This window comes from Stenotrophomonas sp. YJH_SMC_82 (genome assembly GCF_059368875.1).
The window spans coordinates 226,894-336,830 of the sequence record NZ_JCAFSE010000001.1; the positions used below are offsets into that span (position 1 = coordinate 226,894).

Consider the following 109,937-nt stretch of genomic DNA (forward strand, 5'->3'; position numbering starts at 1 on the left):
GATCGAAACCTATGCCTATGACGCCACCGGCAATCGCACCGCGCTGACCACCTCGGCAGGCACGGCCAGCTACACCTATCCCGCAACCAGCCACCGGCTGACCGCCGTGGACGGCGAAGCGCGCGACCATGACGCGGTGGGCAACACCACCCGCATCGGCGGCAAGTCGTTCATCTACAACGATGCCAACCGCATGAACGCGGTGAAGCAGGGCAATGCCGTACTGGAAAGCTACACCTACAATCATCGCGGTGAGCGCGTGCTGCGTACCCCGGCCGGTGGCGCAGCGCAGATCACCTTGTACGACGAAGCAGGGCAGAGGCTGGGCAACTACTCGGCCACGGGCCAGGCGCAGCAGCAGGCGATCTGGCTGGACAACTACCCGGTGGCGTTGATCAACATGCCGGCTACCGGCGTGCCTGAACTGGCCTACGTGCAGCCGGATCATCTGGGCACGCCGCGCGTGGTGATCGATCCGGTACGGAATGTCTCGATCTGGGAGTGGAGCAACAAGAGCGAGGTGTTCGGCAACCAGATTCCGAGTACCGACCCGGATGGTGATGGAGTGGCGTTCGAGCTGGCGCTGCGCTTCCCGGGCCAGCAGGCGACGGATGCGAGTGGGTTGTTCTACAACTACCAGCGTGAATACGACCCGGCTGTGGGGCGGTATTCGCAGAGTGATCCGATTGGGTTGATGGGGGGGATCTCGACCTATGGGTACGCTAGCGCTTCCCCGGCAAGGCGGGTCGACCCTCACGGGCTCACCGACCTAAACTATATTCCACCCCACGACAATCCTGATTCTTATCTGGGCAATAAAATGATTCCGTCGCCCCCGAATATGCTTACCATTAGCATTCACCACAACGGAAATAACTTCATAGGGCCGGATGGTAGAAGCATGTCTGTTGAATCGCTGGCGCAGTCAATTCGACGCGATGCAGATCTTTCAAAGTATCTGTATATCAGGCTCTATTCCTGTCGAACAGGTAAGTCGGTAAATGGTGGGCCGATCCCAGCTCAGCAGCTATCTAAGGCGCTGAATATGACGATTCAGGCGCCTACCGAGTACACCTGGGCAAAGAACGATCCTTTGTATCCGGATCAAGGAAACTATGGAAAAACACCTGAAGGGAAGAAAGATAAAAGCAATCCTGGAGAGTGGGTGAATTTCATGAAGGAGGGTGGGGTCAAATGAGCATGTTCAAGAAGACTGGTCTTCTCCTGTATCTGGTGGGTGCAGGGTATGTAAATGCACAGGTGCCCCCTCAGCCGGAAAGGCCGGTGGTTGAGCTTGACGGCTCGATCGCGACGGATAGTGGCGCTGAGCTTGATGATAAGCAGCTACTTGCGTTGACTGGCCGCGCAGACGCGGGCGACGCTGAGGCAGCGTTTCGAATCTCACGCCACTTTGAGGGCAGAGGCACGGCTGGCAGCTCCCACATGTGGCTTGTCTATGCCGCAGCACTGGGGCACCCGATTGCACAGTACAACGTGTTCTTCATGTTGAAGGACAAGAAGGACTGCGCGTCATCAAGTGAGGCATACGCATGGCTCAAGAGTGCCGCGTTGAAGGGGGTGAGAGGCGCGGACTCTGAACTTGAGCAAGCGGCCCGCATAGCAGCTCAACGATGCGGTAGTAAACGATAGGGAGAGAGAGGTCACTTGCCGATTGAGGGCTAACAACGTCCAGCTACGCACTAAGTCCCCAGGCTCACATGGTGCGCAGAGGATGGGCGTGGGCTTTCGGCTACCGGTCGTATGTCAATAGATGGGAATGACAATGGAATTCTCATCTTGTACGGGGTAATGGGACGTTGTGGGGAGCAAGTGCATCGAAGTGGTTGCTGTGAGCCTGAATAAGAGGCCTGCCAAGGTCTTCGGAGGGTGCTCAGGAGCGCTTTGAAGATTCTTAAGTGAGTGGGTCTGAGGCGGGAATAGGGAAGTGGGAATTTCATTTGCGAGCGTTCTGTTGGTGTGCTTGCGGGCGGGGCAGAGATTGCAGCTGTTGAGCCAGCTTGTAGCATTGGCCAAAGAGAAGGAACTTGTGAGTATTGATATTCATGATCTCCAGTTAGCTGGAATTCGTCTTGATCCGGTGTCCGGAGTGACTGTTTCTCTGTTCGATGACTCTGTGCAGGGATCCTATGATTTGGTCTTTGGTCGAGTCAGGAAGGCGAGCATTGATGGTTTCTCTAGCCAGAATGTCGTGCTCGATCTTAAGGTCTTCAATCGAAAGGATGATTCCTTTGAATTCCAGCGGTGTTGCTTCCTCCTTGGTCTAGACCCAGTGGCTGCCCGGGAAATTGTCGATGGTGACACCTTGGTCTTCATTGAGGCCTCTGTCGGCGCAGAGATTGCACTTCTAGTAGAGGGCACTTGGGAAGGCCGGTTGATTCCTGTCAAATCATGATTCCTGAGCAGAGCTTCCCGGGGCGATCGAGCTATCGATCACCGGGGGCAACAGCAGACGGATACGCCGGATGGGGACGGAATTTTCATTTCCACGCGAATCCATCGTGGGTGCGGAGTGATCTGTTGAGGGTATCGCTCCACGACGCACGCTCCGCCTGGCTTGAGTGGGTGCGGGCTGCGGGGCATCTAGGTCGACACGGAGCTGACGGAGGGATGGATTACAGGACGGATCACCATCGGGCCAACGCAATGGGCTCTACCGTGCGTGCAGCCCGATGAACATCATCGATCCTGTACTCAGCGAACTGCTTTCCCGGCTCAGTGTCGACACTGACTTCGGCGATACGGTGCTGACTTGTCCGGAGACCCAAGGGGCCTATGAGGACACGTCCCTGCATGTGGTGGCCTATTACAACGATGTGGCCCTCCTCAGCGCATTGATGCCCTTCGTGACCAACATCGATGTGCGTGGTGATCTTGATCTGACGCCGCTGGCAAGCGCGGTGGCACATGGCAGCGTTGCGGCAGCAGCCTATCTCCTCTGGTGCGGTGCAGACCCACACGCCGAAAATGAGCTTGATCGGACACCACTGGAGATGATGTGCCAGGACCCAAGGTTTGATGATGTGGTGCGTATGGTCGACGCCGCAGATGGAGCCTGGTGATGGAAACTTCCGAAAAGAGGTTCTACCGATGCGCCTGATGACCTTCATCTGCCCACTTTGTGGCGCTAGCGGACAGAGCTTCCCCCTGCGATTTGCTGGAAAGCGTCAAGCGAAGACGTCCTGCCGGGGGTGTCGCGTCGAGCTTCGTTCAGACCCGCGGTTGGGCACGTACACGCTCTATCTTCTGTACACACAGGTCATCATCCTGGTGGCAGCATTGCCGCTGATCGGGGCCAGTGTCGCGGGTGAATGGGCGCGGCTGGGAATGATCTGTGCGGTGGTGCTGGTGCTGTGCTGGTTCCCCGGCGCGATCAGGCACGCACGAAGTCCGATCGTGCGCGCTTGCCGGGATCCCGATTACAGTTATGCGCGCAGGCCGGGTGTTTCGACTACGCACGCTGCCGCAAACCCGGGGCAGAGTAGCGACACGCCAAGCGCCAGCCCATGATAGGGAAGTCAAGAAATGACATGCCATCTTGGGCACGAGGTACAAATCATAGATCATTTTGCAGAACGGGTTGCAGATGATAATTAGCATTTGGCCGGCCCTTTCTGGGGCTTTCATGTCTATGCCGAAGGCTGGTATCTTGCGTGCAGCGGTGCTGCTCTTGCCAATGCTAGGGGGCTGCAGCATTCACCAGTTTCAACATACGGAATGGAAGTCGGACTGGGTAGATGTTTCGTCCGATGCGATTTTCCCTGGCAATTCAACGACTCTGCCGCTTGACCGCATTTCCACGCTTGATCCTGATAGTGAAGCAGCCATTGCGGAGTGGATGTTGAAGCATTCGCTGGCCGTGGTATCGGCATCAGAGGTTAAAGGGAAGATCGGTCCAATGCCGTTGAGTGACCTGAAGCCAGCGCCCGGGGAGAGCGTCTACTTCGTCAGGGCCGCTTCGGATGAAAGTAGGGGCAAGTTCATCGGCTACGTCAACGACAAGGGACTTCTCATCATGTATGGGGTGATGGGGGGCTGCGGTGAGCAGAAGCAACGGGTGGTTGCCGTGAGCCTTCGGGAGAAGCCCGCCAATGTATTCGGTCGATGCTCGGCGGCGCTATAGTGCGCTGAAGCGCCGAGCTCCGCCTACTGCCTGGCGGATGACGCCAGGTGTGCGACCAATGGCGCGCTCGGCAACCGCAAGGGAGATCGGCGCAGCGCGACCAATGCGTTCGAGCAGATCGTTCTGGGGAGGTAATGGAAAACAGTCAAAGGAAATCGGGGTTGCTCAAGAGTTCTCTCGATGCCAAAGGCTTCTTCCTGCGCGCTTTGTCTGTCGCGTCCGTCTGTGTGCTCGCCCTGAGCGCATGCGAGAATGACCGCTTAGGGGAGCTGCAGCTGAAACCCATCTACGCGGAACTGAGTAGTGCGTATTACGGTGGGATGTGCGAGGGTGCAGCCGGTCCAGACGCCAGTATCGAGAAGGTTCGTGCGGTGCGCATTGGTACGATCGCTGGTGATTGCGCAGTGCTCTATTTGGACGGAGTAGATAGGAAGGGTGAGCCCGTGATCTATGGAGCGAAAACTGGGGATCGGCCTGAATGTGCTGGATTGATACGAAAGCTCGAAGTCGGACGGGCAAGCGCGGCAGTTCTCGGCAGGGCGCGGGAAATATGCAGATAGTGATTTTCAGATATTCTCCGTATGACCTCCACTGTTGGGGGGCGCAGATGCCCGCTGTGGGCCGGCAGTCGCAATCTTCTTCTCAGTGCCAGCCTGGCCTTAAGAAACTCGAATTCGGCGTCTAGTATGAAGATGAATTTGGATACCTTGGAAAAGGTCTCATCAATATTGTTCGACGCGCTCCGCTCCAGGGGCTTGCAAGAGAACTGGCCGCACTGTTCAGGAGGTATCGGATTCCACTGGCCCAGCTGCGAACGCTGGAGGCAGGCAGGTACTCTCGAGCGCTGCGCGATGCGTTGCGCGAGTAGGGCGCCAAGCGGGATGCAAGGTGCATGAGCTCCCGCGCTCCTCCACCAAAGAACGCGATCGGCCTGCACGCCCTCGGAGAGGTACAAGATGAAAGCCAGGCAGATTCTTCGGTACGGGCTGGCCTACGCGGTGTCGTGTGGAGCACTCTGGCTGTTCCTGCACTTTGTGGGCAGGGCGCTTTACGCCTTCGACTCACATCAGGTTTTCTTCTGGCTGTATGGGCCGTCAGCCTTCTGTTGCTGGGAATTGGCGCACGGGTTCCCGCCGCTGGCCGCCTGACGATCAGGCGGCTTGCCAAGGGGGCTGGCTTGGGGCTGCTTGCGGGCCTTCTGGCCCAGGTCGTGGTGCTTGTACTGGAAGCCTATAGATTCAGCGGATTCAGGCCATCGCTGCTCTGGCAGGTAGCGGTTTCGCTGATGGTGATGAGCGTCGTGCTGCTCACGCCGCTCTGGGGCGTAGTGCTGGTTGCCCTCACCGTCGCATGCCGCCGCGACAACAACCCACATCAGGCCTCGAACCCATGAAGCGCCTGACTGCCTTTTGCCTCGTGGTTGCACTGACATCCTGTGCGGCGCATCCGAACCGCACCACGAAGTGTCCACCGGCCCATTTCACCTACGTCGGCACCGAGAGAGTCGACGGACTGACCTACGGGCGCTTCCAGATCACCCACAATGCTGATCAGCCGCTTCAGCTGTGGGTGGATGAGAGACGCAGGTTGAACTCAAGGACCGCTCGCGCAGAGATGAGGCGAACCGGCGGAGATGCCTGGCGGCCTTACAACGTGATCCTTGAGGAAATCACGCCGGGAGCGATCGGGCTGTCGATCGGGCAGGGTGAACAGCAGAGCGTTTTGTTCGATGGTGATGGCGTGTTCCTGCCCGGCCAATCCAGCGCGGGTGAGGAGTACTCCATGGTGGTAAGGGATGCAGCCGGTTGCGAGCATCGCTCGGCAACGTTCATTCCCTGACGTTCCTGGTGGCGTGCCGGATGCATGGCCACCATCGCCCTAGCTTCCGCCGCAGGCGAGCCGGATTCCTCGCGACATCGCAGCATCGCCCAGTTGGGACGCTGCGTACAGGCAATGAAGGATAAATGGCGCGCCCGGAGGGATTCGAACCCCCGACCAATGGCTTCGGAAGCCACTACTCTATCCGGCTGAGCTACGGGCGCGTTGTAGAACCGCCGCGCCGTCGGCCGGTGCCGGGGCGGGCATCGCAGCGCCATGAAGCGGTGCGGGACGGGCATTCTATCCAGTTTCGCCGAACAAATCTCCCCCCACGGGCAAAGCCGTGCCGGAGGGGCAGGAGTATCCTATCGCCATGGCTGATACCCCCCTCACTTCGCCGCAGTCGCCGGCGACGCCGCGTTGGCGGCATTACTGGAGTCTGATGCGCGCTGATCGCCCGATCGGCACGTTGCTGCTGCTGTGGCCCACCTGGTGGGCGTTGTGGCTGGCTGCTGGCGGCCTGCCGCCGCTGTGGACGCTGTTCGTGTTCACCGCAGGCGTGTGGCTGACCCGCTCGGCCGGTTGCGTCATCAACGACTACGCCGACCGCTGGCTCGACCCGCACGTGGAGCGCACCAAGGCGCGCCCGCTGGCCACCGGTGCGATCAGCGGCCGCGCCGCGCTGGCGCTGTTCGCCGTACTGATGCTGGTGGCGTTCGGCCTGGTGCTGACCCTGAACGGGCTGACCATCGGCCTGAGCTTCATCGGCGTGTTCCTGGCTGCCAGCTATCCGTACCTGAAGCGCTACACCCATCTGCCGCAGGTCTACCTGGGCATGTCGTTCGGCTGGGGCATCCCGATGGCGTTCGCCGCCGTGCAGGGCGAGGTGCCGATGCTGGGCTGGCTGCTGTATGCCGGCAACATCCTGTGGTCCACCGCCTACGACACCTGGTACGCCATGGTCGACCGCGAGGACGACCTGAAGATGGGCTCGCACTCCACCGCGATCCTGTTCGGTGATCTCGACCTGGTCATCCAGGGCGTGCTGTACGCACTGTTCCTGGCCACGATGGCGCTGGTCGGCGTGCGCGGCGGGCTGGGCGGGTACTACCTGGCCGGCGTGGCCGTGGCCACCGCGCTGGTGGTGTACGAGTTCTGGATCTGCCGCAACCGCGAACGCGGCCCGTGCTTCAAGGCGTTCCTGCACAACAACTGGGTGGGTGCCGCGCTGTTTGCCGGCATCGCCGCGGACCTGGCGCTGCGTTGATTGCCCGGGGTCGGATCCCTTTTCCTGTGGGAAAGGGCTCTGACCCTTCTGCCGCGCCGATACCCGGCTCGGGGTCAGAGCCCTCTCCTGTGGAGAGGGATCCGACCCCGCCACCTACGACCAATAGGTGGCTGACAGCCTGCACCCCACCGCCCAGAATCGATCCATCGAACCTGGGAGGGTAGGCGATGGCCTCGACGGCAGCAGTACAGGACGGCTGGATGGCGCGCGCAGCGCTGCGTTCGGCCGCCTGGGCGGAAAAGTGGTTCCCCGATGCGTATGTGTTCGCGGTGCTGGGCGTGGTCATCGTCGCGCTGGCCGCGATGGGCTTCGGCTCGACCCCGCAGGCCACCGCGAGCGCCTTCGGGGACGGCTTCTGGAGCCTGATTCCCTTCACCATGCAGATGGCCTTCGTGGTCATCGGTGGCTACGCCGTGGCCACCGCGCCGGTGGTCGCGCGCTTCATCGACTTCCTGGCCCGGGTGCCGCGTACCGGCCGCGGTGCGGTGGTGTACGTGGGCCTGGTCAGCATGCTCGCCTCGCTGCTCAGCTGGGGGTTCTCGCTGGTGTTCGGTGGCCTGCTGGTGCGTGCGCTGGCCCGTCGTACCGAACTGCGCATGGACTACCGCGCCGCCGGTGCTTCGGCGTACCTCGGCCTGGGTGCGGTGTGGGCAATGGGGCTCAGTTCCTCGGCCGCACAGCTGCAGGCCAACCCGGCCAGCATGCCGCCGGGGCTGGTGGAGATCACCGGCGTGCTGCCGTTCACCGAAACCATCTTCCTGTGGCAGTCGATCGCGCTGACCTCGGTGCTGATCCTGGTCTCGCTGCTGATCGCCTGGCTGACGGCACCCGCGGCGGGTAGTGCGCGTACCGCCGAGGCGTTCCCCGGTGCTGCACAGGCCGAGCCGGAACCGCTGCAGCGACGCACGCGCCCGGGCGAATGGCTGGAATACAGCCCGCTGCTGACCGTGCTGCTCTCGCTGCTGGCGTTCGGCTGGCTGTTCAACGAGTTCGCCAACAAGCCGGTGATCACCGCCATCGCCAACCTCAATACCTACAACTTCCTGTTCATCTCGTTGGGCCTGCTGCTGCACTGGCGCCCGCGCAGCTTCCTCAACGCGGTGGCCAAGGCGGTGCCGAGTACCACCGGCGTGCTGATCCAGTTCCCGCTGTACGGCGGCATCGCGATGATCCTCACCCACGCCGCTGGTGGTGACGGGCAGACCCTGGCGCACCGGCTGTCGAGCCTGTTCGTGCACGTGGCCAGCACCGATTCGTTCGCGCTGGTGATGGGCGTCTATTCGGCCGTGCTGGGCTTCTTCGTGCCGTCCGGTGGCGGCAAGTGGATCATCGAGGCGCCGTACGTGATGCAGGCCGCCAACGAACTGAAGGCGCACCTGGGCTGGGCGGTGCAGGTCTACAACGCGGCCGAAGCCCTGCCCAACCTGATCAACCCGTTCTGGATGCTGCCGCTGCTGGGCGTGCTGGGCCTGAAGGCACGCGACATCGTGGGCTTCACCTTCATCCAATTGCTGGTGCACATCCCGCTGGTGCTGGGCCTGTTGTGGCTGCTGGGCATGACCCTGGCGTATGTGCCACCGGTGATGCCATGAATGCAGAGCTGGCTTCCCTGCATGCGCCGGGAAACCAGCCTCGTTCAGCGCGTGTTTCCGGCTGCGAGCGCCATGAATACGAGCAACGCTGGGGATGGCATGAGGACATGCCGAACCCGCATGAATCCTTCAGCGGCTTGTGCCGCAAGGACTTTCGCGTGTTCATTCACGCGCGTACACACAGGTGTAGCCGTCCGCCAACGCGCGATTAACTCTTCGCTGCAGACGATGGCCCCGTCCACCGCATTCCGCGCGTGGCTTTGGAGATCGGACATGGCACAGCAGAACCAGAACCCGAACCAGAAGCAGCAGGGCCAGCAGAACCAGCAGGATCAGCAGCAGGGCCGTGGCCGCGACCAGCAGCAGCAACAGCAGCAGGAACAGCAGCAGCGCAACCAGCGCAATCAGCAGCAAGGTGGGCAGGACGAGGAAGAGTGACGTCGGTACCCACCCTGGGCAACCCCCGAAGCCCCGCCGCGCGCGGGGCTTCGCTTATTCCAGCACGCCGATGCGTTGCAGCACCGGCGCGGCCGACATGTCATTGGGATTGGTGCCGGGCTGATCCTGCGGCACCTCCATGCCCATGCCGCGGTACAGATCGACCCAATGCTGTGCGATCTGCCCGGTCTGCGGATTGCGGAAGTTCATCGGCTGCAGCGCGAACACATGGTGCGCACGGAACGCACGCTCGATGAAGTCGGAACAGTAGTAGCTGTCCTCGTTCAACACATACGACGTGTTGTACGGCTTGCCCAGCATCATGCGCGCGGTGGCGACCGCATCCTTGATCGCCGCCTGCTGCGGTGCCCGCAGGCGATAGACCACGATCTGCCGCTGCTTGGCCCGGGCGTCCTGGCGGAACTCGACCAGCGATTGCCGGCGCGATCCCTTCTCGTCCGCATGCAGTACCTCCCAGCCGTTTGGCGCCACAGCGACCAGGGCCACATGATCGAAGCTGGGCGCGCCCTGCTTGCCGGTGGCATCGTCGATGGCCGCACTGAGGCCGCTGCGGCCGGCGGTGACGAACAGCAGATCGCCTTCGTGGACATCGACGGCCATCGCCAGCGCTGGCCACAGGGCGGGCAACAGCAGGCCGATCATGAGCAGGAGGCGACGCATGGAGAGTCTCGGACAGGCGGAGTGCCGGAATTGTAGGGCGCGCGGTAGCATGGGACGACCCAACCGGATTCAGGATGAGCCCATGCGTCGAAACCGTTCCGCTGCCGTGCTGATGCTTGCCTGTGGCGTGGCCCTGGTTGCCTGCACGCCCGAGCCCCAGGTGACGCCCACGGAAGTGGCGCCTGCACATCCCGCGCCGTCGTCCACGGCGGCAGCGGTCCAGCCCGCACCGGTGCCTGCCAGCGGTGAATGCCCCTACTCGCAGTTCGATGCGTTCCTGAAGCACTTCGGCAACGAGATCGCGCTGCAGGAAAAGGCCACCGCCGATCCGCTGCTGGACAGCTACATCGATGCCGAGGCCGAGCCGGAACCGCGCAAGGTGGAAAGCCGCCTGGCGCTGGCCGATGTCGAGTGGCCGGTGATGCCCGATCCCGCCGCGTTGGCCGGGCAGGGCCGCGAGATGCAGGTCAGCACGCTGGCCGATGGGCAACGACAGGTACAGATCCGCACGCCGGACAGCAGCGACCAGCAGACCTACACCTTCGCGCAGTCGCCCTGCTGGACGCTGGTCAAGCGTGAGGATGAGTCGATCTGATGCCTGTCCCGGCACAGGCGCGGCCGGGCGGGGGCTGCTAGGCTCGGAGCCTGATCCAGGCAGGGAGACGCCGATGCAGGCTCGCAGGATGTGCACCATCACCGCCACCATGACTGTCATGCTGGCGATGGCACCCTTCACCGGCGTCCAGGCGCAGTCGCTGCCGGCCGACGATAGCGCCTACTTCGCCAGTGCGGCAGCCGAACAGGCCGCGCGCGGCGAGCTGGGCAAGCGTGTCGAGGCCCTGCAGCAGGCTTCCGCGCTTGCACCTGCGCAACGCTTCCATCAGGCCGAGGCACTGCAGGCGCAGTGCCTGCGCCATCACAGCTATCTGCATCTGCAGGCCGCACGCAACGCCCGTGACCATCGCCCGACGCAGGCGCTGGACCAGGTGATGGGGCTGTGCAGCCGCATCGCCCACACCGGCCGCGCGGCGCTGCGCGAAGCGCCCGCAGACGCGGCGTGGGCAGCACCGTATGCCTTCCTGCGCGCGCGTGCGCTGAAGGACGTCGCAGCACCGGCCAGTACCGCACTGGATGAGGTCGTGGAGGCCCTGGCCGATCCGGCGCTGGACAGTTTCGCACGGCTGCGTGGGCAGATCCTGCGCAGTGCCGAGTACCCGCAGATCGAGCGTGATGGTCGGCACTGGGACACCGGGCACGACAAGCAGGCACTGGCCCAGCAGCGGGACCGCGCGTTGCGGGAAGCGGGCTGGAAGGGTTACTGGCAGGGCCTGCACTCGCGCCGCGAGCCGATGGCCTCGGTGCTTCTGGGCCTGGTGCAGGTGAACGATGCCGCCGCGCGCCTGCAGGGCGATGGTTCTGCACCGGCGCGGGGCTACCAGCGCATGGGCCTGGATGCATCGGCGGTGGATGCTACGCTGCAGGCGATCGGACGCCATGCACGGGACCGTCGCGCCTACCAGGACATGCTGCTGCGCCACGCCGCGCGTTCAGGCATCGATGCGCCGCAGCTCTGGGATACCACGTTGCCCGATGCCGGCTATATGCCGCCGGTACTGACGCTGGCGCAGCTGCGCGACAATGCCGCCGATGCCATGCAGCACCTGGGGCCGGCATACGTCAGTGAGCTGCGTGCGCTGCTCGATCCGGCCAACCGGCGCATGGATCTGGCCACCGAACGTGGTGACCGCAGCCAGGACGCGTTCTCGGTAAGCGCTCCCGGCGTGCCGGCAATGCTGTTCGTTGGCGTGCGCCGTGGTGATCTGGAAAGCGATGTCGAGATCGCCCATGAAGCCGGTCATGCCATGCACGGTGAGTGGATGCAGCGCGGCCATGCCTCGCCGCTGCAGCGCAATGGCAGCCAGTGGCTGACCGAGGCCTTTGCCATCTACAACGAACTGCGCTTCCGCGACCAGCTGTACCAGCAGGCAGGGGACCCGCGGGCCAAGGCCTATTACCTGAAGTCACTGCTGGACGATATGGTGCTGCAGCTGTTCACGTCTTCCGAAGAGGCGCAGCTGGAGCAGTCGATCTACGAGGGCGTGGCGGACAACACGCTGGGTACCGCCGATGACCTGGACGCGTTGACCGGCCGGGTGCTGGCGCGCTTCGGTCAGGACCCGGAGCGCTATCCGCAGCTGTGCAACGGCTGGATCGGCAAGCGCCTGATGTATGACGACCCCAACTATCTGGTGAACTACCTCTATGCAGGGCTGCTGGCCGTGCAGCTGTTCGTGCAGGATCAACGCGACCCGGCAGGGTTCCGTGAACGCTATCTCGCGGTGCTGGGTGAAGGCTTTGATCGTGCGCCGACCGAGCAGGTGGCGCAGTTGCTGGGGCACGCGCCCGACTGGCCGGCGCTGGTTGATGCTGATCTGCAGGTGTTCAACCAGGCGGTCGCGCAGCTGCAGGCGCTGCATGCGCGGATCGAGGCAGGGCAGGGCACGTGAAGATGCTGCGCAGGACGACGTGCACCCGGGTCACGGCATGGCTGTTGATGCTGTTGTGCCTGTTGCCGATGAGGGTGATGGCCGGTGCTGCGGTCCCTGCGCTGGATGACCCGGTGGTGGACGCCGCCAACGCACTTTCGGCGGATACCCGCGACATACTGCGCACGCAGGCCTTCAAGTTGCAGGCGCGCACCGGCGCGCAGCTGCAGGTGCTGGTGGTCGACCATGCTGGCGACGAGGGCATCGAGGCCTACGCACAGCGGGTGTTCGACCAGTGGCAGCTGGGCCGGGAAGGCGTTGACGATGGCGTGCTGCTGCTCGTGGCCGTGCAGGACCGCCGTGTACGCATCCAGACCGGTTACGGTCTGGAGGGCGCGATTCCAGATGCCTATGCCGCCCGTATCATCGACAAGGCGATCGTGCCGCGTTTCCGCGATGGCGACCTTGACCAGGGCCTGCTGGATGGAACGAAGGTCGTGGTCGCGCTGATCGATGGCGAGGACCTGCCGGCCTGGGAAGCGCCATCGATGCGCAACGTGTTGCCGGCCGATTGGCGCAGCGCGGATTCCGTGGTTGCAATGACGCTGCTGGCCGGCTTCCTTGCGGGTCTGTGGCGCTCACCGCCCTCGGCGCCCGCGGCCAGGATGCCGGACGACCTCGCACGCAGGCATCGCGAGCGCCAGCGTGGAGCGCCACGCGAGGTCACCACGCCGCAGGCGCGCCCGAAGCGATTGCCGGCCTGGGGTCGCCCGCTGCTGGTGACGGCTGTGGTAGCCGCGGGTCTGCTGTCGGCGGCTATGTGGGCGCCACGCCAGGCATTGGCAGCGGTCTGCCTCGTATTGGCGTTGTGCGTACCGGTGGCGAGCCTGCTTGGCTGGTGCTGGCGCCGCAGCCGAGGTGTGCGCGTGGTGCTGCTCGGCATGCTCGGGGTCAGTTCGGGGTTCTTGGTGGTGATGATGCTGCGTGGCCAGTTGCCGCCCAGTCTGGCCCTGCACACGTTGCTGGACCTGGCGGCAGGCATCGTAGCCATGCTGCTGTTCTTCCTCGTGCAGGCGTGCCGCGCGCGCTGGCACAAGGACCGCAGCAGCTTCGGGGTGAGGTTCGCAGTGCTCTTGCTGCTGACCGCTGGCTACGTGCTCTTCGCACTGCTGGCCATTGATCGCGCCGACCCGGTGGCACGCCTTGCCGCGACGATCGGGTGGAGTGCCGGCACGGTCGTGCTGTACTTCGCCTGGATTTTCACCATGCTGCCCGGTGAGAAGGCACGCGGCAGCCGCAGATCATCCGTCGGCCACCGCAGTGCGTCCAGCAGCCCGTCGTCAAGTTCGTCTGCGAGCAGCTCCAGCAGCTGGTCCGGAGGCGGCGGCCGCAGCGGCGGAGGTGGTGCGTCGGGCAGCTGGTAGTTCAGGCTGCCTGTACCCGCCAGCCGAGCACAACGTCCTCCACGACACCGGGGCCAGCCACGTCGCCGACCTGCAGCAACAGCCCCTGCGCACTGGGCAGGTCCTTCTGCTCGGGAAACCACCGTCGATCGGCCGCGACCACGATCAGCAGGCCCTCGTCGTCGCCCATCGGTGCGAACTGCGGCGAAGCCGGGCTGATCGGCTGCAGGCCGAAACGTTGGTTGGACAGTTCGCGTACGGCCTCGACATCGCGGCTGGGCAGGCCGACTTCGCTCAGGCAGGTCAGCTCGCTGCCATGGAACACGCCTTCGCGAGCGCTGGCCGGCAGGCGGCGGCGGCCGATCAGTTCAAGGATCAGGCCGTCCGGGCCGGTGAAGTACACCGACTGCGACTGCCAGCTGCTCTCCAGCGCGAAGTAGTCCAGCCCCGCCGGATTGCGCTGCAGCGGCGTGCGCTCACGCAACCACGTCATTGCCTCGCTGAAGCGGTTGTCCGGCACGTTGAAGGCCAGATGCACGCCACCCACCGGACGCCCCGCCGCAGGCTGAAGTTCGAGGGTGCTCCAGCCGATGTGCACATGGTTGCCGACCACGCGCTGCTGCAGCACATCGTGGAAATATGTGGCCACGGAAGCGACGTCGGATACCGGCAGAGTGAGGTGCAGCAGGCGCATGATCGATTCTCCGTGGACGCGCCCACTGTAGCGCCGGGCCATGCCCGGCGGCCACTAGCGCAGCGAATGGTTGAAGAACCGTATTGCCGCGTCCGCTGCCTGCGCGTGGGTCTGCGCCTTCGGCACCGATGTGCTGCACAGGTCCTGCAGCCGCTGTTGTCCGGCCGGGGTGCATGCGGCGAGGAAATCGTAATGGCCGACACCGGGCAGCACCTGCAGTGCAGCGCCCGCAATCACCGCACGCGCAGCCTCGCCATTGGTCTGTGGTGGCGCGACCGTGTCCGCCTGGCCCAGCACGATCGACACCGGCTGTTTCAGCGAGGAGAGCTGCTCGGGCGCAAAGGCCTGCACGATTGCCGGCGCCAGCAGGAACACCGCGCGCACGCCGGGAATGGCGCGTGCGTCGTTGGCGTGGGACATCCATGGCGACAGTTCGGGCGACGCCGCAGCGGCAACGCGCGCCTCCATCGTGTGCGTTGCCGCCTCCTGTTGGGGCTGGCAGACGCCGTCATCCGGATGTGCGGTGCAGAAGTCCCGCAATCGCTGCAGGTCCGGTCGCGCACCGGCTGCCAGCAGCGCGGTGTAGCCACCGGCCGAGAAGCCGGCGACCCCCAGGCGCTCAGGATCGACATGCGGGCCCAGCACCGGATCAGCTTGCACGGCCGCCAGTGCGGCACGCAGGTCATCGGCGCGCAACCAGGTCAGAAGGCTGCCGGGCAGGGTCATGGTGTCAACGCCGTTGTTGCCTGGATGATCCACCGCAATCACCAGATACCCGGCCCGCGCCAGCGCCGTGCCCAGCCAACCCATCATGCGCGCGCTGCCGCCGTTGCCATGCGAGAGCAGCAGGGTCGGCAGGCGATCACCCGCGACCGGCGCATCCTTGGCCGACCGGCCGGCGTCGAACAGCGGCGCGTCGGGAGGACCGATGGTCAGCGCGTTTTCGCGGCTGCCGGCCTGTGCCGGATACCAGGCCGTGTAGCGCAGCGCGTCGCGGTGCCCTGCGTCGCGCACGGCGGCGCTGGCCAGCGTCGTCGTGCCGTGGCGCTCGCCGGCGACGCCGCTTTCGCGGGCGGCGCCGACGCTCGCGAACGCCAGCAGCATTCCTCCCAGCACAGCAGCGGTCATGCGCATCTTCAACTCCTTGTCAGTGGGGACGTTCTTCCACCGGCAGCCAGATCTCCACGCCGCCGTTGCCGCTGTGCTCATCGAAACGCAGGTCGTAGCGTTCCAGATCGGGTGCATCGGCCAGGCTGAGGCCGGAGCCGGGCAGGTAGTGATCCAGCAACCAGAACCAGGTAGAGCGGATGGCCGAGATGTGTCCGCCGTGCCAAGCCACCAGGTAGCGGCGCGCCGGGATGTCCACGCGTCGCCAGTGCGCAGGCACGCTCGGCACCGCGCTTGCCGGTAGTGCCGCAATGTAGTCGAAGCCACCATCGTCATCACTGTTGCAGCACACGCCGAAGCTGACCGGTGCCGGCGTCGGCCACTCGCGGTTGAGCTGGGCCCATTGGCCCGGAATCGCGCCGCTGCTGTCGCGGGTATGCCGCATGCCGACGCCTGCCACCTGGAACGCGGGCGTATCGAGCAGCCGGGGGGCTTCAATGCAGGCTGACGGGGCCTCGTCCAGGCGGATCGCCTGCACCAGCGTCAGCCCATCGGTGCCCTGTTCGCGTACCCGTTCCGGTGTCTGCCCGAACTGTTCGCTGAAGGCACGGGTGAAGGCAGCATGGGTGGTGTAGCCGGCCCCCAGCGCCACCTGCAGGATGTCGCCCGCGCCGTTGGCCAACCGCTGCGCGGCAGCGGTCAGGCGGCGCCCGCGCAGGTAGCGCACCACCGAGGTGCCGGTGCGGGCCTGGAACAGGCGTGACAGATGAAACGGCGACAGGCCGGCCGCAGCGGCGATGTCGGCCAGCGCCAATGGCTGGTCCGCATGGGTTTCGATGTACCACAACGCCTTGCCTGCCGCGCTCATCCTGCCGTTCCCCGCATCCAATGCCGGCACAGTAGCGGATCGGCAGGCGCGGCGTTTAGCAGTTCTTGCGCTGCCGGGGCTTTGCGTCTGCCTGCGTACCGGCAACAATGCGTGCTTCATGGACGTGATGGGGGGCAGGGAGATGCGATCGACGACGTGGGATGCCAGGCCAGCGGAGCCCGGCCGATGATCGAGATGATCGAAATGCTGCTTGTCCTCTGGGTACTTCCCAGTCTGTTGACCCTGGCGCTGATGCTGCTGATGTTGTTCGGCGCGCCACGGTGGCGCGGCAACCCCTGGGTGTACCGTGTCGGCTTCGCGTTGCTGGGCGGGTTTCTGACACCGACGTTGTTGGGGGCCGGTCACGGTGGGTTGCCGTGCGCGACTATCGGCGGGCTGGTGATGATACTGACGCAGCTGCAATGGATCGGCGATCTGCAGGTCGACTTCATGGGGATCGGGATTCGCAACAGGGGCATCTGGATCATGTCCACCCCCGCCTTGGTGGTGTTCGCCGCCATGATGTTCGTTCCGCTGCGAACGGCACGGCCGGCCCGATTCGGCTTTGGCGACGACGCCAACGGCTAGCCGCTGTGTGCGGGGATGGGGCGTGGGTCTGCATTGCCACCCATGCATGGCGTGGATCTACGGATGAGCCCTGGCAGGGGCCAACCTTGGTTGGCGCATCAAGCTGTCGTACTGACGTCATGCCTCCTTCACACATCGCGCCGAGACTGCGCGCCTTGTCCAAGCCTGTTGTGTGCGCACAGGTGCTGGCCCTGTCGCGTCCTCCCGGAGCCCTGCCGTGCATCGTTCGAAGCTTTCGCGTTCCATCGTCCTTGCCCTTTCCATGGCCAGCGCAGGAGGCGCGATCGCAGCGGAGGCCGATGCGGTCGATGCCGCCGGCGGCAGCCGCGCCGCGCCCACCCAGCTCGACGCGATGCTGGTCACCGGTACCCGCGCGTCCAACCGCACCCAGTTCGAAACGCTGGCGCCGGTGGATGTGTTCAGCAAGGAGGACATCACGTCCGTCGAATCCACCGACCTGAAGGACGTGCTGGCCCAGCTGGTGCCGTCGTTCGTGGTGCAGCGCCTGCCGATGGCGGACGGCCAGGTGTTCGTGCGTCCGGCGACGCTGCGTGGCCTGTCGCCGGACCAGACCCTGGTGCTGGTGAATGGCCGCCGCTTCCACCGCAGCGCGCTGCTCGGCAACCGTGGTGCACAGGCCGCTGATCTGGCACAGATTCCAACCAGCGCGATCAAGCGCATCGAGGTGCTGCGTGATGGCGCGTCGGCGCAGTACGGCTCGGACGCCATCGCCGGCGTCATCAACATCATCCTGGAGGATGGGCCGGGTAGCGAGCTCACCGCCGGCTACTCGCAGTACGCGCAGGGCGACGGTGCTTCGCGCGATTTCAGTGCGCGCACCGGCTGGTCGCTGGGCGACTATGGCAGCCTGGTGCTGTTCGCCGAATCGTCCACCTCCGACGCCACCTCGCGCACCCGCCAGCGCCCCGATGCCATCGCCTTCCAGGCCGCTCATCCGGAGCTGGAGGTGCCCAACCCGGTGCAGCGCTGGGGCCAGCCGGAACTGGAAAGCCGCCGCGTCGGCTTCAACGTAAAGGCCAACGCCAGCGATACGCTGGAGCTCTATGCCTTTGGCCTGTACAGCCACAGCGATGGCGTCAGCGATTTCAACTGGCGCAACCCGGACACCACCACCGGCGCCTATCGCACCACCGCCATCTTCCCGGGCTGGAACCTGCGCTCGCTGTATCCGGTCGGCTTCAGCCCGCAGTACGGCAACGTGCAGAACGACCTGCAGCTGGTCGGTGGCCTGCGCGGCGACATCACGCCGAAGCTGCGCTGGGATGTCAGCGCCTCGTATGGCCGCAACGCCATCGACTATCGCCTGAAGAACTCGATCAATGCCTCGCTCGGCCCGGCCAGCCCGACCGACTTCGATCTCGGCCGCCTGACCCAGACCGAGAAGAACGCCAACGCCGACTTCAACTACGAATGGGACGTGGCTGCGCTGTCCAAGCCGATCAACGTCGCCTTCGGTGGCGAGTTCCGCCAGGAAACCTACCAGGTGCGCGCCGGTGATCCGGCCTCGTACGCGGTGGGTCCGGGCGCGGCCGCGGGCCTGGAGGCCAACTCCAATGGCGCGCCGGGCTTCTCGGCCAGCCAGGCCGGGCAGTGGAGCCAGCGCAGCAAGGCCGCCTACGTGGACATGGAAGTGCCGCTGGGCGAGCGCTGGAGCATCGGTGCAGCCAGCCGCTATGAGGACTTCTCCAGCTTCGGCAGCACACTGGACGGCAAACTGTCGGCGCGCTTCGCGATCACCCCGGACGTCGCCCTGCGCGGCACCGTGTCCACCGGCTTCCGCGCGCCGACGCCGGCGCAGCTCAACACCACCAGCACCACCCAGGGGTTGGATACGCGCACGCTGCAGATCTTCACCAGCGGCCGCCTGTCGCCGAACGATCCGCTGGCGCAGCTGCTCGGTGCCAGGCCGTTGAAGCCGGAAGAATCGCGTACCGCATCGCTGGGCCTGACCTGGCGCACCGACCTGGGCCTGTCCGGCTCGGTGGATGTCTACCAGATCAAGCTCACCGACCGCTTCAGCCAGTCGGCCAGTTTCGCCATTCCGGCCGGTACGCCCAATCCGCTGGGCTATACCTCGGTGAACTACTTCACCAACGACTTCGACACCACCACCACCGGCGTGGACGTGGTCGGCAACTACCTGCGCGACCTCGGCGCGGGCCGCATGACGCTGACCCTGGCCTACAACTACAACCGCACCCGCGTGGACAACGGCAGCACCTCGGTGGCCACCAACGAGACCCAGCGCGTGCTGTTCGAAGATCGCCTGCCCGAGCACAAGGGCAGCCTGACCGGCAGCTGGGACATCGGTGCCTGGTCGCTGATGGCGCGCATGCGCTACTACGGTGCCTGGACCGATTCCAGCGGCAATGCGGTGGGCGATATCTACCAGCGTTTCGGTGCGATGAGCTTCCTCGACCTGGCCGTCGGCTATCGCATCAACGAACATCACAGCCTGCGCGTGGGTGCCGACAACGTGTTCGACCGCTATCCGGACGAAGCCACCTTCCAGGCCAGTCGCGGCCTGGTCTACTCGCGCAACGCGCCGTACGACACCGACGGTGCCAACCTGTACGCACAGTACCGGCTGAGCTTCTGATGGACCGCAACCGCCGCGTCCTGTTGCGTGCCGGTGCACTGCTGCCGGCTGCAGCTGCGCTGTCTTCACTGCCCGCCATGGCTGCCGCGGGTTACGCTGCGCCCATGCAGATTCCCGCAACGACCGTAGCGCCGGACGCGCTGGCCCGCGATGAAGGCTACTGGGCCGCCGTGGCCAGCCACTTCGACATCACCGATGAAGTGAACCACCTGGAGAACGGCTACTGGGGCGCGATGGGCCGCGAGACGCTGGCCAGCTACCAGCGCCACACCGCCGAGGTGAACCGTGGTAACGCCTGGTACGGCCGTCATGAGTTCCCGGTGCAGTACATGGCGGTGCAGCGGCAGGTGGCCGAACTGCTGGGCGTGGGCGCCGACGAGATCGCACTGACCCGTGGCGCCACCGAAGCGATGCTGGCGCTGATCGGTGGCTACAACCGCCTGCGGCCCGGCGACCAGGTGCTGTACGCCGACATCGACTACGACAGCATGATCGGTGCGATGCGTTGGCTGCAGCAGCGCCGTGGCGTGCAGGTCGAGCGCATCGCGCTGCCGGTGGTGCCCGACCATGCGCAGATCCTGCAGGCCTACGAGGCCGCGTTCGCGCGGCTGCCACGCCTGAAGCTGGTGCTGCTGACCCAGGTCAGCCATCGCCATGGGCTGGTGCTGCCGGTGGCCGAGATCGCCGAGCGTGCACGCGCACGCGGTATCGACGTGATCGTCGATGCGGCGCACGGGTTCGGCCAGATCGACTACGCGGTGCCGCAGCTCAAGGCCGATTTCGTCGGCATCAATCTGCACAAGTGGATCGGCGCACCGGTCGGTGTCGGCGCGATGTACGTGCGCAGGGGCCGCGTTGCGGACCTCGACCCGTACATGGGCGAGACCGACGACGGCCGCGTGGGCAGCCGCGTACACACCGGCACGGTCAACTTCGCCGCTTACCTGGCACTTCCGGAGGCGATTGCCCTGCACCAGCGCATCGGTGCGGACAACAAGCAGGCGCGCCTGCGTTACCTGCGCGAGCGCTGGACGCTGCCGGCGCGGCAGATGGCGCACATCGAAGTGCTGTCTTCGCCGGATCCGGCGTTGGCGAGTGCATTGGCCAGCTTCCGCCTGCGCGGGCGCACCAGCGTGGCTGACAACATCGCGCTGCAGAAGCGCCTGCTGGACGAACATCGCGTGTTCACCACCCATCGCGACGGCTTGGACTCCGGCGCCTGCGTGCGGGTGACGCCGTCGGTGTTCACCCGGCCGCAGCAGATGGATGCGCTGGTGAAGGCGCTCTCCGCCTTGGCCTGACCCTGCTTTGGTGGGTGCCAACCTTGGTTGGCACATTCCAACCGTACCGGGGAATCTTCCGCCGGCCAGCGGCCGGCGCTACCGATCTGGTGGGTGCCAACCTTGGTTGGCACATTCCAACCGTGCCGGGGAATCTTCCGCCGGCCAGCGGCCGGCGCTACCGATCTGGTGGGTGCCAACCTTGGTTGGCACATTCCAACCGTGCCGGGGAATCTTCCGCCGGCCAGCGGCCGGCACTACCGGTCGGGTGGGTGCCAACTGTTGGTTGGCACATTCCAACCGTGCTGAGGAATCTTCCGCCGGCCAGCGGCCGGCACTACCGGTCGGGTGGGTGCCGACCGTTGGTCGGCACATCCCATTCCAGGGCTACCGCTCGATCGCCGGCAACGCGTCCGACAACAACAACCGGTCAATCCGTCGCAGCGCACTTTCCAGCTGCCGGCGATCGGCCGCCAGCCCCAGCGACAGCCGCACGCCGTTCTGATGCTGCACCCCCGGCGGGCAGAACGCCGATGAGGGCGCGATCGCCAGCCCCTGCAGCTGTGCGGTACGCACCAGGGTGGCGTCAGTCCATGGCGCTGGTACCCGGCACCAGGCATGCAGGCCTTCGGCGCGCAGCAGCAGCGAAGGCGCCAGCAGGTAGCGCGCCATGCGCATGCGCTCGTGCGCTTCGCTGCGCACCTGCGCCAGCAGCGATTGCGCCGAACCATCCAGCAGCAGCTGGCTGGCCAGCGCCGCCACCAGCGGATGCCCCATCAACCGGGTGGCGCGCAAGGCCGAAGCCATCGCCTCGGCGTGCGCAGCGCTTGGGCACTGCACGAACGCAGTGCGCAGGCCGGGGCTGATCACCTTCGACAGCGTCGCCACGTAGAACACATGGCGCGGTGCCAGCGCCGCCAGCGGTGTCGGTGCATCCTCGGCGAGGTGCCAGTAAGGATCGTCTTCGATCGCCAGCAGGCCTTCCCTCTCCAGAACACGCGCCAGCGCTTCGCGCCGCTGCAGCGGCAGGGTCAGCGCGGTCGGGTTCTGGCAGGTGGGGTTGAGATAGACCAACCGCGCGCCGCTTTCGCGTGCCAGCCGGGCCAGCGCATCGGGGCACATGCCGTGTTCGTCGCTGTCCACCGGCAGCAGCCGCCGGCCCAGTGCGGCGGCGGCCTGCAGCAGGCCCGGATAGACCAGCGCATCGCAGAGGATCGCATCATCGTCGCGGCCCTGGCTGACCAGGATCGCGGCAAGCGCCACCTGCGCGCCTTCGGTCAGCAACAGGCTGGCATCCTCCACCGCGCCCAGCATCGGTTGCAGCCAGCGCGCTGCCGCGTGGCGGTCGGTGGGATTGCCGCCGCCCAGGTGGTAGGTCATCAGGTTCGGCGCGTTGCTGCGCGCAAGCACGGCGGCGGCACCGCGGCGCAGGGTTTCGGCCAGCGCATCGGCATCGGGCACCGGCGGCACGTTCATGCTCAGGTCCACCACCTGGTCGAAGCCGGCCTTGGGTGGTGCGATGAAACTGCCTTGTGGCCCGCGCGCCTCGATCAGGCCGCGCTTGCGCGCTTCGTCGAACGCCCGCGTTACCGTGGTCAGGTCGACGCCGAGCTGCTGCGCCAACGCACGCTGCGAGGGCAGGCGTTGTCCTGGTGCAAGCCCACCGCGACGCACCGTGCGCTCCAGCGAATTGACGATGCGCAGGTAGATCGGCCCGTTGTGCGCGAGCACGTCCTGCACCCATTCGCGGGCTGCGACATCCGGTCGCGGCATGTACGGAGCATGTCGGGGCGTATCGTTGCTTCCAACGGCGGGAGCCTGTCCATAACCATCGGTCGGTTCGGACAGGTGACCGCCGTTGTTGCTTGTGGCGGCCACAGCGGCCAGCGTCAGTGGTGTCATTGCGCGTCCTCAGCGCTTGGCCTGCCAGGGGCAGTAGCAGCCCACGGCAAGCAGTCCTTTCGGGCGCACGGTTTCGCCGCGCACCAGTCTGTCCAGCAGTGGTTCGACGAAGCTGTTGGCCGAGTTGCAGACCATGCCGATGCTGTACGGGCCGGCATAGGCGAGGTGGCCCTGCCGGTCCCAGATCGCCACGGCAGGGCTGGCCGGGATGTGTTCGATGCCGTCGATGGTCGGCAGGTTGATCACCTTGTTGCGCAGCGGCTCAGGCAGTTCGCCCTGGGTACCGGGGCGGCGGATCGCATAGAAGTCGATGCCGGCGCGGCGGTACATGCTGATCAGGTAGCTCAGGTGTGCGCCGGTTTCGCGGTTGCAGACGGCACACGCCGGGTCCCAGAAGTGCACCACGCGGATGCGGCCGGTATCACCGGCCAGATCGGACGGCAGGCGCAGCTGCGAGTCGTCGAAGACGATGGCCTGTTCGGTGAACGTCGACTGCGCGCTGTAGCCGAAGTACTGCCACAGCGCAGCCGCCACGCCGGCCATGAACAGGCAGGCGAGGGCGATCATCGTCGGCAGCAGCCAGCGGCGGCGCGGCGCGGCTGCGCCCATCAGGACGCGTCCCCGCCGAACTTGTGCACGTACTGCTTGCGCATCTCGCGGCAGGAGTCGGCCTGCGCGCGACGCTGGATCTCGCTACGCGACGGATCCTCGCTGCGCTGCACGCATTGCTCGATGGCGTGGCGCTCGGCGGCCTGCACATCCACGGTCTGCGGCTGCAGGCAGACCCAGGCCAGCGCGGCCAGCATCAACACCACAAAGCCACCACAGCCGGCCATTACCAGGTGGAACTTCAGTCTCTCGGCGCGCATCGACGCACGTCCCTTCATCCATACATTGCATACAAAATATCATCTTGTATGGATGCTGCGCCATGCGCCCGGTTCAGACGATGGCGTTGTGCCGGGCCTCGGGGGCCTCAGACAGGATCTCGTTCAGTTTGGCCAGCGCCCCGGCCAGCGCATCCTGGTCAACTGCGCCGCCCAGCGACAGGCGGATGGCGTTGCCCGGTGGCGGTTCCTCCACGCTGAAGGCGTCCGAACTGGCGATGCCCAGCCCCTGTTCCTGTGCGGCCTGGATCAGCCGGTACTGGTCCAGCCGCGGCGGTAGCGGCAGCCATACGTGCAGGCCGGCCGGGTGCGCCCGCGCGCGGGACGGCAGGTACTGCGCGGCAATCGCCTGGCGCTCGCGCAGCTCCTGCTGGAAGCGCTGCACCATGTCCTGGGCCTGGCCGCTGCGGATCCACTGCGACGCCACCGCCACCATTGACTGGGTCGGCATCAGCGCGATCGCACGCAGGGCGTCCAGCACCGGTTCCATCGGTTCGCCGCCCGGCACCACCAGGTAGGCGGTGCGCAGGCCCGGTGCCAGGCACTTGGACAGGGTGGAGATGTAATACACCGGGCAGCCGGCGTCGCGGTGGGCGGCCAGCGGCGGTGCGGCGTCCCCGGCCAGCAACCAGTAGGGATCGTCTTCGATCACGGTCAGATCGTGGCGCTTGGCAACCGCCAGCAGGGCCTGCCGGCGTTGTGCCGACATCGTCGCCGTGGTCGGGTTCTGGATGGTCGGTACCAGGTACAGCAGGCGCGGACGGCGTAGCTGGCAGGCCTCTTCCAGCGCTTCGGGCAGCATGCCTTCGGCGTCCATCGCCACCGGCACCACACCCCGCTGCAGCACGCGCGCGGCGGCCAGCAGGCCCGGGTAGGTCAGCTGCTCGGCGGCGATCAGCTCGCCCGGCTGGGTGCGGGCCAGGATCAGTGCGCACAGTGCGGTCTGCGCGCCGGGGCAGATCACCACCTGGTCGGCACCCACCGTGCCCAGCACCGGTGACAGCCACTGCACGGCGGCGGCGCGGTCCTCGCGGGTGCCGGCGCCGACGTGGTAGCTCATCAGTTCGCCCTGGCCCAGCTGCTGGCCCACGTGCTGGAAACCGGCCTCCATGCCCTGTGCGAACGGCGCGCTGCCCAGCAGCGGCGGGATGTTCATGCTCAGGTCCACCGAGGTGCTGCGGTTGCCGGCCGACAGCGCGATGAAGGTGCCGCCGGCGCCCTGCGCATCCAGCAGGCCAGCCTGGCGCAGCTCGGCAAAGGCCCGGGTGACCGTGGTCAGGTCCACGCCCACCTGCTGGGCCAGGTCGCGCTGCGGCGGCAGCCGGTCGCCCGGACGCAGCACGCCGTCATCCACTGCCTCGCGCACCTGCTGGGCGATCTGCAGGTACAGCGGGCCAGCGCCCTCGCGGAAGGGGCGAACCCAGGTGCGATTGGGGTGTTTCAGGCGGCGGCCGGCGGCAGGTGGCGTCATCGGTCAGTTTTTCCATACGTGCAGATGCACAAGTCCATACAATGATGTATCTTGTATGGGCTTGATTGGAGTGGATCGCTCTCTTGTAGGCGACCTCGTACCCACAGTGTAGCCGCTCCACGCCCGGGCGCTGCGCGCAGGCGAGCCGGTCAAGCGCGCTTCTTCAACAGGGTTGACCTCCAATGAATATCTGCTGGAACCGCATCCGCCTGGCGCTGGTCGCCCTGGCCTGCGTCGGCCTGTCGGGCTGTGACTGGGTGCTGCTGGATTCGAAGGGCATGGTCGGGCTCGCCCAGCGCGACCTGATCCTGATCTGCATCGGCCTGATGCTGATCGTGGTGATACCGGCCATCGTGCTGACCTTCGTATTCGCCTGGCGCTTCCGCGCCGGCAACACCAAGGCGAAATACACGCCGGAGTGGTCGCACTCCACCAAGGTGGAGATCGTGGTCTGGGGCGTGCCGCTGCTGATCATTGCCGGCCTGGCCGTGATCGTGTGGAAGTCGACCCACGAACTGGACCCGTACAAGCCGCTGGACGTGGCCGGTGAGCCGCTGCACGTGGACGTGATCGCCACCGACTGGAAATGGGTGTTCGTCTATCCGGACCTGGGCATCGCCACGGTCAACCAGCTCAACTTCCCGGCCAACCGCCCGCTGGCGTTCAACATCACCTCCAACTCGACGATGAATACCTTCTTCATCCCGCAGCTGGGTGGGCAGATCTACGCGATGGCCGGCATGCGCACGCAGCTGCACCTGATCGCCAACGAGCCCGGCCAGTTCCGTGGCATGTCCGGCAACTACAGCGGGCATGGCTTCTCGAACATGAAGTTCATTGCCACCGCCAGCAGCAACGAGGAGTTCGAGCGCTGGGTGGCCGAGGTACGCAGCGCACCACAGGCGCTGGACTTCAACCAGTTCAAGGCGCTGGCCGCACCGTCGAAGAACGCGCCGGTGCAGCACTTCTCCAGCGTCGAACCGCTGCTGTTCAAGAAGGTCATCGACCAGTTCATCGGCGTCGGTGAGAACACCGCTGCTGCGTCCCCGGCGGGTGCTGCCGGTGGTGCCCAGGTTTCCCAGGAGTAACGAACATGTTGGGTAAATTGACGTGGGAGGCCGTGCCGCTGCACGAGCCGATCGTCGTGGTCACGCTGGCGGCCATGGTGCTAGGTGGCCTCGCGCTGCTTGGCGCGGTGACGTACTTCAAGCTATGGGGCGTGCTCTGGCGCGACTGGTTCACCACCGTGGACCACAAGAAGATCGGCATCATGTACGTGGTAGTGGCGCTGGTCATGCTGGTGCGTGGCTTCGCCGACGCGCTGATGATGCGCGCGCAGTTGGCCGCGGCCGGGCCAGGCAGTGATGGCTTCCTGCCACCGGAGCACTACGACCAGATCTTCACCGCGCATGGCGTGATCATGATCTTCTTCGTGGCCACCCCGTTCGTGGTCGGCCTGATGAACATCATCGTGCCGCTGCAGATCGGCGCACGCGACATGGCGTTCCCGTTCCTCAACGCCTTCAGCTTCTGGATCTTCGTGGTTGGCGCTGCGCTGATGATGATCTCGCTGGGCGTTGGCGAGTTCGCCATGACCGGCTGGGTGGCCTATCCGCCGCTGTCGGGCATCGAGTTCAGTCCGGGCGTAGGCGTGGACTACTACATCTGGGCGTTGCAGGCCTCGGGCATCGGCACATTGCTGACCGGCGTCAACCTGTTCATCACCATCCTGCGCATGCGTGCGCCGGGCATGACCCTGATGAAGATGCCGGTGTTCACCTGGACCGTGCTGGTCACCAGCGTGATCATCATCGCCGCCTTCCCGATCCTGACCGTGGCGCTGGGTGCGCTCACCCTGGACCGCTACCTGGACTTCAACTTCTACACCAACACGTTGGGTGGCAACCCGATGATGTACGTGAACCTGGTGTGGGCCTGGGGCCACCCGGAGGTGTACATCCTGGTGCTGCCGGCGTTCGGCATCTTCTCTGAAGTCACCGCCACGTTCGCGCGCAAGAAGCTGTTCGGCTACAAGTCGATGGTGGGCGCCACGCTGGCGATCGGCATCCTGTCGTTCATCGTCTGGCTGCACCACTTCTTCACCATGGGCTCGGGTGCCAGCGTCAATGCCTTCTTCGGCATCATGACGATGATCATCGCCATCCCCACCGGCGTGAAGATCTTTACCTGGCTGTTCACCATGTACGGCGGCCGCGTCGAGTTCAGCGTACCGATGCTGTGGACCATCGCCTTCCTGGTCACCTTCACCATCGGTGGCATGACCGGCGTGCTGCTGGCCATCCCAGGCGCGGACTTCCTGCTGCACAACAGCCTGTTCCTGGTCGCCCACTTCCATAACACCATCATCGGCGGCGCGCTGTTCGGCTACCTGGCCGGCTTCGCCTACTGGTTCCCGAAGGTGTTCGGCTTCACCCTCAACGAGCGCCTGGGCAAGTGGTCGTTCGCCTGCTGGGTGATCGGCTTCTACCTGGCCTTCATGCCGCTGTACATGCTGGGCTTCATGGGCATGACCCGCCGCATGAACCAGTACGACAACCCGGCGTGGACGCCGTACCTGATCGCCGCCTTCATCGGTGCACTGTTCGTGTTCGCGGGCATCATCCTGATGCTGGTGCAGATCTACGTGAGCGTGCGCGACCGCAAGCGCAACCTGGACCTGACCGGCGACCCGTGGAACGCACGCACGCTGGAATGGGCCACGCCGTCGCCGCCGCCGTTCTACAACTTCGCCGTGGTGCCCAAGGCCGATGAGCTGGATGCCTTCCACGAAGCGAAGAAGCGCGGCCTGCCGCCGCCGCCGAAGACGTACGCCCCGATCCACATGCCGAAGAACACCGGGGTGCCGCTGATCCTCAACATCTGGATCCTGGTGCTGTGCTTCGCCCTGGTCTGGCACATCTGGTGGATGGCCGCAGCCAGCTTCATCGCGATGATCGTGACCCTGATCGTGCGGTCCTACGACGAGGACGTGGATTACTACGTCAGTTCCGAAGAGGTGGCGCGCACCGAAGCGGCCAACCTTGCCAAGCTGAAGGAGGTACGCGCATGAACCTGTTGACCCGCCCCGAGCTGGCCAGCGAAACGCAGGCGCACGAGGACCACCACGAGCACGACCACGGCCACGAACAGGGCGGCATGAAGGTGTTCGGCATGTGGGTCTACCTCATGTCCGACCTGGTGCTGTTCGGTTCGCTGTTCGCCTCGTACGCGGTGCTCAGCACCGCCTACGCCGGTGGCCCCACCGGCAAGGACCTGTTCTCGCTGCCGTTCGTGATGGCCGAGACCTTCCTGCTGCTGGTCTCCAGCATCACCTATGGCCAGGCCGTACTGGCGATGCATCGCCACGATGCCTCGGCGGTGCTGCGCTGGCTGGGCGTGACCTTCGTGCTCGGTGCCTCGTTCATCGGCATGGAGATCTACGAGTTCTCGCACCTGATCCACGAAGGCGCGGGCCCGAGCACCAGTGCCTACCTGTCGGCGTTCTTCGCGTTGGTCGCCACCCACGGCCTGCACGTGGCCAGCGGCCTGATCTGGATGGCGGTGGTCATGCACCAGGTCTACCGCCGTGGCCTGACCCCGACCAACATCACCCGCGTGTCGTGCCTGAGCCTGTTCTGGCACTTCCTGGACCTGGTGTGGATCTGCGTCTTCACCTTCGTCTACCTGATCGGAGCCTTCTGACATGGCCCACGTCGAAACCTCGCGCGCCGGCAATGCGCACGGCTCCACCAAGTCCTACCTGATCGGCTTCGTGCTGTGCGCGCTGCTGACCGTGGTGCCGTTCGCACTGGTGATGAACCCGGTGCTGTCGCGGCCGCTCACGCTGTTCCTGCTGGTCGGCTTCGCGGTGGCGCAGATCCTGGTGCAGCTGGTCTATTTCCTGCACATGGACCGCAAGTCCGAAGGTGGCTGGAACCTGGCCAGCTTCGTGTTCACCCTGGTGATCCTGTTCATCGTCGTCGCGTTGTCGGTCTGGATCATCTGGAGCATGCACTACCACATGATGATCAACTGAGCTGGCGAACCGTGAAAGGCATTGCGTTCCCCCATCGTGGCCTGCGCCTGGCCGCAGGCCTGCTGCTCGGCCTGCTGGCCGGCTGCAGCGCGCAGTCGCGCATGGACTTCTATGCGAAGGACATCGCCTGCGAAGAACTTGGCCAGCAGTGGTCGATGCCCGACAGCCGCGGCACCGTGCGCGGCCCGAAGGACCTGCAGGGGCAGGTGACCTACCTGTTCTTCGGTTTCACCAGCTGCCCGGACGTGTGCCCGACCACGATGGTCGAGCTGAGCCAAGTCAAGCACCTGATGGGCAAGGATGCCGATCAGCTGCAGGTCGTGTTCGTCAGCGTCGACCCGGCCCGCGACACGCCCGAGGTCGCGCGCACCTATGTGGAAGCGTTCGATCCCAAGGCAATCGCGCTGGTTGGCAACGATGCGCAGCTGGCCGCGATGGCCAGCGACTTCAAGGCGTTCTACCAGAAAGAGCCCGGTCAGGTACCGGATACCTACACCATGAGCCACATTGCCGGCGGCTACGTGTTCGACCGCCAGGGCCGCCTGCGCCTGTTCGCGCCGTACGGCATGCCGGTGGAAAAGCTGTTCTCGGACGTGCAGCGCCTGCTGCTCGAGCCCGGCCACCCGGCCGCCGGCAACGACGCGCTGGCCAGCTGCCACCTCAAGCACAGCGGCACACTCGCCGCGCGGTAACGCCGGTGGGTGCCAACCTTGGTTGGCACGTCCGAATCTGCTCCTGGTAGATGCCAACCTTGGTTGGCACAGCTGTAGAGCCGAGCCCATGCTCGGCGCCGCGCGCACCGCGCCTGCGGCACCCCGTAGACAGCAGCCGAGCATCGGCTCGGCTCAACACGCGCACGGCCCCGGCAGGTGTCGACCGTTGGTCGGCACACCCCCACACCAATCCCCGGCCGGCCAGGAGAGCCAGCCGGCCGGGGCACCGCTCAACGCCTTACTTGGTCTCTTCCCACTGCACCACGTCCGGCTCGGTGGCGCGGATACCGGCGGTGGACAGCAGCTTGGTGCTCGCATCCAGCGCCGCGTTCACCGACGGGTACTCCACGATCGCCTGGCCCGACGCCTTGGAGACCTTCACCACGGTGCCACCGGTGGCCGTAGCCGCGCGCTGGGCCGATGCTGCATCGGTGAAGAACACCTTGACCCGCGAGGTCGCCACCACCGGCGCTCCGTCACGGGAGACCGCCGCCGCGAACTTGCCGGCACCGGCATCAGCAGGCGCCGCCGCGGCGCCATCCAGCGAACGCTTGGTACGCGAGCTGGTGGTCGCCGCCGCCTGCGGGGTGATCGTGAACTGGCCGCCGCTGGCCTGCTTTACCGTTGCCGAGGGCGACAGCTGGAAACGCGTGCCGCCCACATCGAACGAGCGGCCGGTAGCGGACGCCTTCAGTTCCTGAGCATCCACGGTCGACAGGGTCCTGGCCGGAGGGGTCTGCCCCGAGCTCTGTGCCCAGGCAGGGAAGGTCATCGCCGCGAAGGCGAGCGTGCTCAACAGAATGGTGGTCTTCATCATCAGTGCCCCAGAACGCGGATCTTGAAGAATTCGAGGTTGCCACGCGATGCAGCGGTCGCGGCCTGCCCCATGTCGGTCACTTCCAGCGTCCAGGTGCCCGTGGCGTTCTCATCCAGGAAGGCATTGCTGGACAGCAGGTCCCAGCTGGTGAAGTTGCTCTGCGCGCCACCCGTGCCCGAACCGATCGCGGTGAACGCCGGTTGCACCACGCTGCGGGTACCGCTGGGTGACACCAGCACGAACTGCAGCTGGCGCGTGTTGCGGTGGTTGACCCGGAAGCCCAGCTGCACGCTTTCGATGTTGCGCGCGCCGTTGGCCAACTGGAAGGTCAGGCGTGCAGCGGCGGCCGAGGTGTTGCCGATGGCCACGGTACGCGTGGTGTTGCGCCAGCCGCTGTCGACCAGCGTACCGAGCGACTGGAAGTTCTCGGCCACCTGCACCGCGCGTGCAGCGTTGACCACGCCGAAGCCATACCAGTTGCTGTAGGCACGGCCGGCAGCATTCACCGTCCAGCCCGGCACCAGCGTGCGCCCGTCGGCCAGCGTCACCGCCGGCTGGTTCGGGTGGTTGCGGGTGGCGGTGGTGGCCAGGATGTACTTCACATCGCGATAGGACAGGTTCGGATTGGCTTCCAGCACCAGTGCCGCCACGCCCGAGACCATCGGCGCTGACGCCGAGGTGCCGTTCATCTTGGCGGTGTAGTTGCAGGTGCTGTCGATGGCCGACAGGTTGCTGTCCAGCGTGTTCTGACGGTTGGTGTTCTTGTTGCTGCCCTGCGCGCACCCGGTCACGTCGGTGGTGACGATGGCCGGGTCGTAGGCGCGTGCCACCAGGCCGGGGGCGTACTGGGCCTGCAGGCCGTATTCGCCGCCGAAGGCCGACACCCACAGCGCCGAGCCGGTGGAGGAATACGACGAGCGCACGCCATCGGCACGCACCGCGCCTACCGTGATCACGTTGAACAGGTTGTTGCGCGGATCGCGTCCGGCCGGCACGCAGCCGGTGTTGCGGTTCTTGGTGTCGGTGGTGCAGACATCCTGGGTCTGGCTGATCGAGGCATTGTTGAAGTTGTTGCCCGCCGACTTCACGTAGATGCCGCCGCGGCCACCGCGCGTACCCGACAGTGCCTGCTCGTACGAACGAATCGTGTTTTCGCTGTACGCCAGCGGCAGGTTCGGATTGCCCGGGCCGGCGCCCCAGCTGTTGTTGAACACCTGCACGTCGGCCGATTCCGCGCCGTCCCACCAGGCGTACTCGATGTTGCTCTGCTGGTTGCCCAGGGCTGAGCGCGAAATCGGGTTGAAGCCCTTCAGCGTCGCCGCCGGCGCCACACCACGTACGCCCAGGTTGTTGGCGCCCACCGCGCCAGCAATGCCGCCGACCATGGTGCCGTGGTTGTCGACGTCCGGGTTGGTCGGGGTGGGGTTGTTCGAGCCGTTGGTGAAGTTCTTGCCGGCCACCGCCGCCACGTTGGCCGCCAGGTCCGGATGCGCGATCTGCAGGCCATCATCGACGATGGCGATGGTGACACCCTGGCCACGGATGCCGTTGCGGAACAGGCCATCCACGTTCAGGTCGTTGCCGGCCACCGGCAGGGTGTCGGCCGGGACGGTCTGCCCGGTGTTGAGCAGGTGCCACTGGATACCCGCCAGCGGATCGGCCTGTTGGGCCTGCGCGGTGGCGGCCAGGCTGCCCAGCACCAGGGCAGTGGCAAGGGCCAGGCGCGCAGAGCGCGGTGGCGCGGAGCGTTGCGTGTGTCGCTTCATACACGAATCCTTCTGTTGTGAATCGGCATGGCAGGACGGCGGGGCGGAACTGCCCCATCGCAACGAGCCAAACGCGACACAACGGAGAACCCCCTACCTCTTCACATCCGCAATGTACGAATATGCAAATTGCGTCACAAACACTTAGTACGTCAGGTTATGACAGGGCGCGCGAATGCCTTCACGCCATCTTCGCGCGCTTGCTTCGGGTGCGGGAAACTCGGGTAACCACATGCAGGTGAAGACACATGAAGAAGGAACGCCAGCGTGCACGTGCGCGCGCAGACCAGACCCCGCTCTCGGTTGCCGCCATCCGCAAGGTGGTGCTGTCGATGTACCACCGTCGCCATGATTACTGGACCGATGCGGATATCGCCGAGCTGCTGCCGGCGCTCGCCACATTCAATATCACGACGATCAAACAGTTGCGCTTGCTGATGAAGCGGCACCGACGCGCGCTGCTGCAGGAGGAAAGAGTGAAGATGCGTAGGGCGCAGACACTGCACCTGCTGGCTGAGGATGGTCCCTGTGGCATCGATGTACACGCCAATACCAGCTACTACGCCATCGGCGGCCTGGTCCGCACCAGCATGGAACACGAATTCGGCTTCGAGACGTTGCTGCCCTTCCACGAGGTGCGCGAGGACGAACCCACGTAGTGCGGTGCCTGCCCGGTGGGTGTGGCAGCGCCGCCGGGGCATCATCGCGCGCCCTCACATCGCGCTGTGCTACTACAGCCCGTGCACCCTTCCGCACGGAGCACGATGATGGTCAATCCGCTCGCCCAGGCCCATCGCGGCCTCGGCACCACGCTGTTCAGCCTGTTGAACCCGATACCCTTCGGCTTCTTCGTCGGTGCACTGATCTTCGACGCGATCTATCTCAACAGCGCCGAGGTGATGTGGGGCAAGGCCGCCGCTTGGCTGATCACGTTCGGCCTGCTGATCGCCATCGTGCCGCGCCTGATCAACCTGTTCGCGGTCTGGCGCCGCAACGGCACGGCCACCCGCATCGACCGCATCGACTTCTTCCTCAACCTGGTCGCGGTGGTGCTGGCCATCTGGAACGCCTTCGTGCACAGCCGCGATGCGTATGCCGTTGCTGTGCCGGGCACGATCCTGTCGGCGCTGACCGTGGCCCTGATCGCCCTGGGCCTGATCCTGTTGTCATTGCAGCCACCGGTGCTGCAGGGAGGTCGTCATGGCTAAGCACATCCTGCCCACCGTGGCCGCGCTGGCACTGGCCGTCACCCTGTCGGCCTGCGCCGGCAAGGCCGAATACCATCCGGCCGACCAGTCGGGACCGCAGCCGCCACTGCCCAAGCCGGCCAACTTCCTGATGCCGCCGATGCAGGTGCCCAAGGGCGTGGGCTGGGCCGACGGCCAGGCCCCCACGGTGGCCGAAGGCCTGAAGATCGAGCGCATCGCCGCCAACCTGCAGCACCCGCGCCGGCTGCTGACCCTGCCCAACGGCGATGTACTGGTGGTGGAAGGCAATGGCCCCGGCGAAGAGCCGGTCACCACACCCAAGCAGTGGATCGCCGGCAAGGTGAAGGCGCGCTCGGGCAAGGCCGGCAAGGGCGGCAATCGCGTCACGCTGCTGCGCCGCTCGCCGGGCACCAACACCTGGACCCAGCACGTCTACATCGAGGGCCTGCATTCGCCATTCGGCATCCAGCTGATCGGTGACACGCTGTATGTGGCCAACACCGGCAACATCATGCAGTACCACTACGTGCCCGGCGAAACCCGCATGTCCGACAAGGGCCGCGAGTTCACCGACCTGCCCAGCACCATCAACCACCACTGGACCAAGGAACTGCTGGCCAGCCGCGATGGCAGCAAGCTGTACGTGGGCGTCGGCTCCAACAGCAACATTACTGAAAATGGCCTGGCCGTCGAATACCGCCGCGCGGTCGTGCTGGAGGTGGACGTAGCCACCCGTGGCAGCCGCATCTTCGCGTCGGGCATCCGCAACCCGACCGGGCTGGACTGGGAGCCGAGCACTGGCCAGCTGTGGGCCGTGGCCAACGAGCGTGATGAGATCGGTGCCGACCTGGTGCCGGATTACCTCACCTCGGTGAAGGAAGATGGCTTCTACGGCTGGCCCTACAGCTACTACGGCCAGCACGTGGACGAGCGCGTGCAGCCGCAGCGGCCGGACCTGGTGGCCAAGGCGATCGTGCCGGACTACGCCATCGGCTCGCACGTGGCACCGCTGGGCCTGCTGTTCTACACCGGCCAGGCACTGCCGGCGCAGTACCACGGCGGCGCCTTCATCGGCGAGCACGGCAGCTGGGACCGCTCGCCACTGAGTGGCTACGAAGTGGTCTACGTACCGTTCAAGGACGGCAAGCCGACCGGGCGGCCGCAGACCGTGGTCAGCGGCTTCACCTCGAAGGACGAGAAGACCCTGATGGGTGCGCCGGTGGGCATGGCGATGGACGCCGAGGGTGCGCTGCTGGTGGCCGACGACGTGGGCGACGTGGTGTGGCGGGTGTCGGCGAAATAGCTGTGTAGCGTCGAGCCACGCTCGACTGCTGTGGATCCGGCCTTTGTAGAGCCGAGCCCATGCTCGGCTTACGCGCGCAGCGCGCGGGTTTCCGTGCACCGAGCGAACAGCAGCCGAGCATGGGCTCGGCTCTACAGTTCGGCGGTACTGCTGCGGAACCCGCTGAACACCGATTCGGCGGCAAACCCCACGCCGCCCAGCAGCACGCCGAAGTACACCACCGTGGCCACCACGAAGCCGTAGCCGGCTGCCACCGCCGCACCATCGCGCTGGATGAAGCCAATCGCAAACGACATCAGCGCCAGCGCCGGCAGCGTGTTGCTGAAGGGAATCGGCCCGGCCGGCGCCATCAGCAGCAGGGTCGCGAACACCAGCATCAGGTTGTTCAGGCGCATCATCTTCTTCGAGCGCACCATCACCGCCAGCCGCATCGGCCGCGACAGCCGCTCCATGCGGTGCACCCATTTCAGCGCACGGCCCAGGTTGGCCTTCAGCTTTTCGGTGGCGATCCCGCGGCGCGCCAGCTTCTGCGGCACCCACAGCGGGCGGTTGCGCACCCGGCTCAGGCCGATCAGCAGGATCGAGGCGCCAAACACCGTGCTCAGCCCGGGAATCGACACCGGAATGATGAAGATGGCCGAGAGCAGGATCACGACCAGCAGCAGGCCCTCATCGCCCAGCGCGCTGAGCAGGGTGCCGACGCTCACCTGGTCGCCGGGCAGCTCGTCGATCATCTGCTCGATCTGCTGGGCCAGGGGCGCGCTGTCGTTGGTTTCGGGGGCACGGTAGGTCATGCGTCGCAAGGTTCTCCAGGGAAGGGCGGTCAGCGGGCCGTCCTGCGGTGGGGGACGCACAGGCTCCTGCAGTATCCCGGCCAACGTGGGCAAAGAGGTGAACCGGGCATGAGGGGGTAAACTGGCGTGCCCCGCACGAGTTGAACGCAATGGACATGGGCCGCAGGCAATCGACCATCGAACTGGTCGCCATCGACATGGATGGCACGCTGCTGGACCCGTCGCACCAGCTCACCCCCCGCGCCAGGAAGGCCATCGCGCAGGCGCGCGCACTGGGCGTGCACATCGTGCTGACCAGTGGCCGCCCGGTTCCCGGCCTGGCGCCGTACCTGCACGAGCTCGGCATCACCGGCAACGACGACTACTGCATCGCCTGCAATGGCGGCCTGGTGCAGCGCATCGGCACGCGCGAAACCGTGGTCGAGTATCCGCTCAGCTTCGACGACTTCCTGTTTTGCGAGCAGGTCGCCCGCGACCTGGGCGTGCACTTCCAGGCGCTGGACAGCCAGCGCATGTACACGCCCAACCAGGACATCAGCTACTACACCGTGGCCGACTCGCATCTTTCGCGGATGCCGCTGTCGTATCGCCGCGTGGAAGACATGGACCCGTCGATGTCCTTCATCAAGCTGATGATGATCGACGAACCCGAGGTGCTGGACGCTGCCATCGCGCGCCTGCCCAGCGCGCTGACCGAGCGCTTCGCGGTATTGAAGAGCGCACCGTTCTTCCTGGAAGTGTTCGACCACCGCGCGGGCAAGGGGCCAAGCCTTCAGAAGCTGGCCGAGCACCTGGGCATTGAGCGGGCCAACGTGATGGCCATCGGCGACCAGGAAAACGATCTGACCATGCTGCAGTATGCCGGCACCAGCGTGGCGATGGGCAATGCCATCGACGCGGTGAAGGCGGTGGCGCGGTTTGAGACCAGCAGCAATGCCGACGAAGGCGTGGCGCGCGCGATCGAGCGTTTCGTCCTGCAGTAACCGCGCGTCCCTATGCTCTGGTAGGTGCCAACCTTGGTTGGCACACACAATCGGCAAGCGCCGACCAAGGTCGGCCTCTACCAGGCCCCATTCGCCCCGGTAGGTGCCAACCTTGGTTGGCACACGCAGGCGGCCAGCGCCGACCAAGGTCGGCCTCTACCAGGCCCCATTCGCCCCGGTAGGTGCCAACCTTGGTTGGCACACGCAGGCGGCCAGCGCCGACCAGGGTTGGCCTCTACCAATCCCCATTCGCCCCGGTAGCTGCCAACCTTGGTTGGCACGCGCAGACGGCAAGCGCCGACCAAGGTCGGCCTCTACCAGGCCCCATTCGCCCCGGCAGGTGCCAACCTTGGTTGGCACACGCAGGCGGCCAGCGCCGACCTGGGTCTATACCCACGTATAGCCCACCCATCCCCACCGCCATCGGCGCTGTACCACCGCGCAATGGCGGATGCGGCAGCGCGATGCAAGAATTCCGCACGTCGAAATCACGCCATCGAATCCTGCGGCAGATGATCGTCTTCCTCTGCTGACCGGCGCGCACCGCGCCGTCGCTCTCTCAACGCAATCGCACCGCCAGCCAGGGCGCCGACACCGGCGCTGCAACGCGCTGGGCGTGCGCCTGCGCGGCTCTCTCCCTGCACCCTGGATCTACTGCCATGAACACCCCACCCACGACGCGCCTCGCCCTGGCCATCATCGCGGCCATCACCGCACCTGCGTACGCTGCAGAAACGCAGGACGCCGCGCTCGACACGCCCACCACGCTCAACGCCCTGCAGGTCATCGCCACGCCGCGCGGCGCGGCCGTGGCACCGACCCAGGTGGTCGGTCCCAACCGCTACATCATCAAGGCCGAGGACCTCGACGCGATGGTCACCGGCAACAATGGCCTGGCCATGCTGAAGCAGGTGCCGGGCGCGAGCTATACCGCCACCGATGGGCTGGGCCTGGATATCTCCGCCACCAGCCTGTTCGTGCGCGGCTTCCGCATGAACGAAATGGGCATCACCTTCGAAGGCGTGCCGCTGAATGACAACGGCTTCCTCTCGCTTACCGGCACCAGCGTGGTGAACGTGGGCGTGCCCGATGGCATCGGCGCGATCACGGTCAGCCCCGGTGGCGCACCGGTCAGCGTGTTCTCCAGCAGCGTCAACGGCGGCAGCTTGGAATACCGCCTGCGCGACCTGCAGGACACGCCCAGCCTGCGCGTGAAGCAGGGCGTGGGCAGCAACAGCACGCTGGTCACCACCGTATCCGGGCAGAGCGGCCAGCTCGGCGAGCATGGCCCGAAAGTGCTGGTCGACCTGCAGCGCGTGTCCGCCGACAAGTACCAGGGCGAGGGCACGCAGAACTTCCTGCGCGGCGACCTGAAGCTGCAGCAGGACGTCGCCTGGGGCGATGTCACCGTGTTCCTGTCCGACAGCAAGGCCAAGGTCTGGGGTTACAACAACATTTCCTTCGACATGATCCGCAAGCTGGGCTGGAAGGCCGACATCTTCTACCCGGACTACGCCTGGGCGTATTACGTGGCCTCGCCGGAGAACGCAGACAAATCCTGCGGCGCCTATACCTGTGGTGAACTGTCCGGGCTTATTCCCTACGACACCGGCCAGAGCACGCGTGACCGCGTGTCCTCGATCAACCACCGCTTCCAGATCAGTCCGGCGCTGAGCGGCAACGTGCAGCTGTACAACGCCAACAGCCACACCCAGGCCACGCTGACCGACCCGAACGTGCCGTCGCCCAACGGCGCGCCGTTCTCCGAACAGGTGCAGACCCCGCGCCTCAACCGGCTGGGCGGCATGCTCAACCTGCAGTTCGAGACCGGCGCGCACACCGTCACCGCCGGCTTCTGGCAGGAGAAGAGCAAGGCCGCCGCCAAGACCGAGTGGTACCAGCAGCCGCTGCTGGGCGAGGGCCCGCCGCTGAAGACCACCGGTCCGTTCGATGTGTACGGCCCCGCGTTCAAGACCGACAACGCATCGAGCTGGGTGACCCGCTCGCGCCAGTTCTACCTGCAGGACGACATCGTGCTGAACGACACGCTGAAGCTGGGTGTCGGCTTCAAGGCCGTGGACTTCCGCACCCGCGGCGGCGGCCTCGGTGACGCCAAGGACCGGCCGGTGAACGGCACGCTGCGCGCGAAGAGCAACTTCCTGCCGCACGTCTCGCTGTTCTGGAGCCCGACCGAATCCACCGATGCCTTCATCGACCTGGCCAATACCATGAACGGCTATCGCGTGGCCCAGCGCGGCAACATCGGCTACACCGCCTCGGCGTGGACCATCACCGACCAGGAGGAGTTCGACCGCGTGGCCGGCACGCTGCGCCCGGAGAAGAACTGGAACCTCACCGTGGGCGCATCGCATCGCTTCGACCGGCTGACGATCACCGGCGACGTGTTCTACAACGACATCCGCAACCGACTGCTGTCGGCCGCCATCGGCACCCAGTTCGCACAGATCAACACCGTGCGGCTGATGCCGAAGATGCACGTGATCGGCGCTGACCTTGGCATCACCGCCGACCTGAGCGACCACCTGCAGTTCTACCAGGGCGTGGCCGTGGCCCGTTCGTACTACGACAGCGATTTCGTGGTGGGTGACACGGTGTACCCGATCAAGGGCAACGCGCAGCCGGGCTACCCGCAGATCTCACTGGTCAGCGACCTGTCAGCGCATTTCGGTGACTGGCGTTTTGGCGCCACCAGCACCTCCTACCTGCGCCAGCCCTTCACCTACGAGAACGACATCCGCGTGCCGACGTTCTGGCAGGTCAACACCTATGCCGCCTACCGCTTCGGTGCCGACAGCGCGGTGCCCGGCCTGGAGCTGCGGCTGGACGTGAGCAACCTGTTCAACCGCCACAACATCGGCACCGCCACCATTGCCGGCTCGTCGTTCTCGGGGGATTACCAGACCCTGCAGCGCAGCGCGCCACGGCAGCTGATGTTCAGTACCTCGATGGCGTTCTGAGGCGATGAGGGTGGGGTCAGAGCCCTTTGCTGCGCAAAGGGATCCGACCCCGCAGCCACCCCGTGATCGGGGTCAGATCCCTTTGCGCAGCAAAGGGCTCTGACCCCAGACCCCGCTTTGCGCGGCCGGCAGCGATTTTCCGGCAGCGACGCAAGGTTCCCACAATGTTGCTGGGTCATCCTGTTGGCATGGCACAGCACAACCCGCGAACCCCGTTGTTCGGCATCCGGGGCCCAGGACGGCCCCGGCAGGCTCTGTCCGTGGCGCCGGCGATCGATCTGCAGGGCGAGTACCAGTTCTGGCAGGTCTACGAACGCGTGGTCCGCCCGCTGCCGGGCGGCGGGCTGCGCCGGGCCTGGCTGGTGTGCCAGAAGGTGTACCGGGACCGCCTGCGGTTCCCGCATGACACCCGTGAAGCCGCGCTGGCGCGTGTGCTTTTCGGCAGCAACAGCACGCCCGAGCGCGCAGCCGAACTGCAGGACCTCTTCGGCCTTGTCAGCCGCCGCATGGCGTCCGTTGCCGTCCGGCGACAGGCGCCCATCCTGGGAAAGTGAATCACTGGCCAGGAATCGACACGCGTTGATGGCTTTCTCTTGGTCCGCCTGCTTTTGGCCTATTCTGGGGCGGGCTGGTAAGGACGGGAAACGATGGAAATCAGACGATCTGCACGCCTTGTGATCGTTGCTGAGGATGCGGTGTTGCTGTTCCGGTATCACGATGAACACCACGCTCCGTTCTGGGCTACACCGGGCGGGGAGCTTCTGCCCGGGGAGGGATATGCGGACGCCGCACGGCGTGAGCTCAGGGAGGAGACCGGATTGGATCTGCCGATAGGCGTGCGGCTGGAAAAGCGCGATGCCATCTACGCGGTCGCCCGATCAACGCCCGCGCGATGGCTGGAAGAATATTTTCTGGTCCGCAGCCCCAACCAGCCCGACATCCAGCGTGACGGGTGGACGGAGGAGGAAAATGCCACGATCAGGGCGTGGAAATGGTGGCGCGTAGAAGAGATGAGAGAACAGCCTGCTTCCCTGTTCAAGCCGGAATGGCTGCCGGATCTTTTTGAACGTGTGCCCGCATGACGCGGCCTGATTCTGCCCGCTGCGATTACGTGCTCGCCTTCCCCCGGTCCAGCTGCCGGTAGCCAATGGCCTCGGCCAGATGCGCCGTCTGGATCGTTTCGCAACCCGCCAGATCGGCAATCGTGCGCGCCACCCGCAGAATCCGGTGCATCGCCCGTGCGGACAGCTGCAGGCGCTCGATGGCCTGTTCAAGCATGTCCTGATCGCTTTCGCTCAGCTTCGTGCACGCCCGCAGCGCCGCCGGCGGCAGATGTGCATTGAGCGCGCCACGCGCCTGCTGCCGGGTATGGGCGGCTTCCACCCGTGCACGTACCGCAGCACTGGGCTCACCCAGTGGCGTGCTCTCCCGCAACTCCACTGCGTCCATACGCGCCACACTGACATGCAGGTCGATACGGTCCAGCAACGGACCGGACACGCGCGCACGGTAGCGGGTGATCCGCTCATCACTGCACAGGCAGCGGTTGCTGCGGTCGCCAGCCCAGCCACATGGGCAGGGATTCATCGCGGCTACGAGCTGAAACCGCGCGGGATACTGCACGCTGCGTGCCGCGCGGGCGATGCGGATGTGGCCGGATTCCAGCGGCTCGCGCAGGGTTTCCAACGCACTTCGATTCCACTCGGGAAGCTCATCGAGGAAAAGGACACCGTGATGGGCCAGCGAGATCTCGCCAGGGCAGGGCGGATTGCCGCCACCCACAAGCGCCGCCGCGCTCGCACTGTGGTGCGGTGCCCGGAAGGGCCGCTGCCGCCATCGTCTTGGGTCCAGCCCCTCACCGCTCACTGAGGCAATCGCGGCCAGCTGCAACGCCTCGGCTTCCTCGGTGTCCGGCAACAGGCTGGGCAGGCGCGAAGCCAAGAGCGTCTTGCCGCAGCCAGGGCTGCCGATCAGCAGAAGGTGATGACCCCCCGCTGCGGCAACCTCCAACGCGCGCCGTGCATGCGCCTGCCCCCGCACGTCGGCCAGATCCGGAAGCGGCAACGGCGTCGTGTCTACGCGCTCTACTGGCGGCAGCAGGCGTGGGTTCCCCAACCCAGCGCAGCACTCCAGCAACGTACGCGCTACCCGCACATCAGCATGCTCGGCCAACGCAGCCTCAGCGGCATTCCCCGGAGGCACCACCAGAATGCGCCCGGCGTCTGCCGCCGCAATCGCCGCCGGCAGCGCTCCGGCCACCGGCCGCAGCTCGCCAGTCAGCCCCAGCTCGCCCAGGAACTCATACTGCAGCAGCGACTGCGGATCGACCTGGCCACTGGCTGCCAGAATGCCCAGCGCGATGGCCAGGTCGTAACGCCCGCCTTCCTTAGGCAAGTCGGCGGGCGCGAGGTTCAAGGTGATGCGCCGCTGCGGAAAGTCGAAGCGTGCACAGAGCAGGGCGGCACGCACGCGCTCGCGCGATTCGCGCACGCTGGTCTCGGCCAGGCCGACAATCTGGGTGGCAGGCAGGCCGCCAGAGAGGTGCACTTCCACCCGCACCAGTGGGGCATCGACCCCGGCGCGGGCACGGCTGTGGACCAGCGCCAGGCTCATGTGTGGATTCCTGCAGTCGGGCGCTTGATGATGCGGCAGGTGAGCTGCGGCCAACCATCGGGAATTGCTGGTGAAGCGGCTAGGGGGATTCCGGCAGACGGTTGGGGCATGCCTTCCTCCTCTGCGGAAACAAGATTCGGCCATCAAGTGAACGATGGACGCCAATTCGCCGTGCTACTCAAATTGGAATGCTACTCAAATTGACGTTCTACTCAAATTGAATGGTGTCGGTTACACATGACCACGCATTTCCAAGCGCTACGCCAATTCCACTTGGGCATCCCAGGTGGTGCAACCATGGATGCTTCTGGAAAAACAGCGTGGCAACAGCCACCGCTTGATTCACGTCAACTCGCACTGGTTTTCAATGTGACTTCCCCAGCCATCGGGGGCTGTGATATGAAGACGGAATCTTGCTGGAAGGCTCTTTCAAGGGGATGGGGAGAATGGAAACGTTTGAGGAGGCTGATCGTCGTGTTTCCCTCGTCCTTTTGGGGGTGGCGAAGCGCATTCCCGAACGGGGCTCCGTGGGGGCCTGGCTCTGTTGCACACTAATGATGAGCCTGGCGCTGACGCCATCGGCAAGTGCCGAGACGGTCACCTACATTCATACCGATGCGCTTGGTTCGGTGGTTGCCGAGACCGACGCCAATGGCAACGTGGTCAAGCGCTATGACTACGAACCCTATGGGGCCGTTGTTGGCGGGCAGGTTGCGGATGGACCTGGATATACGGGACACGTGAGCGACGCTGCCACTGGGCTGAGCTACATGCAGCAGCGCTACTATGATCCCCAGTTGGGACTCTTCCTCTCGGTGGATCCGATCTCTACGCATTCAAGTACGAAACACTTCAATCGATACAGCTACGCTTATGGCAATCCGTACTCCTTCACCGATCCGGACGGAAGGGTTCCAGTAATGCCATTCATCTACGGTGCCGTCCTGGGCGGCCTCGCAGACATCGCGGTCCAAAAAGCCATGAATCCGGATAAGCCTATCGACAAAGTGGAGGCTGGCATTGCTGCTGCGGTTGGCTCAGTCTCCGGAGGCGCTGGTGGAGTGGCCGTTGCGGCAGTGGGTTCCGGCACGATTTCGGTAGGGCGTGCGGTTGCCATACAGACCGTGGTCAATGCGGTGGCGGGTGGTGCTGGCTCCGCCGCAGAGAGCGCAATCAAAGGGCAACCCATCACGGCGGAGGGCGTCGCTTCGAATGCGATTGGCAGTGCAGCGGGTGGATTGGCAGCCTCCGGGGTTGGCGTTGCCATGGGTGATTTCGCAGGCCCAGCTGCACGCGGATCACTCCAACGGCTGAGTCAATCCCGCGGCCCAGGTGGGCCGAACATGGCAAGTGCCACTGCGTCAACCGGAACTGCCATTCCCAGGCAATCGGCACTCCAGGGCGCGGCGTCCCAAGCGGGGCAGGGCCTGGCGGGAGCAGGGGCGACTGTCGTACAGAAGGACCTGGAGAAGAAAAAATGAGTCCCTTGTTGAAAGGCCTCATAGGCACTCAGCTTCTCGCTGCGGTCTTTGGCGCTTCTTACTTCGCAGTTCTCACGTACCGCAATTACCCGGACGCTATGCATACGGGATTGCGTATTTGGGGCTACTTCGCGGTGATCTTCCTATTCCTTCATCTGTTTCTTGCGTTGAAGCAGTGGTGGGAAAATTCGCGTCGAAGGCGATAGGCGTGCCCCCTTCCGTGATCTCGTTTGCACCAGAGAACAAGTCGCCCAATGGGCGACTTGTGCTTTCTGCGGGGAGGTGCACCGGGCTGCAAGTGAAAGCATGCCCATCTCTACATCAGCTGCTGGAAAAAATGCGTTCACTGCAGGTCCATCGCGGCTTGCGTGTACTGATGGCCCTCTCGCTCGCCATGGGCCTGCCGGGGTGCCGGGATGAGGTGGAGAGTTCAACGTATCCCATTGGCCAGACGGGAGAGACGTGCACCGCCTACAAGGGCTTCGAGCGCCAGCCGCCTGAAGTAGTTGTGGCCGAGCTTGCCAAGCGAGGGTTGGATAGCAGCCGTTTGGTGCATAGGACAGTCTGCGGCCCGATCACAAGTTGGGACATTCTCCCCGCAGGGGCGTCGATCGATCGGATACCTCCGCCAGACGCATATGTAAGCGTCCACCTGCTGGAAGACGGCTCGGTTTCCGTCAGTACAGACCGCCCCTGACGTTGGTGCCGCCCTTGATGATCGAGCGGCGGGGGAACAGACAAAAGTACGGATGGGCTCGCAGGCGGGGCGAGTGGCACCCAGGTGGGCTGGAAGGGTGACAACGATACGACCCTGCGTGCTGAGAGCGGCACCAGGACAGCGGCGGAGTAGACATTGAGTTTTCCACATGTCAGGAGTACCCGGGAAATGTACAGATTCAAGGCCGAAGTCGTTTCCATAGAGGAAGATGACTACTGCATCGTAGTTGGCTTGGCCGACAGCTCGACGAATCCGTCTCGTTACGTGGTATTGCAGAACGCGAAGGCGTATGACGACCAGGACGAAGAGTTGGGCATGGCGCACGCCCATATCGAGGTCGGTGGAGGTCTTGAGCCTTGCTATGGCGGTCTGGTGCATATCTCTCTGCGGCGCATGGAGCTTGAGCTGTCTCTCTCCGAAAGTGCACAGAGGAAGCTTGGGATCACTGGTGGGATTGCAGTGACACTGAAAACGTTGGAAAACGGCAGCAAGCTGGAGGCCGCGTTGCGGAAAATCTGTGTTGCGGAGGGTATTCCGCTCGATCTGAACTCGTCTGGACGGGATTGAGTTCATGCTGTGCCGCACTGCCTGCGAGAGGCGGGCTGAGCGGGGACAAGAGGCAGCAGGTCCGGACAGGCGAATGTGTTCCGGCTCATTTTCGAAGCCGGGGGAGTGGCATGAAAGCTGACGAATTTGTATCCGCTATCCAGCGCTATGTGCTTGAATCATCCGTGGGTAGTACGATCTCGAACCTGGCGTATCCACCGGGCCGTCGGGTGGCCCCAGACCTGTTGGCACGGTCCGAATGGTTCAACAGCTTGTCCGCTGTAGAAGCCGACATGTTGCGAGCCGTTGCCGGTGAAGCTGCCCGTTCGGCGGTCTTCGGGTTTCTGGCGGTGCTTGATGGCACCCGTGTCATCGATTCAGAGAAAGGCACCTTCGAGCTTCACCATGTGGGTCGCGAGAAGCGCCTGGTGAATCCGTCTGGCATCGATCTACACGACCTGCTCGAATAGGTGCGGGATGCGCGCGCAGCACTGACATGGAGCGTGGGACTGATGAAACTGAACTTCGTGGCGGACTGCGACTGGGAGTCGCATGTTGGCAGGATAAAAAGTCATTACGTAGAGCGCTCCGCCACATTCGAGTCCAGGAGCTACGGGAACGAAGTGGCTTCTGTGGCATTGCTTTTCGTGTGTCGAGATCCCGAGCTGGATTTCAAGCGAAGAGTGCAGTTTCGACGAAAGAAGGCGGAGTTCTATACCGATGTGATGCTTGACCTGCCGACCATCGTTCCGCTCTCGATGAAGGAGAAAATGCGGTATGTCTCCCGCGAATTGCTTGAGCAGTTGGCGGAGCAACTGGGCAGGGTGAAGTTCAAGGACTTCGACCATGCAAGGTTTCTGATGGATCTGAAGGTATGGCTGGAGGACATCGATAGCCGTTACAACGGCCAATCGTCGGGTGCATGGCACTATGCCTCGGGCGAGGCGTCCTAGTCGCTCCGGAAGTCGCCGATGCTCACTTGCTGGTCAATTTTCTCAACGGAATGAGGGATCCATTGCAGCGCTATCTTTGTGATCTGGATGTAACAGGCAATCTTTCGGCGGGCCGCGATGTCGAGCAGCTGCTCCCCGATCGATATGAGTTGGATCAGCGTGTGATTCGCTTTGTCTCCATTGAGCAGGCCAATCTGAACGCCTGGAGGGTTCGTCTTTGCGAAGTATTTGACAATGGAGCGCCTGGCTTCATCGATGTGTACGAGTTCGAGGCGGTGGATCCTGACCATCCCTTTGGTACCGAGTGGACGTTTGATTCGGTTGACGGCGCCTTGAGGTTCGCGCGGGACGTGCTGAGGACCAGTCAGGGGCGCTATGTGAACCAAGGACTGATTCAAGACGAGTACAAGGACCGCTATCATCCGGAATGGTGATACGCCTCTGGAACGAGTGGGCTATCCGCACATGAGTCAAGAATGCTCTGTGATCATTCTTTCAGATGGATGGACGAAGTTGTCATGAAGACACGCAGACTCATCTGGATTGCGCTGGGTATGTTGCCTGCAGCAGCAGGCTTCCCCGCAGGGAATCCACGCGTGGACTTTGTATCGAAAGCCTTCCGCGATGGAAGTTTCATCCCGCATGTCTACAGCGAGAGGGATTTCCTGCGCCGCTATGGTGATGGCGAGCTGGTCGTGGATGCCACAGGACTGATGCGGCGTAGATACCTGGATCCCACTACCCGATTGGAGGTGCTGATCACCTCCAACCCTGATGTGGCTCCGCAGTTCCGAACCATTGATGAGATCCGCGTTTCATCGATCAGCGCGGCGCAACCCACTGCAGGTAGAACCGAGAGCCTGCGCGGCGTGAAGCTGAAAGGCGTTGCGATGGGTGATCCGGCGTCCGAGGCCATCGGCACAGCACGCAGATATGGCCAGCGGAAGACAGAGCAGGCAACGCTGGGGGGCTTCGATGTCGAGCGCACCTGTGGGTTCTCGGAAGGTGGATCGAGCATTTGCTTCTACGTTCGGGATGGGAAAGTGGTTGCGATGGCGCTGGGGTTTGGCCCCTGACCAGTTGCTGTGCCGCATGCGGTGCAGGCACAGCGCAACCGTGAGCGTCAGCCTACGAGGGCACTTCAGCGCTGAGGTAGTTGGTGGAAGCGGCCTGGCGGTTGGCTGGCGCCCCAAGCAGACACCGCTGCTCATCCAGCACCAACCCATTGAAGCGCCCAAACCGTGCCTCAACCCACGAAGGCCCCGCGCTTTCCACCAGCAATCGCCCCTGGCTCTGGTGCAGATCCAGCCAACGCTCGAAGCTGATGCGCAGCCGTTCGATATCCGGCGCCCGCCACCGTGCATCGGCGGGCATGCGGATCAGCACGCGCGAGGGCGCGTTCTCCACCTCCATAACCAGCACGCCCTTGCAGCGGATCTCGAAGGACATTACCCCGGCATAGCGCGCGTGCAGTTCAAAACCCTCGTGGGCCTTCGCGGTCACGAAGCCGAGTGCATCACTGTGCAGCAGGCGGTAATCGGCCGGCCGTAGCTTCTGGTAGGCCCAGACCTGATCGCCCGCTGGCTCGGGCCACTCCACCCACATCGCGCCGATCACCGCGATGCACACCACCGCAGCGGCAAGGCCGTGCATCTTCATTCGTCACCCCGCACACAGGCAGAAAGGTCCGCGCCATAAGCGCGCTCAGTCCTTGGGTCGCATCCGCTCGTGGATGAAGGCAGTCAGCGCGAGATCGGCCATCACCAGCCCCTCCATCACCCGGTCGCCCACGTGCTGCTCCGGCTCGCCGTTCTGGCGCGTGCGCTCGGCCGCCAGCAGGATCTCCTGCACGATGCGTTGGCCGGTGAGTGCGCAGTCGGCGTCGGACAACTGCATCTGCCGGCTGCGTAGATGGTGCCGCTCGGGCCAGGGCTGGCCGTCGGCCGCAGCGCCCGCGCCGATGGCGCGCAGGATGGCGATGAGGCTGTTGGGGTCCGGGGCCGGAGCGGCCGAGGGCGCTTGCTGGATCGGGCGCGGGGGAGGGGAGTGCGGCGTGGTCATGGCGGGCTCCGTGCATGCAGGCGGACGCCGCCACCGATAAAGGTGGCGGGCAGAGCGTGGCTCGAAAACCGGATGTTGGGAACCGGCGGGTACAAGACCCCCACGCCCCGCCCGCCATAGCCGGCAGACGGATTGCCAGCCGGCACCACGCGCGGTGGTGCCGGCTGGCAAGCGCAAACTACTTCCCAACAAAACGGGCTTTCGAGTCCCGACCACCGATGCACGGTGGCGCAGTAACGATTACCTGCTGTTGTTCGGAATGCCAACGGGTGGGGGGCAATGCCGCCAAAACCCGAGACGCTTTTGGCATTGTCGCATAGCACCGGAAGCGGCGAGAGCCTTGGCGTGCTTGGCGCAGCGGGACTTCTGGAACGGAGTCGTCAGAACCTTCCGTCAGAGATGTAGGGCGCGGCAAATGCGACAGCATTGGTCTGACGGTCGCTGATGGATGCCGCGTATTTCGCCTCCATGCGTGAGTGACTTTCTGCCTATTGACCCCGTGGGGCGTCACGCAGAATCTGACTACTGCTGTAGTCACCAGGAACTGTCCTGCCCGCAGCAGGAAGGTTCTGCGGCGTTTGAACGGACTCCACCCACTGGCGCAGGCCGCTACAAGGATCACTGTACGTGTTACGCCGCAATCGACTTCTTCTGTCTGCGGGTCTGCTCCCGCTTCCGTGGTTCCTGTTCTGGACCAGCGTTGCTGCCCTGTTCGCGCCGGGCTACAACCCGCTTGCGCAGCACGCCAGCGAGCTGCTGCAGGCGCCCACGCTTGCAAGCATCTGCGGCAGGATCGCCGCCCTCGGCTCCGGCGTGGGCTTCGTGGCGTTTGCCATCGGGATATGGCGGGAGTCCGGCCGGCGGATTGCCGTAGGCGCAATCTGCTGGGCGATCTTTGGCATCTCCATGCTGAGCAACGGGCTCTGGCCCATGGGCCATCCGATGCACGGCTTCTACACCATCGGTATCGCCAACATCATTGCACCGGCGATGTCACACATCGAGTTGAGCGCGTGGTCTGCCAACCGAAGGGCGTACGCCGTGACCGCTGTGGTGAGCATCGGGGGCATCGTCTATCTCTGGTTGAACGTGGTGGGGGCGGATCCGGAGGGGTTCAGGGGGCTGACCCAGCGCGTGTTCTCTTCGATCAACTCGCTGTGGCCGTTCCTGCTTGCGCTGTACCTGCTGCGCAGGGATTCAAGCGCGCTGAAGGCGCAGGCTGCGCATTGATGGGGGCGCGCGACAGGAACATAGAGGGCCGAACAAGGACTTCTCGATTCTCCGGCCCCAGCTCAAGGTGATCTTCTCGGGATTCATGCCAGTGTGCTCGCTGTTCAAGCCGTGGGTGCTCTTCAACCATCTGTTCCTTGATGCTGGCACCACGGGTGGCAAGAGGGGAAAGGTCGTGCGCGCCTTCTGCTATAAGTAGCGCAACCGCGCCCAGAGAAGGCTCTTGCGATTGATGCCCGCTCTTGGCTGAATGCAAACGTGCCGGCGCCAGACAACGCGACCCGGAATGCTAGAGGCCGCTCTCGATCCGAAGCGGACGTTCGTCCCCTTCAGCCCTACGCGACACCTGCCAGTCCAGTGATTCGTCTACCTGAGGTTCTTGGTTCTCAATGATCGATCTGCCTTGTCCATCGTGTGGCTTCCTGACCCTGGAAGACGTCTACGGGTCCCATGCCATATGTCCGATCTGCAACTGGGAGGATGACGGAGTGCAACTTGCCAACCCCACATCCACCGGCGGAGCCAACGGCGAGTCTCTGGCGCAAGCGCAGCAGAATGCTCTTTCCAGTTTCCCCCTTGGCGTCGAGGTCGCAAGCGGCTTTCGCCGCGGATCTGGCTGGCGCCCTTTGTCCAGCACGGAGATCGGGCACTACGAAGCTCTAAGGGGCGGCAATCACTGGCACAGCAAGAGTGTCTCGTACGAGAAGGAGGCTTACTGGTCGATGCTGGGCGTTCTTTCGATCTGAAGCACTTCGCGGCTCAACTCATGGCGTTCGCGAGTGTCCACCACTGGCCGAGAGCGGACATTGGCTCGCGCAGGGTATTTCCTGTGGATCACTGACCAGCCAGCGACCCGTAGCGGACATGGCCCAAATGTCTTGAACGTGGATTTGGCGGGGCGTCTGATCCTATGCCTGGATCTGGCCATGCGCCGGCTTGATGGCCGAACCCAGCCACCCTAGGATCGCGCTGTATCAGGGGAAAGTACGCCACATGGTGCTTTGTGGGCAGGTCGTATGACCGGATCCAAGGGTCCATCCATCAGGGAGTCAGGTCCCATGAGAAACATGACAGTGCTCCTACTCGTGCTTGCGATTGCCAGCGCAGCTGCAGTCGCGGCGGATCGCCCTTCGGCACAGGCCGTGCTCAATCGCGTTGCCAACGAAGGGGGGCGCAAGGTGCTTTGGGACCTGTGGCAGCACGAGCGGGAGTTTGGGCAGGTCACCGCTGGCATCGAGTCAGGCGATCCTGCATGGCTTGAGGTTGCGGCTGCGCTAAAGCCGTTTTCAGATGCGGGCGCCTCGCTATCCATCAATTACGCGGTAGCCCGTGCATTGCCCAAAACGCCTGAGCGGGTCTTGGCATTGACCACCCAGGGATTCAAGCTCGAGGACATCTGCACATCGCCGTTCATCGAGCCAGATCCGGGAGTCGCGGAGGCGTATGAACGACGTACGCTTGCGGCACTTTCACGACTGAAGGGCACATCGGTTGCGTCCGTTGCGGCAGAATGCGCGGCGCAGGTCCGCCTTCCGGATGGGGCTTGATGATTTTTACGGCTGGGCTTTTTGGACATGTTCAAGTAGGGACCGGCCAGCCCTCCGTTTGAGCCCAAGCCGATTCCCCCGGTTCGGCCTATTCCGAAGCTGCTGTCGTCCGGTTCCGGCCGGAATCTGGCATCAACGAGGCCTACGCATTGGAATACGTTCCGAAAAGGACAGCTGGATTCCCATGGCAGCATTCGATCATTCCCTGGTAACCCTCCGATTCTTCGGGGATGACCTCCTACCCGAAGAAGTCAGTGCCTTGCTCGGGGCGACCCCGACCGCATCGCATCACAAGGGCCAGGAACTCAGAGGCAGCCGATCAGGCACCGTGCGTATCGCCAGGACTGGCAGCTGGCAACTTGATGCGGAGCGTCGTGAGCCTGAAGATCTGGACGCTCAGATCTTCGAGATCCTCGATCAACTCACCGGCGATCTCGCCGTATGGCAGGCTCTGGCACGCTTCCGGCCTGATCTGTTCTGTGGCCTTTTCATGTGCAGCAGCAACGGTGGTGTCTCGCTTTCGCCTCGCGCGCTGCTCGCCTTGGGTGAGCGCGGCATTGAGCTCGGGCTGGACATCTATGAAGCCGATGAAGAAGTGCGCAACGCCCAGCGCCAGCAGGCCATCAGTTGATGATCTCCCCACTCCCCGAAGCAACAAACGCCTTCAACTGCCGAACGAACTCCGCGTCGTAGGCTTCCCACTCCGTAACCTCCCCAACCACCCGCAACGGCTGCGCACTCCGATACGATCGCGTCGGGTTGCCGGGAAACTTCTTGTTGGTCACGTTCGGATCGTCTTCAAACGGCCCGGTCGGCTCCACCACATACACGCGCGGCCGCCCTTCACCGCGAGCCATCTCCGCAGCCAGCCCGGCGCCCTTGGCAATGGTGGTGAAGTAGATGTGGTTCATCACCACGCTGTCGCGGTAGTTGGAGCGGAAGCCCGCGCTCAGCAACTCGCCCACCGCCAGGTCAGCGCGGGTGCCGTGATAGAACGGCCCGGCGATCTGGTCGCAGGTGTCATGCGAAACGGGTGTCCAATCGGTGTCCTGCGCCATCGCTGCTGCCCCCCTCTGTGCTGCCGGATCGACAGGCCGGCGAGTCTAGGGCGCCCGGTGGGCCTTGCTGCAAGGCCCCATCCGGGAAATAATCTGTAAACGGGAGGCGCGGTGCGCCTCCTTTTTTCATTCTGCGGCGCCGCGTCCTTCCAGCTCGCGCACGGCCGTTTCCAGCGCGTCCAGCTTTTCGCGGGTCTTCAACAACACCGCGCGCTGCACTTCGAACTCCTCGCGGGTGACCAGGTCGAGCTTGGCCAGGCCGGCCTGCAGCACGCTCTTGAAGGTGGCCTGCAGTTCCTCTCGCGATTCGCGCAGGCCCGGGGGCACCAGGTCGCTGAGGCGACGGGCGAGGTCATCGATTTGATTCAGGTCGATCATGGGGAGGGGGCCGTGGGGTAACAGCCGGTTCGATCTTCAGCCCGCCGAGTTAAACCACGCATGAAACCTTGTGATGACCTCCTCAGTCCATTCCCTAGGACTTTTCGAGCACAAAGGCAGTGGCTGGCGGGGCTTGTTAGGAAAAGGGCTACAGGTCATTGACCGGGCGTACGATGCGCGCAACAGGATTTCGACGCTAACGTTCCCCGATGGGAACGGAAGCCAGACTTGGAGTTACGCCGCAGATGGGCGTCCAACACAGGTAGTCACGCTCGCCAATACCAATCAGAAGGGGACAGTCACTGTCGATCTCAGCAAGGTCGACAGCCCAAAAACGGGGGCGCAGGTGATCGCCCAAGAAGATCAGCACGATATTGATACGGCGGAGCGAGGACGCCCCGCGGCTACCAGTGATGAGGTTCGTGCCACAGAGCGGAGTGCTTACGGCACGGAGGCGGTTGTTGCTAAAGGCCTTGGGATCAACATCAGCAAGGGCGAACAGGCCAAGGGGGGAGGGTTCTGTTGCAAACTGGGAAGCGCGTCAGCCCAAGACCGAGAAGGACAAATGATTATGAAATCAGCGTCATTAGTGCCCATGCTGGGCCTGCTGCTATCTGCATGTGCCAGTGGGGGGGCGACAACCGTAAAGGATGATCCTCATGATGAAGTGCTGTGTGCCATCGCTAAGAGTCCCGGCGAATACGATCGGGACGAGGTCGTGTTGTCAGCTCGATATGTAACGGATAACCGCCACGAAGAGGTTCTGCGCAACTCCCACTGCAGCGATGGCGCACGAATCCTCGATATCGGCAAGCATGGGGCCGCCAGTTCGGTCGCACGTTTTTACGCCGAACAGAAGCGCATATGCCTGGAGCGTAACAGTCCTGGGCTGTGCAATATCTCTGCCAGCGTGCAGGTGTCCGGGCGGATTCGGCTGACGCAGGATCGTGCCGTGTTCGATCTCGAGGATGTGAGGCACTTCGCGTTTGACGATGAGCGGTAGTCTGCTTTTCGCCTCGCTGTCTGGCGAAAGTGGCGTCAACTCAATCTGATGTCGAGCGCCCTTCCAGCTCGCGCACGGCCGTTTCCAGCGCATCCAGCTTTTCGCGGGTCTTCAACAACACCGCGCGCTGCACTTCGAACTCCTCGCGGGTGACCAGGTCGAGCTTGGCCAGGCCGGCCTGCAGCGCGCTCTTGAAGGTGGCCTGCAGTTCCTCGCGCGATTCGCGCAGGCCCGGCGGCACCAGGTCGCTGAGGCGACGGGCGAGGTCATCGATTTGATTCAGGTCGATCATGGGGTGCTCCGTGGGGTGGGCCCGTGCATCCGGCGCGGGCAGGCCGTTCGGGCACAAGGATACTGCCGGCACCCACTGCCCGGACAGGCCGCAGCGGCTTCGCACGGGCCGCGTTCAGGCGCTATCCTCCACGCCGGAAGACAGGAGATAGACGATGAAGATGGTCATGGCGGTGATCAAGCCGTTCAAGCTCGACGACGTGCGCGAAGCGCTGGCCGAGCGTGGGGTCACCGGGATCACGGTGACGGAAGTGAAGGGCTTTGGTCGCCAGAAGGGCCACACCGAGCTGTACCGTGGCGCGGAGTATGTGGTCGATTTCCTGCCGAAGGTGAAGCTGGAAGTGGCGGTGACCGATGACCAGGTGGAGGCGGTGGTTGAGGCCATCGTGAAGGCCGCCGGCACCGGCAAGATTGGTGACGGCAAGGTGTTCGTGTACGACCTGGGCAGCGTGGTGCGTATCCGTACCGGCGAGTTGGACGCGGACGCGTTGTAACCCGCTCGGCGGGATGTTGTAGAGCCGAGCCCATGCTCGGCTGCATTTCGCGCGATGCAGGAACAGCAGCCGAGCGCGGGCTCGGCTCTACAAAGAGCGGTAAAGCGGTCGAGCGAGCTCGACCCCTACCGGCGCTTGGCCCACTTGTAGAACCGCTTCCAGCCCTGACGCACGGCGGCGACCCAGCCCGGGTCGGCCACCAGCGCGGCCTGCGCGGCGCTCGGCGCCTGGCCGGTCACGCGCTGGCGGATCTTCAGCAGGTTCTTCATGTCGCTGCGGCGCATCTGCCGGCTCAGCGGGCCGCGGCGCAGCCAGCGGGGTACGCGCCAGGCGGAGGTGAAATCCAGCAGCACCGGCACGCCGCCACTGACCACCACGTTGGTGCCATGCAGGTCGTTGTGGGTGATGCCGGCGGCATGCAGGCGGCTGAGCGCGTGTTGCAGCTGCTCGAACACGTCATTGCCGACGGCCTGCGCGGTGCTCAGGGTCTGGCCGGGAATGAACTCCATGCCCAGCGCCAGGCCGCCCAGGGTGCCGAGCAGCGCGGGGGCATGCTTCCAGCCGCCGAGGCGCTGCAGCATGCGTGCTTCACGGCGCACCATCAGCCGCGCGATCAGCGAAACGGGGGTGCCGCGGTAGCGGGAGTAGTCCTTGATGACTGCCTCGCGCCCGTCCAGGCAGGTGCGGTAGACATCGGGGGCCAGGAAGCGCTCGCCGCGCTTGAGCAGCAGCGGGGAGGCGGCATCATTGCCGCAGGAGGAGGGGGGAAGAGCAGGAAGATGCATGTCGGGGTCTCGGACGACCCGGTGGGTGGCGCAAAGCGTCAAGCGAACCGGTGTTACAGGGAGTTACTAAGTTTTCGTTAATTTTAGTACTCGCCAGTTCGCTATTCCACGATTTGTCGGAGAAATGTCGGGGTCGTGGCTGGAACAGTTCGTCACGCAGAATCGGACAGTTCCGTCTCACTTATAAGGTTTGCCCCGCTGAATCAATGAGTTGGGCGCGCTTCCAGCCCATTCATCGGCGGCGCGCTGAACGCCACGCACGTCCAGCTTGACCCCGGCGCACGCCCTGCCGACCATAAGCTGTTAACCCGCGACATCGGCGGCCGCCCCCGTCCGGCACGTCCCCGTCCCCTGCCGCGTTCCGAACCGGTGCTGGCCGCCTGGCCGTGCATCGCCCCGTTTCCCGTTCCGGCCGCGGCTGGAGGAAAGTGCTTTGATCATCAAAATCGTCATTGCAGCGCTGTTCGTGGCCTGCGTGCTGTACATCCACTTCCGTGGCAAGGTCCGCGCGCGCTGGTCGCGCCAGCTGCTGGACCACTCCAGTTTCATGGCTCCGATCAACGTGGTCATGTACATGTTCTCGAAGGTGCCGACCACGCCGTTCCTGGACCCGGGCAAAGAGTTCCCGCAGCTGGAGCCGCTGCGCCAGAACTGGCAGATGATCCGCGACGAGGCGCTGGCGCTGCGCGACGCGCAGAAGATCGCTGCCTCCAGCACGTTCAACGATGCCGGCTTCAATTCGTTCTTCCGTCGTGGCTGGAAGCGCTTCTACCTGAAGTGGTACGGCCCGTCGCACCCGTCGGCGAAGACGCTGTGCCCGAAGACCACGGCGCTGATCGAGTCGATCCCGGACGTGCGTGCGGCGATGTTCGCGCAGCTGCCACCGGGCAGTGAGCTGCGCCCGCACCGCGACCCGTTCGCTGGCTCGCTGCGCCTGCACCTGGGCCTGAGCACGCCCAACGACGATGCCTGCTACATCGAAGTGGACGGCATCAAGAAGAGCTGGCGCGACGGCGAGTGGATGATGTTCGACGAGACCTACATCCACCATGCGCACAACGAGACGCAGCAGGACCGGGTGATCCTGTTCTGCGACATCGCCCGCCCGCTGCGCTTCGGCCTGCCGGGCCTGTTCAACCGCGCGGTGGCGGCCACGCTGCTGGCCGGTGGTGCATCGCCGAACCTGCCGGGTGACCCGACCGGTGGCGTCAACAAGGCGTTCGGCAGTGTCTACAAGGTGCGCCTGAAGGCCAAGGCGCTGCGCGAGCGCAGCGTGGTGGCCTACCAGCTGATCAAGTGGGGCCTGGTGGTGGCGGTGATTGCGGGCATCTGGGCGCTTTGACTGTAGAGCCGAGCCCATGCTCGGCTGGGTTTACCGCAACCTGTCCGAAGAGCAGCCGAGCGTGGGCTCGGCTCTACAGAAAGCAGAAAACCCGCGCTGTCGCCAGCGCGGGTTTTTGTTTGGATCAACCCTTCAATGCCGCCTGCACGAACGGCGGGGTCACCAGCACGCCGGTGTGCAGCGCGGCGGTGTAGTACAGGGTGTTGAAGGTCTTGGCGGCCGAGTCGGCCTGGCGGAAGTCGAAGCTGCTGTCGCCCTTGCGCGCCATGGTCACGCTCCACCAGCCGGTGGGGTAGCACGGCTGCGGGAACGGCAGGGTCTTGAACGAACCGAAGCCGGCCTTGCCCATCTCGGTGCGCATTTCGTTGATCAAGTCCAGCTGCATCAGCGGCGATTCGGACTGCTGCACCAGGATGCCGTCGTCCTTCAGGGCCGTGAAGCAGCTCTCGTAGAAGGCCTTGTTGAACAGGCCTTCGCCGGGGCCGACCGGGTCGGTCGAATCGACGATCACCACGTCCACGCTGCCGGCCGGGCAGTTGGCCATGTAGGCCACGCCGTCGTCGAACAGCAGCTCGGCGCGGGCGTCGTCGTTGGAGTCGCACAGTTCCGGGAAGTGCTTGCGCGCCATCACGGTGACCTGCTCGTCGATGTCGCACTGGGTCACGCTCTCCACGCCGCTGTGCTTGAGCACTTCGCGCAGGGTGCCGCAGTCGCCGCCACCGATGATCACCACGCGCTTGGGTGCGGCATGGGTGAACAGCACCGGGTGGCTGATCATCTCGTGGTAGAAGAAGTTGTCCTTGCTGGTCAGCATGATGGCCCCGTCGATGGTCATCAGGTTGCCCCAGTCGGTGGTCTGGAAGATCTCGATCTTCTGGAACGGCGACTGCACCTCGTCCAGCTTGCCGGTGATGCGGTAGCCGATGGCCGAGCCGGTGCGCTCGAAGTGTTCGATGTACCAGTTGTTGCTGTCAGTCATTGGAAAACAGTCCTGTTCGGAGGGGTGGAGCCGGGCTGGCGGGCGGGGCCGCGTGGCACAGATGCCACATCCGGACGGATCGGCCCGTTCAGGTTGGAACCTGTCACGGGCGCGGGCGCGCATGATAACGAACCTGTGGGCATATAGGCGTTATCATGCCCCCCCTTTTATTGCCAACAAGGCCGACTGAAATGACCGATTGGTCCCTCGACCAAGCCCGCAAGACCTACTCGATCCCGCATTGGGCGGACGGTTACTTCGACGTGGATCAGGCCGGGCACATGGTGGTGAGACCGACCGGGGCGGACGGCCCGGTGGTATCGCTGCCCAAGGTGGTGGACGCTGCGCGCGCGGCCGGTGCCAAGCTGCCGCTGCTGGTGCGCTTCCCGGACATCCTCGGCCAGCGCCTGGGCAAGCTGCAGGCGGCCTTCGCCCAGGCCCAGCAGGACTGGGAGTACAGCGGCGGCTACACCGCCGTGTACCCGATCAAGGTCAACCAGACCCGCGGCGTGGCCGGCACCCTGGCCAGCCACCACGGCGAAGGCTTCGGCCTGGAAGCGGGCAGCAAGCCCGAACTGATGGCCGTGCTGGCGCTGTCCCGCCCGGGTGGCCTGATCGTCTGCAACGGGTACAAGGACCGCGAGTACATCCGCCTGGCCCTGATCGGCCGCAAGCTGGGCCTGCAGACCTTCATCGTCATCGAGAAGCCGTCCGAGCTGAAGCTGGTGCTGGAAGAGTCCAAGGCGCTGGACGTGAAGCCGGGCCTGGGCGTGCGCATGCGCCTGGCCTCGCTGGGTGCCGGCAAGTGGCAGAACAGCGGTGGCGACAAGGCCAAGTTCGGCCTGTCGCCGCGCCAGCTGCTGGACCTGTGGAAGTCGCTGCGTGACACCGAGTACGCCGACTGCCTGAACCTGCTGCACTTCCACATGGGCTCGCAGATCTCCAACGTGCGCGACATCGCCAACGGCATGCGCGAAGCCACCCGCTACTTCGTGGAGCTGTCGCGCCTGGGCGCGAAGATCACCCACGTCGACGTGGGTGGTGGCCTGGGCGTGGATTACGAAGGTACCCGTTCGCGCAGCTTCTGCTCGATCAACTACGGCCTGCATTCCTACGCCAGCAACATCGTGCAGCCGCTGGCCAACGCCTGCGAGGAATTCGGCCTGACCCCGCCGCGCATCGTCACCGAGTGCGGCCGCGCAATGACCGCGCACCACGCGGTGCTGATCGCCAATGTGTCGGAAGTGGAAGAAGCGCAGGAAGGCCGCGTGCCGGACCAGCACGACGACGAGCCGGCAGCGATCCGCCACCTGCGCGAGATCCACGACGAGCTGGACGTGCGCCCGGCGGTGGAACTGTTCCAGGAGGCGCAGCATTTCCATGCCGAAGGCCTGGCCAGCTACGCGCTGGGCCAGATCGACCTGCCGCAGCGTGCGCGCATCGACGACCTGTTCTACGCCATCGCCCACGGCGTGCGTGCGCGCCTGAGCTACGACGAGAAGAGTCATCGCCCGGTGCTGGACGAACTGAACGAGCGCCTGGTCGACAAGTACTTCGTCAACTTCAGCGTGTTCGAATCGATCCCGGACGTGTGGGCGATCGACCAGGTGTTCCCGATCGTGCCGATCGAGCGCCTGGATGAAGCCCCGGACCGCCGCGGCATCATCGCCGACATGACCTGCGACTCCGACGGCATGGTGGAGACCTATGTCGAGAACGAGAGCCTGGACAGTTCGCTGCCGCTGCACAGGATGAATCCGGGCAAGAGTTACCGCATCGGCTTCTTCATGGTCGGTGCCTACCAGGAAATCCTGGGCGACATCCACAACCTGTTCGGCGATACCGACGCGGTTGAAGTGCTGGCCGACGCCGATGGCTATGCCATCACCCAGCAGCGCCGCGGCGACACCACCGACGTGATGCTGGATTACGTGGGCTATCGCCTGGACGAACTGCGTGCCACCTATGCGCAGCGCGTGGCCGCGGCGCAGCTGTCGCCGGAACGCGCACAGGAGCTGTCGGAAGCGCTGGAAGCCGGGCTGACCGGTTATACCTACCTGTCCGACGAACCGCTGGTGTGATGGACGGCACCGGGCCCGCCCGGTGCCACCGTTGCCGATGAGCGCGCGCGCGATCTTCCACCTGTTCCTGCATGCCGCCGTGCCAGCCCTGCTGGCATGGCTGTTCTGGCGCAAGCGCTTCGCCTCGGCCTGGCTGCTGATGTTGCTGGGCTGGATCATCGACCTGGATCATCTGCTGGCCGATCCGATCTACGCACCGAATCGCTGCAGCATCGGGTTCCACCCGCTGCACACCGCACCGGCCATCGCGGTCTATGCCGGGCTGTGCGTGCCGAAGAAAACGCGGTTGTTCGGTATCGGTCTGATCATCCACATCGTGCTGGACGCGATTGATTGCTGGTGGATGCATCACCGTTGATTTGCAGCGAACACCTGCTCTGGTAGATGCCGACCTTGGTCGGCGCTCTTCGCGCTGCCTGTAGAGCCGAGCCCACGCTCGGCTGCGTTTCGCACTGCCCCGAGCCGAGCATGGGCTCGGCTCTACAACGGCGCATCCAGGTCGATCTATTGCTTGACGATGCCTGGCAACCACAACGTCGCGCGCAGGCCCGGCTGCGCATTTTCCAACGCCACGCGCCCGCCATAACTGGCGGCGATATCGCCGACAATCGCCAACCCCAACCCGCTGCTGCCTTCGCGCTCGTCCAGCCGCACACCACGCTGGGTGACCCGTTCCAGCGCGTCTGCGGCCAGGCCGGGGCCATCGTCGCGCACTTCGATGCGTAGCTGCCCTTCGCTGGTTTCCGCTTCGACAGTGACCTGCTGTTGCGCCCAGCGCCCGGCGTTGTCCAGCAGGTTGCCCAGCATCTCTTCCAGATCCGCACTGGCGCCGGCGAACTGCAGCGCCGGATCGATGCCTGCCGCCGTGAACGTGATGCCACGTTCGCCATGCACGCGTGCCATCAGCCGGCACATCGCCTGTGCGACGGCCGCCACGTCGGTGCGCTGGCGATGGTCGGCAGCCAGTCCTGCAGCCAGGTAACGGTCAACACTGGCCTGCATGCGCGCACTCTGCTCGCGCACGGTGGCACGCCAATGCGTGCCGTCGCTGTCAGCTTCGGTGGCCAATACGCTCAGTGGAGTCTTCAGCGCGTGCGCCAGATCCTGTGCACTGGTGCGCGCACGCGCGACCATGCGTTGCTGGTGGTCCAGCAGCGCGTTGAGTTCTTCACCCAGCGGTGCGACTTCCGCGCCCAGTCCCTGTGTGTCGATGCGCTGCGCATCGCCGCGACGTACCCGTTCCAGCTGCGCACCGAGGCGATGCAGCGGGCGCAGGCCGAAGTGCACCTGGCTGGCCAGCACCGCCAGCCACGCCGCGACCAGCACGCCCAGTGCGATGGCGGTGCGCTTGCGGAACGCGGCAACATCGGCATCCAGCGCGCTGCGGTCGGTGGCGACCACGGCCACGAACGGTTCGCTGGCGCGTGGCAGGCGCACCTGCTGCACGCGTGCACGCAGGAATTGTTGCAGCGGCCCGGGCAGATTGCGCGTGGCCGGCCCGGCGGCCTTCGCCGGCAGGGTTTCATCCCACAGCGAGCGCGACTGCAGCAGCACGCGGCCATCGGCACCGGCGATCTGCCAATAGGCACCGGAAAACACGCGCTGGAAGCGCGCATCATTGGGTTCCTGGCGCAGGCGCAACTGCCCGTCCGGGTCCACTTCGGCCTGTGACAGCAGGGTCAGCATGTCCTGCTGCAGTTCGTGGTCGAGGCGGTCGCGCGCGCTGCGCTTGAACAGCTCGCCCAGCAGAGCGCTGGCCAGCAGCGAGACCAGCAGCAGCCCGACGCCGCCGGCCAGCAGCAGGCGCCGCCGCAGCGACGGTTGCCGGTTCATGGCTCGGCCAGCCGCCAGCCCTGGCCGCGCACGGTCTGGATCAGGTCGATGCCGAGCTTGCGGCGCACGCGTCCGAGCAGCACGTCCAGTGCGTTGGAGTCCGGGTCGTGGCCGCCGTCGAACACCTGTTCGCCCAGCCGGTCGCGGCTGATCACCTGTCCGCTGTGGTGGATGAAGTAGCTGAGCAGGCGGAATTCCTGCGGACTCAGTGGCAGCGCCTGTCCATCCAGCTCGAAGCGGCCGGCATTGACGTCCAGCTGCAGCGGGCCGCAGTGCAGGCGCGGGCTGGCGTGGCCATGGCTGCGGCGGATCAGGGCGCGCAGGCGCAGCACCAGCTCATCGGCCTGGAAGGGTTTGGTGAGGTAATCGTCGGCACCGGCATCGAAGCCGGCCAGCTTGTCGTGCCAGCGCCCGCGCGCGGTCAGCACCAGCACCGGAAAGCTGCGGCCGTTGCCGCGCCAGCGCTCGATCACGCTCAGCCCGTCCAGCCCAGGCAGGCCGAGGTCGACGATGGCGGCCTGGAGGTCTTCGATCTGCCCGATTTCTTCGGCCTCGCGACCGTCGGCGACCACCGCCACCACATAGCCGGCCTGTTCCAGCAGGGGCACCAGGCGCTGTGCCAGTGCGGCATCGTCTTCGGCCAACAGGATGCGCATCAGTCGTCGAGCTCCGTCTTCAGCAGCTTTCCGCTGCGCGCATCATAGTCCAGCTCCACCACCACGCCGTCGCCGCGCAGGATCTCCACTTCGTAGACGCCGTCGTCCAGCTCCACTTCCAGCAGCTGGCCGGGGGAGCGCTTGAGTGCATCGCGCACCACGCTCTCCAGCGGCACGTAGCGGCCCTGCTGCACGGCGCGACGCGCGACCTGCTGCGCCGGGTCCTGCAGGGGCGCGGCGGCGGTCGGGGCGTTGGCCAGGGCCAGCAGCAGGGGCAGGGTGGCGAGCATGCGGGTAAGGAAAGAGAGAGGGGTACAGGCGCGAGTGTGGCGGGAATGACTAACAGCCGGCTAACAGCCACGGCTAAGGCGCTGTTAACCGGGCCATGCATCGTGGCGTTGCCGGGATGGTCCGGCCACGAACAGGAGAACCCCCATGTTGAAGTCGCTCACCCTCGCCACTGTTGCCCTGCTTGCCGTCGCGCCGGCCGTACAGGCCGCGCCGCTGGGCATGGCCCAGGTTGAACAGACCCTGCGCAAGGCCGGCTACACCCAGATCCACGAGATCGAACGCGATGATGGCCTGTGGGAGGCTGACGTGAGCCGCGCCGATGGCCGCTTCAGCGAGGTCTACGTGGACCCGAAGACCGGCGAGATCTTCGATGAGCACAGCGGCCGCGCGCTGCTGACTACCGAGCAGGTGCTGGCACGGGCGCAGTCGCATGGCCTGCGCGAGATCCATTCGCTGGAACGCGATGGTGCGACCTGGTCGCTGGAAGCCCGCAATGCCCGCAACCAGAAGGTAGAGGTGCGCCTGAGCGGCTATGACGGCCGCATCCTGCACAGCGAGCGCGATGGCTGGCTGGATTGACGTTGGCCTCTGTAGAGCCGAGCCCATGCTCGGCTTTGCGGCCAACCGTAGCCGAGCATGGGCTCGGCTCTACAGGGGCTGGCTTACCAGCCGTACGGCGGCGGGTAATCCCAGCCCGGCCCGCGGCCGTAGTAGCCGCCATACGGGCCGAAGAAGCCCGGGCCCTTGCCCTCACTCACGTGGATGTTGAGGTTGACCCCGTGGGTCTTGCCTTCATCGGTGGTGTAGTTCTTGCTCAGGTTCAGCGTGGCCGCGTTGTAGTGGCTGTTGCCGCCGTTCTTCGAATAGCCGATGCCGGTGGTGAAGCTGCCGGACACCTTGACCTTGTCGTCGGTCACGTCGGCGATCTTCGCATCGTCGTGCACGCGCGGGCCGCTCTTGTCACCGTAATAGGTGCCGGGCGGGTCCTGCTGCAGGGCCGGGTCGTTGAGGTAGCGCATCGGCGCCTGCGGCAGCGTCAAGTCCAGGCCGGCAGCCTGCGGCGCAGTGGCGCCAGCGGCGGACTGGGCCAGCACGGTTCCCGGCAGGGCCAGGCACAGCAGCAGGGTCAGGGGGCGGATCATGACGGCGCTCCAGCGGACAGGTGGCCACGCAACACGCGGCGGTACAGGCCGACGCTAGCAGGGGTTGCTTGAATGATGCCTGTCGGCGCCGGATTGGGGTAGAGCCGGCCGCGGCCGGCTGCAGGTCACTACCGCCCGAACCCGAACAGCCTTTCCAGCGCATGCTTGCGCCGCTCGATCCGGGCCCGCAGCAGCTGGGCGCCGATCATCGAATAAGTGATGCCGTTGCCGCCGTAGGCCATGGCGAAATGGACCCGCGGCCCCCACTGCGCGTGCGGGCCGAAGAAGGGCAGGCCGTCGGCGGTTTCGGCGAAGGTGCCGGCCCAGGAAAAGGCGGGTATCGGATCCAGTCGCGGGAACCAGTGCCGCAGCTGCTTCATCAGCTTGCCGGCCTTGCCATCAACGCGCCGGTCGCGCCGGGCGGGGATATCGATGGCGTCGTCCAGCCCACCCACCAGCAGGCGGCGGTCGCCGGTGGCGCGCAGGTACAGGTACGGGCGGGCGCTTTCCCACACCATCGTGTTGCGCAGCCTGCCGAGCACGTCCGCTTCGATGGGATCGGTGATGAAGGCATAGCTGCTGCGGTTGCGCGCAACCCGCTGTTCCAGCCACGTCTGGTTGGCATAGCCCATGGCCAGGACCACGTGGCGGGCACGGACCGAGGCGCCGGCCTCGGTCATCGCGGTGACGCGCTGCGCGCCAGGCTTGAGCGTGTGCAGCACGGTGCGGTCGTGCACATGGCCGCCGCGGCGGCGCACTCGTTTGAGCAGGCCGTAGGTGAGACAGTAGGGATCGACCCGCGCCGCCTGGCGGGTCAGCAGGGCGCCGCCGGCATCCACGTCGAAACGCTCGCGAAGCGCTTCGCGGTCCAGCCAGCGGGCATCCAGGCCGATGCTGCGCCGCGCCTCACCTTCGGCCATCAGGCGCGGCACGTCGCGATGGCGGCTGGCCAGGTACAGGCTGTCCATGCGCTGGAAATCCACGTCCTTCAACCCGCGTGCCACTTCGCCCAGTGCCGGGATTGCCTCCGCGCAGGCCCGGTACGCCCGTGCTGCGGCGTCTTGCCCGTAGCGTTCGGCCAGTTCGAGCAGATGGGTATCGATCTCGTACTGCAGCAGCGCGGTGCTGGCCGCCGTGCTGCCCCAGCCGATGTCACGCTGCTCGATCACGGCCACGTCATGGCCATGGTGGGACAGCTCGTCGGCAATCAGCGCGCCGGTGATGCCGCCACCGACTACCAGCACATCGCAGCGCAGATCCTTCTCCAGCGGGGGGAACGCCTGGATCAGTCCGTTGCGTACGGCCCACCACGGGTAACCGCTTTTCAGGTCCATGCGTGCGTGGGGCTCAGGCTGTGGGTTTGCCGGTATGTGGCGTCTGGATCAGTTCGGACAGATCGAAGCCCTGCAGGCGGGCCGCCGCCAGATAATGGTCCTGCACGGTCGCGTCCAGGCGCGGCTCGCGCGCCAGCAGCCACAGGTACTTGCGATCCGGGCTGCCGACCAGCGACACGCTGTAGTCCGGGGCGATCTGGATCACCCAGTAGTCGCCCTTGGCGAACGGCAGCCAGCGCAGGCCCTTGGGCAGGAAGCTGACCTCCAGCCGCGCGCTGTCGTTGTCGACAGCGCAGGCCTCGCCGGTGGCCTCTTCGATCTCGCCGTCCATGCGGCAGCGGTTGGTGACGCCGACGTTGCCGTTGTCGAGCAGGGTGTAGTGCGCCGATACGTCGGTGCAGCCTTCCGGCTCGTGGCGCATCGGCAGGCGTGCGATCTCGTACCAGGTGCCCAGGTAGCGCGGCAGCTTGAGGTCGGCGACGGTTTTCAGCGGCGGGTGCTCGGTCATCGGCGGTCGTGGCAGGGGTGGGCCTCCACGATGCCGATGGCCTTGCCATGGGCGGGTGAAGCCGGGGCGATGGCCGTGTCCAGAACGTTCCGTCGCCCCGGCGGAGCGCCCGTTGTCACCGGCCTGGGGGTATCCTGCCGCCAGCGCCGTGTTTTCCTGATCCAACCGAGGTGGAGGTGCCGATGTACCAGGTGATCCTGTTGAAGAGTGAATCTGCGTTCGCGCGCGAACAGTGGCCGCAGGTCGACGAACTGGTCGACTACGAAGGTGTGAGTTACAGCCTGCGCGCCGGCCCGCGCCAGCCGCTGCCGACCGACCACGACTGGCACCCGGTGGCGGTGTACGCGCCCGATGAGATCACCGAGGAAGAGTTCCAGGACTGGTATGCGCTGCAGCAGCCGACGGTGGAAGAGCTTCGCCTGAAGTACTGATGCGCGACGCTGGCGGGGCCGCCCATCCGGCCTTGACCGGCTCTGCCGTATAGTCGCGCGCAGGCGCGGTGGTCCGCGCGAACCGGTGTGGCTGCGTGTCTTCTTTCCTGCGATCGATCCGTGCACGGGGGCCCTGGTGGGTCCTGCTGCTGTGCACCGCCTTCCTGCTGTCCGCGCCGGTGCTGGCGCAGGATGAGGACCCCACGCCGAAGCAGCAGCTGGCGGATATCGATTCCAGCCTGAAGGATGTGGAGCGCAAGCGTGGCGATGCAGAAGCCACCGAGACGCTGGCGATGCTGTCCGAGAATGCCTCGCAGGTACGGCGCGATGCCGAGGCGCTGGAAAAGGCGCTGCAGCCGCAGCTGGACCGACTCAACGAACAGCTGGCGCAGCTGGGAACGCCGGCAGAAGGGGCCGCTGAGCCGCCGGAGCTGGCGGCGCAACGGCGCACCCTCACCAAGCAGCGTGACGGCCTGGCCGCTTCGGTGGTGCAGGCCAAGGCCAGTGCCGTGCGTGCGCAGCAGCTGGCGGCGGACATCGAGCAGCAGCGAACCGCGCAACGCACGGAAGAACTGGGCCAGAAGGTGGCCTCGCCGTTGTCGCCCGCGCTGTGGAGCAAGGTGGCCGAGCGTCTGCCGATCGATATCGCGCGGGTTGCGCCATTGGCCGGGCAGGGCCGCGATGCGCTGGTCGCCGGTATCCGCGCCCATGGCTGGGGCACGCCGTTGCTGGGCCTGCTGGCCGCGCTGGTGATGATGTTCCCACTGCGGCTGTGGCTGCGCAGGCTGGGGCGCCGTTTTGCTGCGTCCGAACGTGCGCCTGATGGTCGACTGCGCCGGTCCGGCCTGGCCATGTGGCTGCTGCTGGTGGGCACGCTGCTGCCCGGTTACGCCGTGGTGGTGCTGATGGCGGCGCTGGATGCCATCGATGCGATCGCGCCGCGCCTGCAGGTGGTGGCCGACGGCCTGGAGACCGCAACGTTCCGCGCGGCCTTCATCGCCGCACTCAGCGCCTGCCTGCTGGTGCCCAAGCGCCCGTCGTGGCGGCTGTTGAACCTGGACGACACCGCCGCGCTGAAGCTGCGCAAGTACGCCTGGGGCGCGGCGGCGCTGGCCTGGCTGAGCACGGTGCTGGTGGCCCTGGACCAGGCCACGCGCACCAGCGACGTCACCACGGTGGCGCTGGACGGACTGATTGCGCTGACTTACCTCGGCCTGATCATGGCCATGCTGGTGACCCTGGCGCGCCTGCATCGCCGGCAGACCGCCGAGGCCGAGGCCAAGCTGGAAGCGCAGGCCGATGGCGTGGGTGCAGCCACGCCGGTGCGCCGCAGCAGCTGGCTGGTACTGGCCCGGGTAGCGGGCAACATCGCGGTGGTGGCCGCCATCATTGCCACATTGCTGGGCTACCTGAATTTCGCCAAGTTCGTGAACCAGCAATTGATCGGCGGCAGCATCGTGGTGTTGGCCGCGACGTTGCTGTTCAAGTTCGTCGATGACCTGAGCACGTGGATGCTCAACGCCGACAGCAAGGTCGGCCAGACCATCCTGCTCAGCACCGGCCTGAGCGTATCGCGGCTGGAACAGGCGGGCGTGCTGCTGTCGGCGGCGCTGCGTACCGTGGTTGTGTTGATCACGCTGCTTGCGCTGGTGGCACCGTTCGGCAACATCGGCGCGGTGGTGGAGCGCTTCACTTCACTGTTCACGACCGGATTCGATATCGGTGGCACCAAGCTGGCACCGGCGGGGATCGTGTTGGCGGTACTGGCGCTGCTGGCCGGCCTGGCGATCACCCAGCTGGTGCAGCGCTGGCTGACCGACACCTACCTGCCCAAGACCGAGCTGGACCTGGGCGCGCGCAATTCGGTGAGCACCGTTGCCCGTTACGTGGGCATCATCATCGCGGTGATCTGGGCGCTGTCGGCGATGGGGCTGCAGCTGAGCAAGCTGGCCCTGCTGGTCAGCGCACTGTCGGTGGGTATTGGCTTCGGCCTGCAGGTGATCACCCAGAATTTCGTCTCCGGCCTGATCCTGCTGGCCGAGCGCCCGGTGAAGATCGGCGACTGGGTGAAGCTGGGTGACCAGGAGGGCGACATCCGCCGCATCAGCCTGCGATCGACCGAGATCCAGGTGGGCGACAAGTCGACGCTGATCGTGCCCAACTCCGAGCTGGTCACCAAGACCGTGCGCAACATGACGATGGGCAACAACCAGGGCCGCATCCAGATCCAGTTCGCGGTGCCGCCCAGCACCGATGTCGGCAACCTGCGGCAGGCGCTGCTGGACGCATACACCGCGCACACCAACGTGCTGAAGCAGCCGGCGCCGACGGTCTACATCGACAGCATTGCCGGTGGCCAGATCACCATCAACAGTTTCGCGTACGTGGCCAGCCCGCGGCAGGTGTATGCAACCCGCAGCGATCTGTACTTCAGCCTGCTGCAGATCCTGGCCGAGCGGAACATTCCGCTGTCGACCCCGACCGACATCCACATCATCCGCGACCCGCAGGAGTAGGGGTTGTTTTGCAGGGCTGCGCCCTGCACCCGCGGTAGTGCCGGCCGCTGGCCGGCAACTTCAACAGCAACAGCAACAGCAACAGCTGATTTCCTGCGGGATGGCGGGGTGGGTCCGGTTGCGGTAGACGCCGTAAACCCCCAGGCCGGCCCAGCCCCTGGCGGCTGTGCGTTCGGGCGCTTGCGAAGCAGTGCTTCGCAAGCAAAGCGCCCTCACCCATGGGGGCTTGGCCGCGGCATCCATGCCGCGGACACTCCTGCGACCGGACCCACCCCGGCTTCGACAGTTTCCCGCGATCTGTCGGAAATGCTCTTGGGGTCAGATCCGTTTTCCGGAGGAAAACGGATCTGACCCCATCTTGATTTTCGATATCTGACAGAGTGTGTCGACCAAGGTCGACACCGCCCCGCCAAACCACGGATTGCACGCTGTTGCCGTTGCTTCTGAGGTTGCCGGCCAGCGGCCGGCACTACCACGGGTGCAGGGCGCAGCCCTGCAAAGAACCCTATCCCCGTGGTCGGCCGCGCGAGGGCACCAGTGCGAACGTATCCACCGCCAGCTTCTCGGCATGGTTCAACCACGCGCGGATCTCCAGATCATCCACTTCGTGGTCCAGCCCGAACGACACGTTGATCTTGCCGTCGGCATCGGGCTGCACCCACTGCTGGGCCAGCACCACCTTGCGCTGCGAGGACACCGCCTCGATCCAGAAACCGCGATCCGGGCGCGTGCTCGCCACCAGCTGCAGCATGTACTGGCCGGCACGGGTGCGGCGGCCCTTCTGGGTGATCATGTGCGCCTGGCGCACGCTCGGGCGCGGGCCCTGGAATGCGTCCAGCGGTGCATCGACCGCGATGCCGCCGCGCAGGTCATTGTCGCGGTACAGCTTGATGCCGTTGTCGCGGTTGACGAGCAGCGCACACCAGTCGCCGTCGGCCGAGCCGTCCTCGAATGCGGTGCAGCGATCAACATAGGCCAGCGTGTTGTCCGGATCCGCGTCATCGAACTGGCGCGAGGTGTTCTCCAGGTAGACCGACTTCAGCCCCCAGTCCTTGTCGTACTCCAGCAGCACCGGCGGCTGCACGTGCTGCAGGCCGACTACTACCTGGTCATCGCCATCGATCTTCAGTTCGCGGGTCGGTTCGCCCAGCCACAGTGAGCGGGCGAAGGCCAGGTACTGCGGGTAGTCGCGGCCACCATCGCGCCGGGCCGCCACGCTGGCGCTGGGTGCGCGTTGGCTGTCGATCAACGAGCGGCCAAAGCCCATCGTCTTCAGGTTCGGGTCCAGCAGGCTGAGCAGGGTGGCACCCGAATCCAGGGTGGTGCCGGCGTCGGCGCTGAGCTGCTGCGGGGCAATGCCATCGCCCAGGAACAGCAGCAGGTTCTCGCGCTTCTGCCGGGTCAGGATGTGGGTCAGATCGTTGGGCATCGCCAGGTGGTCGGAGGCGATCACGATCAGCGTGTCCTTGCCGTACGGGCTGGCCTGGATGCGCTGCACCAGCTGCGAGATCAGCCGGTCGCTGCACTTGAGCGCGTTGAGCATGTTGATGTTGCCGTACTGGCTCTGGTAGCGCTCGCCCTTGCACGATACCGGCAGGTGGCCCGCCGGGTGGTGGGTGTCCATGGTCAACGTGGTCAGCATGAACGGTGAACCGGCGCGCGAGAGCTGTTCGAAGCGCTGGTAGGCGGTATCCAGCAGCACGTCGTCGTGCACGCCCCAGGCCGAGTAGTGGATGCGGCCGATCTTCTTCTGCTGCTTGAACCAAGCGAGGTCATGCACTTCATCAAAGCCGTGGCTGGCCAGGAACTGGCCCTTGCCGGCGAACTGGCCGTTGGCACCCCCAAGATAGTGGTTGGTGTAGCCCTGCTGCTTCAGGTAGTCGCCCAGGCAGACCGCCTTGGGCAGGAAGCTGCCCATGCGGCCCATGCTGTTTTCATCGCCCTGCGAGGTGGTCAGCGGCACGCCGCACATCGACGACACCAGGCCGGCGATGGTCCAGCCGCTGCCTTCGGCCGAGGCCAGCCCACGCACGTCCAGCGACTCGGACGCCAGGCGGTTGAGGTTGGGCATCAGGCCGGGAAACACGGCCTCGTCCAGATAGGTGCGTTCCAGGCTTTCGCCGTAGATCCAGACGATGTTGCGCGGGCGCTGCAGCGGCTGCGTCGGCACCTGGTACTCAGGGGCGATGCGGGCGAAGTCGACCGGGCGCAGCTGCTGGTACAGGCGCTGGCCGTCGCGGGCCAGCGGGCTGATCATGATCGTGGCCACCCACACGGCCGCGAAACCGGCGAACAACGCGCCACCGTGGCCGGGCCGGCGCCAGCGCTTCACCCGTGTGGCGAACAGTGGCAGCAGCGAGACCAGCGCCAACACGATGAAGCCGGCGATGTAGCCCTTGAAGTCGGAGACACCGGCACCTTCCATGTCGGCGCCGAGGTGGTACAGGGTGGCGGCATTGAGCCCATCACCGGACAGCTTGTCGATCAGCCACCACGCGCTGAGCATCAGCAGCAGCAGCGAGAACGCGCCGGCCTTCCACCACACCCACTTGTCGGACGCGAGGAACAACCAGCACAACAGCAACAACGACAGCAGCAGTATCCAGAGCATAGGCAGCTTCGGCAGTGACGGGGTGGTGGTGATGGACGTCGTACCGACGCGTGTCCATCCGACCGGCGCTGCCGCAAGCACATGCATGTGACAGGCCGATGACCCGATAGTGCATGCACGAACCTGACTGAAATGTTTGTTGAAATGACGCGCGCGTAATCGCGCTCAGAAGGTAAAACGAGCGTGAAAGGGGCAGCTGGATTGCATTAAAAACTGCATGAATACGGGCGTTTTCGTCGATGCGCTAGCGATGCCCGCGTTCTTCGCGTGCCCGCGCACGACGGTCGAACAGCAATGCACTGGTTACGATGCCCAGGCCGAGCACCACGCCGATGAACAACAGGATCAGGGCGATGAGCGGGTAACCGAACAGGTGCCAGCCGGTGTCGATCCTCATCATCATCGCGGCGGCCATGATCAATGCGGCGCTGATGATGCCGGCCGCCACGCGGTTGGCGATCTTCTGCAGGTTCTCCATCAGCCGCGATTCTTCCAGGCCGGTGACCTTCATCTGCAGGCGGTTCTCGGCCAGCAGCGCCATGATGTCCGACAGCTTGCGCGGCCCATCACGCAGCAGCTGCTGCAGCTCCATCGCCTCGCTGGCGATGTTGGCTGCAGACAGCGATTTCTTCAGGCGCGCACGCATCACGTGCTGCAGCTGGCGCTCGACGATGCGGCGCGTGTCCAGCTCTGGCGCCAGCAGCCGGCACACGGTTTCCAGGTTGAGCAGGGCCTTGCCGAGCAGGCTCAGTTCCGGCGGCGTGCGCAGGCCGCAGGCGGTGGCGATGCGCACCATGTCCAGCACCACGCGGCCTTCGGAGAAGCTGCCACTGGCCGCATAGCGCGCGATCAGCTGACCGGTTTCGCGCAGGTAGCGCTCTTCATCGAAGGCCTCCAGCCGCGTGCTGATACTGATCAGGTCATCGGCCACTTCCTCGCCACGGCCGTCGACCGCCGCGAACAGGATCTTCAGCAGACGCTCGCGCAGGCGCGGCGGCATGTGCGCGACCATGCCCAGGTCGAAGATCGCCAGCCGGCCGTCGGGCATCACCCGCAGGTTGCCCGGGTGCGGGTCTGCATGGATCTCGCCATGCACGAAGATCTGGTCCAGGTAGCCGCGGATCAGCGCCGCCGCCAACGGGTCCATGTCCTGCTCGGTGCGGCGTACGCCGGAGATCGCATCCACGCGCACGCCGGTGGCAAGCTCCATCGTCAGCACGCGCTGGCTGCTGTAGTCCCAGATCGGCTGCGGCACCCACAGCCGGCGGAACGGCCGCAGGTGCCGTCCGAAGCGCGCCAGGTTCTCGGCCTCGGCGTGGTAGTCCAGCTCCTGCATCAGGGTCTTGGCGAACTCGTTGAGCCAGTCGCGCAGGCGCACGCGGCGTCCGACCTGGGTCAGGTGGTCGGCGGCCAGCGCGAAGCTGCGCAGTGCCTCCAGGTCCGAGCGCAGCTGTGCGGCCACTTCGGGCTTCTGCACTTTCACCGCCACCTGGCGGCCATCGTGCAGCACCGCGCGATGTACCTGCGCGATCGAAGCACAGCCCAACGGCTCGGGATCGAACGAGGCAAACAGCTTGTTCACCCCTACGCCCAGTTCCTGCTCGATGATCGCGTGGATGCGCTCGACCGGGATCGGCGCCACCTTCTCCTGCATGCGCTCCAGCGCCGTGGCGAACTCCACCGGCACCATGTCCGGCCGCGTGGACAGCATCTGGCCCAGCTTGACGAAGGTCGGCCCCAACGCTTCCAGGTCGCTGACGAACTGTTCCGGATTGCCGTCGGCGGGCACGTCGGCCTGGTTGCTTGCCGCATCCAGGTTCATGCCCGAGAACACGCCCGAATGGCGGTAGCGCATCAGCAGGCGCAGGATCTGGCTGCGCCGGCTCATGCCTTTGACCAGCGGGGGATTGCCATTGGCGGCGGAAGGATTGCTCAAGCGGGACTCCCATGCGACGAAGACAGGTAGCGCCGGCTGCGGGCCGGCAATGTCCGGATTCCGCAGTGTCGCCGGGGGGCGGTGGGCATGCGGTGAACCCGGTGTCTTCCGCAGTCCACACCGGATCGGTCAGAATCCGCCTATTCCCTTTCTTGGACGCCCCATGGCCGGTGCCAGCCTGTTCGCCCTGCTCGACGATATCGCCACCCTGCTCGACGATGTCTCGGTGCTGACCAAGGTCGCCGCGAAGAAGACCGCCGGCGTGCTCGGTGACGATCTGGCGCTGAACGCGCAGCAGGTCACCGGGGTCAACGCCAACCGCGAACTGCCGGTGGTGTGGGCGGTGGCCAAGGGCTCGCTGGTCAACAAGGTGATCCTGGTGCCGGCGGCCCTGGCGATCAGTGCGCTGGAAGCCTGGCTGCACAGCCGCGGCTGGAACGTGCCCCTGATCGTGCCGCTGATGATGATCGGTGGTGCCTTCCTGTGCTTCGAGGGCGTGGAGAAGCTGGCGCACCGCTTCCTGCATTCGGCCGACGACGATGCCGAGCGCCAGACCGAACGCCGCAAGGCGCTGGCCGACGCGCAGGTGGACATGGTCGCGTGGGAGAAGGACAAGGTGAAGGGTGCGATCCGCACCGACTTCATCCTTTCGGCCGAGATCATCGTACTGACCCTGGGCGTGGTCGCCACCGCATCGTTCACCAACCAGCTGGTCACGCTGGCCGTGGTTGCACTGGCGATGACGGTCTTCGTCTATGGGCTGGTGGCGGGCATCGTCAAGCTGGATGACGTGGGCCTGTACCTGTCGCGCAAGGGTGGGGCTGTTGCCGCCTTCGGTCGCGGCCTGGTCGCGTCGGCACCGTGGCTGATGAAGTTCCTGTCGGTGGCCGGCACCATTGCCATGTTCCTGGTCGGCGGCGGCATCCTGGTGCACAACGTGCCGGCGCTGCACCACGCAGTACAGGCGCTGGGCGGCGAGGGCCAGTGGGGCTGGCTGGTCAGCGCGGCGGGCAACATGGTGGTGGGCATCATCGCCGGCGCCATCGTGCTGGCGGCGGTGACCGGGTTCCAGAAGCTGCGCGGCAAGTAGTCGCCGGCAGGTTCCCGGTAGAGGCCGACCTTGGTCGGCGCTTTGTTTCCCACGCGTGCCAACCAAGGTTGGCACCTACCAAAGCGGTTCAAGGTGGTCGGCATCGTCGCCGGCGGGTTCCCCGGTAGAGGCCGACCTTGGTCGGCGCTTTGTTTCCTGCGTGTGCCAACCAAGGTTGGCACCTACCAAAGCGGTTCAGGGTGGTCGGGATCATCGCCGGCGGGTCGCCGGGTAGAGGCCGACCTTGGTCGGCGCTTTGTTTCTGCGTGTGCCAACCAAGGTTGGCACCTACCAACGTAGTTTGCTGCGGGCCGGACGGTCAGCCTGCCTGCACGCGGTTCTTGCCCTGCCGCTTGGCGGCATACAGCGCGTCGTCCGCGCGCCGCAGCAGGGTTTCGGTGTCGTCGCCGGGTTGCCATTGCGCCAGCCCGGCACTGAAATGCACCGGTACGCGCCGGTCCTGCACGGTCAGCACGCGATGCGCCAGTGAACGCTGAAGGCGCTGCACCGTGGCCATGCTGTCGGCGCCCTGGGTTTCCGGCAGCACCAGTACGAACTCGTCGCCGCCCAGCCGCGCGATGCCATCGGTGGCGCGCAGCAGCAGCTTGCAGACGGCCACCAGGTGCTGCAGCAGTGCATCGCCACCGGCATGACCATGTGCATCGTTGGTCTGGTGGAAATCATCCAGATCGATCACCGCCACGCCCAGCGGCGAGTTGTTGCGTGCGGCACGGGCCAGCTCGCGTTGCAGCAGTTCGTCCAGGCCGCGGCGGTTCAGCGCCTGGGTCAGTGGATCGATGCGTGCCAGGTCACCGGCCGCGCGCAGTTCCTGCTCCAGCTCGGCGATGCGCTGCTCGGCACGCTCCACTTCCTGCCGTGCGTTGGCCAGGTGATCGCGCGCCTGCGCGGCCTGCTGCTGCACCTTGCCGGTGTCGCGCATCACGTCCTGCAGCAGCTGGTTGAGGTCGGCGATGCTGCGCGCCTCGCGCAGCTGCAGTGCGTAGCTGCCGATGCGATCGTGGTACTCGCCGGTGCTGGTGGCCATGCCATCCATGCGCTCGATGAACTCGCCCATCAGCCCGCGCATCGCCGCCTTCGAATCGTCGATGCCCTGGCGCAGCAGGCCCTGCTTGTAGATCACTTCGCGCAGTTCGGCGCGGGTGCGCTCGACCGCCTCAGCTTCCAACGGCCCGTCCAGCAGCTGGCGTACCGCGGCGATCTGGCCCTGCAGCCAGCTGCGGTCATCCAGCAGCTCGCTCACGTTCTCCAGCAGCAGCGCGAACAGCTCCAGCAGCAGCGCCTGCTGCTCCTGCCAGCTCTCGGCACGCACGCCGACCTGGTGGCCAAGTTCGCGCACGCCCTGCTCGATCGGTTCCAGCGCCGTGCCTGGCTGCCACTGGCGCAGGTGCATGGCCAGTGCCTGCGCCTGTTCGCGCAGGTCCGGGTCGTGCTGCAGCAGCGCCACCACCGCGCCGCCCAGCAGCAGCCGCAGCTGCTCGGACAGGCGCAGGCTTTCGGGTTGCCCATCCGGCGAATGCTGTTCGATGGTGCGGATGTACTTGTCGATCAACTGCCGCATCGCGCGCCCGTAGCGCGGCCAATCGGCGCTGGCCTGCGCCGACTGCAGGCGGTCGCCCATGTCGCCCAGCTCGCCGGGCAGGGTGGCCATGCCGTTGGCGAACGCGGCCAGCAGCGGTTCCGGCGCGTCGGCGCCTGCGAACAGCTGCTGCAGCGCCACGCCACCGCCGCCCTGCAGCACCACGCGGTCGCCCAGCCCATCGTCCACCACCGCGCGCACGCGTGCCGGCGGCCCAAGGGCGGTACCGGGGGCAGGGCGGTGGTCGGGCTGGTCCGTCATGGAGCGAATCCTGGGGGCTGGCAGGGACTGGTTCCAGCATATCGGCGCGGCCGCCGACGGCTTGAACGGCTAGGATGGGCGACAGGATGCCGCAGTGGAGGTGGTGATGCGCGTGATGTTGCTGGGGGCGACCGGCCTGGTCGGTGGGCTGACCCTGCCCCGGCTGCTGGACGACCCGCGCTGCAGCGCCGTGATCGCCCCGACCCGTCGCCCGTTGGGCGCAGCCCACGGGAAGCTGGAGAACCCGGTACTGGCCTTCGATGCGCTGCCCGCCGCCGCCGGGTGGGCGGGCGTGGACGCGGTCATCTGCGCGCTCGGCAGCACCATTGCCCAGGCTGGCAGCCGCGAGGCCTTCCATCGCATCGACCATGATTACCCGCTGGCGTTCGCCCGTCTGGCGCAGGCGCAGGGTGCGCAGACCTATGTGCTGAATTCCGCAGCCGGTGCCGATCCGCGGTCGTCGATCTTCTACAGCCGGGTGAAGGGTGAATTGGAGCGCGATCTGCGCGCGCTGGGCTTCACCTCGTTGACCCTGGTCCGCCCAGGGTTGATCGGCGGCGAGCGCAACGAGGTGCGGCGCGGTGAGCGTCTCGCGCTGAAGGTGCTGGGCGTGCTGGGGCCGGTACTGCCGCGGGCGTGGCGGATCAACCCGGCCAGCGAGATCGCCAAGGCGCTGGTCGAGGCCGCGCTGGCCCCGCAACCGGGTGAGCACGTGGTGGCATCGAGCGCACTGGCCGGCTGATGTCGCGTGCGCTGCGCCTGACCCAGCTCCAACAGCTGCTGCGCCGCCATCGGCGGCCGGTGGCCGGCCAGGTGCTGGCCGACGCGCTGGGAGTCAGCCTGCGCACGCTGTACCGCGATATCGAAACCCTGCGCGAGCAGGGCGCCGACCTGCGCGGCGAGGCCGGCGTCGGCTACCAGCTGACGCCGAGCGATACCCTGCCGCCGATGACCCTGCCACCGGCCGAGATCGACGCACTGGTGCTGGGCCTGCGCTGGGTTGCGGCCCGTACCGAACCCGCGTTGGCCGAAGCCGCACGCGATGCCCTGGCGCGCATCGCCCATGTGTTGCCCGCAGCGCGGCGCGAGGCCCTGCGTGACAGTGGCCTGCGGGTGGGCCCTTCGCGTGCGGCGGCCAAGGTTCCCCCTGCTCGTCTGCAGGCCGTGCGAGAGGCTGTCGGTTCACAGCAGCGCCTGAAGTTCGGCTACGAGGACGCGCACGGCCAGCGCAGCGAGCGCATCGTCTGGCCGTTCGCGCTGGGCTACTTCGATGAGGTGCCGATGCTGGCGGCGTGGTGTGAGCGCCGCGAGGATTTTCGCCATTTCCGCCTGGATCGCATCCGCCAGGTGCGCGTGCTGGAGGAGCACTACCTCGTACCACGCGCCACGCTGCTGCGGCGCTGGCAGAAGGCGCAGGGCATCGCGCCGGACTGGCTGGACCGTTCGTAGCGTCGGGCCTGCTCGACTGTCATTGCGCTTCGCTTTCTGCTGCTGGTGCGATGGGTTGGCGGCTTTTGCTCTTTGCTCTTCGATCTTTGCTCCTGGTAGGGGTCGAGCTTGCTCGACCGCCTTTGATCTTCGCGAACAGCAGTCGAGCAAGCTCGACCTCTACCAGGGCAGTGGCAACGGCAGTCGAGCAAGCTCGGCCTCTACCAGGGCAGGAGCGACGGCAGTAGAGCACGCTCGCCGCTACTGACAGAATCTGTCAGCAGGGCCGTACCACCATGATCGCTCCCAACAACGGAGCTTCCCCATGTTCACGCCCAGCACCCTGCTGCAGTACGTGCGCGACGTCGCCACCAGCGCCACCTTCTACAGCGGCATCCTCGGCAAACCGCCGGTCGAGCAGTCGCCTGGCTTCGCCCTGTTCCTGCTCGGCGATGGCGCCGCACTCGGCCTGTGGCAACGCGATGACGTGCAACCGCCGGTGTCTGCGCAGGCAGGCGCCGCCGAACTGGCGATGGTGGTCGCAAACCCCGAGGCCGTGCAGCAGATGCACGATGCGTGGCGTGGGCTCGGCGTGCAGATCCTGCAGTCGCCGGTGACGCTGGAGTTCGGCCACACCTTCGTCGGTGCCGACCCTGATGGCCACCGGCTGCGTGTGTACAGCCGCGCCGAAGGCATGGTCGCGCGCGATTGATCGCCCGCATTGTGTAGATCCACGCCATGCGTGGATGCCGGAAAAAAAACGCCGGGCAATGCCCGGCGTTCTCTCCAAGTCATGTGCCAACCAACGGTTGGCACCCACCGGTCAGGTGGCCGATCAGCTGGCCAGTGCCAGGTCGTCCATCATCGCGCGCAGGAAGCGGGCAGCTTCACCACCCGTGGCTGCGCGGTGGTCGAAGGTGACCGACAGCGGGATCACCTTGTGCGCTTCCACGCCGCCCATCACCGGGGTCATCTGGTGGCGGGCACGGCCGGCACCGACGATGGCCACGCACGGCGGCACCACGACCGGGGTCGCGTAGCGGCCGGCAAACATGCCGAAGTTGGACAGCGAGATGGTGTAGCCACTCAGTTCCGAGGCGGCGATCGAACGCGATTCCACCTGCTCGCGCAGGCGATTGACGCCTTCGCGGATGCCGCGTGCATCGAGCATGTCGGCATTGCGCAGGGCCGGCACGAACAGGCCGTCGTCGGTGTCCACGGCGATGCCGATGTCCACCTGCGCGTGCAGGGTGCGGGTCAGTGCTTCGCCGTCGAACCAGGCGTTCATCGCCGGCACCTTCTGCGCGGCGACCACGATCGAACGCACCAGGCGGGCGGTGACGTCGTTGCCCGGCAGCCAGGCGTGGATGTCGGCGTCGTCGTTCAGCGTGGTCGGCACGACCTTGCTGTGCGCATCGGCCATCACGCGGGCCATGTTGCGGCGCACGCCCTTCAGCGGTTCCGGCTGGCCCTTGGCGACCACGCCCGGCGGCTGGGTACGCATCGGCTTGCCGGCGGCGGACAGCGGCGTGCGGGCTTCGCTCTGCACGGGGGCAGACACCTGCGCCGGGGCCGGCGCGGCATAGGCAGCAGCGGCAACTGGTGCCGGAGCAGCGCCGAGCTTGGCGCTGCCGTTGGCGGCAGCCTGCTTGACGTCGGCCATGGTGACCGCGCCATCGGTGCCGGTAGCGGCCACGCGGCTCAGGTCCACGCCCAGCTTGCGGGCCATCGCACGCACGGCCGGCACGGCCTTGACGCCACCGACGGCCAGCGCCTGTTCGGCATGCACGGCATTGGAGCTCTGCATCGCGCCGACCACGGTACCGGCGTCATCGCGCTCGGCCGCGGCGGGCTTGGCCTCCTCGGCGGCAACCGGAGCGGCCGCAGCCGGCAGCGGCGGCGGGGTCGGTGCGGCCGCCGGTGCAGCGTGGCCATGGCTGTGGCCGGTGTCCTGGCCATCGGCTCTCTGCGGCAGGTTCGGGTCCAGTTCGAAGCTGGCCAGCACCGAGCCGGTCGGGATGATGTCGCCGGCGCCGCCGGACAGCTTCAGCACCTTGCCGGAGAACGGCGAGGGCACTTCCACCACGGCCTTGGCGGTCTCCATCGACACCAGCGGCTCGTCCAGCTTGATCACATCGCCTTCCTTGACGAACCACTCGACGATGGTCGCGTCCGGCAGGCCTTCGCCCAGGTCGGGCAGGTTGAAGTTCTTGGTCTGGCTCATTTGCAGTTCTCTTCCAGCAGTTCCAGTTCGCGGGCCGGCAGCCAGCCCGTCGCGCCATTGGCGCGCTCGGACCACCACCACCCGCCGTGTTCGTGATGAAGCTTCACCATCTCGCCGCTTTCCACATCCAGCTCGCGGGCGTCGTAGTCGCACAGCGCTTCGGCGCGACCCTCGTCCAGCAGCTGCAACCAGGCGATGGGCGCCCATCCAGCGCGCCCATCGTTGGTGCGTACCCAGGCAAACGCCGGCCATTCCTCGTCACGGACACCTACTTCGACGATCTGGCCGGTGCGGAACCGGAGCGGGTTGGGATACTGGCTGCGGTAAGCCCCCAGAAGGCGGGCCCGCATGTCAGCCGGCCGCCACCGCGCGCTTGGCCGCAGCCACGATCCGCTCAACGCTCGGCAGGTACTTCATTTCCAGGCGGAACAGCGGAATGTGGGTGTCGTAGCCAGTGACGCGCTCGACCGGTGCCAGCAGGTCGTAGATCGATTCCTCGGCCAGGCGCGCGGCGATCTCGGCGCCGAAGCCCGCGGTCTTCGGGGCCTCCTGCACGATCACGCAGCGGCCGGTCTTGGCCACCGATTCGGCGATGGTGGCGAAGTCCAGCGGACGCAGCGTGGCCACGTCGATGACTTCGGCACTGATGCCTTCGCCGGCCAGCTTGTCCGCCGCTTCCAGCGCTTCCTTCACCTGCGCGCCCCAGGTCACCAGGGTCACGTCGGTGCCGTCGCGCAGCACGAAGCAGACGTCCAGCGGCAAGGCTTCGCCGTCGTTGACGACCACTTCCTTGTACTGGCGGTAGATGCGCTTGGGCTCCATGTAGATCACCGGATCCGGCTCGCGGATCGCGGCCAGCAGCAGGCCATAGGCACGCTGCGGCGACGACGGCAGCACCACGCGCAGGCCCGGCACGTTGGTGAAGATCGCCTCGTTGGCTTCGCTGTGGTGTTCCGGCGCGCGGATGCCACCGCCCCACGGCACGCGCAGCACCATCGGGCAGTGCAGGCGGCCACGCGTGCGGTAACGCAGGCGTGCGGCGTGGCAGACGATATGGTCGACCATCGGGTACATGAAGCCGTCGAACTGGGCTTCGGCCACCGGCTTCATGCCCTGTGCGGCCAGGCCGATGGTCAGGCCGGCGATGGTGGTTTCGTCCAGCGGGGTATCGAGGATGCGGTCCGAGCCGAAGCGCTGCTGCAGCCCGGCGGTGGCGCGGAACACGCCGCCGTTGACGCCCACGTCCTCGCCCAGCACCAGCACCGACGGGTCGTGTTCCAGCTCCCAGGCCAGCGCCTGGGTGATGGCTTCGATGAGGGTGATCGGGGTGGTGGTCATGCTCTCTTCTCCGCGCGCGACCGCAGCGCTGTCGGCGGCGTTGGTGTGCGCGCCGGGCGCGCCGTTCTTGATCTCATCCATGGCGCTTCTCCAGGGCGATCGCCTGGGCACGCTGGGCCAGCAGGTCCGGCGGCGGATCGGCATACAGGAAGTCGAACATCGCCTCGACCGGCTGCACCGGCGTGTTGAGGTACAGGTTCACTTCCTCGTCCACGCGCTTGCCGCACTCGGCGACCCAGGCGCTTTCCTCATCCTCGCTCCACGCACCGGCGTTGATCAGGTACTTGCGCAGGCGCAGCATCGGCTCGCGCTGCCAGGCATCCTTCACTTCGGCGTCGTCGCGGTAGCGGCGCGCGTCATCGGCGGTGGTGTGGTCGGACAGGCGGTAAGTCATCAGTTCCAGCACGGTGCCACCGTCGCCGGCCAGCGCACGTTCGCGCGCCTGCTCCATGGCAGCCAGCACGGCGATCAGGTCGTTGCCGTCCACCTGCAGGCAGTGCAGGCCGCCAGCCAGGCCCTTCTGCGCCAGCGTTTCGGCACCGGTCTGGGCCGAACGCGGGACCGAGATGGCCCAGCCGTTGTTGACGATGCACAGGATCAGCGGGAGCTTGTAGGCGCCGGCCGAATTCAGTGCCGCGTAGAAGTCGGTCTTGGAGCTGCCGCCGTCGCCGCACACCGCCACGGCGATCTGCGGTTCCTTGTTGAGCTTGAACTTCAGCGCGGCGCCTGCGGCATGCAGGCACTGGGTGGAGATCGGCACGCAGAACGGGAAGTCCTTGGCCGCGTTGCCGCCGTAATCGTTGCCGCGTTCGTCGCCGCCCCAGTACATCAGCACGTCGTGCGGGCGCACGCCACGCATGAACATCGCGCCATACTCGCGGTACGAAGGCGCGAACACGTCGTCCTTCTGCATCGCCGCGCCGATACCCACGTGCGCGGCTTCGTGGCCCAGGCAGGCGGCATAGGTGCCCAGCTTGCCGGTGCGCTGCAGTGCGATGGATTTGCTGTCGAACGTACGTACGAACAGCATCTGCTTGAACAGCGGTACCAGGACCTTGGGATCGCGCAGCGACGCGGGCAGGTCATCGCGGACGAGTTTGCCGTCCGTATCCAGGTACTGCAGGTATTCGATCTTGAATTCAGCGGCAACCGTCATTGCGTACTGCACCTTCGACAGAGAAGTTACAAATGATATGAATCGCCATGTTAAGGAACGCGTACGGAATAGCCTTCCTGCGCCGCAACACGGCAACGCCCTGTTTTACCCCTGCCGGCGGGTGGGGGGCCAATAACAACAACGTATTCAGTCGTTGCTGCAAAGCATCAGAATACGCCTCTGGCTGACTGCTGGCGCAACGACCCGATCGGTTCCACGCGCAGGCCCCGCATCGGCCAATGCTCCACGGGGCACCGCACGCCCCGGTATGGACCCGGCGGCTGCCAGCGCGGCGGCAACGCGCTACCCTTGCCGCCCCCGATCTGGTCCCGCCCATGTCCGTCGACAACAACCAACGCGATCTCGAAGCCGGCATCCACACCGACCTGCAGGGACGCCTGACCTACGGCGGCTACCTGCGGCTGGACCAGCTGCTCAGCGCGCAGCAGCCGCTGTCCAACCCGCCGCACCACGATGAGATGCTCTTCATCATCCAGCACCAGACCTCGGAGCTGTGGCTGAAGCTGCTCGGCCACGAACTGCGTGCGGCGATCGGCTTCCTGCAGCGCGATGAAGTCTGGCAGTGCCGCAAGGTGCTGGCGCGCAGCAAGCAGGTGCTGCGCCAGCTGACCGAGCAGTGGTCGGTGCTGGAAACGCTGACCCCGTCCGAATACATGGGTTTCCGCGACGTGCTGGGCCCGTCTTCGGGCTTCCAGTCGCTGCAGTACCGCTACATCGAGTTCCTGCTGGGCAACAAGAACGCGCAGATGCTGCAGGTGTTCGAGCACGACCCGGCCGGGCAGGCGCAGCTGCGCATCGTGCTGGAGGCGCCGAGCCTGTACGAGGAATTCCTGAAGTACCTGGCCCGCTTCGGCCATGCCGTGCCGGCGGTGTACGAATCCCACGACTGGACCCAGCCGCATGTGGCCGACGACGCGCTGCAGCCGGTCTTCGAGCGCATCTACCAGGACACCGACCGCTACTGGCGCGAGTACGCGCTGTGCGAGGACCTGGTGGACCTGGAGACCGCCTTCCAGCTGTGGCGATTCCGACACATGCGCACGGTGATGCGCGTGATCGGCTTCAAGCGCGGCACCGGCGGCTCGTCCGGCGTGGGCTTCCTGGCCAAGGCGCTGGAGCTGACCTTCTTCCCCGAACTGTTCCAGGTGCGCACCAGCCTGCAGGCGGCACCCCCGGCAGAACTGGGCTGACCCCCATTCAGCTTGGACCCCGGCCATTGGCTGGATCGTTTCAGATGCAAGTTCAGCGAGCAGGCTGGCACCTGCCTCAAACGGCGTGTATTTGACGTGAACGGCAGAAGTCGGTGATCCTCGCGCGTTGCTCCAACTGCACAGCGGACGTGCTCGTCATCCACCGAACCAGGAAATCCGCATGAGCGTAAACGCCACTGCGAACACCCCAGAGCCGGCGCTGCCGGACTTCAAGACCACGCTGGGCCACCCGCGCCCGTTGTGGATGCTGTTCATGACCGAGTTCTGGGAGCGCTTTGCGTTCTACGGCATCCGCTGGGCGTTGGTGCTGTACATCGTCGCCCAGTTCTACAACGGCAGCGCTGCCGGTGAAGGCGACGCCAGCCGCATCTATGGCGCCTACCTGGCCCTGGTATACGCCGCGGCGATCTTCGGTGGCTACGTGGCCGACCGGGTACTGGGCTACCAGCGCTCGATCCTGACCGGCGCGATCATCATGGCCGCCGGCCTGTTCATGATCTCGCTGCCGCAGGAGCACATCTTCAAGCTTGGCCTGGCCACGATCATCGTAGGCAACGGCCTGTTCAAGCCCAACATCTCGACCATGGTCGGCAAGCTGTACGGCCTGAAGGACGAGCGCCGCGACTCCGGCTTCACCATCTTCTACATGGGCATCAACATCGGCGCGATGATCGCCCCGGTGCTGACCGAGTACCTGGCCCGCAAGGTGTTCGGTACCGACGCGATGCCGTCCTACAAGGTCGTGTTCATCGCCTCGGGCGTGGGCATGCTGATCTCGCTGGTGTGGTTCTACATCGGTCGCGCCGGCCTGAAGGGCATCGGTGCACCGCCGGCCGGCGCTGAAGGCTTCGGCCGCATCATCATGGTGCTGGCCGGTGCCGTGGTCGCCATCCCGGTGGCGTACTTCCTGCTGGCTACCGGCGCCACCGCGCTGGCCTGGATCCTGGGTGCGATGTTCACCGCGCTGGCCATCCTGCTGCTGGTCGAGGGCGTCCGCGAAGGCAAGGTGCAGCGCGACCGCGTGATCGCCATGCTGATCATCTTCGCCTTCAACGTGATGTTCTGGATGTTCTTCGAACAGGCCGGCAGCTCGTTCACCTTCCTGGCCGAGAACATCGTCAACCGCCAGTTCGGTGACTGGACCTTCCCGACCGCGTGGTTCCAGTCGGTCAACTCGGTGGCGATCATCACCCTGGCCCCGGTCATTGCCTGGATCTGGGTGGCCATGGGCCGCGCCAATCCGTCCATCCCGCGCAAGTTCGGCCTGGGCCTGCTGTTCAACGGCGCCGCCTTCGCGCTGCTGATGTTCGCCCTGTCGCAGATGGTCGTGGACGGCAAGATCCCGTTCTGGACCCTGTTCATGGTCTACGTCATCCAGTCGGTGGGTGAGCTGTGCCTGTCGCCGATCGGCCTGTCGATGGTGACCAAGCTGGCCCCGGTGCGCCTGGTCGGCTTCGGCATGGGCGGCTGGTTCCTGTCCACCGGCATCGGCAACAACCTGTCGGGCATCTTCGCCGGCGTGGTCAGTGGTGAAGGCGGCATGACGGTCGAGTCGGCCCTGAAGGGGTATACCTTCGGGTTCTGGGCCCTGATCGGCTCCGGCGTGGTGCTGTTCCTGATCGCCCCGCTGATCAACAAGCTGATGCACGGCGTCAAGTAATGATGAGAGGGTAGAAGGCATGCGAAGCAAGCTCGGTGGTGCAATGGTGGTGGTCTGTGCGGCGCTGATCGGCGCCTGTTCGCAACCGCAACCGCCTGCCGCCGCCGAGCCCACGCAGCCCCTGGATACCCGACCCACCGAGCCACCGGTTGCTGACCCCAGCGAACCGGTGGCCTCGGGCAACACCCCGGTGGCGGCGGACATCGCCGCCATCGCCGGGCTCGGCGCGCAGTTCGACCCGGCCCGCAACCCCGCCGACGACCTGGCCACCGCCAAGGTGGAAGCCCAGCGTGGCAAGAAGCGGATCCTGCTGGAGGTCGGCAACGCCGCCTGTGAGCGCTGCCGGGCGCTGGACGACGTGGTGGAAGGCAACGGCGACCTGCGTCGCTTCCGCGATGCCCACTACGTGTGGGTGAAGGTCAACGCCAGCGACGAGCAGCCCAACACCGCCTTCTTCGCCCAGTACCCGGTGATGGCGCGCGACTACCCGTACCTGCTGGTGCTCGATGCAGATGGCGGCCTGCTGGTATCGCAGGCCACCGGCGAGCTGCGCAGGGGCGAGGCGTTCCAGCCTGCGCGGGTGAGTGCCTTCCTCAAGCAGTGGGCGCCTGACAAACCGGAATAGGGTAGTGCCGGCCGCTGGCCGGCATGCTCTGGTGGGTGCCGACCGCTGACCGCCCACCCCGGTGGGTGCCGACCGTTGGTCGGCACTGAGGCGCATCCACGCCTGGCGCGGATCTACTGCGCGCACCGTCACACTCTCTGAATCGGCGTCTCAACTTCACCGTGAGCACGCCGTTACCGGCAAGGACCTCAGTCGACATCCCGTCGATGCAACCTTCCGGAACGCCCATGCACAGCGACCACGCCGAACGATTGCCCGAACCCGCCAGCGACCTGGCCGAGGGTGGGGCAGGCGAGGGCGTGACCCTGCCAGCGCAGGAGGCCCTGCTGGACGACGCGGGCACCGGCGAGGACGCCGTTGAACTGGCGCCGCCACGCCATCGCCTGCCGCAGATCGCGCTGCCCGACAACGTGGTGCTGAAGGGGGCGGTGCAGAAGCTGGTCGAGCAGAAGTCCCGGCTTGATGCGCTGGCCGCCGAAGGCCAGCTGGCCGGGCTGCTGCCGCCCGAATGGCAGGGCCACGGCGCGCGCGCGATCGAGCTGTCCACCTTCATCCAGGGCGTGCTGCCCTTCCTGCAGACCGGCGAGCGTGGCGAGACCGCCCCCGCGCGACTGCCGGTGCGCCATGTGTTGGGTGACGACAGCCGCTGGGGCCTGGACGATGTGGCCGAACCGAAATCACTGGCGTGGTATCTGGCCAGTGACGAGCGCGCCACGGCCGGCAGCAAGGATGTCGCCGAGGCGTATCTGGTGGGCGCACTGGGCCTGGCGTGGATGCAGGAAGGTCGCAGCCGCCCCGGCTTCCTGCGCGCGATGGGCCAGGACAGCCTGGCCGCGCGGGTGACCATGCTCGGCTATCCGCCGGCCAACGAACTGGCGCTGTACAGCGTCACTGCGCACGGCCAGCCGCAGATCTGGTGCGTGCACGGGCGCCGCCGCATGCGCCCGCTGGTGGCGCCGTGGTTGAGCGTGCCGCTGCTGACCGCCTACGGCGTGCCGGCGCCGGTTGCGTGGCCGTCCAGCTTCCCGCCGGTGGAAGCGGTGGCCGAGCTGCTGGCGACCGCCCGCCTGGGGCGCGCGCTGCCGGAAGTGGACCTGGCCAAGGCCGTGGCGAAGATCGCCGAGGACGCCGCCTCTGACGCCTGGCAGCCGGTCAGCCTGCTCCAGCTCAACACTTGGTCACCGCGCTGGCACTTCTTCCTGGGCACCTTCGTCGGCCTGCCGTCGCTGCTGCTGGTGGCGGCGGCGCTGGCGCTGCCGGGGGCGGTCGAAGCAGCGACGGTGGCCGCCTCGCTGGGCTTCGCCGGCGGCGCCATCGCAGCACTGGCCGTGCCGTGGATCCACGCACGCCGCAAGCACCTCAGCTGAAAAAAGGGGACGGAGGGGATTAAGCCGCAATCAGCACAGGTGTGCCTGATGCGACTTAATCCCCTCCGTCCCCTTTTCTTCTAGACGCCTTCGCCCATCCGCTCCAGGCCTTCGCCGGCCAGGCGCAGGATCAGCTTCTCCAGCACCTGCTCTTCTTCTTCGCTCAGCACCGACATCAGCTTGCGGGTGATCTCGATCACCATCGGCGCGATGGTCTCGTACACCTCGAAACCGGCGGCCGACAGCGCCAGCACCGAGCGGCGGCGATCGTCGCCGTGGGTCTCGCGCTTGATGAAGCCGCGCTCCAGCAGGCGGGCCACGGCGCGGCTGACCGCCACCTTGTCCATCGCCGTGCGGTCGGAGACCTCGCTGGCCGAGGAGCCCGGGTACAGCGCCAGGATGGTGATGACCCGCCACTCGGGGATCGCCAGACCGTAACGATCGCCGTACAGCTTGGCGATGTTGCCGCTGACCCGGTTGGACAGCACGCTCAGCCGGTACGGCAGGAACTGTTCCAGGTCGAGCAGGACGTGCGAGGCACGCAGGCGGGTCGAAACGGGATCGGCGGGGCTCATGTTGCGGTGCACCTTGCTGGTGGTTTCAAGTGTAACTATAAGGGGTGGGTCCAGACCCTGCATTCTCGCCGGGTCCCTACCTGCCCGCACCTGGTTTGTACCGATGCGGTACCGATTCGGAGCCACGCCATGAATACCGCAGTCCCGACCGCCTCGCATCCCAACCCCGGCATGCAGGTCACCACCTTCGAGAACCCGATGGGCATCGACGGCTTCGAGTTCGTCGAATTCGCCGCCCCGGCCGGCCGTGGCCAGGAGCTGCACGAGTACTTCCGGAAGATGGGCTTCAGCGCGGTGCTCAAGCACAAGCAGCGTCCGATTACCGTCTATCGCCAGGGCGACGTCAACTTCCTGGTCAACGAAGACCCCGATTCGTTCGCCGCCGACTTCGCCGAAAAGCATGGCCCCTGCGCCTGTGGCTTTGCCATCCGCTTCAAGAAGCCGGGCCAGGAGGTCTACCAGACCGCGCTGGGCAACGGCGCCGAAGCCATCGCCTTCAAGCCGGACAGCAAGGCGGTCAGCGCGCCGGTCATCAAGGGCATCGGCGACTGCATGCTGTACCTGGTCGACCGCTATGGCAGCGCCGGCAGCATCTACGACGGCGACTACGAGCCGATCGCAGGGGCCGACCTGCACCCGTTCGGCTTCGGCCTGACCTTCATCGACCACCTGACCCACAACCTGTACTTCGGCAACATGCAGCAGTGGTCGGACTACTACGAGCGCCTGTTCAACTTCCGCGAGATCCGCTACTTCGACATCAAGGGCCTGAAGACCGGCCTGGTGTCCAAGGCGATGACCGCGCCGGACGGCATCGTGCGCATCCCGCTGAACGAATCGTCCGACCCGAAGAGCCAGATCAACGAGTACCTGGACGCGTACAAGGGCGAGGGCATCCAGCACATCGCCTGCTTCACCGAGAACATCTACGAGACCGTCGAAGCGATGCGCGCGCAGGGCGTGGATTTCCTCGACACGCCGGAAACCTACTTCGATGTGATCGACCAGCGCGTGCCGAACCACGGTGAAGACGTGGCGCGCCTGGCCAGGAACAAGATCCTGATCGACGCCGATCCGGAAACCCACCAGCGCAAGCTGCTGCAGATCTTCACCCAGAACTGCATTGGCCCGATCTTCTTCGAGATCATCCAGCGCAAGGGCAACGAAGGTTTCGGCGAAGGCAACTTCACCGCGCTGTTTGAAAGCATCGAGCGCGACCAGATCCGCCGCGGCGTGCTGTAAGGTCCGCAGGCAATGTCGGCGTCCCGCCGGCATTGCCTGTCCGAATGGTAGTGCCGGCCGCTGGCCGGCAATCTCTGGAGTTCCCATGTCCCCCGCCATCACCGCCCGCGGCTACCAGTCCGGCTTCGGCAACGAATTCGCCACCGAGGCCGTCGCCGGCGCGCTGCCGGTCGGGCAGAACTCACCGCAGAAGGTGGCCCACGGCCTGTACGCCGAACAGCTGACCGGCACCGCCTTCACCGCGCCGCGCGGCAGCAATCGCCGCAGCTGGCTGTACCGGATCCGCCCGGCGGTGACCCATGGCGAGTTCACTCCGTTCGCGCAGTCGCAGCTGCAGTGTGATTTCGGCGCACAGCCGGCTTCACCGAACCAGCTGCGCTGGAGCCCGCTGCCGTTGCCGGAGCTGCCGACCGACTTTGTCGAAGGCCTGTACACGATGGGTGGCAACGGCTCGCCCGACGCGCATGCCGGCGTGGGCATCCACCTTTACGCTGCCAACCGCGACATGGTCGGCCGCTACTTCTACGACGCCGACGGTGAACTGCTGATCGTGCCTCAGCTGGGCGCACTGCGCCTGCTGACCGAGCTGGGCGTGATCGAGATCGAGCCGCAGCAGATCGCGGTGATCCCGCGCGGCGTGCGGTTCCGCGTGGAACTGCCCGATGGCCCGAGCCGCGGCTACATCTGCGAGAACTACGGCGCGCTGCTGAAACTGCCCGACCTTGGCCCGATCGGTTCCAACGGCCTGGCCAACCCGCGTGACTTCGAGACCCCGCACGCGGCGTTCGAGGATGTCGATGGCGATTTCGAACTGATCGCCAAGTTCGAGGGCCGCCTGTGGCGCGCGCCGATCGACCATTCGCCGCTGGACGTGGTGGCCTGGCACGGCAATTACGCGCCGTACCGCTACGACCTGCGTCGCTTCAACACCATCGGTTCGATCAGCTACGACCATCCGGACCCGTCGATCTTCCTGGTGCTGCATTCGCCCAGCGACACACCCGGCACCAGCAACATGGACTTCGCGATCTTCCCGCCGCGCTGGCTGGTGGCGCAGAACACGTTCCGCCCGCCGTGGTTCCACCGCAACATCGCCAGCGAGTTCATGGGCCTGGTGCATGGCGCCTACGACGCCAAGGCCGAAGGCTTCGTGCCGGGTGGCGCATCGCTGCACAACTGCATGAGCGGTCATGGCCCGGATGCGCCGACCTTCGACAAGGCCTCCAATGCCGATCTGTCCAAGGCCGATGTGATCAAGGACACGATGGCCTTCATGTTCGAGACCCGCGCGGTGATCCGCCCGACCGCGCAGGCGCTGGCCGCCGGCCATCGCCAGGGCGATTACCAGCAGTGCTGGAACGGCCTGCGCAACAACTACCGCTGACCCGAAAAAGGGGACGGAGGGGATTAAGCCGCAATCAGCACACGTGTGCCTGAAACGACTTAATCCCCTCCGTCCCCTTTTTCTTCAGGCGGCCTCGGTGAACGCGTCGCAATGCTCCAGCGGCAGCGCTTCCAGCAGGCGTTGCCGCACACGCTGGCAATAACCCTCCGAGGTCAGCCCGGGCAGCATCTGCATCGCCGAGTGCAGCACCTGCAGTACTTCACTTTCGGCGCGCGCCTGCTGCAGGTCGCGGAACAGCGCCGCCGCCTGCGGGTGGCGCTGCATTTCCAGGATGCCCAGTACATAGATGCGCGCGGCCACCAGCGAGCGGCGGCGCTCGCTGCCGGTTGCGGGTGCAGCCGGTGCCGCCGCCGGCGTGGTGGGGGCCGGTGCTGCCGCGTCTGCGGGTGGTGGCGGTGCGGCTGTGGCGCCGGTACCGGTGCTCAGGTAGCCGGCCTGCACCAGCTGGATGACCATGGCGGGCGCGTCCTGGCCGAGCAGGCCGGTCAGGTCGGCGATGCTGCGCTGGCCGTCGCACAGGATCAGCAGCCGGCGCTGGCGCATGTCCAGCGGCGCGCGATGGGCCTGCAGCGCGGTTCGGGCGAGTTCGGTCTTGCGCGGTTGCATGGAAGGGACAGCCAAGTCGGTGCACGCCGAGCCTGAACGAAGGCGATGAAACCGCGATGACAATGCAGCGCCTGCACACGGGATGGGCTAGCGTGCAGCCATCTTCGTGCCAGGGAACCGCACCGATGAAGCACCTTCCGCTTGCTGGTCTGTTGCTCCTTTCGCTCACCGCCTGCAGTGCTGGCCCCGACAAGCAGGGGGCGGCCGGCAGTGGCAGCGACACCCCGGCCGAAACCGCCTCGGCGACCGGGCCCGCGCAGTCGGCGGATCCCGACCTGGCCGCCCGCCCGGCCAACGACCTCCGCAAGGACAGTCCAGCGCGCCTGGACGGCTTCGGCGGTGCAACGCTGGGCGCCGGCATCGCCGAGGTCCGCAGCGGCTTCGGCACGCCGCTGCAGGGACTGGGCACCGACGCCAATGGCAAGCCCCTGCCGGCCGACGACAGCAACGACGGCTGCTACTTCCTGCGTCCGCAGGGCGCCGAAGACCCTCGCCTGATGATCGAGGCACGCAAGCTGGTGCGCTATGACGTGCGCAGTGCGGCGATCGTCGCTCCGGGCGGCGGCAAGGTCGGCATGACCCTGGGCGAGCTGCAGGTGCTGTACCCAGAGCGCGCGGACGTCGGCCCTGACAAGTACGACGAGAAGGCGCAGCACCTGCGCGTGCGGCCGGCGCAGGAAGGCGGGGCGGTCATCGACTTCGCGCTCGGCGCCGATGGTCGGGTCAGCGCCTGGCGCGTCGGCCAGACCCCGCAGGTCGATTACGCCGAAGGCTGTGGCTGATCCTTGATCCACCGCCCAGCCATGCGCTCGGGGCCAAGCGTAGAATCGCGCCACCACTGCTGGGGAGTGCTCGATGATCGCCATTGCCATTGCCTGGTTCCTGCTCGGCCTGCTGTTGCTGGCGCTGGGCGGGGATTCCATCGTCAAGGCCGTGTCCGGCCTGGCCCAGCGCTTCGGGGCCAGCCCGTTCACTGCCGGGCTGCTGCTGCTCGGGGTGACCACCTCGTTGCCGGAACTGGCGGTCAATGCGCGCGCGCTGGCGGTCGGCCAACCGGAGCTGGCACTGGGCAATGCCGTGGGCAGCAGCATCGTCAACCTGGGCTTCACCCTGGCGGTGGCAGCCATCGCCGCGCCCCTGTTGCTGCGCGCGCGCCTGCAGACGGTGCTGTGGTGGTCGCTGCTGGTGGCCGGCGTGCTGCTGGTCCTGTTCGGGCTGGATGGTCGCCTGGCGCGCTGGGAAGGCGGCGTGCTGGTGGCAGGCTTCATCGTCATGCAGGTGCTGCTGCTGCGCCGCGGCCGCGTTGAGCGTGCCGAGGTGCAGGCGGCCATCGCCGAGTCCGCCCTGAGCCGCACCAGCCTGCCGTTGAACGTGCTGCGGGTGCTGATCGCAGCGCTGACGCTGTACTGGGGCGCGCGCCTGGTCGTGGGCGCCGCCGCTGACTTCGGTGCCGCGCTGGGCTGGACACCGCTGCTGGTCGGCCTGCTGCCGGTGGCGATCGGCACCGCACTGCCGGAGGTGGCAACCGCAATTGCTGCCGCGCGTCGCGGCCACGGCGACATGGTGCTTGGCCACGTGCTGGGCTCCAGCGTGGTCAACCTGCTGCTGGTGATCGGGGCGATGGCGGTGTTGCAGCCGTTGGCGTTGCCGGCCTCGTTCGTGCGCCTGGAACTGCCGGCACTGCTGGCGTTCGCCCTGGTGCTGTACCCGATGCTGCGTGGCGATCTGAAGATCAGCCGCAGTGAAGGCGGAATCCTGCTGGTCGCGTTCGCCGGCTGGTTCGTGCTGGAGCTGCTGCTGGTCGGCGCGGCATGAGGTAGTTCCGGCCGCTGGCCGGCAACCTCACTGCCTCTGACGGAACCCTTGCCACTGCCGGCCAGCGGCCGGCACTACCGGTTCTGCGTGGCTTCCTCTTCCCGCGCCGGTTCCGGCGGCGGAAGCTGTTCCTCGGCAGCCGGCTCGTTGCCCGGCAGGCTGGGACGGGTTTCCATCAGCAGCGACAGCGCCGCCTTGGCCATCATGTGGGCGCTGATCGGCGCGGTGATGAACAGGAATACGGTGATCAGCAGCTCGCGCGGCTGCGGGTCCTGGCCCAGGAAGATGTGGTAGCAGACCGAGCACACCAGCACGCAGCCCACGCCCAGCGTGCTGGCCTTGGTCGGCGCGTGCAGGCGCTTGAAGAACGTGGACAGTTTCACCAGCCCCAGTGCGCCGACCAGGATGAAGAAGCAGCCGAACAGCAGCAGGATCGACAGGCCGATCTGGATCGCGGTGATCATTCGACGATGTCCCGGCGCAGCACGAACTTGCTCAGCACCACGGTGCTGCCGAAGCCGAGCATGGCGATGACCAGTGCGGCTTCGAAGTAGATCGCGGAGTTGAGGTACATGCCGAACAGCATCAGCTCGGCAATGGCGGTCACCGACAACGTGTCCAGTGCGAGGATGCGGTCGGGCACGGTCGGTCCGCGCAGCAGGCGCCAGGTGGCCAGCAGCATGGCCAGGCCGACCACGTGCATGCACACCACCAGCGTGGTCTGGATGATCTGGAATCCAGTCATGGGAAGATCTCCATCAACGGCGCCTCGTAGCGGCGCTTGATCGTATCGATCAGGTCCTGTGGGTCCTCCAGGTGCAGCACGTGCACCAGCAGGAACTTGCGGTCGTCGCTGAGCGCGGCCGAGACCGTGCCCGGGGTCAGCGTGATCATGCTGGTCAGCGCCGCGATGCCGTGGATGTTGGCGATGTCCAGCGGCAGCCAGATGAAACCGGGGTGAATCTTCTTCTCCGGGCCCAGCACCTGCAGGGCCACGCGGATGTTGGACATCAGGATGTCCCACAGGGTCACGCATACCAGCTTGGGCAGCGGCCGCAACGTGCCGATGCGCGCGAACTCGCGGTCCAGGCGTGCGGCGAACAGCGGCACCACCACGCCCAGCACCAGCCCCAGCACGATCTGGCCGAGGGTGAAGCTGTCGGACATCAGCAGCCAGAATGCCACCACCATGATGCTGAGCATCGGCGAGGGAATCAGGCGACGGAACAGGGAGCGCTGGGCGGTCATGGCTGGCGGATCTCCGGTGCGGTCGCGCGCAGCTGCTGCACGTACTCGCTGGGTTGCAGCAGCTGTGCGGCGGTGGCGTCGGTGTAGCGCATCAACGGTGCAGCGGCCAGCGTCATCCCGATGCCGTAGGCCAGCAACAGGCAGGCGGCGTAGAGCTCCACCCGGCGCAGAGGAGCCTTGCGCGGCTTCGGTGCCTCCGGATCGACAGGCGGCACGCGCCAGAACAGGCGGATGCCGCCGCGGGTCAGGCCCATGATCACCAGCAGGCTGCTGACCAGCACCGCGGTCCAGACCGGAGCGGTGTACTGCGCCGGCATGCCGGCCAGCAGTGCGGCCTTGGCCAGGAAACCGGACAGCGGTGGCAGGCCGGCCACCGACACCGCGCCGATCAGGAACAGCACGGCGGGTGTCTCCTTGCCCGGCATCGGCGCGACCACTTCCTTGCGGTCGCTGGCACCGCCGCGACGACGGCGGATCAGGTCGGCGATCAGGAACAGCGCGGCGGCGACGAAGCTGCTGTGCGGCAGGTAGTACAGGCCGGCCGACAGCACCTGCGGCGTGCCCACCGAGAAGGCGATGAACAGCGTGGCTGCCGACACGATCACCAGGTAGGAGATCAGCACGCGCAGGCGGGTCGCGGCGAGGGCGCCCAGGCCGCCCAGCACCAGCGTCGCCACACCGGCCCACAGCAGCCAGTCACGGCCGTAGCCGGCCATCGCGCCGGCATCGTCGCCGAACCACAGCATCTGGATGCGCAGCACCGAGTACAGGCCGACCTTGGTCATGATCGCGAACAGCGCAGCCACCGCCGCCGGTGCGCGCGAATAAGCTTCCGGCAGCCACAGGTACAGCGGCATCAGGGCGGCCTTGGCGCAGAACACCAGCAGCAACAGGCCCATCGTCGCCTTCACCAGGGTCAGCTGCGCCGGCGGTACCTCGGCGATGCGCTGCGACAGCTCGGCCATGTTCAGCGAACCCAGCGTGGCGTACAGCAGGCCCAGCGCGATCAGGAACAGGGTCGAGGCGGTGACGTTGAACACCACGTAGTGCAGGCCGATGCGCATGCGCAGGCCACGGCCACCACTGAGCAGCAGGCCGTAGGAGGCGATCAGCATCACCTCGAAGAACACGAACAGGTTGAAGATGTCGCCGGTCAGGAACGCACCGTTGAGGCCAACCAGCTGGAACTGGAACAGCGCATGGAAGTGCGGTGCGCGGCGGTCCCAGCCCGAGCAGGCGTGCAGCAGGCAGGGAATGGCCAGCAGCAGGGTGGTCAGCAGCATCCACGCCGACAGCCGGTCGGCCACCAGCGCGATGCCCAGCCGCGACGGCCAGTCGCCCAGCAGGTAGACGCTGATCTCACCACTAGCGGTGGTGGCAAACAGCAGGCCCACCGCCAGCGCCAGCGCCGACAGCGCGGTCCAGGCCACCGCGCGCTGCACCCTGGGGCCATAGCGGCGGTGTTCGACGAACAGCGACAGTGCCGCACCCAGCAGCGGAATCAGGATCGGCAGGATCACCAGATGGTTCATGCGCGGTCCTCGCCCTGGCGTGGCGGCACGCGCTCATCCTGCAGGTCGTCATCCGGCTCGTGGGCGTCCACATGGTCGCTGTGGTTGTCGCTGCGGCTGCGCATGGCCAGCACGATGCTCACCGCGGTCATCGCGAAGGCGATCACGATCGCGGTCAACACCAGCGCCTGCGGCAGCGGGTCGGTGTAGTTGCCCAGGTGGCTGTCCACGCCTTCCTGCAGTACCGGCGCCTTGCCCAGCACCACGCGGCCACCGGCGAAGATCAGCAGGTTGGTCGCATAGGACAGGAAGGTCATGCCGAGGATCACATCGAAGCTGCGCGCACGCAGCAGCAGGTAGATGCCGATGGCGGTCAGCACGCCGATCGCGGTAGCCAGGGCCAGTTCCATCAATGCATCTCCCCGGTGCGTGCCGAGCGGCGTTGCAGGTCGATCTCACCCTTGCGGGCGGTACGGGTACGCGATGGCTTGATCGTGCCCATCATCGACAGCATCAGCATGGCACCGCCGAACACCACCAGATAGACGCCGATGTCAAAACCAATCGCACTGGCCAGCGGCACGTCGCCGATCAGCGGCAGGTGCAGGTCGAGGTGGCCGCTGGTCAGGAACGGCACGCCGAACAGCATCGACGCGCTGCCGCTGAGCAGGGCGATCAGCAGGCCCATGCCGATGCAGCGGATGTAGTCGAAGCCGAAGCGCGACTCCACCGACGCGGTGCCCTGGATCACGTACTGGATCAGCAGCGGCACCGCCAGCACCAGGCCGGCGATGAAGCCGCCACCCGGCGCGTTGTGGCCGCGCAGGAACAGGAAGATCGACACGGTCAGGGTCAGCGGGAACATGATCTGGGCCAGGTCGGCCGGCACCGGCAGCTTGATCGGCGGGCCGGGCATGATCTGCTCCGGCGCCATCCGCGTGCGCCGCAGCAGGGCATGCACCACCAGCGCGGCGATGCCGAACACGGTGATCTCGCCGAAGGTATCGAAGCCGCGGAAGTCGACCAGGATCACGTTGACCACGTTCTGGCCATAGGCCTCGGGCAGGGCACGGGCGAGCAGCTCGCCGGCCATGGTGTTCGGCGGCAGGGTCATCGCGGAATAGGCCAAGGCGCCAAGTCCGGCACCGGCGATGATCGCGATCACCGCGTCACGGCGCTTGCGCCAGCGCGGCCGCTCCGGCCCGGACTGCGCAGGCAGGTAGTTCATGCCCAGCAGCATCAGCACCAGGGTCACCATCTCCACCAGCAGCTGGGTCAGGGCCAGGTCCGGCGCGGACAGGAACACGAAGGTCAGCGCCACCATCAGGCCGACGCCGCCGACCAGCAGCACCGCCAGCAGGCGCTGCTTGTAGATACGCAGGGTAGCCACCGCGCAGGCCATCATCACCAGCCACAGCGCCCAGCCCAGCAGCGGGATCGGCTGTGGCCTGGTCCAGTTCGGCGAGGCGGGGTTGGCCACGAACGGCGCGGCGGCGGCCACGATCGCCACCAGCACCAGGCCCAGCAGCATGCGCTGAAGGCTGCCGTTGGCGATGCCGTTGGTCAGGCGCATGGCCAGTGCGGAGATCGCGTCCAGCTGCGCATGGAACACATTGCGGCCAGTGCTGACGTTGGTCACGGCGTGCAGGTTGATCAGCTTGCGCAGGCCGAAGTACAGCGCCACGCCGCCGATCACGCCGATCGCGCTCATCGCCAGCGGCAGGTTGAAGCCGTGCCATACCGCCAGGCTGTACTCGGGCATGGCGTCGCCGAGGATCGAGGCCGCAGCGGCGTGCAGCACCGGCGCTACGGTCAGTGCCGGTGCCACGCCCACCGCCACGCAGATCACCACCAGCAGTTCCACCGGCACCTTCATCCAGCGCGGCGGTTCGTGGGGCACGCGGTCCAGGTCGTGCGGGCCGGGGCCGAAGAAGGTGTCGTGCACGAAGCGCAGGCTGTACGCCACCCCGAATACGCCCGCCAGCAACGCTGCGATCGACACCGCCGTGCGCATGATTCCCGGGCCGCCGGCCGTGATCGCTTCGGCGAACAGCATTTCCTTGGACAGGAAGCCATTGAGCAGGGGGATGCCAGCCATCGCCAGCGAGGCGATGATCGCCAGCGCGCTGGTGAACGGCATCAGCCTGCGCAGGCCTCCCAGCTTGCGCATGTCTCGGGTACCGGTCTCGTGGTCGATGATGCCGGCGGCCATGAACAGCGAGGCCTTGAAGGTGGCGTGGTTGAGGATGTGGAACACGCCGGCCACCACCGCCATCGGCGTGGACAGGCCGAACAGCAGGGTGATCAGGCCCAGGTGGGAAATGGTCGAGTACGCCAGCAGGCCCTTCAGGTCATGCTGGAAGATCGCATTCCAGGCGCCGATCAGCAGGGTCAGTGCGCCGATGCCGCTGACCGTGTAGAAGAACAGGTCGCTGCCGGCCAGTGCCGGATGCAGGCGCGCCAGCAGGAACACGCCGGCCTTTACCATGGTGGCCGAGTGCAGGTAGGCCGAGACCGGGGTCGGCGCCGCCATCGCGTGCGGCAGCCAGAAGTGGAACGGGAACTGCGCGCTCTTGGTGAAGATGCCGGCCAGTACCAGGAACAGGGCGTAGGGGTACAGCGCGCTGGCGCGGATCTGCTCGCCAGCGGCCAGCACCACGTCCAGGTCGAAGCTGCCGACGATGCGGCCGATCAGCAGCACACCACCGAGCAGGGCCAGGCCACCGCCACCGGTGATCACCAGCGCCATGCGTGCGCCTTCGCGGGCGTCCTGGCGGTGCGACCAGAAGCCGATCAGCAGGAACGAACTGATGCTGGTCATTTCCCAGAAGATCATCAGCAACAGCAGGTTGCCCGACAGCACCATGCCCAGCATGGCGCCCATGAACAGCAGCAGGTAGCAGTAGAAGCGGTGCGCGTTGTCCTGCTGGCTCAGGTAGTAGCGCGCATACAGCACCACCAGCGCGCCGATGCCGAGCACCAGCCCGGCGAACATCCAGGCCAGCCCGTCCAGTCGCAGGGTGAAGTCCAGCCCGATCTGCGGCAGCCAGGGCACCAGGGTGCGGACCACCTGGCCATCGAGCACCGACGGGGTCAGCCAGCCGAGGATGGCCAGCCCGCCCAACGGCGCCAGCGCCGCCAGCCAGGCAGCAGTCGAGCGCGAACTACGGGGGAAGGCCGCAACAGCCGCTGCCATCAGGAACGGCAGGGCCAGCAGCAGGGGCAGGCTGGGGAGCATGCAGGGAATCCATGATTCACGAGCAGGTCAGGGAGGATAACAGGCTGCGAAATGTCGCCGAAACCCATCGAACAGCGATCAATTGCATGTAACGTTCGCTGATTCATTTTTTCTGCGATGCAACATCACATTCCTGCATCCCTTCCCTGGCTGCCCTCGGGGGACACCCTACGCCCACGCAGGGAGACCGCAGGCCCTGTCGCACAGGGGCTGCCGTCGACGGGCGGGCAATGGGGAGCGGATCACCGGCGCAGGCTGGCAGGGCTCCCGTGGACTACGGGTGACGGAATCCGCCCGTTCAGGAAACGACGGCCGCTGTCGGCCGCCGCCAGGTCAGTAGCGCCAGTCCAGCTTGCGGTAGAACTTGGCCATCACCCAGGCCGGGCCGATCAGCAGGTAGGTCAGGTCGGTCAGGAAGCTGGGCTTGCGGCCCTCGAACTTGTGGCCGATGAACTGCGCGATCCAGGCCACCACGAACACGCCCACCGCCAGCCAGCGCAGGGCCTGCAGGCCGATCTCGGCCTCCAGCAGCCGGCACAGGCAGCCGAACACGAAGAACTGGATGAGCATGCCGATGCCCAGCGGGCGCGACAGCTTGTTGTAGAAGCACCACGCGCTGAACATCGCCAACGCCGACCAGATGCCGTACTGGAACCAGGTGATCAGCGGCGGCAGGCACCACAGCAGGGCCACCACCGACCACAGGATCGCCGGGACCGCCACCACGTGGATGCGCTGGTTGATCACATTGCGGTGGTCGTCGGAGTAGCTGGCGAAATAGCGGTCGATCGGCCGCGCAAGCTGGGTGGATGTCTGCATGCTGCGTCGCTTCCTCGGGCAACGGTAGTGCCGGCCGCTGGCCGGCACTCCAGAGCATAGCCGAGTTCGCGAGGTTGCCGGCCAGCGGCCGGCACTACCGCGATCAGAGCGCCCCCCGCCTTTCCGGCCGGGGGGACGCGGGGGGATCAGTCGACGCTGATCCCGGCCAGGCGCTGCAGCGCCTCGGCGTACTTGGCGCGGGTGCGCTCGATGATCTCGGCCGGGATGCTCGGGCCCGGGGCGGTCTTGCCCCAGTCCAGCGTCTCCAGGTAATCGCGCACGAACTGCTTGTCGTAGCTCGGCGGGCTGGTGCCCACTTCGTATTCGTCGGCCGGCCAGTAACGGGAGGAATCCGGCGTCAGCATCTCGTCCATGATGTACAGGCGGCCATCGGCGTCGGTACCGAACTCGAACTTGGTATCGGCCAGGATGATGCCGCGCTCGCGGGCGTAATCGGCCGCGAACTTGTAGATGCGCAGGGTGGCGTCGCGCACGCGCTCGGCCAGTTCCGCACCGACCTGCTTCACCATCGCATCGAAATCGATGTTCTCGTCATGGTCGCCGACGGCGGCCTTGGTCGAGGGGGTGAAGATCGGCTCCGGCAGCTGCTCGGCCTGGCGCAGGCCGTCGGGCAGGTCGATGCCGCTGACCTTGCCGGTGCGCTGGTAGTCCTTCCAGCCGCTGCCGATCAGGTAGCCGCGGGCGATCGCTTCCACCGGCACCGGCTTCAGCTTGCGGGTGACCACCGCGCGCTTGGCGTACAGCGCCGGGTCCACGCCTTCGGGCAGCACGCTGGCCACCTCGATGCCGGTCAGGTGGTTGGGCATCAGGTGCGCGGTCTTGGCGAACCAGAAGTTGGAGACCTGGCAGAGCATCTCGCCCTTGCCCGGAATCGGGTCGGGCAGCACCACGTCGAACGCCGACAGGCGATCGGTGGCGACCATCAGCAGGTAGTCGCCCGGTGGGGTCCCTGCAGGCAGCCGCTCGCGCGGGATATCGAACACATCACGCACCTTGCCGCGATGGCGCAAGGGCAGGCCGGGGAGATCGGATTGCAACAGCGTGGTTGGCACGGGCACTCCTGGGGCGTTGTCGATACGGCTGCCCAACGGACCCGGCGGGCCCGCTGACCAGCGGGCGGCCTAGTGTAAAGCGGTCCGGGCCCGCTGTGACGTAAAATGAGCGTCCATTTCGTCGGTCGACCCCGGAGCGCCATGCGCTGGTACGGAAAACTGCTCGGATTCATCGCCGGCGCCCTGCTGTTCCGGCCCAATCCGCTGTTCGGCGCGGTGGTCGGCCTGTTGATCGGCCATGCCTTCGACTCGGACTGGTTCCGCCTGAACAAGGAGAACCCGTATCGGGAGCTGGGGCTGACCTCCGAGGCCACCGATGCCGAGATCGAGCGCGCCTACCGCAGGCTCATCTCCCAGTACCACCCCGACAAGCTGGGCGGCGCCGCCCCCGAGCTGCAGCAGCAGGCCGAGCAGAAGTCGCGCCGCATCAACGCCGCCTACGACCGCATCAAGACCCTGCGCAAGCGCTGATTCCAGAGTCCCGCCTGCGGGCGGGAGAACCTTTTCCCCGTTCCGAAGGCCCCGGCCATGTCCAACTGCCTCATCGCCCCCTCCATCCTGTCCGCCAACTTCGCCCGCCTCGGCGAGGAAGTCGACAACGTCCTCGCCGCTGGCGCGGACTGGGTCCACTTCGACGTGATGGACAACCACTACGTGCCGAACCTGACCATCGGCCCGATGGTCTGCCAGGCGCTGCGCAAGCATGGCGTCACCGCGCCGATCGACGTGCACCTGATGGTCGAGCCGGTGGATCGCATCATCCCGGACTTCGCCGAGGCCGGTGCCACCTACATCAGCTTCCACCCGGAGGCGAGCCGCCACGTGCACCGCACCATCCAGCTGATCCGCTCGCTGGGCTGCAAGCCGGGCATCGTGCTCAATCCGGCCACTCCGGTGGACATCCTCGACTGGGTGCTGGATGACCTGGACCTGGTGCTGCTGATGTCGGTCAACCCGGGCTTCGGCGGCCAGGCCTTCATCCCCTCGGCGCTGGACAAGCTGAAAGTGGTGCGCAAGATGATCGACGCCAGCGGCAAGGACATCCGCCTGGAGATCGACGGCGGCGTGAAGGCCGACAACATCGGCGAAATCGCCGCTGCCGGCGCCGACACCTTTGTCGCCGGTTCGGCCATCTTCAACGCCAGGACCAGCTACCAGGACGTGATCGCGCAGATGCGCGCCAACGTCGCTGCGGCACGGGGCTGAGCCATGAGTACGGTGGCCGTGTTGAACATCCGCCCGGCCACCGTGGCCGATGCTGGCCTGATCCTGCATTTCATCCGCGAGCTGGCCATCTACGAGAAGGCCGAGCATTCGGTGCAGACCGATGAGATCGGCATCGCCGAGAGCCTGTTCGGACCCGATGCCACGGCGCGGGCGTTGATCTGTGAAGCCGATGGTGAAGCGATCGGCTATGCGGTGTATTTCTACAACTATTCCACCTGGCTGGGCCGCAAGGGCATCTACCTGGAAGACCTCTATGTCAGCCAGGAAAAGCGTGGCGTGGGTGCCGGCAAGGCGCTGCTGAAGTACATCGCACGCCAGGCCGTGGCCGAAGGCTGCGGCCGTTTCGAATGGTCGGTGCTGGACTGGAACACTCCGGCCATCGAATTCTACACCGCCGCCGGTGCCAAACCGCAGGACGAGTGGACCGTGTACCGGTTGCAGGGCCAGGCGCTGCACAATTTCGCCAACGGTTGAGGCTCGTGGGGGCAAACCCCAGTTGGGTGGGTGCGAACCTTGGTTCGCACTGCCCGCGACCTCGGCAGATCCCCGCCATGCGTGGACACGACCGGCGGAGATGAGCTTTCAATAGAACCGAGCTGTCAGCCTCGGAAGCACGGTCTCCAGCGACGCTTCGTCCCAGACATTATCGATGTCAGGTGCATACCGGAGGTCTGCCTGAAGCTGGGCGACATCGGTCTCACTCAATGCATAAGGGGCGAAAGCCGCGTCGAATGCATCGTAGTCGGGCTCCTGCAGCCCCATCCGCTGAAAATATGCCGTCATACCGGCCGACAGGATCTCTTCGTCTTCAGCCTCGTCGGCTTCCACATCCACTCCGGCCAGACTGTCAGGATCCTGCAGTGCCCTCAGGAACGTCTCCTTCCCCTGCGCAATCAGCCAGCCTCGAAAGTACTCGAATCCATCATCGCTGCACCCGCCGTTGATGACGTATGCCGCTGCCCACAATTTGTTCTTTCGAGAGAGGGAGTGATAGCAATCGAGAATTCCGTGCCAACGCAGAATCTGTTCGGGGCTGTAGCTAAGAAGACTTTCGGCAAGGTGCCCGGCGATATTGCTAGAATCTTCAGCGACAGAGCGGGCTTCCTCGATCAGCGTCCAGAATGCGTGCTTTTCCATGGTGCGCTTGTGAGAACAGGGGAAACGCGGACCTTACGGGTACAGAGACGGCACTTCCAGAGCCAATAGCGGCACCCCGGCAGAGTTCCCGAGGTGATGCCCCGCGGATCTATTCCCCCTGGAATCGGGCAAAAAAAAGCCACGCCAATCACTGGCGTGGCCTCGCTGCATGCGTGGGAGGCTGATCCTGCCTCCATCCATCGTCCCTGCTATGGCCTTCCATTCTCCAGCAACTGAATGACACCTGCGTGACATTCACCGCGGGCAAACAGCGCATTGCTAGCCTGTGCTACCCCCTCCTGGAAGTACCGCATGACCACCCCGCGCTGGCGCCTGATCCTCAATGGCAAATCCGCAGGCAACGAGGAACTGCGCGAGGCTGTCGGCCATTGGCGCGGGCAGGGCGTGCAGCTGGACGTGCGGGTGACCTGGGAGGACGGTGACGCCGAACGCTACGTGGCCGAAGCCATCGACCATGGCGTGGACGTGATCGTGGCCGCCGGTGGCGACGGCACGCTCAGTGCGGTGGCCGAAACCCTGGCCCATCGCGATGAACCGGCGCAGGCGCTGCCTTCGCTGGCGCTGGTCCCGATGGGGACCGCCAACGATTTCGCCACGGCTGCCGGCATCCCGACCGGGCCCCAGGAGGCCTTCGCCCTGATCGGCCAGGCACCGCCGCATGCCATCGACCTGCTGCGCGTGGACGCCGATGGCACGCCCTGGTGGTGCGCCAATCTCGCCAGCGGTGGCTTTGGCACGCAGGTGACGGTGGAGACCGATGCCGGCTTGAAGAAGATGCTGGGTGGGCTGGCCTACGTGATCACCGGTATTGCCAAGCTCGGTCGTATCGAGCCGATCACCGCGCGCCTGTCCGGCCCGGATTTCGCTTGGGAAGGCGACTTCATCGCGCTCGGCATCGGCAATGGCCGCCAGGCCGGCGGTGGCCAGCAGCTGTGCCCGCAGGCCCTGATCGACGACGGGCTGCTGGATGTCACCGTGCTGCCAGAGCTGGAAGGGGAGGTCACCGCCACCCTCGGCCAGATGCTGAAGTCCGGCACGCAGGCCGCGCTCGAACAATTGGCCACGCGCGCGAGGCTGCCGTGGCTGCAGGTGCAAGCCGAGCGGCCGCTGACGCTCAACCTGGACGGCGAACCGGTGCAGGCCCGCCAGTTCCGCATCGCGTGCGTGCCGGGCAGGGTGCGGATGCACCTGCCGACCGGATGCCCGTTGCTGGCCGGGTAGGGGGTAAAGTCGACTGTTGGTCGACTGCTTTTCGTTCCGACGGCGTAAAACCCCGCGCTACGCGCGCAAGTCGACCAACAGTCGACTCTACCGGTCCGCGTCGTTGGTTCCCGTGGCCGGCCCCGCCCGTCCCGTGGTTCAGTTTCCCAGGGTTCCCCTCCCGCCCCGGCTGCGATACAGTCAGGGGGTGTCCAGCCTGACGACCCCGCATACCCTTTCTTCCGCACGCCGTTGGTGGCGATGGTGGCCCGTTGCCGTCGTCCGCCCCCATAACGCTGTGTCCCGGAAGGAAAGTCGTCTTGAACTCGCACGCTCAGTTTCAGCAGCAGGCCGCTGAAGGCCACACCCACATTCCCGTCGTCCGTGAAGTGCTGTCCGACCTGGACACGCCGCTTTCGGTCTATCTGAAGCTCGCCGACGGCCCCAATACCTACCTGTTTGAATCCGTCGAAGGCGGCGAGCGCTTTGGTCGTTACTCGATCATCGGCCTGCCGGCGCGTCGCGTGTACGCCTTCCATGGCCACACGCTGACCGTGCGCGAAGACGGCCAGGTGGTGGACACCCGCGAAGTGGCCGACCCGTTCGCCGAGGTCGAGGCGCTGCGCAGCGCCCACTCGGTGCCGAAGCTGGAAGGCCTGCCGGGCTTCACCGGTGGCCTGGTCGGCTGGTTCGGTTTCGAGTGCATCGGCTACATCGAGCCGCGCCTGGCCCCGCCGGCCGGCCGCGATGAGCTGGGCACGCCGGACATCCTGCTGCTGGACTCCAACGAGCTGGCGGTGTTCGACAATCTCAAGGGCCGGCTGTACCTGATCGTGCACGCCGACCCGCGCGTCGAGGGCGCCTTCGAGCAGGCCCAGGCGCGCCTGGATGCACTGACTGCCAAGCTGCGTGCACCGGGCGCCGGCTATCCGGCGCCGCTCAACAGCGACGTGCTGGACGAGTCCGACTTCGTCTCCGGTTTCACCCGCGAAGGGTTCGTCGATGCGGTCCAGCGCAGCAAGGAATACATCCGCGCCGGTGACATCTTCCAGGTGGTGCTCAGCCAGCGCCTGAGCGTGCCGTTCAAGGCGCGCCCGGTGGATGTGTACCGCGCGCTGCGTGCACTGAACCCGTCGCCGTACATGTACTTCCTGGATGTCGGCGACCTGCAGGTGGTCGGTTCATCGCCGGAAATCCTGGTACGCCTTCAGGATGGCGAAGTCACCGTGCGCCCGATCGCCGGCACCCGCCCGCGTGGCGCCACGCCCGAGCTGGACCTGGCGCTGGAAGCCGAGCTGCTGGCAGATCCGAAGGAACGCGCCGAGCATCTGATGCTGATCGACCTCGGCCGCAACGATGCCGGCCGCGTCTCGAAGGCAGGTACCGTGGAGGTGGGCGAGCAGTTCGTGATCGAACGCTACAGCCACGTGATGCACATCGTCAGCGAAGTGACCGGGCAGCTGCAGCCGGGCCTGAGCTATGCCGACGTGCTGCGTGCCACCTTCCCGGCCGGCACGGTCAGCGGCGCGCCGAAGATCCGCGCGCTGGAAGTGATCCGCGAGCTGGAACCGATCAAGCGCAATGTCTACGCCGGCAGCATCGGCTACATCGGCTGGCATGGCGATGCCGATACCGCGATCGCGATCCGCACCGCGGTGATCAAGGATGGCCGCCTGTACGTGCAGGCCGGTGCCGGCATCGTCTACGACTCGGACCCGGACAAGGAATGGGACGAGACGATGAACAAGGGCCGCGCGCTGTTCCGCGCCGTCGCCCAGGCCGCCAAGGGCCTGTGATCCTCCCCGTGCCGTGGCCTGCGCCGCGGCACCTTCCGCTGTTCCCATTCAAGACAAGGAGTACCGCATGAAGCTGCTGAGCGCATTGCTGTGGTCGTCACTGCTGGCCACGATGGCCCCGTCTGCGTGGGCGCAGGCCAACACGATTCCCTCGCAGCCGCACCTGCTGGTGAAGGGGCAGGGCAGCCGCACGGTGATGCCGGACCGGTTCGGCCTGCAGTTGAACATCGAAGAGACCGACATGGACGCCGACGCCGCGCGCCGCCGCGTGCAGGACAACGTTGCCCGCGTGCTGGCACTGTTCAAGCAGCACAAGGCGGTGGAGGGCAGCGTGCGTGCGGACAACCTGCGGATCGGCCCGGCCACGCGCTATGAGCAGAGCCGGCAGGTCTTCATCGGTACCCGCGTATCGCGCCAGCTGCGTGCCAGCTTCGCCAGCGTGAAGGCGATGCAGGATGTGCTGGGGGCGTTGAAGGCCAACGAGAACGTACAGGTGAGCAGCCTGGCGCCGACCTATTCGGGCGAAGTGGCGCTGCGCCGCGAACTCAAGGGCGAGGCAGCGGCCCAGACCCGCGAGTCCGCGCTGGGCCTGGCCAAGGCCTATGGAACAAGAGTGCGTGGCCTGTACAGCATCTCCGATGTGGCGCCGGACTTCGCCTACGGCATCCGGGCCGGGCAATGGCCGCAGCAGGGCGAGGACGGCGGGGACCTCGACAGGATCTCGGTGACCGGCAGCTACGCGCCCGCCTCCGCACCCGCGCCCGCGCCCGCTGAGCCCGAATCCATTGAAGCCGGCCCCATCACCTACACCGAAAACGTGTACGCCATTTTCCTCATAAGCGACGGAACCTGACCATGTTGTGGATGATCGACAACTACGACAGCTTCACCTACAACCTCGTGCAGTACCTGCAGACGCTGGGCGCCGAGGTGAAGGTGGTGCGCAACGATGCGATGAGCGTGGACGAGATCGCCGCGCAGAAGCCCGAGCGCATCGTCATCTCGCCCGGCCCGTGCACGCCCAACGAAGCAGGCGTGTCGCTGGAGCTGATCCAGCGCCTGGGCCCGACCACGCCGATCCTCGGCGTCTGCCTGGGCCACCAGGGCATCGGCCAGGTCTACGGCGGCACGGTCATCCGTGCCGGCAACATCATGCACGGCAAGACCTCGCCGATCCGCCATGAAGGCAAGGGCGTGTTCGCCGGCCTGCCGGACCGCTACCAGGCCACCCGCTACCACTCGCTGGTGGTGGACAAGAACAGCCTGCCCGATGTGCTGGAAGTGACCGCCTGGACCGAGAACGACGACGGCTCGATCGAAGAAATCATGGGCCTGCGCCACCGCCAGTTCCCGGTGGAAGGCGTGCAGTTCCATCCCGAATCCATCCTCACCGAACACGGCCACGCCCTGCTGCGCAATTTCCTGCAGCGTCCGGCGGCCTGATCCAAGGAGCATTCCCATGAGCTTCTCCCCCCAGGAAGCCCTGCATCGCACCATCGAACACCGCGAAATCTTTTTCGACGAAATGGTCGACCTGATGCGGCAGATCATGCGCGGCGACGTCTCGCCGATGATGACCGCGGCGATCCTGACCGGGCTGCGCGTGAAGAAGGAGACCGTGGACGAAATCGCCGCGGCGGCCGCCGTGATGCGTGAATTCGCCCGGCCAGTGCCGGTGGCCGATACCTCCAACCTGGTTGATATCGTCGGTACCGGTGGCGATGGCTCGCACACCTTCAACATCTCCACCTGCTCGATGTTCGTCGCGGCCGCCGCCGGCGCGCGCGTGGCCAAGCATGGCAACCGCAGCGTGTCTTCCAAGTCCGGCAGTGCCGACGCGCTGGAAGCGCTGGGCGCGGTGATCGAACTGCAGCCGGATCAGGTGGCCGCCGCCATCGAGCAGACCGGCATCGGTTTCATGTTCGCGCCGATCCACCATCCTTCGATGAAGGTCGTTGCGCCGGTACGCCGCGAGATGGGCGTGCGCACCATCTTCAACATCCTCGGCCCGCTGACCAATCCGGCCAGCGCGCCGTCGGTGCTGATGGGCGTGTTCCATCCCGATCTGGTGGGCATCCAGGCCCGCGTGCTGCGCGAGCTGGGCACCGAGCGCGCCATGGTGGTCTGGGGCCGCGACAACATGGACGAGATCTCGCTGGGTGCCGGCACGCTGGTGGGCGAACTGCGCGACGGCAAGGTGCGCGAGTACGAGATCCACCCGGAGGACTTCGGCATCGCCATGTCGGCCAGCCGCAACCTGCGCGTGGACAGCCCGGAGCAGTCCATCCAGATGCTGCGCGCGGTACTGGACAATGAGCCCGGCCCGGCGCTGGACATCGTTGCGTTGAATGCCGGCGCCGCGCTGTACGTTGCCGGCGTGGCCAGCGACATCGGCGACGGCCTGGCCCGCGCCCGTGCCGCCATCGCCAACGGCAGTGCCCGCCAGCGCCTGCAGCAGTATGTTGAGACCACCCGCGCGCTGGTTGCCTGAGCGCGCGGTTCAGCCTGACCCCGTCGATGGCCGATAATGGCCGTCCTCACCGCCCCCGCACCGAACCGAAGACGATGAGCGACATCCTGCAGACGATCCTGGCCCGCAAGGCCGAAGAAGTGGCCCAGCGCCGCGCCCAGCGCCCGCTCGAGGCGCTGCAGGCCGCCGTGGCCAGCGCCCCGCCGGTACGTGGCTTTGTGCGCGCCTTGCAGGCGGCGGTGGCCAACGGCGATCCAGCGGTGATCGCCGAGGTGAAGAAGGCCAGCCCGTCCAAGGGCGTCATCCGCCCGGACTTCCGCCCGGCCGACATCGCCGTCAGCTACGAGTTCGGCGGCGCCAGCTGCCTGTCGGTGCTGACCGACGTGGACTTCTTCCAGGGCGCCGACGCCTACCTGCAGCAGGCGCGCGAGGCGTGCACGCTGCCGGTGCTGCGCAAGGACTTCGTCATCGACGCCTACCAGGTGTACGAGGCACGCGTGCTGGGCGCCGACTGCATCCTGCTGATCGTCGCCGCGCTGGACGACACCCAGCTGGCCACGCTGTCCGAACTGGCGCTGTCGCTGGGCATGGACGTGCTGGTGGAAGTGCACGACATCGACGAGCTGGAGCGTGCGCTGCAGGTGCCGGCGCCGATGATCGGCATCAACAACCGCAACCTGCGCACGTTCGAAGTGTCGCTGCAGACCACGCTGGACATGCAGAACGCGGTGCCGCGTGACCGCCTGCTGGTCACCGAGAGCGGCATCCTTGGCCCGCAGGACGTGGCGCTGATGCGTGACGCCGGCATCCATGCCTTCCTCGTCGGCGAAGCCTTCATGCGCGTGGAAGAGCCGGGCGAGGGCCTGCGTCAGCTATTCTTCGCGGCATGACAACGCACTATCCAACGCCGCGCGAGGATGCGCCGCTGGTGGTCTTCGACTTCGACCACACCCTGTACGACGGCGATTCGGGCACCCACCTGTTCGCCTCGCTGATCAAGCGCAACCCGCTGCGCATGCTGGCGGCGCTGCTGGTCACGCCGATCGCCGGGCCGATGGTGGCGATGCTGCCGACCCGTCGCGCGGGCATCTCGGTCTATGTGTGGATCGGCAGCTTCGGCCTGCACCGTGCGCGTGACTTCAACAAGGTGATCGACGCCTATGTGCTGCGCAACCAGGCGCAGATGCGCGCCAAGCTGCTGCCGCAGGCGCTGGAAGTGTTCGCCGCGCACCGCGCCAAGGGCGACCGCGTGGTGGTTGCCACAGGTGCGCCGCCGGAGCTGGCGCGCGCGATCCTGGCTTTCGTGGCCCACCAGGACGTACCGGTGATCGGCACCGAGGTCGGCCCACGGCTGGGCGGCGTCGGCCCGACCCGCCACTGCCACAATGAAGAGAAGATGCGCATGCTGCGCGAGCGCGGCTACGGCGACATCGATATCGCCTATTCCGACAGCACCGCCGACCTGCCGCTGCTGCTGGCGGCCAAGGCGCCGGTAGTGGTGAACCCGAAGCCGGGCCGGGTGGCGTTCTTCCGCCGCGTGCTGCCGGCGGGTACCCGCATCCTCAACTGGGGTTGCGTGGACCGGGGCGGCGACAAGGCCTGATCCCGCCGCACGGTGATGGATCTGCCGGCCAGCGGCCGGCACTACCCCTCTCCGTCGCGGTTGTGCCGGCGCTTCTCTGTCCCGGTAGTGCCGGCCGCTGGCCGGCAAACGCTCAGCGGTACAGGTGCCCGTACACCGCGTGGCCAATCTGGAACAGGCTGATCCCCAGCACCAGCACGCCGACGGCCACCAGCACCCAGCGCTCCTTCACCCGCTTGACCAGGATGGCGGCTACCGGCGCGGCCATCATGCCGCCGATCAGCAGGCCGGCGACGATCTGCAGGTGCTGCACC

At 65.9% G+C, this 109,937-nt stretch carries 111 protein-coding genes, 1 tRNA gene and 1 pseudogene (2 of these 113 only partly in view); 68 read left to right on the top strand and 45 right to left on the bottom strand.

Annotated elements, in window-relative coordinates; translation table 11 throughout:
• The 7 genes from AC5P53_RS00950 to AC5P53_RS00980 all read left to right on the top strand — a co-directional run.
• Positions 1-1,198 carry the 3' end of a DUF8616 domain-containing protein gene (locus AC5P53_RS00950; protein ID WP_241887293.1) on the top strand. It extends 3,488 nt beyond the left edge of the window, so 1,198 of the gene's 4,686 nt are visible here — the last part of the coding sequence; the start codon falls outside the window, past its left edge; it ends in the stop codon at positions 1,196-1,198.
• The gene (locus tag AC5P53_RS00955) at positions 1,195-1,650 is read left to right on the top strand and encodes an SEL1-like repeat protein (RefSeq protein ID WP_049420889.1); all 456 of its coding nucleotides are present in this window, start codon (positions 1,195-1,197) and stop codon (positions 1,648-1,650) included. The genes AC5P53_RS00950 and AC5P53_RS00955 overlap by 4 nt, the downstream gene beginning before the upstream one ends.
• A gap of 358 nt (positions 1,651-2,008) precedes the next feature.
• Entirely contained in the window at positions 2,009-2,413 is a 405-nt protein-coding gene (locus AC5P53_RS00960) for a hypothetical protein (protein ID WP_141098646.1), read from the top strand.
• A gap of 277 nt (positions 2,414-2,690) precedes the next feature.
• Positions 2,691-3,080 (top strand): ankyrin repeat domain-containing protein, encoded by a 390-nt coding sequence (locus tag AC5P53_RS00965; RefSeq protein WP_241887294.1) that lies wholly within the window; start codon positions 2,691-2,693, stop codon positions 3,078-3,080.
• A 563-nt stretch (positions 3,081-3,643) separates the two neighbouring features.
• Positions 3,644-4,141 (top strand): hypothetical protein, encoded by a 498-nt coding sequence (locus AC5P53_RS00970; protein WP_241887295.1) that lies wholly within the window; start codon positions 3,644-3,646, stop codon positions 4,139-4,141.
• Positions 4,142-5,033: 892 nt separating this feature from the next.
• Entirely contained in the window at positions 5,034-5,534 is a 501-nt protein-coding gene (locus tag AC5P53_RS00975) for a hypothetical protein (RefSeq protein ID WP_229653722.1), read from the top strand.
• Positions 5,531-5,980, top strand: coding sequence for an adhesin (locus AC5P53_RS00980; RefSeq protein ID WP_241887296.1), 450 nt, complete (start codon positions 5,531-5,533; stop codon positions 5,978-5,980). The genes AC5P53_RS00975 and AC5P53_RS00980 overlap by 4 nt, the downstream gene beginning before the upstream one ends.
• A gap of 126 nt (positions 5,981-6,106) precedes the next feature.
• Here AC5P53_RS00980 and AC5P53_RS00985 read toward each other — a convergent pair.
• Positions 6,107-6,183: transfer RNA gene (locus tag AC5P53_RS00985), tRNA-Arg, on the bottom strand.
• 149 nt (positions 6,184-6,332) lie between these two features.
• Between AC5P53_RS00985 and ubiA the strand changes: the two genes are divergently transcribed.
• The 3 genes from ubiA to AC5P53_RS01000 all read left to right on the top strand — a co-directional run bounded on the left by ubiA (position 6,333) and on the right by AC5P53_RS01000 (position 9,277).
• Positions 6,333-7,226, top strand: a complete 894-nt coding sequence (ubiA, locus tag AC5P53_RS00990; RefSeq protein WP_014648747.1) for a 4-hydroxybenzoate octaprenyltransferase — start codon at positions 6,333-6,335, stop codon at positions 7,224-7,226.
• 188 nt (positions 7,227-7,414) lie between these two features.
• Positions 7,415-8,839, top strand: coding sequence for a short-chain fatty acid transporter (locus AC5P53_RS00995; RefSeq protein WP_181454184.1), 1,425 nt, complete (start codon positions 7,415-7,417; stop codon positions 8,837-8,839).
• A 273-nt stretch (positions 8,840-9,112) separates the two neighbouring features.
• Positions 9,113-9,277, top strand: a complete 165-nt coding sequence (locus AC5P53_RS01000) for a hypothetical protein (protein ID WP_005414774.1) — start codon at positions 9,113-9,115, stop codon at positions 9,275-9,277.
• 54 nt (positions 9,278-9,331) lie between these two features.
• Here the strand turns inward: AC5P53_RS01000 and AC5P53_RS01005 are convergent, their stop codons facing one another.
• Positions 9,332-9,958, bottom strand: a complete 627-nt coding sequence (locus AC5P53_RS01005; RefSeq protein WP_049408871.1) for a YiiX/YebB-like N1pC/P60 family cysteine hydrolase — start codon at positions 9,956-9,958, stop codon at positions 9,332-9,334.
• Positions 9,959-10,040: 82 nt separating this feature from the next.
• Between AC5P53_RS01005 and AC5P53_RS01010 the strand changes: the two genes are divergently transcribed.
• From AC5P53_RS01010 to AC5P53_RS01020, 3 genes are all read left to right on the top strand, one after another.
• Positions 10,041-10,553 carry a hypothetical protein gene (locus tag AC5P53_RS01010; RefSeq protein ID WP_032958753.1) on the top strand — a complete coding sequence of 171 codons (513 nt, stop codon included), beginning with the start codon at positions 10,041-10,043 and terminating at the stop codon, positions 10,551-10,553.
• Positions 10,554-10,626: 73 nt separating this feature from the next.
• Positions 10,627-12,465 carry a M3 family metallopeptidase gene (locus AC5P53_RS01015; protein WP_241887297.1) on the top strand — a complete coding sequence of 613 codons (1,839 nt, stop codon included), beginning with the start codon at positions 10,627-10,629 and terminating at the stop codon, positions 12,463-12,465.
• A gap of 2 nt (positions 12,466-12,467) precedes the next feature.
• Positions 12,468-13,868, top strand: a complete 1,401-nt coding sequence (locus AC5P53_RS01020) for a TPM domain-containing protein (protein ID WP_241887345.1) — start codon at positions 12,468-12,470, stop codon at positions 13,866-13,868.
• A gap of 1 nt (position 13,869) precedes the next feature.
• Here AC5P53_RS01020 and AC5P53_RS01025 read toward each other — a convergent pair whose 3' ends face one another.
• From AC5P53_RS01025 to AC5P53_RS01035, 3 genes are read right to left on the bottom strand one after another with little or no spacing between them, the layout of a single operon-like run.
• A complete protein-coding gene (locus AC5P53_RS01025; protein WP_126411470.1) occupies positions 13,870-14,541 on the bottom strand; it encodes a VOC family protein in 672 nt (223 codons plus the stop codon).
• Between the two features lie 54 nt (positions 14,542-14,595).
• Positions 14,596-15,675, bottom strand: a complete 1,080-nt coding sequence (locus AC5P53_RS01030; protein ID WP_126411469.1) for an alpha/beta hydrolase family protein — start codon at positions 15,673-15,675, stop codon at positions 14,596-14,598.
• A 13-nt stretch (positions 15,676-15,688) separates the two neighbouring features.
• Positions 15,689-16,516, bottom strand: coding sequence for an AraC family transcriptional regulator (locus tag AC5P53_RS01035; protein WP_126411468.1), 828 nt, complete (start codon positions 16,514-16,516; stop codon positions 15,689-15,691).
• Positions 16,517-16,702: 186 nt separating this feature from the next.
• Here AC5P53_RS01035 and AC5P53_RS01040 point away from each other — a divergent pair, with 186 nt between their 5' ends.
• The 3 genes from AC5P53_RS01040 (at position 16,703) to AC5P53_RS01050 (ending at position 21,025) form a co-directional block, all read left to right on the top strand.
• Complete coding sequence (locus AC5P53_RS01040; protein ID WP_046432987.1) at positions 16,703-17,104, top strand: hypothetical protein; 402 nt, start codon at positions 16,703-16,705, stop codon at positions 17,102-17,104.
• A 217-nt stretch (positions 17,105-17,321) separates the two neighbouring features.
• Positions 17,322-19,724, top strand: coding sequence for a TonB-dependent receptor plug domain-containing protein (locus tag AC5P53_RS01045; RefSeq protein ID WP_495227055.1), 2,403 nt, complete (start codon positions 17,322-17,324; stop codon positions 19,722-19,724).
• Positions 19,724-21,025 (top strand): aminotransferase class V-fold PLP-dependent enzyme, encoded by a 1,302-nt coding sequence (locus tag AC5P53_RS01050; RefSeq protein ID WP_134809397.1) that lies wholly within the window; start codon positions 19,724-19,726, stop codon positions 21,023-21,025. Before AC5P53_RS01045 ends, AC5P53_RS01050 begins: the two co-directional genes overlap by 1 nt.
• A 366-nt stretch (positions 21,026-21,391) precedes the next feature.
• Here AC5P53_RS01050 and AC5P53_RS01055 read toward each other — a convergent pair whose 3' ends face one another.
• Genes AC5P53_RS01055 through AC5P53_RS01070 form a run of 4 tightly spaced genes read right to left on the bottom strand, consistent with a single transcriptional unit; the run spans position 21,392 to position 25,264 of the window.
• On the bottom strand, positions 21,392-22,906 hold the full coding sequence (locus AC5P53_RS01055) for an aminotransferase-like domain-containing protein (RefSeq protein WP_241887299.1): 1,515 nt from the start codon (positions 22,904-22,906) through the stop codon (positions 21,392-21,394).
• Positions 22,907-22,915: 9 nt separating this feature from the next.
• Positions 22,916-23,515 (bottom strand): DUF6436 domain-containing protein, encoded by a 600-nt coding sequence (locus tag AC5P53_RS01060; protein ID WP_046432980.1) that lies wholly within the window; start codon positions 23,513-23,515, stop codon positions 22,916-22,918.
• Entirely contained in the window at positions 23,515-23,793 is a 279-nt protein-coding gene (locus tag AC5P53_RS01065) for a hypothetical protein (RefSeq protein ID WP_169411283.1), read from the bottom strand. Before AC5P53_RS01065 ends, AC5P53_RS01060 begins: the two co-directional genes overlap by 1 nt.
• A 55-nt stretch (positions 23,794-23,848) precedes the next feature.
• A complete protein-coding gene (locus tag AC5P53_RS01070) occupies positions 23,849-25,264 on the bottom strand; it encodes an aminotransferase class I/II-fold pyridoxal phosphate-dependent enzyme (RefSeq protein ID WP_049441994.1) in 1,416 nt (471 codons plus the stop codon).
• A gap of 182 nt (positions 25,265-25,446) precedes the next feature.
• On the opposite strand from AC5P53_RS01070, the gene cyoA reads away from it, so the two are divergent.
• From cyoA to AC5P53_RS01095, 5 genes are read left to right on the top strand one after another with little or no spacing between them, the layout of a single operon-like run.
• Positions 25,447-26,352: a ubiquinol oxidase subunit II gene (gene cyoA, locus AC5P53_RS01075; protein ID WP_032958778.1), complete on the top strand. Its 906-nt coding sequence runs from the start codon at positions 25,447-25,449 to the stop codon at positions 26,350-26,352.
• Positions 26,353-26,357: 5 nt separating this feature from the next.
• On the top strand, positions 26,358-28,334 hold the full coding sequence (cyoB, locus tag AC5P53_RS01080; RefSeq protein WP_032958781.1) for a cytochrome o ubiquinol oxidase subunit I: 1,977 nt from the start codon (positions 26,358-26,360) through the stop codon (positions 28,332-28,334).
• Complete coding sequence (gene cyoC / locus AC5P53_RS01085) at positions 28,331-28,966, top strand: cytochrome o ubiquinol oxidase subunit III (RefSeq protein WP_241887300.1); 636 nt, start codon at positions 28,331-28,333, stop codon at positions 28,964-28,966. Before cyoB ends, cyoC begins: the two co-directional genes overlap by 4 nt.
• A gap of 1 nt (position 28,967) precedes the next feature.
• Positions 28,968-29,300 carry a cytochrome o ubiquinol oxidase subunit IV gene (gene cyoD / locus AC5P53_RS01090; RefSeq protein WP_006399830.1) on the top strand — a complete coding sequence of 111 codons (333 nt, stop codon included), beginning with the start codon at positions 28,968-28,970 and terminating at the stop codon, positions 29,298-29,300.
• Positions 29,301-29,311: 11 nt separating this feature from the next.
• Positions 29,312-29,992 (top strand): SCO family protein, encoded by a 681-nt coding sequence (locus tag AC5P53_RS01095; RefSeq protein WP_049441993.1) that lies wholly within the window; start codon positions 29,312-29,314, stop codon positions 29,990-29,992.
• Positions 29,993-30,251: 259 nt separating this feature from the next.
• Here the strand turns inward: AC5P53_RS01095 and AC5P53_RS01100 are convergent, their stop codons facing one another.
• Both AC5P53_RS01100 and AC5P53_RS01105 read right to left on the bottom strand, forming a co-directional pair.
• Positions 30,252-30,830, bottom strand: coding sequence for a hypothetical protein (locus AC5P53_RS01100; protein ID WP_032958787.1), 579 nt, complete (start codon positions 30,828-30,830; stop codon positions 30,252-30,254).
• Positions 30,830-32,596, bottom strand: coding sequence for a S8 family serine peptidase (locus AC5P53_RS01105; protein WP_126411459.1), 1,767 nt, complete (start codon positions 32,594-32,596; stop codon positions 30,830-30,832). The genes AC5P53_RS01100 and AC5P53_RS01105 overlap by 1 nt, the downstream gene beginning before the upstream one ends.
• 248 nt (positions 32,597-32,844) lie before the next feature.
• Here AC5P53_RS01105 and AC5P53_RS01110 point away from each other — a divergent pair, with 248 nt between their 5' ends.
• From AC5P53_RS01110 to AC5P53_RS01120, 3 genes are all read left to right on the top strand, one after another.
• Positions 32,845-33,255, top strand: coding sequence for a hypothetical protein (locus tag AC5P53_RS01110; RefSeq protein ID WP_241887301.1), 411 nt, complete (start codon positions 32,845-32,847; stop codon positions 33,253-33,255).
• Positions 33,256-33,363: 108 nt separating this feature from the next.
• The gene (locus tag AC5P53_RS01115) at positions 33,364-33,804 is read left to right on the top strand and encodes a DUF2231 domain-containing protein (RefSeq protein WP_041863928.1); all 441 of its coding nucleotides are present in this window, start codon (positions 33,364-33,366) and stop codon (positions 33,802-33,804) included.
• Complete coding sequence (locus tag AC5P53_RS01120; RefSeq protein WP_049441987.1) at positions 33,797-35,107, top strand: PQQ-dependent sugar dehydrogenase; 1,311 nt, start codon at positions 33,797-33,799, stop codon at positions 35,105-35,107. Before AC5P53_RS01115 ends, AC5P53_RS01120 begins: the two co-directional genes overlap by 8 nt.
• 131 nt (positions 35,108-35,238) lie before the next feature.
• On the opposite strand, the gene AC5P53_RS01125 is transcribed toward AC5P53_RS01120, so the two are convergent.
• Positions 35,239-35,901: an exopolysaccharide biosynthesis protein gene (locus AC5P53_RS01125; protein WP_241887302.1), complete on the bottom strand. Its 663-nt coding sequence runs from the start codon at positions 35,899-35,901 to the stop codon at positions 35,239-35,241.
• Between the two features lie 149 nt (positions 35,902-36,050).
• Between AC5P53_RS01125 and yidA the strand changes: the two genes are divergently transcribed.
• The 4 genes from yidA (at position 36,051) to AC5P53_RS01145 (ending at position 40,944) form a co-directional block, all read left to right on the top strand.
• A complete protein-coding gene (gene yidA / locus AC5P53_RS01130; RefSeq protein ID WP_046432965.1) occupies positions 36,051-36,884 on the top strand; it encodes a sugar-phosphatase in 834 nt (277 codons plus the stop codon).
• A gap of 659 nt (positions 36,885-37,543) precedes the next feature.
• Positions 37,544-39,862, top strand: a complete 2,319-nt coding sequence (locus AC5P53_RS01135; RefSeq protein ID WP_495227057.1) for a TonB-dependent receptor — start codon at positions 37,544-37,546, stop codon at positions 39,860-39,862.
• A gap of 164 nt (positions 39,863-40,026) precedes the next feature.
• On the top strand, positions 40,027-40,416 hold the full coding sequence (locus AC5P53_RS01140) for a hypothetical protein (protein ID WP_041863926.1): 390 nt from the start codon (positions 40,027-40,029) through the stop codon (positions 40,414-40,416).
• A gap of 93 nt (positions 40,417-40,509) precedes the next feature.
• Positions 40,510-40,944: an NUDIX hydrolase gene (locus AC5P53_RS01145; protein WP_049408006.1), complete on the top strand. Its 435-nt coding sequence runs from the start codon at positions 40,510-40,512 to the stop codon at positions 40,942-40,944.
• A gap of 25 nt (positions 40,945-40,969) precedes the next feature.
• Here the strand turns inward: AC5P53_RS01145 and AC5P53_RS01150 are convergent, their stop codons facing one another.
• The gene (locus AC5P53_RS01150; RefSeq protein ID WP_495227058.1) at positions 40,970-42,475 is read right to left on the bottom strand and encodes a YifB family Mg chelatase-like AAA ATPase; all 1,506 of its coding nucleotides are present in this window, start codon (positions 42,473-42,475) and stop codon (positions 40,970-40,972) included.
• Between the two features lie 557 nt (positions 42,476-43,032).
• Here AC5P53_RS01150 and AC5P53_RS01155 point away from each other — a divergent pair.
• The 6 genes from AC5P53_RS01155 (at position 43,033) to AC5P53_RS01180 (ending at position 47,249) form a co-directional block, all read left to right on the top strand.
• Positions 43,033-43,956, top strand: coding sequence for an RHS repeat-associated core domain-containing protein (locus AC5P53_RS01155; protein ID WP_227863693.1), 924 nt, complete (start codon positions 43,033-43,035; stop codon positions 43,954-43,956).
• A gap of 886 nt (positions 43,957-44,842) precedes the next feature.
• A complete protein-coding gene (locus AC5P53_RS01160; RefSeq protein WP_101766221.1) occupies positions 44,843-45,241 on the top strand; it encodes an Imm10 family immunity protein in 399 nt (132 codons plus the stop codon).
• Positions 45,242-45,351: 110 nt separating this feature from the next.
• Positions 45,352-45,690, top strand: coding sequence for a hypothetical protein (locus AC5P53_RS01165; RefSeq protein ID WP_134709220.1), 339 nt, complete (start codon positions 45,352-45,354; stop codon positions 45,688-45,690).
• 42 nt (positions 45,691-45,732) lie between these two features.
• Positions 45,733-46,173 carry an Imm44 family immunity protein gene (locus AC5P53_RS01170; RefSeq protein WP_049441965.1) on the top strand — a complete coding sequence of 147 codons (441 nt, stop codon included), beginning with the start codon at positions 45,733-45,735 and terminating at the stop codon, positions 46,171-46,173.
• 26 nt (positions 46,174-46,199) lie between these two features.
• Positions 46,200-46,607 carry a hypothetical protein gene (locus AC5P53_RS01175; protein ID WP_141750818.1) on the top strand — a complete coding sequence of 136 codons (408 nt, stop codon included), beginning with the start codon at positions 46,200-46,202 and terminating at the stop codon, positions 46,605-46,607.
• An 84-nt stretch (positions 46,608-46,691) separates the two neighbouring features.
• A complete protein-coding gene (locus AC5P53_RS01180; protein WP_241887318.1) occupies positions 46,692-47,249 on the top strand; it encodes a hypothetical protein in 558 nt (185 codons plus the stop codon).
• Between the two features lie 52 nt (positions 47,250-47,301).
• On the opposite strand, the gene AC5P53_RS01185 is transcribed toward AC5P53_RS01180, so the two are convergent.
• On the bottom strand, positions 47,302-47,832 hold the full coding sequence (locus AC5P53_RS01185) for a cold-shock protein (RefSeq protein ID WP_100474324.1): 531 nt from the start codon (positions 47,830-47,832) through the stop codon (positions 47,302-47,304).
• Positions 47,833-47,877: 45 nt separating this feature from the next.
• On the bottom strand, positions 47,878-48,234 hold the full coding sequence (locus AC5P53_RS01190) for a hypothetical protein (protein WP_241887319.1): 357 nt from the start codon (positions 48,232-48,234) through the stop codon (positions 47,878-47,880).
• A 627-nt stretch (positions 48,235-48,861) separates the two neighbouring features.
• On the opposite strand from AC5P53_RS01190, the gene AC5P53_RS01195 reads away from it, so the two are divergent.
• The 4 genes from AC5P53_RS01195 to AC5P53_RS01210 all read left to right on the top strand — a co-directional run bounded on the left by AC5P53_RS01195 (position 48,862) and on the right by AC5P53_RS01210 (position 51,642).
• Entirely contained in the window at positions 48,862-49,464 is a 603-nt protein-coding gene (locus tag AC5P53_RS01195) for a DUF998 domain-containing protein (RefSeq protein ID WP_241887320.1), read from the top strand.
• 389 nt (positions 49,465-49,853) lie between these two features.
• Entirely contained in the window at positions 49,854-50,210 is a 357-nt protein-coding gene (locus AC5P53_RS01200) for a CPCC family cysteine-rich protein (protein ID WP_032958808.1), read from the top strand.
• A 312-nt stretch (positions 50,211-50,522) separates the two neighbouring features.
• On the top strand, positions 50,523-51,011 hold the full coding sequence (locus tag AC5P53_RS01205) for a hypothetical protein (RefSeq protein WP_241887321.1): 489 nt from the start codon (positions 50,523-50,525) through the stop codon (positions 51,009-51,011).
• Between the two features lie 184 nt (positions 51,012-51,195).
• Positions 51,196-51,642: a DUF4279 domain-containing protein gene (locus AC5P53_RS01210; protein ID WP_241887322.1), complete on the top strand. Its 447-nt coding sequence runs from the start codon at positions 51,196-51,198 to the stop codon at positions 51,640-51,642.
• Here AC5P53_RS01210 and arr read toward each other — a convergent pair.
• Both arr and ubiK (AC5P53_RS01220) read right to left on the bottom strand, forming a co-directional pair.
• A complete protein-coding gene (arr, locus tag AC5P53_RS01215; RefSeq protein ID WP_053495282.1) occupies positions 51,635-52,069 on the bottom strand; it encodes an NAD(+)--rifampin ADP-ribosyltransferase in 435 nt (144 codons plus the stop codon). The genes AC5P53_RS01210 and arr overlap by 8 nt on opposite strands.
• A gap of 126 nt (positions 52,070-52,195) precedes the next feature.
• Positions 52,196-52,447 carry a ubiquinone biosynthesis accessory factor UbiK gene (gene ubiK / locus AC5P53_RS01220; RefSeq protein ID WP_197605348.1) on the bottom strand — a complete coding sequence of 84 codons (252 nt, stop codon included), beginning with the start codon at positions 52,445-52,447 and terminating at the stop codon, positions 52,196-52,198.
• Between the two features lie 73 nt (positions 52,448-52,520).
• On the opposite strand from ubiK (AC5P53_RS01220), the gene AC5P53_RS01225 reads away from it, so the two are divergent.
• On the top strand, positions 52,521-53,450 hold the full coding sequence (locus tag AC5P53_RS01225; RefSeq protein ID WP_241887323.1) for a hypothetical protein: 930 nt from the start codon (positions 52,521-52,523) through the stop codon (positions 53,448-53,450).
• A gap of 40 nt (positions 53,451-53,490) precedes the next feature.
• Here the strand turns inward: AC5P53_RS01225 and ubiK (AC5P53_RS01230) are convergent, their stop codons facing one another.
• A complete protein-coding gene (gene ubiK, locus AC5P53_RS01230) occupies positions 53,491-53,742 on the bottom strand; it encodes a ubiquinone biosynthesis accessory factor UbiK (protein WP_049441951.1) in 252 nt (83 codons plus the stop codon).
• Positions 53,743-53,896: 154 nt separating this feature from the next.
• Between ubiK (AC5P53_RS01230) and AC5P53_RS01235 the strand changes: the two genes are divergently transcribed.
• Positions 53,897-54,235, top strand: a complete 339-nt coding sequence (locus AC5P53_RS01235; protein ID WP_005411374.1) for a P-II family nitrogen regulator — start codon at positions 53,897-53,899, stop codon at positions 54,233-54,235.
• A gap of 125 nt (positions 54,236-54,360) precedes the next feature.
• Here AC5P53_RS01235 and AC5P53_RS01240 read toward each other — a convergent pair whose 3' ends face one another.
• Positions 54,361-55,020 carry an RIO1 family regulatory kinase/ATPase domain-containing protein gene (locus AC5P53_RS01240; RefSeq protein WP_032958814.1) on the bottom strand — a complete coding sequence of 220 codons (660 nt, stop codon included), beginning with the start codon at positions 55,018-55,020 and terminating at the stop codon, positions 54,361-54,363.
• A gap of 436 nt (positions 55,021-55,456) precedes the next feature.
• Here AC5P53_RS01240 and AC5P53_RS01245 point away from each other — a divergent pair, with 436 nt between their 5' ends.
• Positions 55,457-56,362 carry an aspartyl/asparaginyl beta-hydroxylase domain-containing protein gene (locus AC5P53_RS01245; RefSeq protein WP_032954620.1) on the top strand — a complete coding sequence of 302 codons (906 nt, stop codon included), beginning with the start codon at positions 55,457-55,459 and terminating at the stop codon, positions 56,360-56,362.
• A 124-nt stretch (positions 56,363-56,486) separates the two neighbouring features.
• Here AC5P53_RS01245 and speE read toward each other — a convergent pair whose 3' ends face one another.
• On the bottom strand, positions 56,487-57,341 hold the full coding sequence (speE, locus tag AC5P53_RS01250; RefSeq protein ID WP_241887324.1) for a polyamine aminopropyltransferase: 855 nt from the start codon (positions 57,339-57,341) through the stop codon (positions 56,487-56,489).
• 191 nt (positions 57,342-57,532) lie between these two features.
• Here speE and speA point away from each other — a divergent pair, with 191 nt between their 5' ends.
• Entirely contained in the window at positions 57,533-59,422 is a 1,890-nt protein-coding gene (gene speA, locus AC5P53_RS01255; RefSeq protein ID WP_241887325.1) for an arginine decarboxylase, read from the top strand.
• Positions 59,423-59,459: 37 nt separating this feature from the next.
• The gene (locus AC5P53_RS01260; RefSeq protein ID WP_005411369.1) at positions 59,460-59,780 is read left to right on the top strand and encodes a DUF6122 family protein; all 321 of its coding nucleotides are present in this window, start codon (positions 59,460-59,462) and stop codon (positions 59,778-59,780) included.
• 146 nt (positions 59,781-59,926) lie between these two features.
• Here AC5P53_RS01260 and AC5P53_RS01265 read toward each other — a convergent pair whose 3' ends face one another.
• The 3 genes from AC5P53_RS01265 to AC5P53_RS01275 are packed head-to-tail and all read right to left on the bottom strand — an operon-like array spanning position 59,927 to position 62,201.
• Positions 59,927-61,255 (bottom strand): sensor histidine kinase, encoded by a 1,329-nt coding sequence (locus tag AC5P53_RS01265; RefSeq protein ID WP_227863690.1) that lies wholly within the window; start codon positions 61,253-61,255, stop codon positions 59,927-59,929.
• The gene (locus tag AC5P53_RS01270) at positions 61,252-61,911 is read right to left on the bottom strand and encodes a response regulator transcription factor (RefSeq protein ID WP_049441948.1); all 660 of its coding nucleotides are present in this window, start codon (positions 61,909-61,911) and stop codon (positions 61,252-61,254) included. Before AC5P53_RS01270 ends, AC5P53_RS01265 begins: the two co-directional genes overlap by 4 nt.
• On the bottom strand, positions 61,911-62,201 hold the full coding sequence (locus AC5P53_RS01275) for a PepSY domain-containing protein (RefSeq protein WP_032958819.1): 291 nt from the start codon (positions 62,199-62,201) through the stop codon (positions 61,911-61,913). Before AC5P53_RS01275 ends, AC5P53_RS01270 begins: the two co-directional genes overlap by 1 nt.
• Before the next feature lie 145 nt (positions 62,202-62,346).
• On the opposite strand from AC5P53_RS01275, the gene AC5P53_RS01280 reads away from it, so the two are divergent.
• On the top strand, positions 62,347-62,781 hold the full coding sequence (locus tag AC5P53_RS01280) for a PepSY domain-containing protein (protein WP_065178854.1): 435 nt from the start codon (positions 62,347-62,349) through the stop codon (positions 62,779-62,781).
• 83 nt (positions 62,782-62,864) lie between these two features.
• Here the strand turns inward: AC5P53_RS01280 and AC5P53_RS01285 are convergent, their stop codons facing one another.
• The 3 genes from AC5P53_RS01285 to AC5P53_RS01295 all read right to left on the bottom strand — a co-directional run bounded on the left by AC5P53_RS01285 (position 62,865) and on the right by AC5P53_RS01295 (position 65,186).
• Positions 62,865-63,344, bottom strand: coding sequence for a hypothetical protein (locus AC5P53_RS01285; RefSeq protein ID WP_014038776.1), 480 nt, complete (start codon positions 63,342-63,344; stop codon positions 62,865-62,867).
• A 128-nt stretch (positions 63,345-63,472) separates the two neighbouring features.
• A complete protein-coding gene (locus tag AC5P53_RS01290; RefSeq protein ID WP_241887327.1) occupies positions 63,473-64,678 on the bottom strand; it encodes an FAD-dependent oxidoreductase in 1,206 nt (401 codons plus the stop codon).
• A 13-nt stretch (positions 64,679-64,691) separates the two neighbouring features.
• On the bottom strand, positions 64,692-65,186 hold the full coding sequence (locus AC5P53_RS01295; protein WP_032958822.1) for a lipocalin family protein: 495 nt from the start codon (positions 65,184-65,186) through the stop codon (positions 64,692-64,694).
• A gap of 182 nt (positions 65,187-65,368) precedes the next feature.
• Between AC5P53_RS01295 and AC5P53_RS01300 the strand changes: the two genes are divergently transcribed.
• Complete coding sequence (locus AC5P53_RS01300; protein WP_014648700.1) at positions 65,369-65,617, top strand: hypothetical protein; 249 nt, start codon at positions 65,369-65,371, stop codon at positions 65,615-65,617.
• 95 nt (positions 65,618-65,712) lie between these two features.
• On the top strand, positions 65,713-68,133 hold the full coding sequence (locus tag AC5P53_RS01305) for a DUF3772 domain-containing protein (protein ID WP_241887329.1): 2,421 nt from the start codon (positions 65,713-65,715) through the stop codon (positions 68,131-68,133).
• Positions 68,134-68,638: 505 nt separating this feature from the next.
• Here the strand turns inward: AC5P53_RS01305 and AC5P53_RS01310 are convergent.
• Both AC5P53_RS01310 and AC5P53_RS01315 read right to left on the bottom strand, forming a co-directional pair.
• The gene (locus AC5P53_RS01310; protein ID WP_241887331.1) at positions 68,639-70,744 is read right to left on the bottom strand and encodes a phosphoglycerol transferase I; all 2,106 of its coding nucleotides are present in this window, start codon (positions 70,742-70,744) and stop codon (positions 68,639-68,641) included.
• Positions 70,745-70,988: 244 nt separating this feature from the next.
• Positions 70,989-72,638 (bottom strand): annotated as a pseudogene (locus AC5P53_RS01315) (ABC1 kinase family protein); the annotation flags it as partial.
• A 205-nt stretch (positions 72,639-72,843) separates the two neighbouring features.
• Here AC5P53_RS01315 and AC5P53_RS01320 point away from each other — a divergent pair.
• Positions 72,844-73,770, top strand: coding sequence for a DUF808 domain-containing protein (locus AC5P53_RS01320; RefSeq protein ID WP_014648696.1), 927 nt, complete (start codon positions 72,844-72,846; stop codon positions 73,768-73,770).
• A gap of 319 nt (positions 73,771-74,089) precedes the next feature.
• Here AC5P53_RS01320 and AC5P53_RS01325 read toward each other — a convergent pair whose 3' ends face one another.
• Positions 74,090-75,628 (bottom strand): GGDEF domain-containing protein, encoded by a 1,539-nt coding sequence (locus tag AC5P53_RS01325; protein WP_014648695.1) that lies wholly within the window; start codon positions 75,626-75,628, stop codon positions 74,090-74,092.
• Between the two features lie 106 nt (positions 75,629-75,734).
• Between AC5P53_RS01325 and AC5P53_RS01330 the strand changes: the two genes are divergently transcribed.
• From AC5P53_RS01330 to AC5P53_RS01340, 3 genes are all read left to right on the top strand, one after another.
• On the top strand, positions 75,735-76,370 hold the full coding sequence (locus tag AC5P53_RS01330; RefSeq protein WP_195840040.1) for a Rossmann-fold NAD(P)-binding domain-containing protein: 636 nt from the start codon (positions 75,735-75,737) through the stop codon (positions 76,368-76,370).
• Complete coding sequence (locus AC5P53_RS01335; RefSeq protein WP_014648693.1) at positions 76,370-77,077, top strand: helix-turn-helix transcriptional regulator; 708 nt, start codon at positions 76,370-76,372, stop codon at positions 77,075-77,077. Before AC5P53_RS01330 ends, AC5P53_RS01335 begins: the two co-directional genes overlap by 1 nt.
• Before the next feature lie 304 nt (positions 77,078-77,381).
• Complete coding sequence (locus tag AC5P53_RS01340) at positions 77,382-77,768, top strand: VOC family protein (protein ID WP_014648692.1); 387 nt, start codon at positions 77,382-77,384, stop codon at positions 77,766-77,768.
• A gap of 123 nt (positions 77,769-77,891) precedes the next feature.
• Here the strand turns inward: AC5P53_RS01340 and AC5P53_RS01345 are convergent, their stop codons facing one another.
• Genes AC5P53_RS01345 through pdhA form a run of 4 tightly spaced genes read right to left on the bottom strand, consistent with a single transcriptional unit; the run spans position 77,892 to position 81,774 of the window.
• On the bottom strand, positions 77,892-79,280 hold the full coding sequence (locus tag AC5P53_RS01345) for a dihydrolipoamide acetyltransferase family protein (RefSeq protein WP_046432903.1): 1,389 nt from the start codon (positions 79,278-79,280) through the stop codon (positions 77,892-77,894).
• Positions 79,277-79,630 carry an SH3 domain-containing protein gene (locus AC5P53_RS01350; protein WP_012512332.1) on the bottom strand — a complete coding sequence of 118 codons (354 nt, stop codon included), beginning with the start codon at positions 79,628-79,630 and terminating at the stop codon, positions 79,277-79,279. Before AC5P53_RS01350 ends, AC5P53_RS01345 begins: the two co-directional genes overlap by 4 nt.
• A 1-nt stretch (position 79,631) precedes the next feature.
• Positions 79,632-80,699, bottom strand: coding sequence for an alpha-ketoacid dehydrogenase subunit beta (locus AC5P53_RS01355; protein WP_005414714.1), 1,068 nt, complete (start codon positions 80,697-80,699; stop codon positions 79,632-79,634).
• Positions 80,692-81,774: a pyruvate dehydrogenase (acetyl-transferring) E1 component subunit alpha gene (gene pdhA / locus AC5P53_RS01360; protein WP_241887333.1), complete on the bottom strand. Its 1,083-nt coding sequence runs from the start codon at positions 81,772-81,774 to the stop codon at positions 80,692-80,694. Before pdhA ends, AC5P53_RS01355 begins: the two co-directional genes overlap by 8 nt.
• A gap of 335 nt (positions 81,775-82,109) precedes the next feature.
• On the opposite strand from pdhA, the gene AC5P53_RS01365 reads away from it, so the two are divergent.
• From AC5P53_RS01365 to AC5P53_RS01380, 4 genes are all read left to right on the top strand, one after another.
• Positions 82,110-82,985, top strand: a complete 876-nt coding sequence (locus tag AC5P53_RS01365; protein ID WP_014648689.1) for a tryptophan 2,3-dioxygenase — start codon at positions 82,110-82,112, stop codon at positions 82,983-82,985.
• A gap of 181 nt (positions 82,986-83,166) precedes the next feature.
• On the top strand, positions 83,167-84,666 hold the full coding sequence (locus AC5P53_RS01370; RefSeq protein ID WP_014648688.1) for a peptide MFS transporter: 1,500 nt from the start codon (positions 83,167-83,169) through the stop codon (positions 84,664-84,666).
• Between the two features lie 19 nt (positions 84,667-84,685).
• Positions 84,686-85,291, top strand: coding sequence for a thioredoxin family protein (locus AC5P53_RS01375; protein ID WP_014648687.1), 606 nt, complete (start codon positions 84,686-84,688; stop codon positions 85,289-85,291).
• Positions 85,292-85,518: 227 nt separating this feature from the next.
• Positions 85,519-86,658, top strand: a complete 1,140-nt coding sequence (locus tag AC5P53_RS01380; protein ID WP_049404535.1) for a hypothetical protein — start codon at positions 85,519-85,521, stop codon at positions 86,656-86,658.
• A gap of 80 nt (positions 86,659-86,738) precedes the next feature.
• Here the strand turns inward: AC5P53_RS01380 and AC5P53_RS01385 are convergent, their stop codons facing one another.
• Positions 86,739-87,233, bottom strand: a complete 495-nt coding sequence (locus AC5P53_RS01385) for a MarR family winged helix-turn-helix transcriptional regulator (protein ID WP_014648685.1) — start codon at positions 87,231-87,233, stop codon at positions 86,739-86,741.
• A 129-nt stretch (positions 87,234-87,362) separates the two neighbouring features.
• On the opposite strand from AC5P53_RS01385, the gene hppD reads away from it, so the two are divergent.
• Together hppD and hmgA are read left to right on the top strand one after the other, a co-directional pair.
• On the top strand, positions 87,363-88,475 hold the full coding sequence (gene hppD / locus AC5P53_RS01390; RefSeq protein WP_014648684.1) for a 4-hydroxyphenylpyruvate dioxygenase: 1,113 nt from the start codon (positions 87,363-87,365) through the stop codon (positions 88,473-88,475).
• 85 nt (positions 88,476-88,560) lie between these two features.
• Positions 88,561-89,859, top strand: a complete 1,299-nt coding sequence (hmgA, locus tag AC5P53_RS01395) for a homogentisate 1,2-dioxygenase (RefSeq protein ID WP_032957134.1) — start codon at positions 88,561-88,563, stop codon at positions 89,857-89,859.
• Positions 89,860-89,943: 84 nt separating this feature from the next.
• Here hmgA and AC5P53_RS01400 read toward each other — a convergent pair whose 3' ends face one another.
• Complete coding sequence (locus AC5P53_RS01400) at positions 89,944-90,486, bottom strand: hypothetical protein (RefSeq protein WP_046432894.1); 543 nt, start codon at positions 90,484-90,486, stop codon at positions 89,944-89,946.
• Positions 90,487-90,611: 125 nt separating this feature from the next.
• Here AC5P53_RS01400 and AC5P53_RS01405 point away from each other — a divergent pair, with 125 nt between their 5' ends.
• Positions 90,612-91,268 (top strand): hypothetical protein, encoded by a 657-nt coding sequence (locus tag AC5P53_RS01405; RefSeq protein ID WP_032957138.1) that lies wholly within the window; start codon positions 90,612-90,614, stop codon positions 91,266-91,268.
• 73 nt (positions 91,269-91,341) lie between these two features.
• Positions 91,342-92,301: a sodium:calcium antiporter gene (locus tag AC5P53_RS01410; protein WP_014648680.1), complete on the top strand. Its 960-nt coding sequence runs from the start codon at positions 91,342-91,344 to the stop codon at positions 92,299-92,301.
• 74 nt (positions 92,302-92,375) lie between these two features.
• Here AC5P53_RS01410 and AC5P53_RS01415 read toward each other — a convergent pair whose 3' ends face one another.
• The 8 genes from AC5P53_RS01415 to AC5P53_RS01450 all read right to left on the bottom strand — a co-directional run bounded on the left by AC5P53_RS01415 (position 92,376) and on the right by AC5P53_RS01450 (position 100,190).
• Positions 92,376-92,765, bottom strand: a complete 390-nt coding sequence (locus AC5P53_RS01415; RefSeq protein ID WP_014648679.1) for a Na+/H+ antiporter subunit G — start codon at positions 92,763-92,765, stop codon at positions 92,376-92,378.
• Positions 92,762-93,046 carry a K+/H+ antiporter subunit F gene (locus tag AC5P53_RS01420; protein ID WP_006399171.1) on the bottom strand — a complete coding sequence of 95 codons (285 nt, stop codon included), beginning with the start codon at positions 93,044-93,046 and terminating at the stop codon, positions 92,762-92,764. The genes AC5P53_RS01415 and AC5P53_RS01420 overlap by 4 nt, the downstream gene beginning before the upstream one ends.
• Positions 93,043-93,549 carry a Na+/H+ antiporter subunit E gene (locus AC5P53_RS01425; RefSeq protein WP_032957141.1) on the bottom strand — a complete coding sequence of 169 codons (507 nt, stop codon included), beginning with the start codon at positions 93,547-93,549 and terminating at the stop codon, positions 93,043-93,045. The genes AC5P53_RS01420 and AC5P53_RS01425 overlap by 4 nt, the downstream gene beginning before the upstream one ends.
• Positions 93,546-95,081: a monovalent cation/H+ antiporter subunit D gene (locus AC5P53_RS01430; RefSeq protein ID WP_049440036.1), complete on the bottom strand. Its 1,536-nt coding sequence runs from the start codon at positions 95,079-95,081 to the stop codon at positions 93,546-93,548. Before AC5P53_RS01430 ends, AC5P53_RS01425 begins: the two co-directional genes overlap by 4 nt.
• Positions 95,078-95,470 carry a Na+/H+ antiporter subunit C gene (locus AC5P53_RS01435; protein WP_005419863.1) on the bottom strand — a complete coding sequence of 131 codons (393 nt, stop codon included), beginning with the start codon at positions 95,468-95,470 and terminating at the stop codon, positions 95,078-95,080. The genes AC5P53_RS01430 and AC5P53_RS01435 overlap by 4 nt, the downstream gene beginning before the upstream one ends.
• Positions 95,470-98,298: a monovalent cation/H+ antiporter subunit A gene (locus AC5P53_RS01440; RefSeq protein WP_049440037.1), complete on the bottom strand. Its 2,829-nt coding sequence runs from the start codon at positions 98,296-98,298 to the stop codon at positions 95,470-95,472. The genes AC5P53_RS01435 and AC5P53_RS01440 overlap by 1 nt, the downstream gene beginning before the upstream one ends.
• Before the next feature lie 333 nt (positions 98,299-98,631).
• A complete protein-coding gene (locus AC5P53_RS01445; protein ID WP_014648674.1) occupies positions 98,632-99,117 on the bottom strand; it encodes an Mpo1 family 2-hydroxy fatty acid dioxygenase in 486 nt (161 codons plus the stop codon).
• Positions 99,118-99,263: 146 nt separating this feature from the next.
• Positions 99,264-100,190: a phosphoribosylaminoimidazolesuccinocarboxamide synthase gene (locus tag AC5P53_RS01450; RefSeq protein WP_241887334.1), complete on the bottom strand. Its 927-nt coding sequence runs from the start codon at positions 100,188-100,190 to the stop codon at positions 99,264-99,266.
• 141 nt (positions 100,191-100,331) lie between these two features.
• Here AC5P53_RS01450 and AC5P53_RS01455 point away from each other — a divergent pair, with 141 nt between their 5' ends.
• Genes AC5P53_RS01455 through AC5P53_RS01465 form a run of 3 tightly spaced genes read left to right on the top strand, consistent with a single transcriptional unit; the run spans position 100,332 to position 101,891 of the window.
• Positions 100,332-100,661, top strand: coding sequence for a J domain-containing protein (locus AC5P53_RS01455; RefSeq protein ID WP_049415432.1), 330 nt, complete (start codon positions 100,332-100,334; stop codon positions 100,659-100,661).
• A 57-nt stretch (positions 100,662-100,718) separates the two neighbouring features.
• Complete coding sequence (rpe, locus tag AC5P53_RS01460) at positions 100,719-101,396, top strand: ribulose-phosphate 3-epimerase (protein WP_019661514.1); 678 nt, start codon at positions 100,719-100,721, stop codon at positions 101,394-101,396.
• A 12-nt stretch (positions 101,397-101,408) separates the two neighbouring features.
• The gene (locus AC5P53_RS01465) at positions 101,409-101,891 is read left to right on the top strand and encodes a GNAT family N-acetyltransferase (protein WP_241887347.1); all 483 of its coding nucleotides are present in this window, start codon (positions 101,409-101,411) and stop codon (positions 101,889-101,891) included.
• Positions 101,892-101,999: 108 nt separating this feature from the next.
• Here the strand turns inward: AC5P53_RS01465 and AC5P53_RS01470 are convergent, their stop codons facing one another.
• Complete coding sequence (locus AC5P53_RS01470; protein ID WP_057501553.1) at positions 102,000-102,554, bottom strand: DUF4240 domain-containing protein; 555 nt, start codon at positions 102,552-102,554, stop codon at positions 102,000-102,002.
• A gap of 312 nt (positions 102,555-102,866) precedes the next feature.
• On the opposite strand from AC5P53_RS01470, the gene yegS reads away from it, so the two are divergent.
• The 7 genes from yegS to AC5P53_RS01505 all read left to right on the top strand — a co-directional run bounded on the left by yegS (position 102,867) and on the right by AC5P53_RS01505 (position 109,644).
• A complete protein-coding gene (yegS, locus tag AC5P53_RS01475) occupies positions 102,867-103,796 on the top strand; it encodes a lipid kinase YegS (RefSeq protein ID WP_241887337.1) in 930 nt (309 codons plus the stop codon).
• 299 nt (positions 103,797-104,095) lie between these two features.
• Positions 104,096-105,571, top strand: a complete 1,476-nt coding sequence (trpE, locus tag AC5P53_RS01480) for an anthranilate synthase component I (protein WP_014648670.1) — start codon at positions 104,096-104,098, stop codon at positions 105,569-105,571.
• 67 nt (positions 105,572-105,638) lie between these two features.
• A complete protein-coding gene (locus tag AC5P53_RS01485; RefSeq protein ID WP_197604955.1) occupies positions 105,639-106,424 on the top strand; it encodes an SIMPL domain-containing protein in 786 nt (261 codons plus the stop codon).
• A gap of 2 nt (positions 106,425-106,426) precedes the next feature.
• Entirely contained in the window at positions 106,427-107,014 is a 588-nt protein-coding gene (locus AC5P53_RS01490) for an anthranilate synthase component II (RefSeq protein WP_014038739.1), read from the top strand.
• A 16-nt stretch (positions 107,015-107,030) separates the two neighbouring features.
• Entirely contained in the window at positions 107,031-108,062 is a 1,032-nt protein-coding gene (gene trpD, locus AC5P53_RS01495; RefSeq protein WP_111205885.1) for an anthranilate phosphoribosyltransferase, read from the top strand.
• Positions 108,063-108,136: 74 nt separating this feature from the next.
• Positions 108,137-108,931: an indole-3-glycerol phosphate synthase TrpC gene (gene trpC / locus AC5P53_RS01500; RefSeq protein ID WP_008264665.1), complete on the top strand. Its 795-nt coding sequence runs from the start codon at positions 108,137-108,139 to the stop codon at positions 108,929-108,931.
• A complete protein-coding gene (locus AC5P53_RS01505) occupies positions 108,928-109,644 on the top strand; it encodes a haloacid dehalogenase-like hydrolase (protein ID WP_005419826.1) in 717 nt (238 codons plus the stop codon). The genes trpC and AC5P53_RS01505 overlap by 4 nt, the downstream gene beginning before the upstream one ends.
• A 112-nt stretch (positions 109,645-109,756) precedes the next feature.
• Here the strand turns inward: AC5P53_RS01505 and AC5P53_RS01510 are convergent, their stop codons facing one another.
• Positions 109,757-109,937 carry the 3' portion of a sulfite exporter TauE/SafE family protein gene (locus AC5P53_RS01510; RefSeq protein WP_010482650.1) on the bottom strand. It continues 581 nt past the right edge of the window, so 181 of the gene's 762 nt are visible here — the last part of the coding sequence; the start codon falls outside the window, past its right edge — the gene reads right to left on this strand; the stop codon is at positions 109,757-109,759.

Bases quoted from the DNA above. Each gene is read 5' to 3' on its own strand.
- AC5P53_RS01430 (WP_049440036.1), bottom strand. From the start codon at position 95,081: ATGAACCATCTGGTGATCCTGCCGATCCTGATTCCGCTGCTGGGTGCG.
- AC5P53_RS00970 (WP_241887295.1), top strand. From the start codon at position 3,644: ATGTCTATGCCGAAGGCTGGTATCTTGCGTGCAGCGGTGCTGCTCTTG.
- AC5P53_RS01260 (WP_005411369.1), top strand. From the start codon at position 59,460: ATGAGCGCGCGCGCGATCTTCCACCTGTTCCTGCATGCCGCCGTGCCA.
- AC5P53_RS01145 (WP_049408006.1), top strand. From the start codon at position 40,510: ATGGAAATCAGACGATCTGCACGCCTTGTGATCGTTGCTGAGGATGCG.
- AC5P53_RS01435 (WP_005419863.1), bottom strand. From the start codon at position 95,470: ATGGAACTGGCCCTGGCTACCGCGATCGGCGTGCTGACCGCCATCGGC.
- arr (WP_053495282.1), bottom strand. From the start codon at position 52,069: ATGGCGCAGGACACCGATTGGACACCCGTTTCGCATGACACCTGCGAC.
- AC5P53_RS01225 (WP_241887323.1), top strand. From the start codon at position 52,521: ATGACCTCCTCAGTCCATTCCCTAGGACTTTTCGAGCACAAAGGCAGT.
- AC5P53_RS01385 (WP_014648685.1), bottom strand. From the start codon at position 87,233: ATGAGCCCCGCCGATCCCGTTTCGACCCGCCTGCGTGCCTCGCACGTC.
- AC5P53_RS01135 (WP_495227057.1), top strand. From the start codon at position 37,544: ATGAACACCCCACCCACGACGCGCCTCGCCCTGGCCATCATCGCGGCC.
- AC5P53_RS01150 (WP_495227058.1), bottom strand. From the start codon at position 42,475: ATGAGCCTGGCGCTGGTCCACAGCCGTGCCCGCGCCGGGGTCGATGCC.
- AC5P53_RS01420 (WP_006399171.1), bottom strand. From the start codon at position 93,046: ATGACTGGATTCCAGATCATCCAGACCACGCTGGTGGTGTGCATGCAC.
- AC5P53_RS00975 (WP_229653722.1), top strand. From the start codon at position 5,034: ATGAGCTCCCGCGCTCCTCCACCAAAGAACGCGATCGGCCTGCACGCC.
- AC5P53_RS01200 (WP_032958808.1), top strand. From the start codon at position 49,854: ATGATCGATCTGCCTTGTCCATCGTGTGGCTTCCTGACCCTGGAAGAC.
- trpD (WP_111205885.1), top strand. From the start codon at position 107,031: ATGAGCTTCTCCCCCCAGGAAGCCCTGCATCGCACCATCGAACACCGC.
- AC5P53_RS01425 (WP_032957141.1), bottom strand. From the start codon at position 93,549: ATGACCGCCCAGCGCTCCCTGTTCCGTCGCCTGATTCCCTCGCCGATG.
- AC5P53_RS01405 (WP_032957138.1), top strand. From the start codon at position 90,612: ATGAAGCACCTTCCGCTTGCTGGTCTGTTGCTCCTTTCGCTCACCGCC.
- AC5P53_RS01115 (WP_041863928.1), top strand. From the start codon at position 33,364: ATGGTCAATCCGCTCGCCCAGGCCCATCGCGGCCTCGGCACCACGCTG.
- AC5P53_RS01370 (WP_014648688.1), top strand. From the start codon at position 83,167: ATGAGCGTAAACGCCACTGCGAACACCCCAGAGCCGGCGCTGCCGGAC.
- AC5P53_RS01070 (WP_049441994.1), bottom strand. From the start codon at position 25,264: ATGACGCCACCTGCCGCCGGCCGCCGCCTGAAACACCCCAATCGCACC.
- AC5P53_RS01300 (WP_014648700.1), top strand. From the start codon at position 65,369: ATGTACCAGGTGATCCTGTTGAAGAGTGAATCTGCGTTCGCGCGCGAA.
- AC5P53_RS01270 (WP_049441948.1), bottom strand. From the start codon at position 61,911: ATGCGCATCCTGTTGGCCGAAGACGATGCCGCACTGGCACAGCGCCTG.
- AC5P53_RS01470 (WP_057501553.1), bottom strand. From the start codon at position 102,554: ATGGAAAAGCACGCATTCTGGACGCTGATCGAGGAAGCCCGCTCTGTC.
- AC5P53_RS00955 (WP_049420889.1), top strand. From the start codon at position 1,195: ATGAGCATGTTCAAGAAGACTGGTCTTCTCCTGTATCTGGTGGGTGCA.
- speA (WP_241887325.1), top strand. From the start codon at position 57,533: ATGACCGATTGGTCCCTCGACCAAGCCCGCAAGACCTACTCGATCCCG.
- AC5P53_RS01000 (WP_005414774.1), top strand. From the start codon at position 9,113: ATGGCACAGCAGAACCAGAACCCGAACCAGAAGCAGCAGGGCCAGCAG.
- AC5P53_RS01050 (WP_134809397.1), top strand. From the start codon at position 19,724: ATGGACCGCAACCGCCGCGTCCTGTTGCGTGCCGGTGCACTGCTGCCG.
- ubiK (WP_049441951.1), bottom strand. From the start codon at position 53,742: ATGATCGACCTGAATCAAATCGATGACCTCGCCCGTCGCCTCAGCGAC.
- AC5P53_RS01035 (WP_126411468.1), bottom strand. From the start codon at position 16,516: ATGAGCGCGGCAGGCAAGGCGTTGTGGTACATCGAAACCCATGCGGAC.
- AC5P53_RS01355 (WP_005414714.1), bottom strand. From the start codon at position 80,699: ATGGATGAGATCAAGAACGGCGCGCCCGGCGCGCACACCAACGCCGCC.
- AC5P53_RS01235 (WP_005411374.1), top strand. From the start codon at position 53,897: ATGAAGATGGTCATGGCGGTGATCAAGCCGTTCAAGCTCGACGACGTG.
- pdhA (WP_241887333.1), bottom strand. From the start codon at position 81,774: ATGACGGTTGCCGCTGAATTCAAGATCGAATACCTGCAGTACCTGGAT.
- AC5P53_RS01110 (WP_241887301.1), top strand. From the start codon at position 32,845: ATGAAGAAGGAACGCCAGCGTGCACGTGCGCGCGCAGACCAGACCCCG.
- AC5P53_RS01410 (WP_014648680.1), top strand. From the start codon at position 91,342: ATGATCGCCATTGCCATTGCCTGGTTCCTGCTCGGCCTGCTGTTGCTG.
- AC5P53_RS01325 (WP_014648695.1), bottom strand. From the start codon at position 75,628: ATGACGGACCAGCCCGACCACCGCCCTGCCCCCGGTACCGCCCTTGGG.
- yidA (WP_046432965.1), top strand. From the start codon at position 36,051: ATGGACATGGGCCGCAGGCAATCGACCATCGAACTGGTCGCCATCGAC.
- AC5P53_RS01020 (WP_241887345.1), top strand. From the start codon at position 12,468: ATGCTGCGCAGGACGACGTGCACCCGGGTCACGGCATGGCTGTTGATG.
- AC5P53_RS01350 (WP_012512332.1), bottom strand. From the start codon at position 79,630: ATGCGGGCCCGCCTTCTGGGGGCTTACCGCAGCCAGTATCCCAACCCG.
- AC5P53_RS01105 (WP_126411459.1), bottom strand. From the start codon at position 32,596: ATGAAGCGACACACGCAACGCTCCGCGCCACCGCGCTCTGCGCGCCTG.
- AC5P53_RS01505 (WP_005419826.1), top strand. From the start codon at position 108,928: ATGACAACGCACTATCCAACGCCGCGCGAGGATGCGCCGCTGGTGGTC.
- AC5P53_RS01170 (WP_049441965.1), top strand. From the start codon at position 45,733: ATGAAACTGAACTTCGTGGCGGACTGCGACTGGGAGTCGCATGTTGGC.
- AC5P53_RS01205 (WP_241887321.1), top strand. From the start codon at position 50,523: ATGAGAAACATGACAGTGCTCCTACTCGTGCTTGCGATTGCCAGCGCA.
- AC5P53_RS01295 (WP_032958822.1), bottom strand. From the start codon at position 65,186: ATGACCGAGCACCCGCCGCTGAAAACCGTCGCCGACCTCAAGCTGCCG.
- AC5P53_RS01120 (WP_049441987.1), top strand. From the start codon at position 33,797: ATGGCTAAGCACATCCTGCCCACCGTGGCCGCGCTGGCACTGGCCGTC.
- AC5P53_RS00980 (WP_241887296.1), top strand. From the start codon at position 5,531: ATGAAGCGCCTGACTGCCTTTTGCCTCGTGGTTGCACTGACATCCTGT.
- AC5P53_RS01140 (WP_041863926.1), top strand. From the start codon at position 40,027: ATGTTGCTGGGTCATCCTGTTGGCATGGCACAGCACAACCCGCGAACC.
- AC5P53_RS01005 (WP_049408871.1), bottom strand. From the start codon at position 9,958: ATGCGTCGCCTCCTGCTCATGATCGGCCTGCTGTTGCCCGCCCTGTGG.
- AC5P53_RS01285 (WP_014038776.1), bottom strand. From the start codon at position 63,344: ATGATCCGCCCCCTGACCCTGCTGCTGTGCCTGGCCCTGCCGGGAACC.
- AC5P53_RS01015 (WP_241887297.1), top strand. From the start codon at position 10,627: ATGCAGGCTCGCAGGATGTGCACCATCACCGCCACCATGACTGTCATG.
- AC5P53_RS01180 (WP_241887318.1), top strand. From the start codon at position 46,692: ATGAAGACACGCAGACTCATCTGGATTGCGCTGGGTATGTTGCCTGCA.
- AC5P53_RS01055 (WP_241887299.1), bottom strand. From the start codon at position 22,906: ATGACACCACTGACGCTGGCCGCTGTGGCCGCCACAAGCAACAACGGC.
- trpC (WP_008264665.1), top strand. From the start codon at position 108,137: ATGAGCGACATCCTGCAGACGATCCTGGCCCGCAAGGCCGAAGAAGTG.
- AC5P53_RS01190 (WP_241887319.1), bottom strand. From the start codon at position 48,234: ATGACCACGCCGCACTCCCCTCCCCCGCGCCCGATCCAGCAAGCGCCC.
- AC5P53_RS01065 (WP_169411283.1), bottom strand. From the start codon at position 23,793: ATGAAGGGACGTGCGTCGATGCGCGCCGAGAGACTGAAGTTCCACCTG.
- AC5P53_RS01455 (WP_049415432.1), top strand. From the start codon at position 100,332: ATGCGCTGGTACGGAAAACTGCTCGGATTCATCGCCGGCGCCCTGCTG.
- AC5P53_RS01210 (WP_241887322.1), top strand. From the start codon at position 51,196: ATGGCAGCATTCGATCATTCCCTGGTAACCCTCCGATTCTTCGGGGAT.
- cyoD (WP_006399830.1), top strand. From the start codon at position 28,968: ATGGCCCACGTCGAAACCTCGCGCGCCGGCAATGCGCACGGCTCCACC.
- AC5P53_RS01240 (WP_032958814.1), bottom strand. From the start codon at position 55,020: ATGCATCTTCCTGCTCTTCCCCCCTCCTCCTGCGGCAATGATGCCGCC.
- AC5P53_RS01340 (WP_014648692.1), top strand. From the start codon at position 77,382: ATGTTCACGCCCAGCACCCTGCTGCAGTACGTGCGCGACGTCGCCACC.
- AC5P53_RS01335 (WP_014648693.1), top strand. From the start codon at position 76,370: ATGTCGCGTGCGCTGCGCCTGACCCAGCTCCAACAGCTGCTGCGCCGC.
- AC5P53_RS01125 (WP_241887302.1), bottom strand. From the start codon at position 35,901: ATGACCTACCGTGCCCCCGAAACCAACGACAGCGCGCCCCTGGCCCAG.
- AC5P53_RS01030 (WP_126411469.1), bottom strand. From the start codon at position 15,675: ATGCGCATGACCGCTGCTGTGCTGGGAGGAATGCTGCTGGCGTTCGCG.
- AC5P53_RS01265 (WP_227863690.1), bottom strand. From the start codon at position 61,255: ATGAACCGGCAACCGTCGCTGCGGCGGCGCCTGCTGCTGGCCGGCGGC.
- AC5P53_RS01310 (WP_241887331.1), bottom strand. From the start codon at position 70,744: ATGCTCTGGATACTGCTGCTGTCGTTGTTGCTGTTGTGCTGGTTGTTC.
- cyoA (WP_032958778.1), top strand. From the start codon at position 25,447: ATGAATATCTGCTGGAACCGCATCCGCCTGGCGCTGGTCGCCCTGGCC.
- AC5P53_RS01400 (WP_046432894.1), bottom strand. From the start codon at position 90,486: ATGCAACCGCGCAAGACCGAACTCGCCCGAACCGCGCTGCAGGCCCAT.
- AC5P53_RS01100 (WP_032958787.1), bottom strand. From the start codon at position 30,830: ATGATGAAGACCACCATTCTGTTGAGCACGCTCGCCTTCGCGGCGATG.
- AC5P53_RS01290 (WP_241887327.1), bottom strand. From the start codon at position 64,678: ATGGACCTGAAAAGCGGTTACCCGTGGTGGGCCGTACGCAACGGACTG.
- AC5P53_RS01490 (WP_014038739.1), top strand. From the start codon at position 106,427: ATGTTGTGGATGATCGACAACTACGACAGCTTCACCTACAACCTCGTG.
- AC5P53_RS01330 (WP_195840040.1), top strand. From the start codon at position 75,735: ATGCGCGTGATGTTGCTGGGGGCGACCGGCCTGGTCGGTGGGCTGACC.
- rpe (WP_019661514.1), top strand. From the start codon at position 100,719: ATGTCCAACTGCCTCATCGCCCCCTCCATCCTGTCCGCCAACTTCGCC.
- AC5P53_RS01445 (WP_014648674.1), bottom strand. From the start codon at position 99,117: ATGCAGACATCCACCCAGCTTGCGCGGCCGATCGACCGCTATTTCGCC.
- ubiK (WP_197605348.1), bottom strand. From the start codon at position 52,447: ATGATCGACCTGAATCAAATCGATGACCTCGCCCGTCGCCTCAGCGAC.
- AC5P53_RS01165 (WP_134709220.1), top strand. From the start codon at position 45,352: ATGAAAGCTGACGAATTTGTATCCGCTATCCAGCGCTATGTGCTTGAA.
- AC5P53_RS01345 (WP_046432903.1), bottom strand. From the start codon at position 79,280: ATGAGCCAGACCAAGAACTTCAACCTGCCCGACCTGGGCGAAGGCCTG.
- AC5P53_RS01155 (WP_227863693.1), top strand. From the start codon at position 43,033: ATGAGCCTGGCGCTGACGCCATCGGCAAGTGCCGAGACGGTCACCTAC.
- AC5P53_RS01440 (WP_049440037.1), bottom strand. From the start codon at position 98,298: ATGCTCCCCAGCCTGCCCCTGCTGCTGGCCCTGCCGTTCCTGATGGCA.
- AC5P53_RS01185 (WP_100474324.1), bottom strand. From the start codon at position 47,832: ATGAAGATGCACGGCCTTGCCGCTGCGGTGGTGTGCATCGCGGTGATC.
- AC5P53_RS01160 (WP_101766221.1), top strand. From the start codon at position 44,843: ATGTACAGATTCAAGGCCGAAGTCGTTTCCATAGAGGAAGATGACTAC.
- cyoB (WP_032958781.1), top strand. From the start codon at position 26,358: ATGTTGGGTAAATTGACGTGGGAGGCCGTGCCGCTGCACGAGCCGATC.
- AC5P53_RS01380 (WP_049404535.1), top strand. From the start codon at position 85,519: ATGCACAGCGACCACGCCGAACGATTGCCCGAACCCGCCAGCGACCTG.
- AC5P53_RS01025 (WP_126411470.1), bottom strand. From the start codon at position 14,541: ATGCGCCTGCTGCACCTCACTCTGCCGGTATCCGACGTCGCTTCCGTG.
- AC5P53_RS00965 (WP_241887294.1), top strand. From the start codon at position 2,691: ATGAACATCATCGATCCTGTACTCAGCGAACTGCTTTCCCGGCTCAGT.
- AC5P53_RS01010 (WP_032958753.1), top strand. From the start codon at position 10,041: ATGCGTCGAAACCGTTCCGCTGCCGTGCTGATGCTTGCCTGTGGCGTG.
- AC5P53_RS01040 (WP_046432987.1), top strand. From the start codon at position 16,703: ATGATCGAGATGATCGAAATGCTGCTTGTCCTCTGGGTACTTCCCAGT.
- AC5P53_RS01060 (WP_046432980.1), bottom strand. From the start codon at position 23,515: ATGGGCGCAGCCGCGCCGCGCCGCCGCTGGCTGCTGCCGACGATGATC.
- hmgA (WP_032957134.1), top strand. From the start codon at position 88,561: ATGTCCCCCGCCATCACCGCCCGCGGCTACCAGTCCGGCTTCGGCAAC.
- AC5P53_RS01365 (WP_014648689.1), top strand. From the start codon at position 82,110: ATGTCCGTCGACAACAACCAACGCGATCTCGAAGCCGGCATCCACACC.
- cyoC (WP_241887300.1), top strand. From the start codon at position 28,331: ATGAACCTGTTGACCCGCCCCGAGCTGGCCAGCGAAACGCAGGCGCAC.
- AC5P53_RS01375 (WP_014648687.1), top strand. From the start codon at position 84,686: ATGCGAAGCAAGCTCGGTGGTGCAATGGTGGTGGTCTGTGCGGCGCTG.
- speE (WP_241887324.1), bottom strand. From the start codon at position 57,341: ATGACTGACAGCAACAACTGGTACATCGAACACTTCGAGCGCACCGGC.
- AC5P53_RS01280 (WP_065178854.1), top strand. From the start codon at position 62,347: ATGTTGAAGTCGCTCACCCTCGCCACTGTTGCCCTGCTTGCCGTCGCG.
- hppD (WP_014648684.1), top strand. From the start codon at position 87,363: ATGAATACCGCAGTCCCGACCGCCTCGCATCCCAACCCCGGCATGCAG.
- AC5P53_RS01320 (WP_014648696.1), top strand. From the start codon at position 72,844: ATGGCCGGTGCCAGCCTGTTCGCCCTGCTCGACGATATCGCCACCCTG.
- AC5P53_RS00995 (WP_181454184.1), top strand. From the start codon at position 7,415: ATGGCCTCGACGGCAGCAGTACAGGACGGCTGGATGGCGCGCGCAGCG.
- AC5P53_RS01415 (WP_014648679.1), bottom strand. From the start codon at position 92,765: ATGATCACCGCGATCCAGATCGGCCTGTCGATCCTGCTGCTGTTCGGC.
- AC5P53_RS01485 (WP_197604955.1), top strand. From the start codon at position 105,639: ATGAAGCTGCTGAGCGCATTGCTGTGGTCGTCACTGCTGGCCACGATG.
- yegS (WP_241887337.1), top strand. From the start codon at position 102,867: ATGACCACCCCGCGCTGGCGCCTGATCCTCAATGGCAAATCCGCAGGC.
- ubiA (WP_014648747.1), top strand. From the start codon at position 6,333: ATGGCTGATACCCCCCTCACTTCGCCGCAGTCGCCGGCGACGCCGCGT.
- AC5P53_RS01275 (WP_032958819.1), bottom strand. From the start codon at position 62,201: ATGCTCGCCACCCTGCCCCTGCTGCTGGCCCTGGCCAACGCCCCGACC.